Source organism: Neisseria sp. CCUG17229, assembly GCF_047839235.1.
Taxonomy (GTDB): Bacteria; Pseudomonadota; Gammaproteobacteria; order Burkholderiales; family Neisseriaceae; genus Neisseria; species Neisseria brasiliensis.
In genome coordinates, this window is the sequence record NZ_CP181247.1 from 115,343 (window position 1) to 228,329 (window position 112,987).

Consider the following 112,987-nt stretch of genomic DNA (forward strand, 5'->3'; position numbering starts at 1 on the left):
AAGCTGTGTGAAGCGGTGTGTCCGGCGATGGCCATCAATATCGAATCGGAAGAACGCGCCGACGGCACACGCCGCACCACGCGTTACGACATCGATTTGACCAAGTGCATTTTCTGCGGTTTCTGCGAAGAAGCCTGCCCGACTGATGCCATTGTCGAGACGCATATTTTCGAATACCACGGCGAGAAAAAAGGCGATTTGCACATGACCAAACCGATTTTGCTGGCCATCGGCGACAAATACGAAGCCGAAATCGCCAAGCGCAAAGCCGCTGACGCACCGTATCGTTAAGGAGCGGACGAATGACTTTTTCTGCAATTCTGTTTTACATTCTGGCCGCAATCGTGCTTTACGGCGCCATCGGCACGGTTATCGCTAAAAACCCCGTGCATGCCGCGCTGCATTTGGTGCTGACCTTCTGCGTGAGCGCGATGATTTGGATGCTGATGCAAGCCGAATTTTTGGGCTTGACGCTGGTGGTGGTGTACGTCGGCGCGGTGATGGTGTTGTTCCTGTTTGTGGTGATGATGCTGAATATCGATGTCGAAGAAATGCGTAAAGGCTTTTGGCGTCATGCGCCGGTGGCCGGTGTGGTCGGCGTGTTGCTGGCGGTGGCCTTGATTCTGATTTTGATGAACCCGAAAACCGATTTGGCATCATTCGGCTTGATGCAAGATGTGCCGGCCGATTATGACAACATCCGCGATTTGGGTCGTCAGATTTACACCACTTATCTGCTGCCGTTTGAATTGGCGGCGGTATTGCTGCTGCTCGGCATGGTGGCGGCGATTGCCTTGGTGCACCGCAAAACGACCAATCCGAAATATATTGCACCGGGTGATCAGGTGAAAGTTACGGCCGATGAGAGTCGTATGCGTTTGGTGAAGATGGATGCGGTCAAACCGAGTCCGAAACCGGAAGAAACCGTTTCAGACGGCCAATCATCAGAAAGCGAGGGCAAAGCATGATTACCTTGACGCATTATTTGGTGCTCGGTGCGCTGCTCTTCGGCATCAGCGCGATGGGCATTTTCATGAACCGCAAAAATGTGCTGGTGTTGCTGATGTCGATTGAATTGATGCTGTTGGCGGTGAATTTCAACTTCATCGCGTTTTCACAGCATTTGGGCGACACCGCAGGGCAGATTTTCGTGTTTTTCGTGTTGACCGTGGCTGCCGCCGAATCCGCCATCGGCTTGGCGATTATGGTGCTGGTGTACCGCAACCGACAAACTATTAATGTGGCCGATTTGGATAAACTGAAAGGCTGATTTTCAGGCCGTCTGAAAACGGAATCGAACCATGAAATCAATCGACGAAAAAAGTTTACAACATGCTTACTGCCTGTTTGACAGCGGCGACATTGATAAAATGGAAGTCGGCACCACTCGCGGCTTGCAGCAGATTCATGCTTATTTGTTTGACGGTTTATATGATTTTGCCGGCGAAATCCGCGAGCTGAATATTTCCAAAGGCGGTTTCCGCTTTGCCAATGCGCTGTATCTGAAAGAAGCCTTGGCGAAAATTGAAACGATGCCGGAAAACACTTTTGAAGAAATCATCGCCAAATATGTGGAAATGAACATCGCCCATCCGTTTTTGGAGGGCAACGGCAGAAGCACGCGGATTTGGTTGGATTTGGTGCTGAAGAAAAACCTGAAAAAAGTCGTGGATTGGCAGCATGTCGATAAAACCCTGTATTTACAGGCGATGGAACGCAGCCCTGTCAACGATTTGGAATTGCGCTTTTTATTGCAGGCGAATTTAACCGAAGACGTCGACAACCGCGAGATGATTTTCAAAGGCATCGAGCAATCTTATTATTACGAAGGTTATCAGAAGGGCTGAAAGGCCGTCTGAAAAAGCTGAAACATTTTTTAAATTAAAAGGTTCATTTCTATGAACGACATGACTTTATATTTGATGATTGCCTTGTTGCCGCTGGCAGGCAGCCTGTTGGCGGGCTTGTTCGGCAACAAAATCGGCCGTGCCGGTGCGCATACGGTGACGATTCTCGGCGTGGCGGTGTCGGCGCTGTTGTCGGCTTATGTGTTGTGGGGCTTTATCAGCGGCACGCGCGCGAAGTTTGATGAGAATGTCTATACCTGGCTCACCATGGGCGGCTTGGATTTTTCGGTTGGCTTCTTGGTCGATTCGTTGACGGCGATGATGATGGTGGTGGTGACGTTTGTGTCGTTGATGGTGCATATCTACACCATCGGCTATATGCACGATGAAAAGGTCGGCTACCAACGCTTTTTCAGCTATATTTCGCTGTTTACCTTCAGCATGCTGATGCTGGTGATGTCGAACAACTTTATCCAGCTTTTCTTCGGCTGGGAAGCGGTGGGCTTGGTGTCTTACCTGCTGATCGGTTTCTATTTCAAACGCGACAGCGCGATTTTTGCCAACTTGAAAGCCTTTTTGGTGAACCGTGTCGGCGATTTCGGCTTTTTGCTCGGCATCGGTTTGGTGTTGGCTTATTTTGGCGGCAGCTTGCGTTATCAAGATGTGTTTGCCTATCTGCCGCAGATTCAGACGGCCACGATTCAGCTTTTCCCCGGCGTGGAATGGAGCTTGCTGACAGTGACCTGCATTTTGCTTTTTGTCGGCGCGATGGGTAAATCGGCGCAGTTTCCGCTGCATGTGTGGCTGCCCGATTCGATGGAAGGCCCGACACCGATTTCCGCGCTGATTCACGCGGCCACGATGGTGACGGCGGGCTTGTTCATGGTGTCACGCATGTCGCCGATGTATGAATTGAGCACCACGGCCTTGAGCTTCATCATGGTGACTGGTGCGATTACCGCGCTGTTTATGGGCTTTTTGGGCACGATTCAAAACGACATCAAGCGCGTGGTGGCGTATTCGACCCTGTCGCAACTGGGCTACATGACCGTGGCCTTGGGCGCATCGGCGTATTCGGTGGCGATGTTCCATGTGATGACGCACGCGTTTTTCAAAGCCTTATTGTTCTTGGCGGCGGGCAGCGCGATTATCGGCATGCACCACGACCAAGACATGCGCCACATGGGCAATCTGAAAAAATACATGCCGATTACGTGGATTACCATGCTGCTGGGGAACTTGGCCTTGATCGGCACGCCGTTTTTCTCCGGCTTCTATTCCAAAGATTCGATTATCGAAGCGGCCAAATACAGCACCATTCCGGGCAGCGGTTTTGCCTATTTTGCGGTGCTCGTCAGCGTGTTTGTGACCGCGTTTTACGCGTTCCGCCAATATTTTATGGTGTTTCACGGCAAAGAAAAATGGCGTGAGATTGAGCATCATCATTCAGACGGCCACGATGAACACCATCACGGCTTGGGCAAAAACGACAACCCGCATGAAAGCCCGTGGGTGGTGACCTTGCCGCTGATTTTGCTGGCAATTCCGTCGGTGGTGATTGGTTATATCGCGATTGAGCCTATGTTGTATGGCGATTTCTTCAAAGACGTGATTTACGTCAACCACGAAGCGCATCCGACCATGCAGATAATGGGCGAACATTTTCACGGCGCATTGGGCATGGTGGCGCACAGCTTCCAAACGCCGGTGTTGTATCTGGCAATTGCAGGCGTGTTGGCGGCATGGTTTTTGTATGTCAAAGCGCCGCATCTGCCGGCCAAAATCGCCGCCACATTCAGCCCGATTTACAAACTGCTGGACAACAAATACTTCCTTGACACGATTTACTACAACGTGTTCGCCAAAGGCAGCCGTGTATTGGGTAATTTCTTCTGGAAAATCGGCGATGTGGCGATTATCGACAATGGTATCGTCAACAATTCCGCCAAAGTGGTGGGCGCAGTCGCCGCGCAAGTGCGCAAAATGCAGACCGGCTTTATCTACAGCTACGCCGCTGCGATGGTGTTCGGCGTGTTGGTGCTGCTGGGGCTGACTTTCTGGCGTTTGTTTGTGTAGTAGGTTTCAGACGGCCTCAAGATAACAACCTTAACTGTTTAAATTAAACTAAAAACCACAGGAAAAAAACATGTTTTCCAACCACTTACTCAGCCTGGCCATATGGGTGCCGATTGCCGCGGGCTTGCTGGTATTGGCCACGGGCAAGGATAAGCGTGCGCCTTTGGCGCGTATCATCGCGTTTGTCGGTGCTTTGGCCGGCTTCTTGGTCACGCTGCCCTTGTTTACCGGATTCGACCGCTTGAGCGGCGGCTATCAGTTCACCGAGTTTTATCAGTGGATTCCGCTCTTGAAAGTGAATTACGCGCTGGGTGTGGACGGGATTTCGGTGCTGTTTGTCATTTTGAACGCGTTCATCACGCTGATGGTGGTCGTGGCCGGTTGGGAAGTGATTCAGAAGCGCACGGCGCAGTATATGGCGGCGTTTCTCATCATGAGCGGTCTGATTAACGGGGCGTTTGCGGCACAGGATGCGTTGTTGTTTTATGTGTTTTTTGAAGGCATGCTGATTCCGCTGTATCTGATTATCGGCGTGTGGGGCGGCCCGCGCCGTGTGTATGCGTCGGTGAAGCTGTTTCTCTATACGCTGATGGGTTCGCTGCTGATGCTGGTGGCGCTGGTGTATTTGTCGTATCAGGCGGGCGGCAGCTTTTCGATTGTGGAATTGCAAAACATCAAACAGATTCCGCTGACGGTGCAGCAATTGCTGTTCGGCGCGTTTTTCCTGTCGTTTGCGGTGAAAGTGCCGATGTTTCCGGTACACACTTGGCTGCCGGATGCCCACGTTGAGGCACCGACCGGCGGTTCGATGGTGTTGGCGGCGATTACGCTGAAGCTGGGTGCGTATGGCTTTTTGCGCTTTGTTTTGCCGATTGTGCCCGATGCCGCGCGCTTTTTTGCGCCGGTGATGATTGTGTTGAGCCTGATTGCGGTGATTTACATCGGCATGGTGGCTTTGGTGCAGACCGACATGAAAAAGCTGGTGGCGTATTCTTCCATCAGCCACATGGGGTTTGTGACGCTGGGTATGTTTTTGTTTGTGGAAGGCAGTCTGAACGATTGGGCGCTGAAGGGTGCGATTATCCAGATGATTTCACACGGTTTCGTGTCGGCGGCGATGTTTATGTGTATCGGCGTGATGTACGACCGCCTGCATACGCGCAATATTGCCGATTACGGCGGTGTGGTGAACGTGATGCCGAAATTTGCCGCCTTTATGATGCTGTTTGGCATGGCGAACGCGGGTTTACCGGCCACTTCAGGCTTTGTCGGTGAATTTATGGTGATTATGGGGGCGGTGGAAACCAATTTCTGGATTGGCGCACTCGCTGCCTTGACGCTGATTTATGGTGCGTCTTACACCTTATGGATGTATAAACGCGTGATTTTCGGCGAAATTCACAATCCGCAAGTGGCGGAAATGAAAGACATCAACTGCCGCGAGTTTGCCGTATTGGCGGTGTTGGCAGTGGCCGTGTTGGGCATGGGTTTGTATCCGCAAGCCTTTATCGAAGTGGTGCATCAGGCGGCCAACGACCTGATTACGCAAGTCGCACAAAGCAAGATTTGAGGTGTGTGAATGAACTGGACTGATTTGAATTTACTTCCTGCCATGCCTGAAATCGTGTTGCTGGCGGTGTTGTGCGTGGTGTTGCTGGCCGATTTGTGGATTAGTGATGACAAGCGTTTTCTGACCCACAGCATGAGCTTGATCGGCATTGTGATTGTGACGCTGGTGCAATTGGCGGTGTGGGAAAAGGGCAGCACGTCTTCTTTCCACGGCATGTATATCGCCGACGGCATGTCGCGTTTGGCCAAACTCACGCTCTATGGCTTGACGGCGGGTCTGTTTATTTACAGCAAACCTTACAATCAGGCGCGCGCGCTGTTTAAAGGCGAATTTTACACGCTGTCGATGTTTGCCCTGTTGGGCATGAGCGTGATGATTAGCGCGGGACATTTTCTGACGGCCTATATCGGCTTGGAACTGCTGTCGCTGTCACTGTATGCCATGATTGCACTGCGCCGCGATTCGGCCGCTTCCGCCGAAGCCGCTTTGAAATATTTCGTGCTTGGCGCCTTGGCTTCGGGCTTGCTGCTGTATGGTATTTCCATGGTGTACGGCGCGACCGGCTCGCTGGAATTTGCCAGCGTGTTGGCCACGGCGTTTAACGAAGAAGCCAACGATTGGCTGCTGAAATTAGGCTTGGTGTTTATCGTGGTGGCGATTGCGTTCAAACTCGGCGCCGTGCCGTTTCATATGTGGGTGCCGGATGTGTATCACGGTGCGCCGACTTCGGTGACTGCCTTTGTCGGCACCGCGCCGAAAATCGCCGCCGTGGTGTTTGCTTTCCGCATTTTGGTGACCGGTTTGGGCACCACATTTGAAGATTGGTCGCAAATGCTGGCGATTTTGGCGGTGGCATCGCTGCTGGTCGGTAACTTGGCCGCCATCATGCAAACCAACATCAAGCGCATGTTGGCTTACTCAACCATTTCGCACATGGGCTTTATCCTGTTGGCGTTTATGGCGGGCGCAGTCGGCTTTGCGGCAGGCTTGTATTACGCGATTACCTATGCCGTGATGAGCGCGGTCGGTTTCGGCGTGTTGATGGTGTTGTCGAACGAAACCATCGAATGTGAAGACATCAAAGACTTAGCCGGCCTGAACCAACGCCACGCGTGGTATTCGTTTTTAATGCTGCTGTGTATGTTCTCGATGGCCGGTATTCCGCCGTTGATGGGCTTTTATGCCAAATTCGCCGTGATTAAGGCGCTGTTGTCACAAGGCTATGTCGGCCTGTCGGTGTTTGCCGTGATCATGAGTCTGATTGGCGCGTTCTACTACCTGCGTGTGGTGAAAACCATTTACTTCGACGAAGCCGACCACGACCAAGCTGTCGGCGGCAATTATGCAGTGAAATTCGTGCTGACCGTTAATGCCTTGTTGCTGCTGCTGTGGGGCATCATGCCGCAAACCGTCATCGACTGGTGCGCCGCGGCCTTGAATAATACGTTGTAAACGACGAAGAAAAGCAACGGCAACCTGCAAAAGGTTGCCGTTTTTTGTTAAGATAGCAGGCGTGTTGTTCAGACGGCATATGATATTTTGAGGCCGTCTGAACAACGTTGGGTTTAAACCCAATCACAACCTCGCATAAACCGAAAAGATTTTTTCAGACGGCCTCAAAATATCATATGCCGTCTGAAACCCGAAAGACCAAAATGACCGCATCCATGTATATCCTGTTGCTGTTGGCGCTGATTTTTGCCAACGCACCTTTCTTAACCAATAAGCTCTTGGGCGTGATTCCCGTGGCCAAAAAACATTTCGGCCATCACCTGCTGGAGCTTTTTATCGGCTTCGGCATCACCGCCGCGCTGGCTTATCTGCTCGAATCACGCGCCGGTGCCGTGCATCCGCAGGAATGGGAGTTTTACGCCGTAACCGTGTGCCTGTATCTGATTTTCGCGTTCCCTTGTTTCGTGTGGCGTTATTTTTGGAACGCACGCAACGTTCAATAATGTTTCAGACAGCCTAAAACACTAAACACTTGAATGCCGTCTGGAACCGCCCCTGCAACCTACCCCTCCCCATGAGGGTGAGGGTTAGAGAGAGGGGAAAACTTAAAACACGTAGCCCCGATATTTTCCAGTCACCTGAAACCATTGCACAACTTAGCCTGAAGTGAACCCACCATGACCATCCAAAACCTGTCGCAAGCCAAACTCATTGTCGTTAAAGTCGGCTCTAGCCTTGTTACCGCCGAGGGCAAAGGCATCGACCAAATCGCACTCAACCGTTGGGCGACGCAGATTGCCGAATTGAAAAACAAAGGCGTGCAGGTGATTTTTGTGTCCAGCGGCGCGATTGCCGAGGGCATCAAGCGTTTGGGCTGGGCGAAGCGGCCTACCGCCATCAACGAATTGCAAGCGGCGGCAGCGGTCGGGCAGATGGGCATTGCACAGGCTTACGAATACGCCTTTGCCTACCACGGCATCCAAACTGCACAAATCTTGCTCACGCATGAAGACTTAAGCAACCGTACCCGCTATCTCAATGCCCGCAGTACCTTATTGACCTTAGTTGAAAAAGGCATGGTGCCGATTATCAATGAAAACGATACCGTCACCACCCACGAAATTAAACTCGGCGATAACGACACCTTGGGCGCGCTGGTGACCAACTTGGTCGATGCCGATGCGCTGGTGATTCTCACCGACCAAAGCGGCTTATACGACAGCGACCCGCGCAAAAATCCGCACGCCAAGTTTATCCATCAAATTGAAGCCGACCATCCCGAACTTGAAGCCATGGCCGGCGGTGCAGGCAGCAGCGTCGGCACCGGCGGCATGTACACCAAAGTCACCGCCGCTAAACGCGCAGCCTTAAGCGGCGCAGCCACCGTAGTTGCCAGCGGCCGCGAGCCGAATGTGCTGGTGCGCCTTCAACAAGGCGAATCCATCGGCACGCTGTTCACCAGCACCCACAGCCGTGTTGCCGCCCGCAAACAATGGCTGCTCGGCCATATTCAAATCGCCGGCAAAATCACCGTCGACAGCGGCGCCGCCCGAGCCGTAGCCGAAAAACACGCCAGCCTGCTGCCGGTGGGCTGTATCGGTGTGGACGGCCATTTCCATCGTGGCGAACTGGTGGCCGTGGTCGATCAAAACGGCCAAGAAATCGCCCGCGGTTTAATCAATTACAGCAGCGATGAAACCGCCAAAATCCTGCAAACCGATTCGCATCATATCCATGACAAACTCGGTTATGCCCAAGAAGAAGAGCTGATTCACCGCGACAATATGGCTTTGCGCCGATAGGAAATATAAAGGTCTCAGGCCGCCTGAAACGTGAAGTGGGTTTCAGACGGCCTTTAATATTTATATTGGATACATTTTGCTATGATCCGCACCAAGCCGGATAGTGCAACAGCCTATCCGGTGAGGTGGGCGGGGAAATACAAAATCCCCGCGGCCACGGGGATTTTGTTTGGTACCTGCCTAGGTGTAAAACCTTACAGGAGTTGTACCATGCAATTCACTATCTCTTGGCAAAGGGGTAAGTTGCTGATGGCCTAAAGATTGATGCAAGATTTACCTTAGCGTTTATCATGCTGTTCAGTCAATAACCCGACCACTGAAAAAATAAAACTTTACGCAAATGAAGTTTTTCCGCCTGTGGTTGAATCTGCAGGCGGTTTTTTATTGGCGGTACTTTGCGCGTAAATTTCCTGATTTTTCTGCTAAAATCCATTCCATGACTTCATTTCAGACGGCCTAAGCTATGCAAAAAATCACCTTGATTTGGTTTCGCCGCAATTTACGTCTGTCCGACAATGCCGTGCTGCAACATGCTTTAAAGCGTGGTTTGCCGCTGGCGGCGGTGTATGCTGGGCAGCGGCCGTCTGAAAGCGTGAATCAGCGCCAAGCGGCGTTTCATCATCAGGCAGCGGCGGAATTGTCGGCGGCTTTGGCAGAAAAGGGCGTATCGTTGTTTGCCGTGCAGGGCGATGTGGCGGAAGCCATGCTGGATTTGGCCACGCGTTTGAATGCGCAATATGTGTTGGCCGATGAGGCCTACACACCGTCTGAAATCGAGCGTGACAACCGCATTTGGCGGCTGCTGGACGCGCAAGGCATTGCCTTTGAGCGTTTCAACGACCGCGCCGTCTTTGCCAAGGCCGACATCATGAGCGAACACGGCCGCCCGTATCTTGAATTTGCCCCGTATAAACAGGCGTGGTTGCAGGCGTTTGCGCAGCAGATAGCTGAACACAGGCCGTCTGCATTATCCGAAATTCCATTTCAGACGGCCTTTGCCGAGTTGCCGCCGTTTCCAGAAATGGAACCGATTGCATTGATGCAGCAAGGCGGCGAACAGGCGGCGTGGCGGCAATGGCAGCAGTTTGCGCCGCAATTGGGCGTGTATGCTTTGCTGAAAGATTTTCCTGCCAAAAAAGCCACGTCGCAATTGGGCGCGTATTTGTCCGCCGGCTGTATTTCGCCGCGCGTGTTGGCCGCTGAAGCCGCTGCGAGCGGTGCGCATGATTGGCTGGAAAACCTGATTCGGCGCGATTTTTACCAGCAATGGATGTTTCATCATCCCGAAGCGGCGCAGCAAATGGATGACGACATTGCCGTCAACGCCGATTTTTTTCGCCGTTGGACGCAAGGCGAAACCGGTTTTCCACTCATCGATGCCGCCATGCGTTGTTTGCAGCGCAGCGGCTGGTTGCCGCCGGTGTTGCGGCAGGTAGTGGCGCAGTTTTGGTGCGTGACCTTGCAGCAACCTTGGCAGCACGGCGCGCGTTGGTTTGCGCACAATCAGTTGGACGATGATGCCGCCGTCAATCTCGGCAACTGGCAAACCGCCGCCGGATTGTTGTCGTTGCACACACCGCGCGTGCCGCATCCGACTGTAGCCGCGCAACAATTCGACCCCGATGGCACGTTTATCCGCCGCCATCTGCCCGAGCTTGCTCATCTTCCCAAAGACGTGATTCACGCGCCGTGGCTGGCGCGTGCTGATGTTGACCGGCATGGCTATCCGCTGCCGATGGTGGAGATTTGAAACGTATTGCCGACTAAGAAAGGCCGTCTGAAAATAAAAAGATCAAAAATCGATGCTTTTTCAGACGGCCTAGACGATTCTATTTTAAAAACAATAAACCCTTTAAACCTCAACATTTATGCGCCCCTTCACATTCAAAAAACCGTCTTTCTTCAAAACTTCCGCCTTTTCGCGCCGCCGGATGTCCGAGCGTACGCACTTTGTTGAAAGCTGGCTCAATTCTTACGAACGCTACCGCTACCGCCGCCTGATTCATGCCGTGCGTTTGGGCTTGGCGGTGGTGTTCGCCACGCTGCTGGCGCGTTTGCCGCAGGTCGAACACGGAGAATGGATTGGCATGACGGTGTTTATCGTATTAGGCATGTTGCAGTTTCAGGGCGCGATTTATTCCAAGGCGGTGGAGCGCATGCTCGGCACGGTCATCGGTTTGGGCGTGGGCTTGAGTGTGTTGTGGCTGAACCAGCATTATTTTCACGGCGGCATTTTGTTTTATGTGGCGGTGGGCGTGTTGAGCGCGTTGTCGGGCTGGGCGGCGGTCGGAAAAAACGGCTACATGCCGATGCTGGTCGGCTTGACCATGTGTATGCTGATTGGCGACAGCAGCATGGATTGGCTCGATAGCGGTGTGACCCGTGCCTTGAATGTGTTGATTGGCGCGCTGATTGCGATTGGCGCGGCCAAATTACTGCCTTTGCGCTCGACTTTGATGTGGCGTTTTATGTTGGCAGACAACCTGACCGAATGCAGCCGCATCATCGCTGAAGTGAGCAACGGCCAACGCATGACGCGCGAACGTTTGGCGCAAAACCGCGTCCAAATGAAGCAGATTAATGCGCGTTTGGTGAAAAGCCGCAGCCATCTCGATGCCATGTCGGGCGAGAGCCACATCAGCAAACCGATGATGGAGTCGATGCAGTTGGCACACCGCAAAATCGTCAACAGCACCGAATTGCTGCTCACCACTTCGGCCAAGCTGCAGCAGCCGGAAATCAGCGAAGCCGAAGCCAAACTCATCAGCCGCCAGTTTGCCCAATTGCAGCGCGAATTGCGTTTGACCGTGCGCCTGATTAAAGGCCACTACGCGCGCCGCATTCGTTTTGACAACGGCCCGAATCCCGAATTGGAAAAGCTGGCGCAGCATTTGCCGTTTGATTGGCAGGGTTTTTTATGGCTCGGTGCCAACACCCGCAACGAAGTCTCCGGCTTGGTGATTTTGCTGCAGCGCACCCGCCGCCGCTGGCTCGATGGCTATGAATTGCAGCGTTTGCGCACTTATTTGCTGGAGCGTAGAGCAGGCGAAGTTTCGGAAGAGCAGGCCGTCTGAAAATAAATTTGAGTTTGTCATCAAAAAACGGGGTGGTCTATTGTATGATGATGCCCTTTCGAGAAAACAATAATCTGTTAATATCAGCTTATCCACAAGGCCGTCTGAAAGCCGATGATTCATGTTTTCAGACGGCTTTTGTTTTCCGTTTGCGATTAAATAAGCTAGAATATTGACTAAATAACGACAACCACAAAGTAGAAATAGCATGATCAACCGTTGGCTTTACACACAACTTTGGAAAACAGCACCGCCGCTGATTCGCCGCTACCTAAAAAAACGTGCCGACAAATCGCCTGCTTATTTGGATAACTGGGACGAACGTTTCGGCGCGCCTTTGCACAATCCGGTGCAGCAGCCGATTTGGATTCACGCCGTGTCGGTGGGGGAAACCCGCGCCGCGCAGCCGTTGATTACTGCTTTGCGCCGCTATTTTGCCGATGCGCCGCTGTTGCTGACACAGATGACGCCGACCGGCCGCGCCGCTGCCGAAGAATTGTTCCCCGATGCGCAATGCCGTTACCTGCCGTATGACAAGCCGGAGTGGATTGAGCAATTTTTGCGCGAACACAAGCCGCGGTTTGGTGTGTTGATGGAAACCGAAATCTGGCCGAATTTGATTTATGGTTGTGCTGAAGAGGGCGTGCCACTGTTTTTGGCGAACGCGCGCTTGTCGGAAAAATCGCAAAACGGCTATTTGAAAATCCGCCGTTTGGTCGCACCTGCCATGCAAACTTTGTGTGGCTGCTTTGCCCAAACCGCCGCCGATGCCGAGCGCCTGCACTTAATCGGCGCATCGAATGTGCATGTCTGCGGCAACACCAAATACGATATCACCCCGCCGGAAGGCATGCGCGCGTTGGCGGCAGCATTTAAGGAACGCATCGGCAACCGGCCGGTGGTGTTGTGTGCCAGTACGCGTGCGCACAAAGGCACTGATGAAGCCGAGTTATTATTGAAAGCATGGCAGCGCTATCAAGGCGATGCTTTATTAGTGATTGTGCCGCGCCATCCCGAGCGTTTTCAGACGGCCTTCGATACCGCAGTCGAATTGGGCTTTACGGTACAAAAACGCAGCGACAATGACTTGGTGTCGCCGCAAACGCAAGTGTGGATTGGCGACAGCATGGGCGAATTATTTGCCTATTATTTGAGCGCAGATGTGGCGTTTGTCGGCGGCAGTTTGGTTGATACCGGCTGTCAAAACATCATCGAACCGATTGCCTGCGGCGTGCCGACTTTGTTTGGTCCGTCCACTTATAATTTTGCTGCCGCGTGTGATTTGGCGGTTAAAGCCGGTGCGGCGCAACAGATTAAGAGTGCAGAAGAGTGGTTGCAAGCCGCTGAAACCTGTTTGAATGATGCAGAAGTGAGCAACCGGTTTAGCGGCAATGCCGAAGCGTTTGTGTCGGCACACCGAGGCGCGAGCGAGCGCATGGCTTATGAAATCGGCAAAATGATTTTGAAAAAAGAAGTGCTGCGCTTTAAAAAAGATGATGAAGAAGCAACTGCACCGGTGGTTGTGGGCAAATAAGTTTTTCCACATAAGAAAAAGGCCGTCTGAAACCAATGAACTGCACCCCAAAAGTTGGACACTTCCCCCCAACTTAAAAAGGTGCAGTTTTCTTATGTCCAAATATACACTAGACTTCAAATACCGAGCCGTACTCCATTACCATCAAGTGCACAGCCAACAGCGTACCGCAGACCATTTCAACGTCTCACGCACCCACCTGCGCCGTTGGATTGCCGCCTACCGTCAAGGCGGTATAGCCGCACTTCAGCACCCACAGGCTACGCTTATGAAGACTACGCAGACCAAACGCAACAATCCCTTTATCGTCGACAAACCCGACCATGAAAAAACTCAGGCAGAGCTGATTGAAGAGTTACGCTACATGAGGGCGGAGATCGACTACCTAAAGCACATGAAAGCCCTCAACGAAAAGAACGCCACCAAAGTTGCGAAACCGTTCAAACGCTGAGGGCGAAGCACCTGCTGAAATACTTGTTGCACAGTGCCGGCATACCCAAAAGCAGTTTCTACTACCACATCGGTAAATCCGATCCCGATATGGAAGCCAAAGCGGCGGTGAGTGAAGTTTATCACCAACACAAAGGTCGCTACGGCCAACGGCGGATTGGAGCTGTATTATCGTGGAATAAAAAGAAAGTGCAGCGTATTATGGGATTATTGGGTTTGAAAGCCAAAGTGCGCAACAAAAAATCCTATCGTCCGCAAGTTATAGGAGAGACGTCGAAAAACATCCTTAAGCGTGCATTCACTGCTGATAAAGCGGGAGATAAATGGTTGACCGATGTGACCGAGTTTAAATGCACCGACGGCAAACTGTACTTATCGCCGATATTGGATGTATTCAATCGTGAGATTGTGGCTTATGAGCTCAGTAGAAAGCCGGACAGCAAGATGGTCATGCAGATGCTGGATAAGGCATTCGGCCGTCTGAAAGGGCAGACCCCGCTGCTGCATTCTGACCAAGGTGTGCTTTACCGAACTCAGGCTTATCGGGAAAAGCTGGCGGAGAAAGGCATTGTGCAGAGCATGTCGCGCAAAGGGAATTGCTGGGACAATGCACCGATGGAGAGTTTCTTCGGGACATTAAAAGTGGAAAGCTTCTATCAGGAAGGTGTGTTATCGGTGGCAGAGTTGACCAAAGTGATAGATGATTACATACGTTACTACAATTATGAACGTATTAGTTTGAATTTAAAAAAGCTGAGTCCTGTGGCTTACAGGACCCAGCTTGAACAGGCTGTTTGAGAAAGATTTTTAATTTGTCCAAGAATTGGGGGACAGTTCACAACTAGAGTTAAGGTTTTAGACGGCCTGATACCTTTGTAAAATCCCTATCGTTGGCACATTTTTTCGTTGTGTGCTGCTCGAAAGCTTGCCTATCTAAAGTGATATGTCTGCGCTTTCTGTGCTGTTACAACTTTGAATTGCACTCAAATCTAGGGTTTTGCAAAGGTCTCAGATTTTATTGTTTGGCCGGATTAACGGTTTACTTGGCTGCCGATTACACCCCCCAAGGCTGCACCGCCCAAAGTAGAAGCTGTATCGCCACCCAACAGGTTACCTGCTACGCCACCGACAACAGCGCCGGTTGCGGTGTTACGTTGGGAAGTTGACATACCGCCGGCACATGCGCTCAAAGAAGCGGCAACGGCAATCAGGGCAACGGTTTTGGTGATCATTGATTTCATAAAAGTCTCCAATCCAAAAGGATTTTTGTTGTTCGGTGTTGTTTGGCTAGTATGGCACAAACTTGGTTTAATAATATCTTATAAAAGTAAAGACTCTTTAAACTAAGAAAATTTTTTTATGCGTGACACTTCTTTCGCAGCAGGTGTACACTATGGCGGCAATTTTAGAAGAATAGAGAATCAGCGATGAGTATTTATGCGGTGGCACACATTGTGCATTTATTTTGTGCGATTGCTTTTGTCGGCGGCGTTTTTTTTGAAATGCTGGTGTTGTCGGTTATGCACACCAAGCGCGTATCGCGCGAGGCGCGGCGCGAAGTGGAAAAAGCGATGTCGTATCGCGCCGTGCGGGTGATGCCGCCGGTGGTGATTGTGTTGTTTTTATCGGGCTTGGTGATGGTGTTTGAACGCTATGTGCCGGTGTTTCATCAGCCGTTTGCATCGTCTTTCGGTACGATGCTGTTTCTCAAGGTATTGCTGGCATTTAGCGTGTTGCTGCATTTTGCCATCGCCGTGGTCAAAATGGCGCGCGGCACCTTAACCGTGGGTTGGTCGAAATACATTCATGTTGTGGTGTTTACCCATATGCTGCTGATTGTGTTTTTCGCTAAAGCGATGTTTTATTGGGTGTGGTGATAACGAGATGAAAAAAAAAGGCCGTCTGAATGTTCAGACGGTCTTTTGCTGCAGGATACTAAAATTATTTAGTGGCTGCGTCTTTGGCTTCTTGAGCTGCGTCTTTCGCTGCTTCAACAGCGTTTTCAGCCGCATCTTTGGCATCAGCAGCTGCGTCTTTGGCTACGTCAGCCGCATCGTTTGCCGCATCTTTGGCATCGTTTTTGGCATCAGTCATGGCAGAAGCGGCGTTATCAGTGGCTTCTTTTACTGCAGCAGCTGCATCGTTTGCAGCAGCTTTGGCATCAGAGGCTACGGCTTGAGCCGCTTCTTTAGATTCTTGTTTGGCTTCTTGTGAACAAGCGGCCAAACCGGCTACCATCATCGCAGCAATCAGAAATTTTTTCATATTTTGTCCTTTCATTATCAACGTATCGGTTTTGAGCCGATGGAAAATCATAGCACAGCGTATGCATTGCGACAGCTTTATTTCAATCAAAAATGCCTGAAATAAAAATTTTTTCAAAAAAGTGTTGACAGTAAAAAATCCGGTCTCTATAATACGCAGCTTATCGGGTCGTTAGCTCAGTCGGTAGAGCAGCGGACTTTTAATCCGTTGGTCGAAGGTTCGAATCCTTCACGACCCACCAGATAAAGAAAACCTGCTTAGCAATAAGCAGGTTTTTTTACGCTTGTTGCAAAAGGTTGTACGTGATTCCAGACGGCCTTTACTAGATAAAACAAGCGGTTTCGCGTAAAATATGCGCAATTTTATTATCTTCTCAAAAGGCCGTCTGAATCCGCGGCCTGTCTTTATTTTTGGAAAACACCATGAGCGAACAGCACAATCCGTCTGTCGAGCCGCAACTTGACGAAAACCAAATCATGGCCTTGCGCCGCGAGAAACTCAACGACATCCGCAAAGTACGCAATGCCTATCCCAACGATTTCAAACGCGACAGCTTTGCCGCCGATTTGCACAACCAATACGATGCCTTGAGCAAAGAAGAGCTTGATCCGCAAGCCGTGCCGGTGAAAATTGCCGGCCGCATGATGCTCAAGCGCGCGATGGGTAAAGCCAGTTTTGCGACTATTCAAGATGCCAGTGGTCAAATCCAGCTGTATATCAACAATCAAGGCGTGGGCGAAGCGGCGCACGATGATTTCAAACATTGGGACATGGGTGACATCGTCGGCGCGGAAGGCACCTTGTTCAAAACCAACCACGGCGAACTGACCGTACGTGTGTCGGCGATTTACTTGTTGAGCAAATCGCTGCGCCCGCTGCCGGACAAACACAAAGGCTTGTCTGACCAAGAAACCAAATACCGCCAGCGCTATGTGGATTTGATTGCCAACGAAGAATCGCGCCAAACCTTCATCAAACGCAGCCAGATTATCCAATCAGTACGCAATTTCATGGTGGGCGAGCAATATTTGGAAGTGGAAACGCCGATGATGCACCCGATTCCGGGCGGCGCCACGGCCAAACCGTTTGTGACCCATCACAATGCTTTAGATATTCCGCTGTATCTGCGTATCGCGCCGGAATTGTATCTGAAACGCTTGGTGGTTGGCGGTTTGGAGCGTGTGTTTGAAATTAACCGCAGCTTCCGTAACGAAGGTATGTCGGTGCGCCACAATCCTGAATTCACCATGATTGAGTTCTACGAAGCGTTTTCCGATTACGAACGCATGATGCAAATGGCGGAAGACATCATCCGCAGCGCATCGGTAACAGTTAACGGCACGGCCAAAATCAGCTACAACGGCAAAGAAGTCGATTTGGAAAGCCCGTTTGAGCGTTTGACAATTTTAGGTGCGATTAAAAAATACAACCCGCAGTACACCGACGAGCAGTTGAACGATGCCGAATGGCTGAAAAAAGAAATCGTCAAACACGGCGAGAGCCTGCCGCCATCACCGGGCATCGGCAGCCTGCAATTGGCATTGTTTGAAGGTTGCGCCGAGAGCAAATTGTGGAACCCGACCTTCATCGTGGACTATCCGGTCGAAGTGTCGCCATTGGCACGCGCCTCCGACAGCAAACCGGGTTTGACCGAGCGTTTTGAATTGTTTGTGGTCGGCCGCGAATTGGCCAACGGCTATTCTGAGTTGAACGATCCGGAAGACCAAGCCAACCGCTTCAAATCGCAAGTGGCACAAAAAGATGCCGGCGACGATGAAGCCATGCATTACGATGCCGACTACATCCGCGCGATGGAATACGGTTTGCCGCCGACCGGTGGTTGCGGTATCGGCATCGACCGCTTGGTGATGCTGCTGACCGATGCGCAAACCATCCGCGATGTGATTTTGTTCCCGCAAATGCGTCCGGAATAAAACGTTATTTTCAAGGCCGTCTGAAACGTTCAGACGGCTTTTTTGTGTGCATGATGGTGTACGGCTGCAGTAAAGACGTTGGGATTTCTGAAAATACAACCGTTTAAACAGGCGCTTACACAAATATCAACAATCTGCTACAATTGTTTACAATTCAGACGGCCTGATTGAACAGGCCGTCTGAAACCGTTTTTGATTTTGAAAGGTGATTATGACCGAATCTTTACACCAATGGGTGAATGCCATCAACGGCCCGCTGTGGAACGGCCTGATTTTCTTATTGCTGGGTGCGGGTTTGTTTTTTACCGTAGCGACCGGCTTTGTCCAATTTCGACTGTTTGGCCGCAGTGTGAAAGAAATGCTGGGCGGCCGCAAGCAAGGTAGCGATCCGCACGGGATTACGCCGTTTCAAGCGTTTGTGACCGGTTTGGCCAGCCGCGTGGGGGTGGGCAATATTGCCGGTGTGGCGATTGCCATCAGTGTTGGCGGTCCGGGTGCGGTGTTTTGGATGTGGATAGTGGCCTTAATCGGCATGAGTTCGGCCTTTGCTGAATCGTCGTTGGCGCAGCTGTTTAAAATCCGCGATTACGACAACCATCATTTCCGCGGCGGTCCGGCGTATTACATCACGCAGGGTTTGGGTCAGCGTTGGTTGGGCGTGTTGTTTGCCTTGAGCCTGATTTTCTGTTTCGGCTTCGTGTATGAAGCGGTGCAATCCAATACCATCGTGGCGGCGACCGAAGTGGCATGGGGCTGGAACAAACACGTGACCGGCGTGGCCTTGGTGATTCTCACCGCACCGGTGATTTTTGGTGGCATCCGCCGCGTGGCGAAGCTGGCCGAAGCAATTGTGCCGCTGATGGCGGTATTGTATCTGCTGCTGGCGCTGTATATCGTGTTCAGCAATCTGAACATGATTCCGCAAGTCTTCAGCATGATTTTTGCTGATGCGTTTAAAGTCGATGCGGCCGGTGGCGGTTTGCTCGGTGGCCTGATTTCGCAAACCATGATGATGGGCATCAAACGCGGCCTGTATTCCAACGAAGCAGGTCAGGGTTCGGCACCGAATGCGGCCGCTGCGGCGGAAGTGAAACATCCGGTGTCGCAAGGCATGATTCAGATGCTGGGCGTGTTTGTTGATACCATTATCGTGTGTTCGTGCACTGCGTTTGTGGTGTTGGTGTCGGATGTGCACGGTGGCGATTTGAGCGGTGTACAACTCACTCAAGCGGCGATTGTGGCGCAAGTGGGTGACTGGGGCGCGGATTTCTTGGCCGTGATTCTGTTTATGTTTGCCTTTTCGACCATCATCGGCAACTACGCTTATGCCGAATCCAATGTGCAATTTATCAAGAGCAATTGGCTGATTATGGCCGTGTTCCGCATGGGTGTGCTGGGTATGGTGTATTTCGGCGCGGTGCAGAGTGTGCCGCTGGTGTGGGACATGGCCGATATGGCGATGGGTACGATGGCATGGATTAACTTGATTGCGATTTTACTGTTGTCGCCGCTGGTGTTCCTGCTGCTGAAAGACTACACCGTCAAATTGAAAATGGGCAAAGAGCCTGAATTCAAATTATCGGAACATCCGGGTTTGAAACGCAAAGTCAAATCGGATATTTGGTAAGAAGAATAAGCAAAGGCCGTCTGAAACGTTTCAGACGGCCTTTGTGATAGGTTGTTGGGAAAGCTTAAGGCGAAGTCAGTCGTTTATTCTCATCAGTATTTGAGATAAAGCGATGCGCCGCAAAACATCCAATGTATAGTCGATTCAATCGGGAATGCGGTTGAAGATAATAAAAGGCCGTCTGAATTTCAGACGGCCTTTTTTAATCAACTCACTTAATCTTTCACAAATGACACACCGTTTAATTGCGAATTCAAAATCGCGGCGCGTAAAGCGGTCAATGCTTTCGGGCGCACGAAATTGCGGCGGTAGGCCAACACCACACGGCGGTTGGGCGCAGTTCCTTCAAACGGAATGATGCTGAACAACAAATGATCGTTTTCCGTCAGGGCAGTGGCCGGCATCACGCTGATGGCCAAGCCGCTGGCGACCATGTGGCGGATGGTGTTGATAGAGCTGCCTTGCAAGGTATTGGTCAAACCTTGGATTTTTTGCTTGGCAGCCAATTCCGAGCAGCTCGACAATACTTGGTCGCGCATGCAGTTGCCTTCGGTCAAGAGCAAGACTTGTTCTTCGGCCAACATGCTCGGGGTGATGGCATCCAGTTCTTCAAACGGATGGCCTTTGGGCACAATCACGAAGAATGGTTCGTCATACAACGGCTCGGTCACAATGCCCGGCTCTTGGAAAGGTTCCGCCACCACGATGGCATCTAAATCGCCGCGTTTGAGCGATTCGGTCAGCGTGTAGGTGTAGTTTTCTTCGAGCATCAGCGGCATTTTCGGCGCGGTGTCGCGCAGTGAAACAATCAGCTTCGGCAACAAATAAGGAGCCACGGTGAAAATCAGGCCCAACTTGAATGCGCCTTCCAATTCGTTTTGCTCTTCGTTGGCCAAATGCTTGATTAAATCGGCTTCTTCCAACACGCGGCGGGCTTGGGCAACGATGCGTTCGCCCGCTTCGGTGGTGATGATGTCGTTGCTGCTGCGGTCAAACAGTGAAACCGACAACTCTTCTTCCAGCTTTTTAATCGCAATGGAAAGGGTAGGCTGGCTGACAAAGCAGCGTCGCGCTGCGCGGCCGAAATGGCGCTCTTGGGCAACGGCGACGATATAACGCAATTCGGTTAAAGTCATTCAGCGGCCTTTTTTTGTTCAGGCAGGGTGATGTTCAGTTCAAGAACGTCCAAGCCGTCTTGTTTTTCTTGGGAAATGCGGATATCGTCTAAGGAAACGTTGACATACTTAGACAGCACTTCCAGCAGCTCTTTACGCAGCGTCGGCAGGTAATCCGGCGCACTGTTACCGTTTTCATTGGCGCGCTCTTGCGCAATGATGATTTGCAGACGGTCGCGTGCTACTTCGGCGGTTTTCGGCTTTCGGCCAAACAGGATATCTAACAAAGACATGGCTTAACCTCCGAACAAGCGTTTGAAGAAGCCTTTTTTCTCTGCTTCGAGGAAACGCATTTCGCGATTTTCACCCAGCAGACGGGCAATCACGTCTTTATAGGCTTCAGCAGCTGCCGCGCTGTTTTGGTGAATCACCGGTTCGCCGGCATTGGAAGCCTGTAACACGTTTTGTGACTCAGGAATCACGCCTAACAACGGAATGCGCAAAATGTCGCAAATGTCTTGTACTGACAACATTTCGCCTTTTTCCACGCGCTCAGGTGAGTAGCGGGTAATCAGTAAATGCTCTTTGACTGTGTCACCTTGTTCGGCTTTACGTGATTTGCTTTGCAAGATACCCAAGATACGGTCAGAGTCGCGCACGCTTGATACTTCAGGGTTGGTGGTGATGATGGCTTCGTCGGCAAAATACAAGGCCATCAGTGCACCTTGTTCGATACCGGCAGGCGAGTCGCAGATGATGTATTCGAAGCCCATTTTTTTACCGGCCAATTCTTCCATCACTTTTGCTACGCCTTCGCGGCTTAGGGCATCTTTGTCGCGGGTTTGTGAAGCCGGCAGGATAAACAGGTTTTCGCAGTTTTTGTCTTTAATCAGGGCTTGGTTCAGTGTGGCTTCGCCTTGGATCACGTTGATCAAGTCGTACACAACGCGGCGTTCGCAGCCCATAATCAAGTCAAGGTTACGCAAGCCGACGTCGAAGTCGATGACGGCGGTTTTGTGGCCGCGTAAGGCCAGACCGGTTGCAATACTGGCGCTGGTGGTGGTTTTGCCCACGCCGCCTTTACCTGAAGTTACCACAATAATTTTTGCCACGATATTTCCTTTTCAGATACTCAAATTTAAGATTTTAAAACATTATTCGGTGTCGATTGCGCTGATAACCAAGCGGTTGTCTTGCAATGAAACTTGCACCGCGCGTTTGTGCAGGTGTTCGGGTAAATCCTGCTCGAAATTGCGGTAAATGCCGGCCACGGAAACCAATTCGGCCTGCATGGAATGGATGAAAATGCGTGCATTGGTGTCACCTTTGGCACCGGCCAAGGCACGGCCGCGCATAGGGGCGTAAATGTGGATGTTGCCATCGGCAATCAGTTCCGCGCCTTGGCTGACGATGCCGGTGACGATTAAGTCACCGTTTTCTGCGTAAACTTGTTGGCCCGTGCGCACAGGGGTGCTGATTAATATGGTCGGATTGCTGATGACGGTGGTGGATACGGCTTGAATGTCGGCCGGTTGCAATTGTGGTGGTTGAGGCGTATCCGATTTCTCACCACGGCTGAACACCAAATGATAGCGTGTGGCATAGTCGGCCCATGCTTCATTGTCGTGACGCAAGCCCAAAATCTGCATGCCGTAGCGGGCAAACAGCGAAATAACCGCAGCCAAATCCAATGATTCCGGGTGTTCGAAATCCTGCATATCCAAAACAAACGGTACAATTTCCAGACCTTGGTATTGACCGGTACGCTGGCGTAGAAACTCTTCCAGTTCAGTCAAATCTGTGGTATGCAGATGAATAGCCAACACATCCAATCGTGCCGACTTAACGTCAAACGCGGGTTTCATAGTGAGTAAACAATAAAAAAATTTAATGGCGTAAGTTTACCGTGTTAATCTAAGCTATTCAATCCGTTTAGGCCGTCTGAAATGAAAAAAATATTCCATATCGTAGGCGCAGGTCGCGTCGGACAAACTTTTGCCACTTTATTGAGCCGTCATCCCGAGTGGCAGCTTTCCCATATCGTCAGCCGCAGCCTGCCGTCGAATGCTTTTGGCGCAACGGTTTTGGCAGATATGGCCAATTTGCCGCCGGCGGACGTGGTCATCATCGCCACGCCGGACAATGCCATCGAAGCCACCGCCGAATGCCTAGCCCGTGAGGTGGAATTGACGCCGCAAACTGTGGTGTTGCACTTGAGCGGCGCCAAAACCATACAGGTTTTACAAGCGGTTACGACGCGTGGTGCGTTGGCGGGCAGCCTGCATCCGGTGTTTGCTTTTGCCGATGTCGAACACTCGGTAGCCAATCTGGCCGGAAATTTGTGCGCCATTGAAGCGGAGCAGACGCAAGCTGTCGAGATTTTGCAACAATTGGCCGAGGCGTTGGGTTTAACTGCGTTTGCGCTGCCGTCTGAATATAAAGCGCGTTACCATGCGGCTTTGTCGGCGGCTTCCAATTTCAGCGTGACATTGGCCGCGTTTGCCCAAGACCTGCTTACGCCTTTAGCGCTGCCGGAAACCTTATCACGCCGCTTGGTCGGCAACTTAATGCAGCAGAGTATTAATAATTTGGGCAAGCTGCCCCCATTGCAAGCCCTAACCGGCCCGATTGTGCGCGGCGACGACAGCACGGTTGTAGCGCACTTGGCGGCCATGACGGCAGAAGAGCAGGCGGCTTACCGTGCGTGGGCGCAGGCGACCTTGAATTTGGCCGCAGCAAGATTGGATAAACAATCGGTAGAAAAAGTTCAGACGGCCTTACATTCAGGAAGCGAATCTGTTTGAGGCCGTCTGAACATATTGGTGCATGATGGTTAATGCGCTGTTCGATTTAAACGTAATTAAGGCCGTCTGAAACCTGACAAATGGTTTCAGACGGCCTGGATTGATTAGTTAACGCATCAAATTAGTTTTGCGGCATTGGCGGCATATCAGGACGTGGTTCGCCTTGCATGTTTGGCTGACCCTGTTGGCCGCGTTGGGCTTTGCGGTCGGCACGTTCTTGTTGGCGTTTTTGCTGGTTTTCCAGCAATTGTTTTTGCTGTTTGGCGGTCAACACTTGGAAAATGTCGTGGCGCTCTTTCAAGCGTTTTACTTCCATGTCGGCCATGCGTTGTTTGCGCTCAGCAGCGTGTTGTTCAAATTCAGCCTGACGCTCGTTAACCAAGCGGCGGGCAGCGGCTTCGTCGAAGTTTTTACCGGTAATCAAGGCTTGCTCGGCGGTGCGGCGTTGTTGCATTTTTTGTTGGAACTCAGCACGTTTGGCGGCATCAACGGTCGGGCGCTTGTCGGCTTGTTGCGGGCGGTTGGCTTCCATAATTTTTTGGATTTGCGCTTTTTGTTTGCTGCTCAAATTCAATTCTTGCAAATCGCGCGGCAATTCGCCTTTTTGATGCATTTTCTGACCGTGTTTGTGCATGTGGCCCTGTTTGGCCGGACGGCTGTTTTGTGATACGGCATCAGCGGCAGTGGCCACACCGGCCAAACCGATTAAAGAAGCAGCGGCAACGGCAATATATTTTTTCATCATGGGGTTGGTCCTTCGAAAAGTGTTTTATGAAGTGTTTTTGGGGAGAAACAAGATGAAACGAATCATATCGCCTGCAGCGGTTAATGAGTGTGCGGCTTAGGTAAACCCTGTTTGCAGATGGGTTATGGATTGTGTAAAGAGCGCACGAAAACGTAAGCGGCCATATTTTGATTGCTGTCACCATCTTAAATACATTTCTTCGCAGTAAACTGCTTGGATAAGTAAGCTATCTTGATGATATTTATTCGGTTTCTATACCGCGTTCACTGCACATGACACATTAAATTCAGTTTTTATCTAACACTTAGGCCGTCTGAAAAAATCATCAATCAGTTAATTTTCTGGTATTCAAGTTAAATAAAAACAGCGCCTCGCTAAGCGATGCGCTGTGTAGTCTTATTTGCTGCATATTAATGATGGATGTCCAACACTTTAGCAGTGTGGCTGATGATTTCTTCGGCAAATTCAGGGTTGTCGTTCAGTTTCACGCCATAGCCCGGAATCAGCTCTTTGATACGGCCTTGCCATGCATCTTTGTGTTGCGGGAAGCATTGGTTAACCAAACGAATCATCAGCGGTACAGCAGTTGACGCACCCGGTGACGCACCCAAAAGGGCAGCCAAAGAGCCGTCTTCGTGCATCACCAATTCGGTACCGAATTGCAATACGCCGCCTTTTTTGTTGTCTTTCTTAATCACTTGCACGCGTTGACCGGCGGTAATCAGTTCCCATTCGTCAGGATTGGCGTTCGGGTAGTATTCCATCAACGAGGCAATGCGCTCTTCTTTGGTTTTGCGCAATTCGCCCAGCAGATATTTGGTCAGCGGCAGGTTGTCCCAGCCGGCACGCAAAATCGGCAACAGGTTGTCGCGGTGAATCGACATCGGCAAGTCCATCATCGAGCCTTGCTTCAGGAAGTTGGGTTTGAAGCCGGCATACGGGCCGAACATCAAATGGCGTTTGCCGTCCACATGGCGGGTATCCAAGTGCGGTACCGACATCGGTGGCGCACCGACCGAAGCTTGGCCGTACACTTTGGCATTGTGGCGCTCGGATGTTGCTTCGTTGTTGTTGCGCAGGAACAAGCCGGATACTGGGAAACCGCCGTAGCCGCGGCCTTCCGGAATACCAGATTTTTGCAGCAGCGACAAGGCGCCGCCGCCTGCACCCAAGAAGACAAAACGGGTGCGTAGAGTGAGTTTTTGGCTTTTGTCGCGCGTGTCGTATGTTTTGATTGCCCATGCGCCGTCGGCTTCGCGGTTGATTTCTTCCACATGGCGGTTGTACAGTAATTTCACGCCGCGGCTGGTCAGGTTTTCAATCATTTGGCGGGTGATGTTGCCAAAATCGACGTCGGTACCTTCAGCGGAGTAGTTGGCGGCAACCGGTTGGCCTTCGTTACGGCCTTCAATAACCAATGGGGCCCATTCGTGGATTTTGTTGCGGTCGGTCGAGAATTCCATTTTCTCGAACAATTTTTGTTTTTTAAACGCGTCAAAACGTTTCGGCAGGTAGGCACAATGGTCGTCGGTCATCACAAACGACATATGCGGCACGCTGTTGATAAACGAATTGTCGGCCAATTTGCCTTCGCTGACCAACGTTGCCCAGAATTGGCGGCTGATCATGAATTGTTCGGCAATATTCAACGAACGTTCAGGGTCGACCGTGCCGTCGCTGCCCAGCGGGGCATAGTTTAATTCACATAGAGCCGAATGGCCGGTGCCGGCATTATTCCAAGCGTTGGATGATTCTTGCGCGATATCGTCAAGGCGTTCGACAATGGTGATTTCCCAAGAGGGTTCGAGTTCTTTGAGCAGAATACCCAAAGTGGCACTCATGATTCCTCCACCAACCAATACAACGTCAGTTGCTTCAGCCATGGTTATACTCCTAAAGGATAGGCAATGATTTGCCTTTATGATTATTCCGTATCGGTGCTGTCTGTGCATAGACAGATTGTTAACAACGTATATCCTTAGAATTTAGTAGATTTCGCACAGAAATGCAAAGATTTTATGAAAGGAATCAGTGGATTCGATGATACAAAGGCCGTCTGAAACATTCAGACGGCCTTGTCAGATAAGGGATTGATTGCTTATATATGAAAAATCATTAACATCGAAAAATTTTTAGATTTTCAAAAAAAGTCAAAATTGGTAAGCGTAGCGGTATTATCAATTACACAATAATCGCGCCGAGTGAGTCGGTCGGTTTGAATGCCGCCAATACACCTTCAATGATGCCGACAATAGTCGGAATACCGGTCCAGCAGAATACCGCGTAAAACAAACCCATCCACACGCGGCCGGCACAGAATTTATGTACGCCAAACGAACCAAACAATAAAGCCATGGCAATATAAAGTGCTTTATTACAGGTGTGGGGATAAGATGCAGCATAAGAAAAAGACGTTTGCATAATACTTTCCTTAATCGATTGTTCTTGTTTTCAACAATCAGTATATAGGGGATAAAGTGGCAGACTCAAGGCCGTCTGAAACAGGTTTACTTGAATTTATGCGTGTTTACGAAAAGATTTGAATCAAACTTAATTGAGAAATAAGTTTCACTTACATAACCAAAAATTATTTGGCCGCGAATAAAAATTCTTTTGTACGGCGGTAATAAACGGTTACATTGCGCGATTATTTGTTTTCCAACGGCATAACCATGAGCGACAACCGCGATTTTTTCCCCACGAAATTTTGCAAGATACGATTATCAAAAGCCAAAACAAATCCATGGCCAGCGTGAAAATGTTGAGTATTCTCAGCTTTTTGGGCGGTGGTTATGTCGGTTTCAGCTATTTGGCTTATTTGAAAGTGGTCAGCGGCATTCCGGCTGAATGGGCGGGCTTGGCGGCTTTGTTAGGCGCGGCGGTGAATTGGCCACCGGCAACATGATGTTGATGTCGCTCGGTTTCTTAACCAAAAAAGTATCGGTGAAATTATTGGCGCGCAACTGGTTGATTGTCAGCTTGGGCAACTTGGCCGGTGCGGTGGCGATGGCGTATTTCCTTGGTCATTATGTCGGCTTGTCGGAAGGTGCGGCGGCTGCCAAAACCATGGCGATTGCGCAAGCCAAAGTGGATATGGATTTCGGTCGTGCCTTTATTTCCGCCATTGCGTGTAACTGGATGGTATGTATGGGCATTTGGTTTTACTTCGGATCGAAATTTACCTCCGGCCGTATTTTGGCGATGTGGTTCCCAGTGATGATTTTCGTGTTGATCGGTTTCCAACACTTTGTGGCTAATATGTTTATTATTCCTGCCGGTATTTGGGCGGGCGCAGATGTGACGTGGGGACAGTTTTTCCTGAACATGATTCCCGTGTTTTTGGGTAACGTGGTTGGCGGTTCGTCATTTGTCGGCGCGTCTTACCTGTATGCCTACAAGCATTTGTTGAAAGAAGATTTTTCGATTTAAGCGATACATGACAAACGGCGTTTGCCCTGAGTGGGTAAACGCCGTTTTGCTTTTGAGGCCGTCTGAAAATTTAAAACTTCAATTCGCCCCGTTCCGAAACAAAACCATCTAAAGCAATATCGTGCGGCTCAATCGGCAATTCATCAACCAATTGGCAGCCGAAGCCCACGCCTAGGGTTTGGGTGTGCAAACGGTATTTCATCTGCGCCAAAGACGCATCATAAAAACCGCCGGCTTGCCCCAAACGATAGCCGCGTTTATCAATGCCGACAATCGGTACCAGCAAGATATCCAAGCGATGCACGCGCCGTTTTTCGCCGGTAAATTGCGGAATCAACAATTTGGCTTGGCCGCGTTTGCGTTCGGGCTGCTGCGTTTTATTGGCAAGATAACGCGTAAACCACAAGCGGCGGCTGTGTGACTCGATATAAGGCAGATAGAGTTTCGCGCCGCGCTTTAAGGCCGTCTGAATAAAATCGTCCAAACGCAATTCCTTGCCAATCGGCCAATACACGCCGATGTGGCGGCCTTTTTTGATGTGGCGCTTCAGCAGGCGGTTGATGGTTTGCGTGGCGGCCGCACGTTCGGTTGGATGCATGTGCGCCCGTGCGCGACGCAAGCGGCGGCGTAATTCGGTTTTATCAAGATTCATTAGGTTGCTCCGTTTGGGCGGATGGGGCGGATTTGCGGTAAAATCCGCTTCTCTTGTCATGAGGAACACGATTATGTGGCATATCGTCATTATCGGCTATTTATTTGTGGCGGTGATGTTTTCCGCTGCCCAGCCCAGCATTGCGCGAGCTTTGATTTACCTGCTTTTTTGGGCGGTGTTGCCGATGATTTTTTTATCATGGGTGGTGGTCACACGCCGGCGCAACCGCTTGATAAAACAGGCCGACCGCGCCGAAACCGAAGCCTTAAAGCAGAAAAAACAAGCGGCAGAGCAGGCGCAACATCCCGATTCGGAATAATTCACCGCAGCCATTCATCAGGCCGTCTGAAAAATCCGACAATACACGCAGCAAAAGCACGACATTTCCCTTTTCAGACGGCCTGTTATCCTATATAATTCTCGGGCTTTTGATTTTAAAAGCAAATTTCCATTTTTTAAACTATGCCCACTTTCGCCGAAGGGTGCTTGGCTGAAGCCAAGTTCTATGCGATTGAATGTGTGCTCTTAACCCTTTCAAATTTAAGGAATATTATGTCTCAAATTACCATGCGTCAGATGATTGAAGCCGGTGTTCACTTTGGTCACCAAACCCGTTTCTGGAACCCGAAAATGGAACAATACATTTTTGGCGCGCGCAACAAAATCCACATCGTAAACTTGGAAAAAACCTTGCCGATGTTCCAAGATGCGCAAGAAGCGGTTCGTCGTCTGGTTGCCAACAAAGGCACCGTATTGTTTGTCGGTACCAAACGCCAAGCACGCGAAATCATCCGTGAAGAAGCGACTCGTGCAGACATGCCTTTCGTTGACCACCGTTGGTTGGGTGGCATGTTGACCAACTACAAAACTGTAAAACAGTCTATCAAACGTCTGGAAGAAAAAACTGCTGCTCTGGAAAATGCTGCCGAAGCCGGTTACAGCAAAAAAGAAATTCTGGAAATGCAACGCGACGTTGAGAAACTGGAACGCTCTTTGGGCGGTATCAAAAACATGAAAGGCTTGCCTGACGCCATTTTCGTGATTGACACCGGTTACCAAAAAGGTACTTTGGTTGAAGCTGAAAAATTGGGTATCCCTGTGATCGCCGTTGTTGATACCAACAACAGCCCTGACGGCGTGAAATACGTGATTCCAGGTAACGATGACTCTGCAAAAGCCATCCGTCTGTACTGCCGCGGTATCGCCGACGCCGTTTTGGAAGGCAAAAACCAAGCCTTGCAAGAAACCGTTGCCGCTGCCCAAGCTGCTGCTGAGTAATACAGCGACGAAAGAGGGGCTTTTAGCCCCTTTTTTCAGATAATCAAGCGCGGCTTAAGTGCCGCACTTACCGATTCCAAATAAAGCTGATTGGCTTTATTTTCCTAAAAATTCAAGGAGTTTAACATGGCAGATATTACTGCAAAAATGGTTGCCGACCTGCGCGCCGCTACCGGTCTGGGTATGATGGAATGCAAAAAAGCGTTGGTTGAAGCCGAAGGCAACATGGAAAAAGCCGAAGAAATCCTGCGCATCAAATCAGGCGCGAAAGCCGGTAAATTGGCTGGCCGTACTGCTGCCGAAGGCGTATTGGCTTATGCCATCGAAGGCAACGTGGGCGCTTTGGTTGAAGTAAACTGCGAAACCGACTTCGTGGCAAAAGATGCCGGCTTTGTGGCCTTTGCTAACTCTGTGGCCAAAACTGCTGTTGCGCAAAAACCTGCTTCAGTAGAAGCCTTGAGCGAAGCCGTTGAAGCTGAGCGTAAAGAAATCATTGCCAAATTGGGCGAAAACATGTCTGTACGCCGTTTCGAATTGATCGACACTGCAAACCAACTGACTGCCTACATCCACGGCGCATTGGCGACTGAAGGTGTATTGGTTGAGTTCAAAGGTTCTGAAGATGTTGCCCGCAAAATCGGTATGCACATCGTAGCCGCTAAACCGGTTTGCGTTTCAGAAGCCGAAGTGGATGCCGAAACCGTTGAAAAAGAACGCCGCATCTACACCCAACAAGCCATCGAGTCTGGCAAACCTGCCGACATCGCTGAAAAAATGGTTGAAGGCCGTATCCGCAAATTCTTGGCAGAAATCACTTTGAACGGCCAAGCGTTCGTTATGAACCCGGATCAAACCGTGGCTCAATTCGCCAAAGAAAACGGCACCGAAATCATCAGCTTTGTACGTTACAAAGTAGGTGATGGTATCGAGAAAAAAGAAGTTGACTACGCTGCTGAAGTAGCCGCTGCTGCTAAAGTGTAATCAGCCATGAATAAGAAAGCACCTAGATTCATTCATATTGAATCAGGGTGCTTTTTTTTGAGAATTTTATTCAGACGGCCTGTTGATTTGTCATTTATAGGCCGTCTGCAAACCAAATGAGTGAAACACACGTTAAATCTATGCTTTGATTTATCCAAAGAAAAATACTAAAATTGCAGAGAATTCAAAGCGTTTATCCTTGTTGAAACACTCATTACGCATATCCCTATTTGTATCTTAAATGCCGTCTGAAAACCTAATCCGATGTTCAGACGGCCTCTGTAAACCCGTAAAGAAAAGGCATTCCCATGACCCAGCAAGTAAAATACAAACGCGTATTATTGAAACTCTCAGGCGAAGCCCTGATGGGTAAAGATGCGTTCGGCATCAACCGCGACACCATCATGCAAATTGTCGGCCAAGTCAAAGAAATCGTTGATTTAGGTGTGCAAGTCGGGATTGTCGTCGGCGGCGGTAATATTTTCCGCGGTGTATCCGCACAAGCCGGCAGCATGGACCGCGCCACCGCCGACTATATGGGCATGATGGCCACCGTGATGAACGCCTTGGCCTTGAAAGATGCCTTTGAATCATTGGGTTTGAAAGCCCGCGTGCAATCTGCTTTAAGCATGCAGCAAATCGCCGAAACCTATGCCCGTCCGAAGGCCATTCAGTATTTGGAAGAAGGCAAAGTGTTGATTTTCGCCGCCGGTACCGGTAACCCATTCTTTACCACCGATACTGCTGCAGCCTTGCGCGGTGCAGAAATGAACTGCGATGTGATGCTGAAAGCCACCAACGTGGATGGCGTGTACACTGCCGACCCGAAAAAAGACCCATCGGCCACCCGTTACGAAACCATCACCTTTGACGAAGCGCTGAACAAAAACCTGAAAGTCATGGACGCCACCGCATTTGCCTTGTGCCGTGAACGCAAACTCAATATCGTTGTGTTCGGTATCGCCAAAGATGGCGCGCTGAAAAACGTGATTTTGGGTGAAGACGAAGGCACATTGGTGCATTGTTAAGCCGTTGTTGCATAGCTGAATGCTTTATGAAAAGAGGCCGTCTGAAAAATTCTCAGACGGCCTTTTGATTGTGTTCAAGTTAAGCTAGATTAAATATCGGTTAAAAAACAAGGCCGTCTGAACGGTTTGGCTTGTCGGAATGTCTTAATAACGGTACTATTCAACGTTATTAAGCCGATTTGTGTGCCCAAAAAGCGCGTTTCAGACGGCCTGAGTCCTTATCTGTTTGATTTTAATAATAAGTGAGCTAAGAAATGATTAGTGATATTCAAAAAACTGCTGAAAGCAAAATGCAGCGTTCATTGGAAGTGCTGAAGGAAAACCTGTCTAAAGTCCGCACCGGTCGTGCGCATACCGGCTTATTGGATCAAGTGGAAGTGGAATATTGGGGCAGCATGGTGCCGGTGAGCCAAGTAGCCAACGTGACTTTGATCGACTCGCGCACCATCGGCGTGAAACCGTTTGAAAGCAATATGGCGGCTAAAGTGGAAAAAGCAATTCGCGATTCTAATTTGGGTTTGAACCCTGCCGCAGTGGGCGATTTGATTCGCGTGCCGATGCCGATGTTGACCGAAGAGCGTCGTAAAGACCTGATTAAAGTGGTGCGCAGCGAAGCCGAGGAAGGCCGCGTGTCTATCCGCAATGTGCGCCGCGATGCCAACGACCACATCAAAAAATTGTTGAAAGACAAAGAAGTACCGGAAGATGATGCACGTCGTGGTGAAGAAGCGGTGCAAAAACTGACCGATAAATACATCGCCGAAGTAGATAAAACTTTGGCTGCCAAAGAAGAAGATTTGATGGCCATCTAAATCCAAACATTAGGATTTGAAACAGACAGGGCAGTTTGCCCTGTCTTTGCAGTCGTTCTTCCAATGAGGCAAACATGAACAGCAGTACGCAGACAATTTTGGCGTATACCGACGTGCCACGTCACATCGCCGTGATTATGGACGGCAACGGCCGTTGGGCGAAAAAACGCTTTCTGCCCCGCGTGATGGGGCACAAACGCGGCCTTGATGCGCTTGAGACCATGGTGAAGCACTGTGCCGAAATGGGCGTGCAATACTTGACCGTGTTTGCCTTTTCAACAGAAAACTGGCGCCGCCCCGAAGATGAGGTTTCTTTTCTGATGGGGCTGTTTTTGCAGGCTTTGCAAAAGCAGGTGAAGCGTTTGCACGAAAATAATATGCGCTTGAAAGTGATCGGCAGCCGCGAGCGGTTTCATGCCGATATTGTGGCGGGGATTGAGGCCGGTGAGGCGCTGACCGCCGACAATACAGGCTTGACCTTGAGTATTGCCGTTGATTACGGCGGCCGCTGGGATATTTTGCAGGCGGCCAACAAGGTGGTGGCTGAGGGCCATAGCGAAATCACCGAAGCGCTCATCAGCCGCTATTTGATGCTGGGCGATGCGCCCGAACCGGATTTGTTTATCCGTACCGGCGGTGAAACCCGCATCAGCAATTTCCTATTGTGGCAGATGGCTTATGCCGAGCTGTATTTTACCGATGTGCTGTGGCCGGATTTCGACGAAAAAGCCTTAAGCGCGGCCATTGCATCTTTCCAAAACCGCGAACGCCGTTTCGGACGCACTTCCGAGCAATTGCCGGTAGAGCAGCAAAGGGGTTGAAACGATGTTGAAACAACGAATCCTTACCGCGCTGGTGTTACTGCCCGTGATGTTGGGCATGCTGTTTTATGCACCTGACGGCCTGTGGGCAGCATTTAGCGGCCTGATTGCATTGGTCGCCCTGTGGGAATATGCCCGCATGAGCGGCTTAACCAAAATCCAAATCAACCATTTCATTGTCGCCAGCCTGATTTTCGGCATCATCGCCTATTTAGGCGATTGGAAGCTGCCGAATGTGGTGTGGTATGCCGTGTTGGTATTTTGGCTGCTGATTATGCCGCTGTGGCTGAAGTATAAATGGACGCTGAAAGGCGGTTGGCAAGCGTATGCCACCGGCTGGATGCTGATGCTACCGTTTTGGTATGCATTAGTCGATCTGCGCCCCAGCCCTGAAAGTGCCGTATCACTGTTAGCGATAATGGGTTTGGTGTGGGTGGCTGATATTTTTGCCTATTTCACCGGCAAAGCATTCGGCAAAAACAAAATTGCCCCCACCATCAGCCCGGGAAAAAGCTGGGAAGGCGCCGTCGGCGGCGCAATATGCGTGGCTTTATACATGACTTGGGTATGGTATGCGGATTGGCTGGCGTTTGAAACCAGTTGGCTGAATGTGCTGTTGATTGGTTTCGTCTTGACTGTGGTGAGTGTGTGCGGCGATTTGCTGGAAAGCTGGCTCAAACGTGCCGCCGGTATTAAAGACAGCAGCAACCTGTTGCCCGGACACGGCGGCGTGTTCGACCGCGTGGACAGCCTGATTGCGGTCTTGAGCGTGTATGCCGCAATGATGGCAATTTTGAATTAAAGGCCGTCTGAACTGAAAACTATCTCATGGTTTTCAGACGGCCTATCCCTTTAAAGCAGTAAACATTTTATTCTATGCCGCCTGAACGTTTCAGACGGCCTAAGCAGAAATCAAACCATGACCACACAAGTTCTCACCATTTTAGGCAGCACCGGCAGCATCGGCGTCAGCACCTTAGACGTGATTGCGCGCCACCCTGATAAATTTCGCGTTTTCGCGCTGGCAGGGCACAAGCAGGTTGAGAAATTGGCAGCGCAATGTGTGCAATTTGCGCCTGAATATGCGGTGGTGGCCGATGGCGAACACGCCGCGAAGTTGCAAAACTTGCTGCAAGCCAAGGGCTGCAAAACCCAAGTGCTTTATGGTGCGCAAGCCTTGATTGATGTGGCGAGCGATGAGCAAGTCAGCGGCGTGATGTGTGCGATTGTCGGCGCAGCGGGTTTACCTTCCGCGTTGGCGGCAGCGCAAAAAGGCAAAACCATTTATTTGGCGAACAAAGAAACTTTAGTCGTCTCCGGTGCGCTGTTTATGGAAACCGCCAAAGCCAACGGCGCGATCGTGTTGCCGATCGACAGCGAACACAATGCCATTTTCCAAGTATTGCCGCGCGATTATCAAGGCCGTCTGAACGAGCATGGCATCCAATCGATTATTCTGACCGCTTCTGGCGGCCCGTTTCTCGAAACCGATTTGGTCGCATTTGGCAGCATCACGCCGGCGCAAGCGGTGAAGCATCCGAATTGGAGCATGGGGCAGAAAATTTCGGTCGATTCCGCTTCGATGATGAATAAAGGCTTGGAGCTGATTGAAGCACATTGGTTGTTTAACTGCCCGCCCGAGAAGCTCGAAGTGGTGATTCACCCGCAATCCGTGATTCACAGTATGGTGCGTTATCTCGACGGCTCGGTGCTGGCACAAATGGGTAATCCCGATATGCGCACGCCGATTGCCTATTGCTTGGGCTTGCCCGAGCGCATTGAATCGGGCGTGGGCGCGTTGGATTTCGGCAGCTTGTCGGCCTTAACCTTTAAAGAGCCTGATTTCAACCGCTTTCCGTGTTTGAAGCTGGCCTACGATGCCATGCATGCCGGCGGTGCCGCGCCTTGCGTGTTGAACGCCGCCAATGAAGTTGCCGTGGCCGCATTTTTGAACGGCAAAATTCGTTTTACCGACATCGCCAAAGTGGTGGCCGATTGTTTGGCACACAATGTTTCAGGCGGTCTACACGATATTGACAGCCTGCTGGCACAAGATGCGCATACTCGCATGCAAGCACAGGAATTTATTAACCGTTTAAAATAATGTTAAGACGGCATGTTTGTCATTAAGACCGTCTGAACACACCACATCAAAACATCAGGGGATTTTTTTGCAAACCTTATTAGCATTTCTCGTTGCGATTCTGATTCTGGTCAGCCTGCACGAATTCGGTCATTATATTGTGGCGCGTTGGTGCGGCGTGAAAGTGCTGCGCTTTTCTGTCGGATTCGGTAAGCCGTTTTTCACTAAAAAACGTGGCGACACCGAATGGTGTTTGGCGCCGATTCCGTTGGGCGGCTATGTAAAAATGGTCGATACGCGTGAAGGCAATGTGCCGGAACAAGACCTGCCTTATGCCTTCGATAAGCAGCATCCGGCCAAGAAAATTGCTATTGTCGCCGCCGGCCCGTTGACCAATCTGGCCTTGGCGGTGTTGCTGTATGGCTTGAGTTTTTCTTTCGGTGTGACCGAAATCCGCCCGTATGTCGGCATGGTCGAACCGGCCAGTATCGCCGCCAAAGCGGGTTTCCAGCCGGGCGATAAAATCCAGTCGGTCAATGGCACCGCTGTTGGCGAGTGGGGCGATGCGCAAACCGAAATTATTTTGAACGTGGAAGCAGGCAAGGTGGATGTGGCCGTTCAGACGGCTTCTGGGCAAGACGCAATGCGCGTGATTGACGCCGCCGGTACGCCGGAAGCGGGTAAAATTGCGAAAAATAACGGCAACATCGGCTTGTGGCCTTTTAAAATCACCAACCATGTCGGCTTCGTGCAAGAGGGCAGTCCGGCCGAGCAAGCCGGTTTGAAAACGGGCGATAAGCTGATCAGTGCCGATGGCCGCGAAATTGGCGAGTGGGCGGCTTGGGCGGAATTGTTCCGTGATAGTCCGGGCAAGAAGCTGGAAGTGGTGTATGAGCGCGACGGCCAAACCTTTCAGACGGCCTTACGCCCCAATACCGTAGAATTGAAAGACGGCACGTTAGTCGGTCGTGTCGGTGTGGCCGCGCAGCGTGATGAAGCGTGGGATAAGCAAGTTCGCTTCCAATATACGCCGTCGGTCGGCGAAGCCTTTCAAATGGGCTGGGATAAAATGGTCGGCTATTCGGCCACCACTTTGAAATTTTTCGGTAAGCTGATTACCGGCAACGCTTCGGCCAGCCATGTTTCGGGGCCGTTGACGATTGCCGATGTGGCCGGTCGTTCGGCTTCATTGGGCTTGCAGAGTTATTTGGAATTTTTGGCCTTGGTCAGCATCAGTTTGGGTATTCTCAACTTGCTGCCGGTGCCTGTTTTAGACGGCGGTCACTTGGTGTATTATACCGCCGAATGGATACGCGGAAAGCCGTTGAGCGAGCGCATTCAGGCCATCGGTTTACGATTCGGTCTGGCTGCCATGCTGATGTTGATGGCGGTGGCGTTCTTTAATGATATTAATCGTTTGTTTGGATAATTGTATGAAATTAAAACAGATTGCTTCTGCTTTGATGATGTTGGGTTTGGCGCCTTTGGCATTGGCCGATTTCACCATTCAGGATATTCGTGTCGAAGGTTTGCAACGCACTGAGCCGAGCACCGTGTTTAACTACCTGCCGGTCAAAGTGGGCGACAACTTCAGCGATGAGCGCAGTGAAGAAATCATCCGCAACCTGTATGCTACGGGCTTCTTTGACGATGTGCGCGTGGAAACCTTGGGCAATCAAGTGCTGCTGGCCGTGGTTGAGCGTCCGACCATCGCCACTTTGAACATCACTGGCGCGAAAATGCTGCAAAACGATGCCATCAAGAAAAACTTGGAAGCGTTCGGTTTGGCGCAATCGCAATATTTCAACCAAGCAACTTTGAATCAAGCCATTGCCGGCCTGAAACAAGAATACATGAGCCGCGGCAAACAGTCGGTAGAAATCAAGCCGACTGTGACTAAGTTGGCGCGTAACCGTGTTGCGATTGATATCGCGGTAGAAGAAGGTAAAACCACTAAAATCACCAACATTGAGTTTGAAGGCAACGAAAAATATTCTGACCGCAAGCTGATGAAACAAATGTCGTTGAGTGAAGGCGGCATGTGGACGTGGCTGACCAAAAGCAATCAATTCAACGAACAAAAATTCGCGCAAGACATGCAGCGCGTGAATGATTTCTATCAAAACAACGGCTATTTCGGCTTCCGCATTTTAGATACCGACATTCAAACCAACGAAGACAAAACCCAACAAACCATCAAAGTGGTGGTGGATGAAGGCGAGCGTTTCCGTTGGGGTAAAGTGCACATTGAAGGCGACACGCGCGAAGTGCCGAAAGAAGATTTGTACAAACTGCTGAAAATGAAAGAAGGCAAGTGGTACGAGCGCCAGCAAATGGTGACTGCACTGGAAGGCATTCAAAACCGCATGGGTAGCGCCGGTTATGCCTTTAGTGAAGTGAATGTGCAGCCGCAACCGAATCCGGAAACCAAAGTGGTGGATTTTGTGTTGCACATCGAACCGGGTCGCAAAGTCTATGTAAACGAAATCAACATCACCGGCAACAACAAAACCCGTGATGAAGTGATTCGCCGCGAATTGCGCCAAATGGAAGCCGCACCTTACGATACGTCTAAGCTGCAACGCTCTAAAGAGCGCGTGGAATTGTTGGGTTATTTTGACAACGTACAATTCGATGCCAAACCGGTAGCCGGCACGCCTGACCAAGTGGATTTGAACATGAGCCTGACTGAACGTTCGACCGGCTCGCTGGACTTGAGCGCAGGTTGGGTACAGGATACCGGTATGGTGGTTTCTGCCGGTGTGGCGCAGGATAACTTGTTCGGTACCGGTAAATCCGCTTCCGCCCGTTTGTCGCGCAGTAAAACCACGCTTAACGGCTCGCTGTCGTTTACCGATCCATACTTCACCCCCGACGGCGTGAGCTTGGGTTACGACATTTACGGCCGTAAATACGACCCACGTAAAGCATCTTCCAGCGCGAAACAATATCAAACCACTACCGTCGGCGGCGGTTTGCGCATGGGCGTGCCGATTACCGAATACGACCGCGTAAATTTTGGTTTGGCAGCCGAGCATTTGAAGGTGAACACCTATACCGGCGCACCGAAACGCTATCAAGAGTTTATGGAAGACCATACTGGTAGTGAAATCGGCAGCTACAAAGGCTGGCTGTACAAAGGCACCATCGGCTGGGGGCGCAACAAAACCGACAATGCCTTGTGGCCGACCCGCGGTTACCTGACCGGTGTCAACGGCGAAGTGGCCTTGCCGGGCAGCGATTTGAAATACTACACACTGACACACAATCAGACTTGGTTCTTCCCACTGAGCAAAGATTTAACCCTGATGTTGGGTGGTGAAGTGGGCTACGGCAACAGCTACGGTAATACCAAAACCATGCCGTTCTTTGAAAACTTCTACGGTGGCGGTTTAGGCTCGGTGCGTGGCTTTGAAAGCGGCACTTTAGGTCCGAAAGTGTATGACAAATACGGCGACAAAATCAGCTACGGCGGCAATAAAAAAGCCAACGTATCGGCTGAATTGTTGTTCCCAATGCCAGGTATTAAAGACGCGCGCACCGTACGTTTGAGCCTGTTCGCCGATGCCGGTAGCGTGTGGGATGGTAAAACCTATACTGATGAACACAACGATAATGGCAACAATGTCTATGGCTCAGGTGTTAACCACAAATCGACCTTTAAAGAAGAGTTGCGTTACTCTGCCGGTGCAGCGGTAACTTGGCTCTCGCCTTTGGGTCCGATGAAATTCAGTTATGCTTATCCGATTAAGAAAAAAGAAGGCGATGAAATCCAACGCTTCCAATTCCAATTGGGTACTACATTCTGATTCAGGCAGGCCGTCTGAAAACATTCAGACGGCCTAGGTTTCTCGCCACAAGAATGTAAAGGAATTGATGATGAAAAAATTATCGACAATCATCCGTTTGGGCGGCGCTGCGGTCTTGGGCTTTGGCTTGATGGCGCAAGCAGTAGCGGCCGAAACTGTACAGAAACTCGGCTTTATCAATACCGAGCGCGTGTATCTTGAATCTAAACAAGCGCAAGGCATTCAGGCTAAGTTGGAAAAAGAATTTGCCGGTCGCCAAAAAACCTTGCAAAAGCTGCAAAAAGAAGGTGCAGAGTTGGAGAAAAAACTGGCCGATAAAAGCTTACAAGGCCAAGCGCGCGAGCATGTTGCCAAGCAATGGGGTGACATGGTGCAGCGTTTCCGCCGCGAGCAAGCCGAATTGGCGGAAGACTACAACTTGCGCCGCAATGAAGAATTTGCCGCTTTGCAGCAAAACGCCAACCGCGTGATTCTTGAATTGGCTAAAAAAGAAGGCTATGACGTGATTTTGCAGGACGTGATTTACGTCAACAGCAAATACGACATCACTGACAGCGTGATTAAAGCGATGAATGCCCGATAGGGTTTCTTCAGACGGCCTTAAAAAATGATATAGGCCGTCTGAAAACACGAGGCAGTGATTGTTTTGCCGATTCAGACGGCCTATTGCGATTGGCCGCACATTATTTATTCTTCGCCGCTGACGTTGATGATTTCCAGCGTTTTAGCGGCCTGAAAGTCCCATCATGACTTCACAAACCTACACCCTTTCCCAAATTGTGGCCGAACTTGGCGGCGAATGGCGCGGCGACGATATTGCCATTGAAGCCGTGCGCCCGTTGACCGAAGCGCAGGCCGAACACATCAGTTTTTTGGCCAACCCGAAATACAAAGCCGATGTGCACGACAGCCAAGCCGGTGCGGTGATTGTGGCGGCCAAATCTGCCGATGAATTCAGCGGCCGTAATTTGATTGTTGCTGCCGACCCTTATCTTTATTTCGCTAAAGTGGCGCGCTTGTTTTCACCTATCGTGAAAGCCACCGGCGGTGTGCATCCGACTGCTGTGATTGAGCCAAGCGCGACCGTGCCGGCCAGCTGCGAAATCGGTGCCAACGTCTATATCGGTGCCAATACCGTTTTGGGCGAAAACTGCCGCATTCTGGCCAATGCCGTGGTCGAACACGACTGTACCTTGGGTGAAGAAACCGTGATTCATCCCAACGCCGTGATTTACTACGGCTGCACCTTGGGCAAACGCGTGGAAATCCATTCCGGCGCGGTTATCGGTGCCGACGGTTTTGGCTTGGCCTTTGCCGGAGATTCATGGTTCAAAATCCCGCAAACCGGCGGCGTGACCTTGGGTGATGATGTCGAAATCGGCTCGAATACCAATATCGATCGCGGTGCCATGAGTGACACCACCGTCGGCAACGGTACCAAAATCGACAACCAAATCCAAATCGGCCACAACTGCAAAATCGGTTCGCATACCGTGATTGCCGCCAAAACCGGCATTTCCGGCAGCGTGACCATCGGCAATTACTGCATCATCGGCGGCGGTGTCGGCACTGTCGGCCACATTGAAATTGCCGACAAAACCAACATCGGCGGTGGCACCAGCCTGACCCACAGCATCACCGAACCGGGGCAGCACATTGCCGGTATCTTCCCCGACATGCCGTATAAAGAATGGGTGCGCAACGGCGTACACATCCGCCATCTGAATGACATGCACAAGCGTCTCAAGCAGTTGGAAAAAACACTGAACACCGATAACCCAATCCACACTGATTCTGAAAAATAAAAGGAAAATCATGGACTTCACGTTACCGATTGAAGCAAAAGACATTCAAAAACTGATTCCACACCGCTACCCGTTTTTACAGCTCGACCGCATCACTGCTTACGAGCCGATGAAATGCCTGACCGCGATTAAAAACGTCACCATGAACGAGCCGCAGTTCCAAGGCCATTTTCCAGATTTGCCGGTGATGCCGGGCGTGCTGATTATCGAAGCCATGGCACAAGCTTGCGGCACGCTGGCCATCTTGAGCGAAGGCGGCCGCAAAGACAACGAATTTTTCTTCTTCGCCGGCATCGACAACGCCCGCTTCAAGCGCCAAGTGATTCCGGGCGACCAGTTGGTGTTTGAAGTTGAACTCATCACCAGCAAACGCGGCATCGGCAAATTCAACGCCGTGGCCAAAGTTGACGGCCAAGTGGCGGTGGAAGCCGAAATTATGTGTGCCAAACGCGTGGTATAAACCAAGCGTTGCCATTTATGCAGCAGACTAACAGGCCGTCTGAAGCTTTTCAGACGGCCTCATTGAAATAAGGAGCATAATATGTCTCTCATTCACCCAACCGCCATCATTGACCCGAAAGCGCAGCTTGATTCCAGCGTCAAAGTCGGCCCGTACACCGTAATCGGCCCGAACGTGCAAATCGGCGCCAATACCGAAATCGGTTCGCACGTTGTGATTAACGGCCACACCACCATCGGCGAAAACAACCGCATTTTCCAATTCGCCAGCTTGGGCGAAATCCCACAGGATAAAAAATACCGCGACGAGCCGACCCGCCTGATTATCGGCAACGGCAACACCATCCGCGAATTCACCACCTTCAACCTCGGCACCGTAACCGGCATCGGCGAAACCCGCATCGGCGACGACAACTGGATTATGGCCTACTGCCACTTGGCGCACGACTGCGTCATCGGCAACCACACCATTTTCGCCAACAACGCGAGCTTGGCCGGACACGTCACCATTGGCGATTATGTAATTCTCGGCGGCTACACGCTGGTGTTCCAATTCTGCCATATCGGCGACTACGCCATGACCGCGTTTGCCGCCGGCGTACATAAAGACGTGCCGCCGTATTTCATGGCCGCAGGCTACCGTGCCGAACCGGCCGGCTTAAACAGCGAAGGCATGCGCCGCAACGGCTTTACCGCCGAACAAATCGCCAGCGTCAAAGATGTGTACAAAACCATCTACCATCGTGGCATTCCGTTTGAAGAAGCTAAAGCCGACATTTTGAAACGCGCCGAAACCCAAAGCGAATTGGCTGTGTTCAAAGATTTCTTCGCCGAATCTACGCGCGGGATTATTCGTTGATTGCACGGCAAAAATATGCGCGAGGCCGTCTGAAACTTTCAGACGGCCTTACATTCACATTTCAAGTGCAACGCTCAAATGCCATTGGCAAGGGCTGCTGAAAACAGATCACCCGGTGTCTCATAGTCCAATGTCTTTCTCGGTCGGCGGTTAAGGGCCTCCTCAACCGCTTTAATCTTTTTAGCACCCAGTTTCCTAAAATCCGTCCCTTTGGGGAAGTATTGTCTGATCAGCCCGTTGGTATTTTCCACCAAGCCTTTTTCCCAAGAATGGTATGGACGGCAGAAGTAAGTTTCCGCACCCAGGGCTTTGGCAAAGGTTTTATGCCGGTAAAACTCTTTACCGTTATCCAAAGTAATCGTTTGAATGATATCTTTAAACGGCTTCAATGCCCGAATCACTACCCGGGCTACATCTTCTGCTTTGAAATTGCTGATTTTGCGGATAACGACAAATTTGGTTTTTCTTTCAACAGCAACCACCAGTCCGCTTTTTTGGTCTTTACCGACAATGGTGTCCATCTCGAAATCGCCGACCCGCTCTTTTTGATCGACAATGACAGGTCTGTGTTCAATGTCGGTTCTGTCCGGTACGCTGCCTTTTGTCCATGCACCGCTGCCGTATTTTCTGCGGTAGGGTTTGGAAACGATACGCAGATGGGTGTACAGGTCGCCGCCGTTTTGACGGTCTTTGGCGAGATAGCGGTAAAGGGTGCTGTGGTGCAGTTTGATGTGTTGATGTTTCAGCAGGTAGCCGCAGACTTGTTCGGGGCTGTATTTTTGGGTAATCAGTTTGTTAACAGTCTGTTTGACGGCAGTAGTCAGTTTGGTTGGCTTTTTGTTTTTCTTTTTAACTTCGCTTTGCTGTTGTGTTTTTCGGTAACAGTAGGTTCCGTTGACGGAATGCCGTCTGATTTCCCGACTGACGGTGGCGGGATGACAACCGATGTTCTGTGCGATTTGGTTTAGGGGTAGGTTGCGGTAATGTCTGGAAATGTAGTATCTTTGGTGTGAGGTCAGTTGTGTGTAGGCCATATTGCAATCTTTCTTGTCAGGAAAGGCAGTATACTACCGCATACTGGCCTTTTCTGTTATTGGAAATTGCACTTGTTAGGCGAATGTAAGGGCCTTTTCGTATCAATCTGTTAAAATAACCTCAACTTATCTTTCCATTTCAATCATGAAAACAAATCTAACCATCGCCATCTGCGTTGGCGAGGCTTCGGGCGATTTGCTCGGGGCGCATTTAGTCCGCGCGTTGAAACAGCGTTGCCCTGATGCAAAATTTATCGGCATCGGCGGCGAGCGCATGAAAGCGGAGGGCTTTGAGAGCCTGTATGACCAAGAAAAGCTGGCGGTGCGCGGTTTTGTTGAGGTGGTGAAACGCTTGCCGGAAATTTTGAAAATCCGCAAAGGGATTGTGAACGATTTAATCCGTATCAAGCCCGATGTGTTTGTCGGCATTGATGCGCCGGATTTTAACCTTGGTGTGGCGGAGAAACTCAAGGCGGCAGGGATTCCGACCGTGCATTATGTCAGCCCGTCGGTGTGGGCGTGGCGGCGCGAGCGGGTGAATAAGATTGTGCATCAGGTAAACAAGGTGTTGTGTCTGTTCCCAATGGAGCCGCAACTTTATTTGGAAGCGGGTGGGCAGGCGGAATTTGTCGGCCATCCGATGGCGCAAGCCATGCCGTTGGAAACTGATCAACAAGCGGCGCGGGTGCATCTGGGTTTGCCGTCTGACATTCCGGTGTTTGCCTTAATGCCGGGCAGCCGCGTGAGTGAAATCGATTATATGGCACCGATATTTTTTCAGACGGCCTTATTGCTGCTGGAAAAATATCCGCAAGCGCAATTTATTTTGCCAGTGGCCACCGCCGCCACGCGCAGCCGCTTGACGGAAATATTGGCGCAAACCGAGTTTGCCCATTTGCTGCTGACTTTGGTGGACAAGCAATCCGATGTGGTGTGTACCGCCGCCGATGTGGTTTTGGTGACGAGCGGCACGGCCACGCTGGAAGTGGCTTTGTGCAAGCGGCCGATGGTGATCAGCTATAAGATTTCGCCGCTAACGTATGCGTATGTGAAGCGCAAAATCAAAGTGCCGCATGTCGGCCTGCCAAATATTTTGTTGAACAAAGAAGCCGTGCCGGAATTGCTGCAACACGATGCCACGCCGGAGAAGCTGGCCGCTGCGGTAGCGCATTGGTATGACCATCCGGCAGCGGTGGCGCAGTTGAAACAGGATTTCCATGCGCTGCATGAGCTGCTGAAAAAAGATACCGCTGCGCTGGCTGCGGAAGCGGTGTTGGCGGAAGTGCAGGCCGTCTGAAAATTTGATACTTTAAAACCAAAAGGCCGTCTGAAAGCAAAACACTTTCAGACGGCCTTTCATTTGAAAACAAGTTTAAACCATTAGTGATCCGAAGCCTTCGCCGCGCCTACGCCTGTCATGGAGCGCATGTATTGTGCGGCAAAACCGGCTTTGTCTTTTGCCGCTTGTGCAGAGCTATCGGTAATCGATACCAGCCAAGCCACGATAAAGGCCAATGGAATGGTGAAGATGGCCGGGCTGCCGTATGGGAAAATTGGCGCTTCATTACCCAGTACCGCCACCCAAATGCTCGGGCCTAAGATAATCAGCAGCAATGCACCAAACAATCCGGCCAAGCCGCCGGCCACAACACCGCGGGTGGTCAAGCCTTTCCAGAACATGCTCAGCATCAGAACAGGGAAGTTGGCCGAAGCGGCAACGGCGAACACCAAGCCTACCATAAAGGCCACATTTTGGTTTTCAAAGGCCAAGCCCAAGACGACGGCCAACACGCCCAAGACAACCGTTGCCACGCGGGAAATACGCATCTCTTCATCTGCGGTTGCTTTGCCTTTACGAATCACCGATGAATAAATGTCATGGCTCACCGCAGATGCACCGGAAAGGGTCAAACCGGCGACTACCGCCAAAATGGTGGCGAAGGATACGGCAGAGATAAAACCGAGCAGCAGGTTGCCCCCCAAAGCGCCGGATAAGTGGACTGCGGTCATATTGACACCGCCAACCATTTCGTACACGGTTTTGCCGTCGCGCAGCATTTGGGTGAAGAATTGTGGGTTGTCTTTGGTCAGGAAAATCATCGCACCAAAGCCGATAATGCCGGTTAGCAAGAAGAAGTAGCCCACCAGGCCGGTTGCCACCACCACCGATTTACGCGCTTCTCGGGCATCGGGTACGGTAAAGAAGCGCATCAGAATATGCGGCAAACCGGCAGTACCAAACATTAGTGCCAAACCGAGTGAGAGCGCATCAATCGGGTCTTTCACCATGCCGCCCGGCCCCATAATCGCTTCACCGTTTTCATGCGACTGCACGGCGGTGGCAAACATGGTTTCCAAGCTGAAGCCGGAGTTTTTCAACACGATAAACGAAATCAGTGTTGCGCCGCCCAGCAGCAATACGGCTTTAATCATTTGTACCCAAGTGGTGGCCAGCATACCGCCGAACAACACATACACCACCATCAGCGTGCCAACCAAAATCACCGCCGACAAATAGTTCATGCCGAACAGCAGTTGGATCAGTTTGCCCGCACCGACCACTTGCGCGATCAAATACAAAATGACAATCAATAGTGTACTGGTTGCCGCAAACATACGTACCGGCTTTTGATTGAAACGGTAAGCCGCTACATCGGAGAAAGTAAATTTACCTAAATTGCGTAAACGTTCGGCCATCAGGAACAAAACAATCGGCCAGCCTACCAGAAAGCCAACAGAGTAAATCAGGCCGTCGTAGCCGCGGGTGAACACGATGGCGGATACGCCCAGGAATGCTGCAGCCGACATGTAGTCGCCTGCAATGGCCAAACCGTTTTTGGTACCGGAGATGCCGCCGCCACCGGTATAGAAATCCTGCGCCGATTTGTTTTGTTTGGCTGCCCATTTGGTAATGAACAAGGTTGCAAAGACGAAAATTAAGAACATCGTAATGGCCGTCCAGTTGGTGGCTTGACGTTCTACCTCACCGGTAATGGCATCCGCTGCCCACAGGCTGCCAGAAGCCAAAAGTGTTGTTAAAGCTAATAATTTTTGCATCATTGAACTGCTCCTTCACCGATAGGGGTGTCTGTGGCTGATTCAGTTGTAGACGGCTTGGCTGTCACAGGGGCAGCTTCGTCACCGAATACTTCGCGGATCACTTCTTGGGTGATGTTTTCAAATCTGCCGTTGGCAATGTAAACATAAATTGCCGTGGTAATGAATGAAAACACAATCACAAACACACCAATATAAATACCCCAAGTGGTCACACCGTCAGGGTTTACTTTGGTGGCGAAGAGTTGTGGATTGATGCCGATGGTCAGAATGAAAGCCACATATACAAAAAAGATGATGGCGGAAAATGTCCAACCCAAAATCGATTTCTGCATGGCCATACGTTTGAATTTCGGATGAGCTAAGACTTGCGCTACCCGACGCTGCTCCTCAACAGCATAGTGGTCGTGTTGACTCATGATTTTTTCCTTTAAAGACTAAAAATAAACTGCTTCTTTTCTTTTTTCAGTAGCCGTATAAAATTTCTGCTGATTTTATTACAGCTATGTGCACTTCTGATGAGGCCAGACAACATTAATGCAGCTAAATTTTTATTTCAATATTCGATAAAATATTAATTTTCATAAAAATTATATGGTTATGATGTTAACCATTCGTTTTGTATAAAATTTAAGCCCGATTTTTCAATAAAATCGGGCTTAAATAGAAGTAAAACATCTGACAGAAAAATATTTTATTTAATTTTAAAATTTACGATTTAAATAATTATTTGGATATTTTTGTTAAGTTGTGATCATAAAAAATTTAAAAAAATCCAATAATTAGAAGAAAGATGCAACTAAAGTAGCCTTATCCATCTTGTTGATGGTCAGTTAGGATTTTTTGATATACCTCTTCCGGCAGGTAACGGCGAATCATCTCGCGCCAGCCTTCGGGGCCGACCAAGCCTTTGACCATGGTCGATGAGACTTCGGCAATTTCGCGCGGCGGCATCAGGAATATGGTGGAAATTTCCGGTGCCAAATCGCTGTTGATGTAGCGCATCGAGCGTTCGTATTCGTAGTCACCCGCGGTGCGGATGCCGCGCACAATAAAGTGTGCGTCGACTTCGCGGGCATAGTGCACCAGAAAGCGGTTTTCAAACACGGTGATTTTGACGTTGGGAAATTCGGCGGTCACCGCTTCCAGCATCGCCTGCCGCTCTTCGATGGTGTAGGTATTCTGTTTCTCCGGATTCACGCCGACGGCGACAATCAGCTCGTCAAACAAAGCCTGCGCTTCGCGAATCATCCAAACATGACCGAGCGTAGGTGGGTCGAAACTGCCGGCATACACAGCGCGGCGGATGGGGGTGGTGTTCATAATAAGTTAAGGGGAAAGGGTTAAGGCGACAGAATAATGCTTGCAAGGCGGGGTGTCAAAGAAAAATCTGATAAAGCAACAGGCCGTCTGAAACCGCATATGCCCCATAAAATGGAAGCTATCGCGTTTCAGACGGCCTGTCGTGTATGAGCAGCTAAACTAATTAATCGTCGCCGCCCAATGCCAACAACAAATGCAGCAGGCTGCTGAAAATGTTGTACAGAGAAATAAAGATGGTCAACGCCGCGCTGATGTGGCTGTCTTCGCCGCCGTCAATCACTTGGCGCACTTGGAACATAATCAGCAGCGAGCTAAACAACACAAAGCCGGCAGAAATGGTCAGGCTCAAAGCCGGAATCTGCATAAACAGGTTCGCCACCACCGCAATCATCAAAATCACCGCGCCGACAGTCAAGAAACGGCCGAGCGAACTCATGTTGATGTTGGTGCGGCGCGCCATGGCCGACATGGTGAAGAATACGGCGGCAGTCATTGCAGCGGCGATGCCGACGATTTGCGCGCCGTTAGACATGCCCAAAGCGTATTGCAACAGCGGGCTGATCAACACGCCCATGCCGAAAGTGAACACCATCAGCAGAGTCACGCCGGTGTTGCTGTAGCGGTTTTTCTCAATCATGAAGACCATGGCGTAGAAAAACACGAAAAAAGCGATGGTTGCCATCCAGCCGCCACCAAGGATGCTGTAGATGCTGAAGCCCATTTTGCTGCTGATAAAGGCACCGGCCATCGCTGGAATAAAAGATAAGCCCAGCAGGCGGTAGGTTTTTTGCAGCACGGTGTTTTTCTGTACCGCGCTGCCGGTAGAGGTGTAGTCGTAAACGTCGTTTTGCATGGCGTTTGCTCCTGAAGATAAGTGTGTAAAAATGAATGAAACCGGATTTTAACAGTAATTGTCTGACTTTGTGCGGAATTTATCGTGAGGCATTCAAATAAATAATGCCAACACCATCACCCACGCCAAAACCGTGATGCTCCATTGCGGCAGTAGTTTGTCCAGCTCATGAGAAGATGGTGTATTGTTCAATAAATTCAAGTGAACAAACGTTGCTGCGAGCATAAAGACTTGTAAAACCAGCCACGAAAAGCCGTGAACATACCGCGCCAGCCACACGCTCCAGCAAACCGCCGCGATGGTAGCCAATGCCCGATGGTAATGTTTGGCACGGCGCAAACCCAAACGCGCGGCCAAAGTACGTTTGCCGCTGATCCAATCATGCTCGATGTCGCGCATATTGTTCAGATTCAGCACCATGGTGCACCACAAACCCATCGCGCTGGCCGGCAGCCACGAATCCGCGTTCAGACGGCCTGTATGCAGATATTCACTACCCAACACCGCCAGCCAGCCGAAAAACACAAATACTGCCACATCGCCGAAACCAATGTAGCCGTAAGGTTTGCGTCCGGCGGTGTAGCCGTAAGCCGCCGCCAAAGCCGTGGCACCGAGCAGTAGCCAAACCAGCCAATCCGTGCCACTGCTTTGTGCTAACGTCGGCAAGGCGGTTGCCAAGAGCGCAAGGCCGAGTAGGCAGCATAATCCGGCGCTGATGACCAAGCCTTTTTGCATGGTGCGGCGGCTGATGCGGCCGGCAGCTACCATACGCGGCGGCCCTTGCCGTCCGGCAGAATCGGCACCGTTTTGTGCATCGCCGTAATCGTTGGCCAGATTGCTGAAGATTTGCAAAGCCACCGCGGTAGCAATGGTTAATAGTGCGGTCGGCCAATGCAATGACTGTTGCAATACCGCCAGCAGGCAGCCGCACAGGGTCGCCGCAACGGCCAAAGGCAGAGTACGCAAACGGGCAGCGTGTATCCAAGCGTTGATAAACATAGCGAAAGCAAAATGTGAATGAGAAAAGCGGGCGGTGAAAAGGCCGTCTGAAAAAGTTTCAGACGGCCTGTAGTATTAAGCCGGTTCTTGCGGTACATAACCCTGTACTTGGTCGGCACCGTCGCCGAAGAAGTATTGTTCCATCTGCTGTGCCAGGTATTCGCGTGCACGCGGGTCGGCGAGGCTCAGGCGGTTTTCGTTGATGAGCATGGTTTGGTGGCGTGTCCAAGCCTGCCATGCTTCTTGTGAGACATTTTCAAAAATGCGTTTGCCCAATTCGTTCGGCAGTGGCGGGAATTTCATGCCTTCGGCTTCGCGGCCGAGTTTGACGCAATGTACCATACGGGTCATGGCGGTTCCTTTAGTGGGTTTCAGACGGCCTTTATTTTAACGGATTGTCGCCGATTGCGAAAGGCGCATGCTTTTGGGCACAGGCACAAAAATGCCGTCTGAAACGGATTTCAGACGGCCTGTATGCAGTTTTAGATTAACGGCTGCCTTCGCGTGAAAGACGTTGGTAGCTGTTGTCTTGGTAAGTGCCGGTGCTTGGTGCGGTGTATTCAATGCGGTCTTTTTTCTTGAAACGTTGGCCTTGTGGTTGCTCAACTTGTTGCAAGCCGGCAATCGGGCCTGAATCGTTGGCGTGATCCCAAGCCGGTTGCGGTGCGCCTTTGGCGGCGGCTAAAGTGGCGGCTAAAGTGGCGGCAGTGGCGATCAAAGTGGTGAACAAAATAGTTTTCATGATAAATTCCTAATGTTGTGAATGCGTTATGTGTTAAAGGTTGAGTTATTCAACCAATGGGTGCATTCTAGGCCGATTGCAGTAGCGGATAAACAGCACTTTTTGCAATACAGCTTTTCCATTTTGGCAACATTCAGGCTCATGATGTTTTCAGACGGCCTAAAGCATTATTTATTCAAATAAAAAAGAGCGCATCAATCATTACGCTCTTTTTTATCACGACATTAACTTTACAAATCGTAAACAAAAACTTTGGAATTGCGGCCACTGTCGAGTAAATCTTGACGGCGCTCGGGCGGTAAATCTTGTGCCGAGGCCGTCTGAAAGCCACGTTCGATAAACCATTCGCCGGTGTGGGTGGATAGGGCGAATAATGTGCGGATGCCGGCTTGGCGTGCTTTATGGAACAAATGCGCCAGCAGCAGCTCGCCGTAACCGCTATCTTGTGCATCGGGCGAGACGACCAAACAGGCCAGTTCGCCCAAATGCGGTTCGGCAAAGGTTTTCAAGGCCACGCAGCCGTAGATGTGTTGGTCGTGTTCCAATACGGAAAAGGTGTGAATTTGGTCTTCGAGGTATTCGCGGCTGCGGCGCAGCAAAATACCTTTTTCTTCCAGCGGACGGATAAGCGCCATGATGTTGGGGATGTCGTCGCTGTGCGCGGCACGGATGTTGACAAAGGAATCACGGGCGATGGAGGTGCCGGCGCCGTGGCGGGTAAAGAGTTCGCGAATCAGGCTGCCGTCGTCGCGGCCGCTGAGAATTTGCGTGCGGGGGATGCCGTGTTCGACGGCATTGAGTGCGGATTGAATCAGACGTTGTTGCGGCGGTTGTTGCGCCATCAATTGACGCGCTTCTTGGGCGGAAAGGTTGGTAATCAACAGGCCGTCTGAATTTAAAATACCTTCTTCTTCAATCAGATAAATCAGTTTTTCCGCTTTGAGCGCGATGGCGGCGGCTTCGGCAATGTCGCCCATGCTGAGGTTGAAGGTCTTGCCGCTTAAAGAATGGCCGAGCGGGCTGATGAGCACCAATGCGCCGCTGTCGAGGCGGTTGACGATGGATTCGGTGTCGATTTTGCGCACCAAGCCGGTGTAGCCCATGTCGGTGCCGTCGATGATGCCCATCGGACGGGCGGAAAGGAAGTTGCCGCACGCGATGCTTAAAGGTTTGTTGCGCTGCGGCGATTGCGAAATGCTGCTGCACAAGGCGGCTTCGATGTCGCTGCGCAATACGCCGTTGGCCTGTTTGGCCAGTTGCAGCGTGGCTTCGTCGGTGATGCGGCGCTCATTGTGGTAGGTCGGGGTGCGGTTTTGCGCGGCAAGGGCGGCGGTAATCTGCACGCGCGAGCCGTGTACCAATACCAAACGTACACCCAAGCTGGCGAGTAGGTTTAAATCAGCGGCCAAGCGTTTGAGCGGTTCGCCTTCCAACAGGCTGCTGGCCACGCCGATGACCAGCGTTTTGCCGCGCAGGTAGTTGATGTAGGGCGCGGCTTCGCGAAAGTCGCCGACAAAACCAACGGATGTATTCATGTGGGGGATTGATCTAATAATATTAAATAGAAAGGCTGCCTGAATCACTGGCCGGGTAAGGAATACAGTGGGTTGGTAAAGACGAATGCTGCTTTACTGTTATCCTATCGGCTGCTTGGCTTTGTATGTTGTCGAGCCGTCTGAAACGTTCAGACGGCCTCATTTATGATCAGGCCACGCCGTAACGTTCGCGGTAAGCCTTCACCGGCTCGAAAAAGCCGCCGAACTCGGTATTGTTTTGCAACAGCGTGAACAAATCGTTCAAATTGGCAATCGACACCACCGGCAAACCGTATTGCTGCTCGACTTCCTGCACCGCTGACAATTCGCCTGTGCCTTTTTCCATGCGGTCAAGCGCAATGGCAACGGCGGCAGGAGTCGCACCTTCCGCTTTAATCAGTTTCACCGATTCGCGCACCGAGGTACCGGCCGAAATCACGTCATCGATAATCAGCACGCGGCCTTTGATCGGCGCACCGACCAACACACCGCCTTCGCCGTGGTCTTTTGCTTCCTTGCGGTTGTAGGCAAATGGCACGTTTACGCCTTTTTCCGCCAACATCATCGCCGTGGCCGCCGCCAAAATAATGCCTTTGTAGGCCGGGCCGAACAGCATGTCGAATTCCACTTTGCTGGCAATAATTGCTTCGGCGTAAAATTTCGCCAGTTGCAGGGTAGAAGCCCCGTCGTTAAACAGGCCGGCATTGAAAAAATACGGCGATTGGCGGCCGGCTTTGGTGGTGAACTCGCCGAATTTCAATACATTTTGAGATAAGGCGAATTTCAGGAAATCTTGGCGGAAATCAGACATAACACAGGCTTTCAAAAGGTGTTGATTTAAAATGGGGATTATAAAGGATTGCGCGGCAAAACCCAAAGGCCGTCTGAAAACCATGAACTGCACCCCAAAAGTTGGACACTTCCCCCCAACTTAAAAAGGTGCAGTTTTCTTATGTCCAAATATACACTAGACTTCAAATACCGAGCCGTACTCCATTACCATCAAGTGCACAGCCAACAGCGTACCGCAGACCATTTCAACGTCTCACGCACCCACCTGCGCCGTTGGATTGCCGCCTACCGTCAAGGCGGTATAGCCGCACTTCAGCACCCACAGGCTACGCTTATGAAGACTACGCAGACCAAACGCAACAATCCCTTTATCGTCGACAAACCCGACCATGAAAAAACTCAGGCAGAGCTGATTGAAGAGTTACGCTACATGAGGGCGGAGATCGACTACCTAAAGCACATGAAAGCCCTCAACGAAAAGAACGCCACCAAAGTTGCGAAACCGTTCAAACGCTGAGGGCGAAGCACCTGCTGAAATACTTGTTGCACAGTGCCGGCATACCCAAAAGCAGTTTCTACTACCACATCGGTAAATCCGATCCCGATATGGAAGCCAAAGCGGCGGTGAGTGAAGTTTATCACCAACACAAAGGTCGCTACGGCCAACGGCGGATTGGAGCTGTATTATCGTGGAATAAAAAGAAAGTGCAGCGTATTATGGGATTATTGGGTTTGAAAGCCAAAGTGCGCAACAAAAAATCCTATCGTCCGCAAGTTATAGGAGAGACGTCGAAAAACATCCTTAAGCGTGCATTCACTGCTGATAAAGCGGGAGATAAATGGTTGACCGATGTGACCGAGTTTAAATGCACCGACGGCAAACTGTACTTATCGCCGATATTGGATGTATTCAATCGTGAGATTGTGGCTTATGAGCTCAGTAGAAAGCCGGACAGCAAGATGGTCATGCAGATGCTGGATAAGGCATTCGGCCGTCTGAAAGGGCAGACCCCGCTGCTGCATTCTGACCAAGGTGTGCTTTACCGAACTCAGGCTTATCGGGAAAAGCTGGCGGAGAAAGGCATTGTGCAGAGCATGTCGCGCAAAGGGAATTGCTGGGACAATGCACCGATGGAGAGTTTCTTCGGGACATTAAAAGTGGAAAGCTTCTATCAGGAAGGTGTGTTATCGGTGGCAGAGTTGACCAAAGTGATAGATGATTACATACGTTACTACAATTATGAACGTATTAGTTTGAATTTAAAAAAGCTGAGTCCTGTGGCTTACAGGACCCAGCTTGAACAGGCTGTTTGAGAAAGATTTTTAATTTGTCCAAGAATTGGGGGACAGTTCACTATTTTTCAGACGGCCTTGAAGTTTTATTAAATTAGGATGAATATTTTAAGTTATGAAAAATCCCAAGCACCCCATTCAGTAGTATCCATTTCAGTAGCGCAGATAGTAGCTAGCTGGTTGAAAAATAGAAATTTATCTCCATCAGTAAAATCATTTAACAGGCAACCGGCCGTAAAACGATGGCAATTATCTACCAATAAATGATATTGGCGATTTTTTCCTACATGTTTTTTGGCAAGTGTGGCCGCTTTTTTAGAACCTACAGGCTTGCCATTTTTACAGCTGACGAAAATACTGATTGCATTATTCCATCCATTCAGTCTGGCCATAAATTTTTTAGGAGAAACAATTTCTACTGTTCCGGAGCCATCAAGATGGACGATTTTATTATTGCCAATATAAATGCCACTGTGTTCTACGTTCCATAAATCGCACCAAAGTACAGATCCGATAACCGGTTTGACGCCGGGGCGAAATAAGCTACTTGAAGAGGTATCATACAGTTTAGGTATATTAAACTGATAAGCAGAGCTGATTAAAGCCTTATGCATAGTTATATATTTTCCATAATCCGTTGCCGAAGCGGCTTGGCGATGTGGCTGTGCAGGATGTGTACGACTTGTCGCTTGATGAATTTGAAGAGTGGTAGAAAGAAGCAGTCCGCCAAATTAAGGCGGGCTATCGGAAAGGGGTTTAGCTGCTTTTAGACTTACGCTGTTTGAATATTTCAGCTATCCAGCCGATGATTGTCAGCGCAACGACGGTTAAGGTGATGGTCGGATAAAAATTGTAGGCAATAGCGGCAATAGTAGCAAGCAGGCTGAAAAAGGCAAATGCAAGCAGCCAGCGAAACATCGAAATCACGTCATTTAAGTAATCCAATAATTCTTTCATTCCAACCTCCTTTCTTTCGCGAACTATTACAAAGAAATCTACCCGATGTCATCAAATTTGGCAATAGCAATTACTGTCGGAGCAACCGTCAGCGGGAGCATTTGCAGAAATCAAAATCTGCGCTTGGTGGTCGGATTGTTTGAAAGTAACTATCTATTATTGTCGGATGTTAAATTGATTGACTATATCTGTATCATGTAAATATTTATGTATCTGAAAACAGGCTGAAACCGTATCATTCTGTTTCAACAATTTTTTTGAGGCATTCTCTCCAATTTTGATAAAACATTTCTGCTACAATTCTCTTTTGACTTTTCAATACATTTACACTCATTATGCTAAAAATCATCTCTGCCAACGTCAACGGCATCCGTTCTGCTTACAAAAAAGGTTTTTACGAATACATCGCTGCTTCCGGTGCAGATATTGTCTGCGTGCAGGAATTGAAGGCGCAGGAAGCGGATTTGTCGGAGGAAATGAAACAGCCGCACGGGATGCACGGGCATTGGCATTGTGCGGAAAAACGCGGTTATAGCGGCGTGGCGGTGTACAGTAAGCAAAAGCCGGATGCGGTGCAATACGGCATGGGCATTGAGGAATTCGACCGCGAAGGACGGTTTGTGCGTTGCGATTTCGGCAATCTGACCGTGATTTCGCTGTATCTGCCCAGCGGCACCAGCGCGCCGGAGCGTCAGGAATTGAAATACCGCTTTTTGGATGCGTTTTATCCGATGTTGGCGGCGATGAAGGCGGAAGGGCGCGATATTGTGGTGTGCGGCGACTGGAACATTGCCCATCAGAATATTGATTTGAAAAACTGGAAAGGCAACCAGAAAAATTCCGGTTTCTTGCCTGAAGAGCGCGAGTGGATCGGCAAAGTGATTGCGACTTTGGGTTGGACGGACATGTGGCGCACGCTATATCCCGAAGTGCCGGGTTATACGTGGTGGAGCAACCGCGGGCAGGCTTATGCGAAAGACGTGGGTTGGCGGATTGACTATCAAATGGTCACGCCGGAATTGGCGGCCAAGGCGGTGTCGGCGCATGTTTATAAAGACGAAAAATTCTCCGACCACGCGCCTTTGGTGGTGGAATATGATTATACGGTGTGAGGCCGTCTGAAACGGAAATGCTATGTTGAGCGCGTATGACCTTGAAGATTTGACGCTGTTGCTGGTACACGATACCGAAGCGCCGCCTGTGTGGATGGAGCGCTGGGCGGTGAGCTATCCGATTGTGTTGCAGGCGGAAGTGTCGCGTTCGCAAAGCATTCGGGAATGGCAGCAGGCGGTTCAGACGGCCTTTGCCGCGCACCAGAGCCGTCATGTGGCGGTGGTGGCGCACGGTGCGGGCGTGTCGGCGGTGTTGGCGTGGCTGTATCAGGCGGATGTGAATGTGCAGAAAACGGTGTGCAATCTGATTTTGGTGTCGCCTTTGCCGGAAGCGTTTCCCGATGATGCCGAACACACCTTGCAACGCGCCCGCTGTCATTGCCGCGCGGCCTTGGTGATTGGACAAAGTGGAGATTGTCCGCTGGATTGGGCGCAGGAAAAGGCGTTGCGTTGGAATGCGCGCTTGCTGGTGTCGCCGCACGAAGGCCGTCTGAATGGTGCGTTAAGTGGTTGGCAGTGGGGCATGAAGCTTATGCAGGAAATGTTATTGACGTGAATGAATTAGAATAATTTCACTAAAAAAGGCCGTCTGAAAAGCTTATAAAAGGAATGCTTTGATTCCTATAAAGCTTTTCAGACGGCCTTTACAGATGGTTAAGCTGAATATTGATGGCATAACATTTTTTTAGATTTTATATGAATAAACGACACACATTTTTTCAAATCCGTGGTTGAGCGTTTACAATGATGGTTATATTATAACAACTCATTCAGGCGCTAAGCTCGCATGAATCGTATGAAACAAACAAGGACAATCAACATGAAAAAATGGTGTGTAATGGCCATGGTTGCTGTGATGGCCGCCAGCGGTGCAGCGCAAGCTGCCAACAACAATCCGACGGTCAGCAAAAAATCGGTGTCTTACCGTTGCGATCAAGGCAATGCATTAAAAGTGACGTATGGTTTCAACAAACAAGGCTTGCCGACCTATGCTTCAGCTTTGCTCAAAGGCAAAAAACGCGTATTGCCGATTAATCTCGATCATTCCAGCGTGGCCGGTACGATGTTTGGTAAAGAAGGTGGCTACATGATGAGCACCGATTACATGGATACCAAAAATTACCGCAAATCGGCACTGATGGTCACTGCGCCGAACAACAATATCTTGTATAAAAACTGCGAGCCGCGCCGTAGCCGTCGCTGATCTGTTTTTAACGCTTAAGCCAAAGGCCGTTTGAACGAATATTCGTTCAGACGGCCTTTGGCTTAATGATGAAACAAAGCTAATTCTGCAATTCCATTGCCGCCTCAATTTTGTCTGCGGCTTCGTGTTTGTCGCCGTGGTCGGATTCGGGCGTTTCGTGGACGTGTTCTGCCGGTGGGTGATATTGGAATTTACCGTAAATCGGAAAATGGTCGGAACCGATGTGCGGTAACACTTTCAAATCAGCAACCAAGAAATCGTTGCTGTGGAAAATATGGTCGAGCGGCCAGCGCAGCAGTTTCCAATCGGCATGAAAGGTGTTGTACAAACCACGGCCGATACGCGGATCGAGCAGGCCGCTGATGCGTTGGAACAGGCGCGATGTGTCCGACCAAGCGACATCGTTCAAATCGCCGAATACCATGCAGCTTTCATCGGATGCGGCGATTTCTTTGCCAACTAACAAAAGCTCGCCGTCACGTTCGGTCGAGGTTTCACTTTCGGTCGGGCTTGGTGGCATGGGGTGTAGGCAGTAAATGCGGATTAGCTCGCCGCTGGGCAGTTCGACTTTGGCGGTAATTGAGGGAATATCATCGCGCACACGGTATTTCACTTGCGCATCATGCAGCGGCAGGCGACTGTATAGATGCATACCGTAAAGATTGTCAAGCGGCACTTTGACGGTATAAGGGTGGTCGGTTTCCAATTCTGCCAGTGCATTTTCCCACCATTGGTCACTTTCCAAAGTGAGCACCACATCGGGGCGGTATTGGCGAACAAGCAACAGCAATTTATCGGCTTGGCGGTTGGTGGTCAGCACATTGCTGGCCAGAATGCTGACGGTGCGGTTGTTGTCTTCGCCCTGATAGCCCATCACCTGTTTTTTTCTCAAGCGGGTGTAGGCGCTGATTTGCCAAAACTGCCACACGGCGCAGACAAAGTTCACCACTTCCATAAAATCAAAAATGGCGTTGCTGCTTTGTTCCAGCCAATAATTGAGCAGCATGCACAACACGCTCAAGGCGGCAATTTGTAAGCGTGGGAAATCGAATATCCGCATCACCCAGTGGTCGGATTTCAGCAGCGACAGCAGGGTAGCCACCACAGGCACGCACAGCAGCGCCAACAGCAGCCAATCGCCTAAGGGTAAATCGGACATAATCGTTTCCTGATGAAATCTTGGTCAGTGTCAAACACGTTTGCGCCGCTGCCATCATTCATCACGGTAAAGCTAATCGGCATATTGGGTAATTGCATCCATGTCGACATGAAAAGGATGAAGCCGCTTAGGGCGTTGAAGTGTGATTGGTGAATGTTTTATTATCCATTTTAATGAATAGTTTGTAAATGTGGCAAAAGCTGTTGATGATGGGCGAATTTGAATAAGAGGTAAAGCTATTTTGTTGTAAATATTAAGGCCGTCTGAAATATTTTTTCAGACGGCCTGGGCGATGGATATAAATTGAAGCGCTCAGCGGATATCTACAAAGGCGCTGGAGTGTAATTCACGCAGCAAATTGGTGGTGGCTTGCTGGGCTTTTTGTTGAGAAATGTATTGGCGTACGGCATTGCGTTGGCGTTCTTCCGGCGTACCGGCTTCACGGATGTCGTTCAGTTTGATGATGTGCCAGCCGAATTGCGTGCGCACCGGTGCACTGACTTGACCGGGTTTGAGTTTGTGCACGGCATCTTCAAACGGGGTCACCATCATGCCGTCTGAAAACCAGCCCAAATCACCGCCATTGGCTGCGCTGCCGTCTTGCGAGTATTGACGTGCTAAACCGGCAAAATCCGCGCCGCTGCGGGCTTGGGTGTAGATTTTGCGGATGCTGCTTTCAGCTGCGGCCGCGGCGTTGTCGGAATCGGCTTTAATCAGAATGTGTTGCGCGTTGTATTGGCGCAATGGCTCACCTTCCGGCAGGGTTACGCCTTGTTGTTGCGCGCGGTTGATGAAGCGGGTGACTTCGCTGTCGCTGACACGGCTGTTTTCCATAATGGCTTGTTGGCGTACTTTTTCGACAATGATGCTGTCGCCGATTTCGCGGCGTACGCGTTTGTTGGCATTTTTCAAAGACGGATTTTGCGCAATTACGGCATCGATTTCGGCTTCGCTGGCTTGAATACCTCGGCGTTTGCCCGCTTGCACGATTAATGATTGGTTGACCATTTGCGCCACAACTTGTTGGCGCAGTTCGGTATCGGAGACTTGCGTGCCTTTCGGCAGGTTGCGGCGCGCATCGGCCAGCGCTTCGCTGACTTGGCGCTGGGTGATGATGTCGTTATCCACCACAGCAGCGATGCTGTCGGAAGCTTTGACATCGGCAGCATGCGCGGCATTCAGGCTCAGACCGAGTACCACGGCCAGCATTAAAGGTTTCACATTCATGGGTTCACTACCTCGTTGGTTTTGCTGTAGCCCGGAATGGCTAAGCGGAGTTGTTCAAAGGGATTTTGGCCGACGTTGCTCAAATCTTTCAGCTGTAAGTTGAAGAAAACGGCGTTTTTCTTGCTGTTTTCACCGGTCACGTAGCGTTGCGCCACCACGCTGGCGCTCCAGCAGCCGCAATCACTCTTGTATTCGACACCGGCCAGCATTTCCAGGGGTTTTTTCACGGTGATTTCGTAGTTGTAGCGGGCAACGGCATACAGGTTTTTACGCAGTGGCCATTGGGCGGCCAAATCGACTTGGTTTAATTTATCGTACAAATATTCCCCATCGTCTTGTAGGTAGATGCGGGCGTTGCGGTTGTGTTTGTAACGCGCACTCAACACCTTACCCGGCTCCGGATTGTAGCGGATGCCTGCCGCGTAGCTCTCGGCGCGGTTTTGGTTTTGATTGTAGTGGATGTCGAAATCAAAACGCACGCTGTCAGTCACATTGCCGTGGGCAAACGCCACCCAGTCGGAACGGTTACGCTCGTATTGGCCCACGCTGCCGTCGAGCAAGACGGTGTCGGTTTTGAAATAGAATTTCTGACCGACACCGGCGCGGAACAATTCGGCACCGGTTTTTGGGTTCAGGATACGGCTTTGCACTGCAGTCGACAGGCTGTTGGAGGCATTAATGCGGTCGTTACCCGAAAACAGGTTTTCACGGAACAATTGCTCGTAGGTGAAGCTGTTTTCCGATGTGTCGAAATTCGGTAAATCGTTTTGTGATTTAGTGGGCACATAATTGTAGAATAAACGTGGTTCCAGCGTTTGTAGATAATTGTTGCCCAAAAATTGTGTGTGGCGTTCAAACGTCATGCCGCTGTCGATGCTGGCCATTGGCAAAACACGGCTGACATGGCGGCCATCACTACCGTCGAAGCTGTCTAAATCATAATAGGTAGCATGCACACCGACTTTCGGGCGCACATAGCCCCAATTGTTGTGGAAATCCCATTTTACGCTTGGGTTCAATACCACACGGCTACCGCTTTGTTTGTCGTCATGTTCGAAGCGGGTGAATTGGCTGAATACATTAGCTTGCATATTGTCGAAGCTGCGCTGCCAGCGGCCGGACAAGCGCGGCATGATGGCGTAAGGTTCGTCTTTGTAGCCGTATTCGTTGGCCAAGGTTTGGTATTTTTGCGCCATCAGCGAGCCGTCGAAATTACCGCCCCAATAAGTGTCGTGGTAGTTTAACCAAGCTTGGCGGTTGAGGTTGACGTTGTCGGCGATGTCGTTGCGGCCGTAGAAGTCGCGATAGTAGTCGTTATCCGACACGCTGTTGAAATCCACGCCGCCACTGAGTTTGGCGGTGAATTGATGATTGTGGTTCCATTGGAATTGGTAGCGGTTGTTGTGGTCACTTTTTTTGTCGTTAGGCATCCAAGCACCGTTCACTTGCCCTCGGTATTGGGGCTCGAGATAGCGCATTTGTCCGCCCAAACGCACACCGCGGCTGGAAATGATGCCCGGGGTCACAGTGGCATCTAAATTCGGTGCCAAGTTCAAATAATAAGGCAGTGACAATTCGAGGCCGTCTGAACCGGTGGAGATATTTGGCACCAACAAGCCGCTTTTGCGGTCGCCGTTAAGCGGGAAATCGGCCCAAGGTGTGTACAAAACAGGCACACCGCCGAACACCAGTGAGGCGCCTTTGGCTACGCCGATGCCGGTTTCTTGGTTGGCATCAATGCTTTTGGCCTTGATGTACCAGCTGGCATCGCCGGGTGCGCAGGTGTTGAATTTGGTGTTGATGAGCTTGTAGCGCTCTTTGCTGTGCATTTCGGCTTTTTCGCTGACGCTTTGCAGGCGGCGGCCGTCGCGTTCGGTCGCCATGCGTACGTTTTCAGTGATGCCTGCGCCCGAATCCAAGTTGTAGTTGATGTGTTCGCCGCTGACAATGGAGCCGTTTTGATACAGCACAAACTGATTGCCGGCAGTCACGGTATTGCTGGCTTGGTCGTAATGCGCCCAATCGGCGTTGAGCACTTCATCATTGCGCTCGATAATCACATCGCCTTTGGCCTGCACTTGCACATTGGTTTGCCCTTCGACGTAATCGGCAGTGACGCGGGTGTAATCGGTGGGCAAAGGTTCTTCACCGCTGCGTTTGACAGCGGTTTCGTCTTGTTGGGCTTTGGCATGATCGGCCAAGGTTTCTTTGGTGCAAAACAGACAGGTGCTGCCCAAAGACAATTCGTCCGTTTGTTCAGACGGCCCTGCTTCTGTGGAGGCAACTTGATTGGCCGTGTCTTGGGCGGTTTCAATCGGCACGTAATCGGCCGCATCCGGCACAAACGCGCCGCCGGTCTGTGCCGCCGCCGCTGTGCTGAAGCCGACGCTTAATGCGATGACCAAAGGTTTGAGTGAAAATAAACGAGCCAAAGTTGCACCTTAAATCGGTTTTGCCAGTTAGAATAGCGTTTATTTTAACCTGAAAATCCAAAAAACTGCTATGCAACGACAAATTGAATTACAAAAATGGTTGGAAACCGTTTATCCGAATGAATCTTTTGAATTGAGCTTTGCCGCGGCCGATGCCGATTTCCGCCGCTATTTCCGTGCTACTTTTTCAGACGGCCGCACGGTGGTGTGCATGGATGCGCCGCCGGAAAAAATGAGCGTGGCGCCGTATTTGAAGGTGCAGAAATTGTTCGACATGGTCAACGTGCCGCAGGTGTTGCATGTGGATGAAGCGCTGGGCTTTATGGTGCTGAACGATTTGGGCAACACCACGTTTTTGACCGCCATGACGCAGGAAACATCCGAATCCGCCCACAAAGCCTTGTTGCTCGAAGCGATTGACGAATTGATTGTGCTGCAAAAAGCCAGCCAACCTGACCAATTGCCGCCGTATGACCGCGAAGTGTTGCTACGCGAGATTAATTTGTTCCCAGAATGGTTTGTGGCCAAAGAATTGGGCAAAGAGCTTAATTTCAAGCAGCGCCAATTGTGGCAGCAAGTGATCGATATCTTGCTGCCGCCGCTGTTGGCGCAACCGCAAGTGTATGTGCACCGCGATTTCATCGTGCGTAATCTCATGCTGCAAGCCGGCCGCCCGGGTGTATTGGATTTCCAAGACGCGCTGTATGGTCCGATTTCCTATGATTTGGTGTCGCTGCTGCGCGATGCGTTTATCGAATGGGAGGAAGAATTTGTGTTGGACTTGGTCATCCGTTACTGGGAAAAAGCCCGTGCCGCCGGTTTGCCTGTGCCGGCCGATTTTGACGAATTCTACCGTTGGTTTGAATGGATGGGTGTGCAACGCCATCTGAAAGTGGCCGGCATTTTCGCCCGTCTGTACCACCGCGACGGTAAAGACAAATACCGTCCTGAAATCCCACGTTTCCTGAATTACCTGCGCCGTGCCAGCCGCCGCTATGTCGATTTGGCACCGTTGTATGCGCTGTTGGTGGATTTGGTGGGTGATGAGGAGTTGGAGACCGGATTTACGTTTTAAGATAGAACGCGTTATTGTCCAGCATTATCGGTGTCACACTGTTTAAGCCAACACCAGCAGGCCGTCTGAAAATCCCACGTAAATTGAGACCTTTGCCAACCCCCAGATTTGAATGCAGTTCAAAGTTGTAACAGCACAGAAAATGCAGACATATCATAAAGATAGATAAGCTTTCGAGCAGCGTACAACGAAGAAATGTGCCAAAGATGGGGGTTGGCAAAGGTCTCCTATTTTCAGACGGCCTTTTACATCGGATGCCTTGCTTAAGTCGGGTAAATTGTTCACAATCAGGCCGTCTGAAAAATAATATATATTCCTCATTTACTTATGGCTCACTTTTTTATCCACCGCCCCGTGTTTGCGTGGGTGTTGTCGATTTTCATCACGCTGGCCGGTGCGCTGTCGATTTTGGCGTTGCCGCTGGAGCAGTATCCTGATATTGCGCCGCCGCAGGTTTCTGTGGTGGCGCGTTATACCGGTGCGTCGGCGGAAACGGTCAATGATTCCGTGTCGCAGGTGATCGAACAGCAGCTGACCGGTTTGGACGGTTTGATGTACATGACTTCAACCGCCGATTCGTCCGGCCAGTCGCGCACAACCATTACTTTCGAGCCGGGTACCGACATCGATGTGGCTCAGGTTCAGGTGCAAAATGCGTTGCAACAGGTGATGTCGCGCCTGCCTGAAGCGGTGCGCAGCCGCGGTGTGTCGGTGACGCGGGGCGGGCAGGATAATTTGGTGTCGTGGATGTTTTATACCGATCAGCCGAATGTGCCGCGCGTGGCGATTACCGATTATTTAGCGAGCAATGTGGTGGACGTGTTGGGGCGCATCGACGGCGTGGCAGAAGTGCAGCTTTACGGCAGCAGCTACGCCATGCGCATTTGGCTGGATCCGAATAAACTGGAACAATTCCAGCTGATGCCTTCAGACGTGCGCGCGGCTTTGGAGAGCCAGAATACGCAGGTTTCAGCAGGGCAATTGGGGCAACTGCCTTCGGTTGACGGCCAGATGCTGAATGCACCGATTCAGGCACGCAGTAAGCTGCAAACGGTTGAACAATTTGAAAACGTGGTACTGAAAAGCACGCCGAGCGGTGCGGTGGTAACGATAAAAGACGTGGCGCGGGTGGAGTTGGGCGCGGAAAGTGCCGATGTGCAAACGCGGTTCAACGGTAAAAACGGCGGCGCGTTGGGCATTGTGCTTTCAGACGGTGCCAATGCCTTGGACACGGCTGCGGCAGTGGAAGCGAAAATCCGCGAGCTGGAGCCGGATTTCCCTTATGGTATGAAAGCGCAAACCAGCCAAGACAGCGTGCCGTTTGTGAAAGCCTCGCTGAAAGAAGTGATGAAAACGCTGATTGAAGCGATTGTGTTGGTGGTGCTGGTGATGTTTGTGTTCCTGCAAAGCTGGCGCGCCACGCTGATTCCGGCGATTGCGGTGCCGGTGGTGCTGATGGGCACGCTGGGCATTTTAGCGGCCTTGGGCTATTCGATTAACATGCTGACCATGTTTGCGCTGGTGTTGGCCATCGGCTTGCTGGTGGACGATGCCATCGTGGTGGTGGAAAACGTCGAGCGCGTGATGCACGATGAAGGTCTGGACGCGAAAACCGCTACCGAAAAATCGATGAAAGAGATTTCTTCCGTGCTGGTGGGTGTGGGTATGGTGTTGTCGGCGGTGTTTGTGCCGATGGCGTTTTTCCCCGGCACTACGGGCGTGATTTACCGCCAGTTTGCCGTCACGCTGATTGCGGCGATGGGCTTTTCCGTGTTGGTGGCCTTGACGCTTTCACCGGCCATGTGCGCCCAGTTTCTGAAGCCTAAAGCGCACGACAAACCGAGCGGTGGCCTATTCAGACGGCCTTTTGCTTGGTTCAACCGCAGCTTTGAACGCTTATCGCAACGCTATGCCGGCTGGGTAGGAGGCACTTTCAAACGCGGCAAGTGGATGTTTGTCGGCTTTCTCGCCATCATCGCCGCTTGCGCTGCCTTGTTCCACTTTTTGCCGACATCGTTTTTGCCGGAAGAAGACCAAGGCTACCTGCAAGTCAGCGTGACCATGCCGTCGGGTTCGACCGACGCGCGTTTGCGCGAAACCTTGGACGATTTGGAAGCCTTTTTCCAACAGCAGCCCGAAGTCGCCAATGTGATGGCACTTACCGGCATACGCGGTAATCAGGGTTTTGGCCTGCTCACTGTGCGCCTGAAACCGTGGGAAGAGCGCAGCGCCGAGCAAAGCGCGCGGGCATTGGAACAACGCGCTTCACGCCTGTTCCGCCAGCGCAAAAACGCCAAAATTTTCGTCAACCTGCCGCCGGTGGTGCGCGGCTTGGGTTCGGCGGGTGGTTTGAATTTTGTGATTAAAGACAACAACGGCCAAGGCTACGACAAACTGGTGGCCACTGCCGAGCAATTTACCGCACTGGCCGCACAAGATGCCCGCTTACGCAGCGTGCGCGTCAACAACCAAGACCCGCGCAGTCAGGTGGTGGTCGATGTGGACGACCGCAAAGCCTTGGCTTACAGCATTAATCTGAACGACATCAATGCCGTGTTAACCAACGCTTTAGGCGGCACATACGTCAACGACTTTATCCACAACGGCCGCGTCAAACGCGTGTATCTGCAAGCCGATGCGCCATTCCGTATGCAGCCGCAAAATATCGGCGAATGGAAAGTGCGCAACCAAAACGGCGAAATGATTCCGCTCTCCGCCTTCAGCAGCGTGCGTTGGAGTGTCGCGCCGCCACAGCTGATCCGCTTCAGCGGCAGCTTGGCGATGGAAATGCAGGCTTCGGCAGGCGAGGGCGTGAGTTCGGGCGATGCCATGGCGGCGGTGGAGGAAGTCATCAAACAATTGCCGCACGGCTACAACATTGAATGGACGGGTGCATCTTTGCAGGAAAAACGCGCCGGTGCGCTCGCGCCGCTGCTGTATGCCTTGTCGGTGTTGTTTGTGTTTTTGTGTTTGGCCGCATTGTATGAAAGCTGGAGCGTGCCGTTTGCCGTCATGCTCTCGGCGGTATTGGGTGTATTGGGCGCATTATTGTTTACTTCGGCACGCGGTTTGGCGAACGATGTATTTTTCCAAGTTGGTTTGCTCACCACCATTGGCTTGGCAGCGAAAAACGCAATTTTGATTGTCGAATTTGCGGTGCAACTACAAGAACAAGGCAAAAGCATTTGGCAGGCCGCCACCGAAGCCGCCCGCCTGCGCCTGCGCCCGATTTTGATGACCTCGCTCGCTTTCGGCTTCGGCGTGATTCCGCTGGCACTCGGTACCGGCGCCGGTGCCGGCAGCAGAGTGGCCATCGGTACGGCGGTATTGGGCGGCACGGTGTTTTCAACGGTATTGGGTTTGCTGTTTGTGCCGATCTTTTTTGTGTGGATTCGGGGCTGGGTGAACAAGCGGAACGTGCGTGTGTGAAGATAAAATGAGGCCGTCTGAAAGGAGTTGCTTTCAGACGGCTTTTTATCATCAAAAACCTTATTGCGCAGGCGCGGCTTTTTGTTCTTCGCGGACTTTGTCCACCAGCAAATCAACGGTATTCATACCCGATTGCCAATCTTGAAACTTCACTTGGTATTTGCCGCCGACAATCACCACCGGTGTGCTGCTGATTTGGAAGGTGTTGGTCAGCTCTTCCATTTTATCGGCGCGGGCTTGGCTTTCAGGTGATTCAAATGCGGCCAAAACTTTTTTGCCGTCGAACGCGGTTTGTTCCGGCAGCCAAGTTTTCAACACATTCACATCGGCCAAGTTGATTTTTTGATTAACGATGGCGTCGAAAATCGGCATATCGGCGGCTTTTTCACCGGCGATTTGCACGGCAGCGGCCAAGCGCGCCAAAGGTTTTACTTCAGGACCCCAAACCACGTGTTCTTTACGCAGGTAGGTATCTTCTTGGAATGATTTGGCGTGTTCGCTCAAGACTGGTTCCAAGTGGGCGCAATGCGGGCAGAAGTAGCCGAAAAATTCGACCACTTCGACTTTGCCGGCTTGTAATTGCGGAATCGGATTGGCCAATACGGTGTAGTTTTGGCCTTCTACCAAGCCGACAGGGGCAACCGGTGCCGGTGCGGAAGCGGTGTTTTGCGTAGTGCCTTCAGCAGGTACGCTGGTTTCGGCTTGGCCGCCGCAAGCTGCCAAGGCCAGAGCCGTGAATGTGGTGAGGGTAATTTTTTTCAGGTTCATGATGTTACTTTCTATAAAAACAGGTGTGATTTTAAAACATTTTTAATAGTGCATGAACGGTTTGGGGTGAAAAAGAGGGTTTCACTGCGGGAAACAATCGTGATGTGTGGGAATTATTTTTCAGAAGACCTGAACATAAATTGGAAAACATAGCCGAAACCGTCTGCGCTGTCGTACAATAAACGGTTTTTCTTAAGGCCGTCTGAACATTTCAGCTTCGCGGAAACGATTCTTAAACATGACGGCCGAATGCTGTTTCAGACGGCATTTTGTATTAATTTTCAAACTGATGAAACGATTATGAATTTATTAGGTGCTTTGGCCAAAGTCGGCGGCCTGACCATGGTGTCGCGTATTCTCGGCTTTGTGCGCGACACAATTATTGCCCGTGCGTTTGGCGCAGGCGTGGCGACGGATGCGTTTTTTGTGGCATTCAAGCTGCCAAACCTGTTGCGGCGGGTGTTTGCCGAGGGTGCGTTTGCGCAGGCATTTGTGCCGATTTTGGCCGAATACAAGCAAACCAAATCGGAAGAAGCCACGCGCGAATTTGTGCGCCATGTGGCCGGTATGTTGAGCTTTGTGCTGGTGATTGTGACCGCCATCGGCATTTTGGCCGCGCCGTGGGTGATTTATGTTTCCGCGCCCGGTTTTGCTAAAAATCCGGATAAATTCCAGCTCTCGATTGATTTGTTGCGGATTACCTTCCCGTATATCTTATGGATTTCGCTGTCATCTTTTGTCGGTTCGATTCTCAATTCCTACCATAAATTCAGTATTCCGGCCTTTACGCCGACCTTGCTGAATATTTCCTTTATCGTATTTGCGCTGTTTTTCGCACCGTATTTCGACCCGCCGGTGATGGCATTGGCGTGGGCGGTGTTTGTCGGCGGTATTTTGCAGTTGGCATTCCAATTGCCTTGGTTGTCGAAACTCGGCTTTTTGAAGCTGCCGAAACTCAGTTTTACAGATCCTGCTGTGACACGTGTGATGAAACAAATGGCGCCGGCGATTCTCGGCGTGAGCGTGGCGCAGATTTCTTTGGTGATTAACACCATTTTCGCTTCGTTTCTGCAATCGGGCAGCGTGTCGTGGATGTATTACGCCGACCGCCTGATGGAATTGCCCACCGGCGTGCTCGGCGCGGCTTTGGGTACAATTTTGCTGCCAACCTTATCCAAACACGCTGCCAGCCAAGACAGCCAAGCCTTTTCCGACTTGCTTGATTGGGGTTTGAGATTATGTATGCTGCTGACTTTGCCAGCGGCGGTGGGCTTGGCGGTGTTGTCGTTCCCATTGGTGGTAACGCTGTTTATGTACCGCGAATTTACCTTGTTTGACGCGCAAATGACGCAACACGCGCTGATTGCCTATTCCTTCGGCCTGATTGGTCTGATTATGATTAAAGTGCTGGCGCCCGGTTTTTACGCACGCCAAAACATTAAAACGCCGGTGAAAATCGCCATTTTCACACTGGTGTGTACGCAGTTGATGAACTTGGCTTTTGTCGGCCCGCTCAAACACACCGGCTTGGCGCTCGCCATCGGCTTGGGGGCGTGTTTGAACGCCGGTTTGCTGTTTTACCTGCTGCGCAAACACGGTATTTACCAACCCGGCGCGGGCTGGGGCGCGTTTCTCGGCAAAATGCTGCTGGCGCTGGCGGTAATGGGCGGCGGCTTGTGGGCGGCGCAAACCTATTTGCCGTTTGCTTGGGTCGATGTCGGCGGCCTGCAAAAAGTGCTGCAATTGTGTGTGTTGCTGGCGATTGGCGGCGGCCTGTATTTCCTGACCTTGGGGCTGCTTGGTTTCCGTCCGCGGCATTTTAAGCGCTCGGAAGGTTAGGGGTTTCAATATGAAAATGCCGGTAGAAACATGCCGTTTGAAACTTTTCAGACGGCATGTTTATTTACAAAGGCGCATTGTCGATTTTCGATAAATCTGTGTTGATTGCAAAAATTTTACCGTTCACATGCGGCACACCGAAGCTTTTCAAACGTGCGGTGTGCATGGTCAGATAATTTTGTGCATCTTGCTCGGTAGCAAAATAATAAATGCCGCCGGCTTCTTGCGCCGCTTGGTTTTCCGTCCAAAATTTCCAAATCAAACCCGGCTCTTGGGCGATGGATTCGGCCAGCGTTTTCATTTCAGCAGCCATCTCTTCGCCCCATGGGCCTTGATAGGGGAAATCGACTTGTAAGATAAACATTTTTTGTCCTTTAGATAAGTGCAATACAGGCCGTCTGAAACTTTTCAGACGGCCTGTATTCATGATTAAAACAATTTCTTCACTTCCGCTTCAATATCATCGGCACGCATAAAGGTTTCGCCGATGAGGAACGTGTGCACGCCGTGGCTGCGCATGAAATCGACGTCGTTTTTATCGCGGATGCCGCTTTCGGTGATGACGGTTTTGCCGCTTAAATCGGGCAATAAATCCAGCGTTTGCTGCAAATCAACGTGGAAAGTGCGCAGGTTACGGTTGTTCACGCCCCACAGCGGGGTGGTCATGTTGCGGCATTTTTCCAGTTCGGATGCGTCGTGTAATTCGAGCAATACCGACATGCCCAAGTCATGTGCCACTTGTTCGAAATGTTCCAATTGTTCCGCTTCTAAAGCGGCGGCAATCAGTAAAATGGCATCGGCGCCCCATGCGCGGGCTTGGTAGATTTGGTATTCGTCGATGATGAAATCTTTGCGCAACACCGGCAAACTCACCGCCGCGCGCGCCTGTTTCAAATACTCGGGCGAACCTTGGAAATAAGGCTCGTCAGTCAACACCGACAAACACGCCGCGCCGGCCGCTTCGTAGGCTTTGGCGATTTCGACAGGGTTGAAATCGGCGCGGATCAAGCCTTTGCTCGGGCTGGCTTTTTTCACTTCGGCAATAATGCCCGGCAGGTTTTGCGCGTGTTTGGCATGCAGCGCATCGGCAAAACCGCGCACCGGCTCAGCGGCACGGGCTTGGGTTTTCATCTCTTCTAAAGAAACAGCGGCTTTTTGCGCAGCGACTTCTTCAGCTTTGGTGGCCAGAATTTTATTCAGAATGTCGGTCATGGTCGGCTTTCGGAAAAGTTTGGGAAATCAGTTGGGGTTGTTCGGTTTAAAATTTCAGACGGCCTGAGAGCTTAATCTTATAGTTTCGGCAACGTTAATCGGGTTTTATATGCCCACATCCGCAGCACATAGCCGCCAATCAGCAGGATATTCAGCGTCAGCGGGTTGACCCAGTTCCAGCGGTCGAGCAGGAACACGGCCAGCGCGACGATCACAGCGACGGTGCCATAAAAATCCTGCCGCATAATCATCGGAATGTCGTTCACCAGCACATCGCGCACCACGCCACCACCAACGGCGGTGATGAAACCGAGCATGACCACGCCAAAGACGTTTAAATCATACATCAGCCCAACTTGTGCGCCGGTGATGGTGAAAGCCACCAGCCCGAGCGAGTCTGCCCAGACGAAGGCTTCGGCTAATACGCGGCCTTGGTTGTTTTGCACTTTAAACAGCCACGCCGCCAGCACGGTTAGCGCGGTAATCGTCAAAGCGCCGTATTCGGTAAATACCAGTGGCATGCGCCCGACCAAAGCATCGCGAATCAGGCCGCCACCGATGGCGGTGAGCAGCGCGCAAATCCACACGCCGAGCATGTCCAGCCGTTTGCGCGCACCCACCAGATAGCCGGAAAGGGCAAAGGCAATCGTGCCGATAATGTGGATGACGTCGGTGGCGGTCATGGGTGAGTTTGTGTGGAAAAGTCAATGAAGCGAGATGATAGCATGAAGCGGTGGGGAAGGGGGAAGGCCGTTCAGACGGAGTGAGACCTTTGCAAACTCCTCATCTTTGGCACATTTCTTCGTTATGCGCTGCTCGAAAGCTTGTCTATCTAAGTGATATGTCTGCGCTTTCTGCGCTGCTATAACTTCAAACTGTACTCAAATCTGGGGTTTTGCAAAGGTCTCGCTCTTTGGTTCCCCTTCAAATTGCGAAAAATATTGCAGCAAAGTGCGCGGCAGCCATTGGATATTCAGACGACCTTCATCTTGATTCACAAACCCGACATGACCGCCGTGCGACGGTTGCAGCAGGGTCACGCTGTCGGACACATCGGCCGCGGTAGGCAAGACTTCCGGTGGCAGGAACGGGTCGTTAACGGCATTGAGCATCAGTAGCGGCGTGCGCACCGATTTCAGATAGGGCTTGCACGAGCTTTGGCTGTAGTAATCGATGCGGTCGGTGAAGCCGTGCAATGGGGCAGTGAACAAATCATCGAAATTGCCCAGCGTTTTGCAGTTTTTTAACGGAGAGGCCGTCTGAAACCGCGTAAACGCTTCGGCTTTGGGAATCAGCGAATGGAGAAAATAGCGTGTGTAGAGCAGGCGGGTGACGCCTTTGTCAAAGCGCGTACCGGCAGCGACCAAGTCTAAAGGAGCGGATACAGCAGCCGCGGCTTTGGGCAGCGCATCGCGGCCTTGTTCGCCCAAATATTTGACTAGCGCATTGCCGCCCAGCGAGACGCCGACGGCGTAAATTTTGGTATAACGTTGCGCCAAAGTGTTCAATACAAAACCGATTTCCGCCGAGTCACCCGAGTGGTAAAACACCGGCGCGGTGTTGTCGATACCACCGCAACCGCGAAAATGCGCCACCACGCCATGCCAACCACACGCCTGTACGGCTTTCATCAATTCTACCGAATAATGGCTGTGGCTGCTGCCTTCCAAGCCGTGAAACAACACCAGCAAAGGCGCGTCGGGATCGGCGGCATCGACAAAATCATAGGCAACCTGCGTTTGGCCGGTGCTGTCGGGCAGCAATTCGCGGCGGTAAAGCGGCGGTTTGCCTTGCAGGGTTTTGGCGAAAATGGTTTCGGCGTTGCCGTTGCGCAGCCAAAACGGCGTATTCAGGGGCGGAAAATGTTTCATTGGGCAAAACGTTTTCGGAAAAAGAAATAATACAGCGCCAGCGTGGTGACCACGCCGTTAGTCCAGCCGACCCATACGTCAGTTGGGTAATGTACGCCCAGATACATGCGCGAATAGCCCATCAACAGCGCAAAGCAAATGCCTGCCAGCAAAATAATGCCGCGATGGCGCGAACGCATGCACAGCAAAAAGGTGAGGGTTGCCAAAGCGGCGGAAAAAGTGCTGTGGCCGCTGGGGAACGAGCTGTTGGTCTCGGCAATGATGCGCGGCCAAAATTCAGGGCGCGGGCGCGAAATGGAGAATTTGACCGCCAGCATAATCAGCGTCGGCAAAAGTGTACTCAAGCCGATAAACAGGCCGTAATCGCGCCGGCCGGTGAAGAGCAGCCACACCACCAGCAAGGCAATCACCGGTACCGCCAGCGAAGTTTTGCCAACATAGTGCATCACGCCGGCAATCGGGGTAAACCATTCGCTGGTGTGGGTGTGAATCCACATCATGAGCGGTTCTTCAAAAGCGAAACGATGGCCGGTAATCACATGAGCGGCAATGATGCCCGCGATGACCAATAATGCGACACAGACAATAAAGATAAACGTATGGCGGAAGGTATGAGTGGGGGGCGTGTGGAAATTCATTAAAATGTTTGAAATCTTGATAATTCAGTAGGTTAATAAAACAAAAGCTATAAAAATCTCGATATTGATAGTCTATTGCATTAGTTTTTGATAATTATTGCTTTTTTCTCATTGGAAAAGCAGGTAAAGGCCAAGGCCTTGCGTGACAAAACTTGCTATTCTGTCATCAAAAGGGGCGCGCAGACAATGTTGCACCCAATCACACAAACCATTGTCGTGCAGTTCAGACGGCATATAACAAGGCGTCAAGCGGTAAGGTAAAAAATCGCAAACGCTGTTTTCTAGTCGTTTCAAATTTCTATTTGAAACGACTATACCCAACATACGGAGGTTATCATGTCAGTCTTCTTTTTAAACGTCATTATGGTCATCGGCTTCGCATCGCTGGCAACGTTGGCAGCGTTGTGGGTGAGTGAGCCGGATTTGTAACTCAGTTTTTGATTTCATTCAAAAGGCCGTCTGAAACGTTTGGTTTCAGACGGTCTGAGTCCTTTACAAACTCTCAAGAACCAGCAATAAAAACTTAAACGCCGTCATTCCCGCGCAGGCGGGAATCCATTTTTCAGCATAGCAAACTATTGAATAAAATAGGGTTATTAAAGCTTGAGATGGATTCCCGCCTGCGCGGGAATGACGGCGGTTTAGGTTTTTATTAATGATTCATCAGTTTTACAAAGGTCTCAGTTTTTATTGTTCAAACTGTATCTTTCAATTCCGCCCCCAAATCATGCAAGCGTTGCAACACATCCGCCCACGCCGTATCCAGCAGTACACAAGCAGCGCCTTCTGCTTTAATGCCGAAATCAATATGCGAATGCACACGCTGGCCGTTGTCGTCGGTGCGCGCCACCGTCGGCAGGCTGTATGAGCGCACGCCGGGGTAGGTTTGCTCAATGTATTCCATCAGTGGTGTCAGGCGTGATTCGGGCTGGCCGAACACATACACGCTGCGAAAATCGCTTTCTACCTGATTGAAACGTTCGGCGTAATACGTGTCCAATACCCATTCCGCCATCGGGTGCGCCATCACCGGAAAGCCGGGGAAGAAATAATGCTCGCGGATGGAAAAGGCGGCGATGTTGTTGAACGAATTGGGTACAATCTCTGCGCCTTCAGGAAAATCCGCCATGCGCAAACGGTTGGCGTGTTCCGCCGAATCGAGCGACTCGCCGCGGCCTAAGGTGACGCCGTCGATATTGGCCGCTGCTTCGGGATGGCGCACCACCGGCACGCCCAACGCCGCCGCTGCGGCCTGACGCGTGTGGTCATCCGGCGTGGCACCGATGCCGCCGGTCACAAAAGTTGGCAGGCCGTCTGAAAAACTGCGCTGTAACTGCGTCACCAGCAAATCGAAATCATCGGGCAGATATTGCACCTGATTGAGCTTCAGGCCGCGCGATTCCAACAAAGATTTGAAAAACGCAAAATGCTTGTCTACCCGTGTACCGTGCAGGATTTCGTCGCCGATGATGATGAGGTTGAATCGATTCATGATAAAAGCTTTCGTTTTGAGCAGGCCGTTGTAGGGAAAGAGAGGCTGTGCGGACACAAAATCCGCTTTTTCAGACGGCCTAAACTGGATTATCTGCCGTATTTATAAGATAATAAACCCAATTTAACGGATATGCGCCTGAGAAGCGCATTTATTTTTAGTCTGACAGGATTTTTTATGAGCCAAAATCATACCATTTTGCAGTCGTTGCCGACCGGCCAAAAAGTCGGCATCGCCTTTTCCGGCGGCTTGGATACTTCAGCCGCGTTGTTGTGGATGAAACTCAAAGGCGCGCTGCCTTACGCCTATACCGCCAACTTGGGTCAGCCTGACGAAGACGATTACAACGCCATTCCGAAAAAAGCGCTGGAATATGGCGCAGAAGCCGCCCGCCTGATCGACTGCCGCGCGCAATTGGCGCACGAAGGCATCGCCGCGATTCAGTGCGGTGCGTTCCACGTTTCCACCGGCGGCATCACTTATTTCAACACCACCCCGTTGGGTCGTGCGGTGACCGGTACCATGCTGGTGTCGGCGATGAAAGAAGACGATGTGAACATCTGGGGCGACGGTTCGACCTACAAAGGCAACGACATCGAGCGTTTCTACCGCTATGGTTTGCTGACCAATCCAGCCTTGCGTATCTACAAACCTTGGCTCGACCAACAATTCATCGATGAATTGGGCGGCCGCCATGAGATGAGCGAATTCTTAATCGCCAACGGCTTCAACTACAAAATGTCGGTAGAAAAAGCCTACTCGACCGACTCCAACATGCTGGGTGCCACCCATGAAGCCAAAGACTTGGAATTCTTGAACACTGGCATCAAAATCGTCAAACCGATTATGGGTGTGGCGTTCTGGGATGAAAGCGTCGAAGTGAAAGCGGAAGAAGTGAGCGTGCGCTTTGAAGAGGGTGTGCCGGTTGCTTTGAACGGCAAAGAATACGCTGATCCGGTGGAATTGTTCTTGGAAGCCAACCGCATCGGCGGCCGTCACGGCTTGGGCATGAGCGACCAAATCGAAAACCGCATCATTGAAGCCAAATCACGCGGCATCTACGAAGCCCCGGGCATGGCTTTGCTGCACATCGCCTACGAGCGTTTGGTGACCGGCATCCACAATGAAGACACCATCGAACAATACCGCATCAACGGCCTGCGTTTGGGTCGTCTGCTGTACCAAGGCCGCTGGTTCGACAGCCAAGCCCTGATGTTGCGTGAAACCGCACAACGCTGGGTAGCCAAAGCCATCACCGGCGAAGTGACCTTGGAATTGCGCCGCGGCAATGACTACTCAATTCTGAACACCGAATCGCCAAACCTGACCTACCAAGCAGAACGCTTGAGCATGGAAAAAGTGGAAGATGCTGCGTTCACCCCGCTCGACCGCATCGGCCAATTGACCATGCGCAATCTGGACATTGTCGATACCCGCGCCAAACTGGGCATCTACTCGCAAAGCGGTTTGCTGCAATTGGGCGAAGGCTCGGTATTGCCGCAATTGGGCGAGAAAAAATAATTCAGTTGATTTGAACTGATTGAATAATCAAGGCCGTCTGAAACATTTGTTTTCAGACGGCCTTTTTTAAGATTGGTTGGTTTAACCCTGATTCTTCCACGTCAACGCCAAATCATACAATGCCTTTTTGCTCTCGCCGGTAATCTTCGCCGCCAAATCGGCAGCTTGTTTGGTCGGCAGATCGGTAGCCAAGACTTTCATTACGTTTTGCGCATGGTCGGGCAAATCGCTGCTTTTTTCTTTCACGGCAGGATGCAGAATCAACACCATTTCACCGCGGGTTTGGTTGCTGTCTGCCTGTAAGGCCGTCTGAATCTTGCTGACCGTGCCGCTGAGGAAGGTTTCAAAAGTTTTGGTGATTTCGCGTGCCAACACCAATTGGCGTTCGGGAAACAGGGCGGCCATGTCGGCCAAGGTGGCTTCGATGCGGTGCGGCGTTTCAAACATCACAATCGGATAATCGGCTTCTGCCCATTTGGCGAACAGTTTTTGCCGTTCGCCCGATTTTGGCGGTAAGAAGCCGTTGAAATAGAAATTCGGCTCGCTCACGCCGGCGACGCTGAGTGCGCCCATCACCGCGCTGGCACCGACCACCGGCACCACTTTATAGCCGGCTTGGCGCACGCGTTCGGCCAGTTTTGCACCGGGATCGCACACGGCAGGCGTGCCCGCATCGGAGACTTGCGCCACCATCAGGCCGTCTGAAAGGTATTGGATGATTTTGTCGGCCATGTGCTGCTCGTTGTGTTCGCGCACGCTGACGAGTTTGCCCTGTATGCCGTAGGCGCTCAATAATTGGGCGGTCACGCGCGTGTCTTCGGCGCAGATAATGTCGGCGGTTTTCAACACGGCCAAGGCACGCAGGGTGATGTCGGCCAAATTGCCGATGGGGGTGGCGACCACGTATAATGTTTGCGCGCTCAGGCTGTCGCAGGCTTTTTGATGGTGTTTTTGAATCATGATGTTTTACGGCATGGTGGCCGTCTGAAAGAAAGTGCGCTCATTATATAATAAGGGGAACAAGATATGCGTTTAAACCACAAACAGGGCGCGGCAGGCGAAGATGCGGCGCTGGTGTTTTTGCAGCAGCAGGGCTGCCGCTTAGTGGCACGCAACTGGCATTGTCCGTATGGGGAAATCGACCTGATTGTCAAAAACGGTAACATGATTCTGTTTGTTGAAGTAAAATACCGCAAAAACCAGCAATTCGGCGGGGCGGCATACAGTATTTCTTCGTCCAAATTATTGAAATTGCAACGAAGTGTAGAGTATTATTTGCAACAACACGGCCTGAATCATGCCCCATGCCGCTTGGATGCGGTGCTGATTCAGGGAAGCCAACCGCCCGAATGGGTGCAAAACATCACAGGTTGATTGATTAGATGACGACATTACAAGAGCGCGTGGCGGCGCATTTTAGCGAAAGTATCGAAGCCAAGCAGCAGGCGGCACAAGTGTTGGTCGAGCCAACCGCAGAGGCCGCCCAATTGTTGCTGCAATGCTTGATGAACGACGGCAAAATTTTGGTGTGCGGCAATGGCGGTTCGGCTGCCGATGCGCAACACTTTGCCGCCGAGATGACCGGCCGTTTTGAAAAAGAACGCATGGAATTGGCCGCAGTGGCGCTCACCACCGATACGTCCGCACTCACCGCCATCGGCAACGATTACGGCTTTGACCATATTTTCAGCAAACAGGTGCGCGCTTTGGGTCGTGCCGGTGATGTGCTGATCGGCATTTCTACCTCGGGCAATTCCGGCAACGTCATTGAAGCGATGAAAGCGGCGCACGAGCGCGATATGCACGTCATCGCCATGACCGGCCGTGACGGCGGTAAAATGGCGGCGATGCTGAAAGACAGCGATGTGTTGCTCAACGTGCCGCACCCGCGCACCGCCCGCATTCAGGAAAACCATATCCTGCTGATTCATGCGATGTGCGATTGCATCGACACCATGCTGCTCGAAGGCATGTGATTTCTGTTCAGACGGCCTTATTCAATCAAGGCCGTCTGAAATCTGTTTGACATCATCCGAAAGGACGTTTATGAACAAACCATTCCAAACCTTGCTGACGGCAGCTTTGTTGGCAGCAACTTTGAGCGGCTGCGTCAGCGCTGTGGTCGGCGGCGCGGCTGTGGGCACCAAATCTGCGGTTGACCGCCGCACCACCGGTGCGCAAACCGACGACAATGTGATGGCCTTGCGTGTTGAGCAAACCGCATTGTCTTATTTGCGCCAAAACAATCAAACTGCTGATTACCAACCCAAAATCAATGTAGTCAGCTACAACCGCCGTTTGTTGCTGCTGGGTCAAGTGGCGACCGAAGGCGAAAAACGTTTTGTCGAACAAATTGCCCGTTCCGAGCAGGCTGCGGAAGGCATTTACAACTACATCACAGTAGCCACACCGAGCCGCACTTTTGGTAATGTCAGCGCCGATACTTGGGGCACTTCCAAAGTGCGCGGTACCTTGTTGGGCGTGAAACCGGCTACCCAAGCGCGCACCAAAATCGTGACGTATGACAACGTGACTTATGTGATGGGTATTCTCACGCCTGAAGAGCAGGCTTTGGTTACCCAAAAAGTCAGTACCACACTAGGTGTACAGAAAGTCGTGACCCTGTATCAAAACTATACCCCACAATGATAAGAATGCCGTCTGAAACCCTTCAGACGGCTTTACCGAATCTTTGATTCGCCACACCAACGGACAGTTTCTATTCATGGCAAAACAGAAATTCCAACTCAGACCGAAACACTTGATTACGACTATCTTAGCTGTCTGTGTTTTGGCCATTATTGCATTGATTATCGGCGTCGTCGGTACGTTTAAACCGCGTGACGAAGAGCGCAGTCAGGAAGAGCAGGTACAAAAACAGCAGCGCGAGGCCAATCGCGTTGAAGTATGGAAACCCAATGGCAGCAGCCAAGAAACCGTTATCTTGAATCCGGATGCCGTCAATACGGCGCGTACCCCCACAGGCGGACAAAACGCAGCGGATAACGACGAGCAGGCCGCACGTAATCCGTTTATCAATTCTTCGCCTTCAGGCAGCCGTGCCGAATCGCGTGAGACGCAAGAGCAGCCACGCCGTGCCCATCCGCGCAGCGACAGCGAAAGCAACCGTGCGCGTCCGGCAGAAACGCAACCTGCCCAACCGGCACCATCGCTGCAAAGCCCGACTGTCGAAGCGCCGCGTCCGGTAGAACAAGCCGTGCTGGTTCAGCCGCGCAACGAGCCTAAGCCTGAACCTAAACCGGAACCACGCCCAGAGCCGAAACCTGAGCCACGTCCGGCACCGGCGCCTGCACCGCAACCGAAACCGCAGCAAAAAGAAGTCATCGATAATTTATTCTGATGCGCGGGCGGTAGGCCACAGTTTTAAACCTTTCAGACGGCCTAGGGAATCATTCATCAGTTCCCATGACTAGGCCGTCTGAAAACATGAAGGAATGTATCAACATGATGGATGAAGTATCAATTAAAACCCCCGAAGAAATCGAGAAAATGCGTGAACTCGGCCGCTTGGTCGCCGAAGCGCTCGATTATATTACCCCGTTTGTGAAACCGGGCATCACCACCAATGAAATCGACAAGCTGGTGTATGACTACCATGTCAATGTACAAGGCGGCTATCCGGCGCCTTTGAATTACGGCAATCCACCGTATCCGAAATCATGCTGCACGTCTGTCAATCACGTTATCTGCCATGGTATTCCTGATGATAAGCCTTTGAAAGAAGGCGATATTTTGAATATCGACTTAACCATTAAAAAAGACGGGTTTCATGGCGACTCCAGCCGTATGTTTACCGTTGGCGAAGTGAAACCGTTTGCCCAACGTCTGATTGACGTGACTCACGAATCGATGATGGCCGGTATTGAAGCAGTTAAACCGGGTGCGACTTTGGGCGATGTCGGCTATGCCTGTCAGCAGGTCGCCGAAAATGCCGGCTATTCGGTGGTGCAGGAATTCTGTGGCCACGGCATCGGTCGCGGCTTCCACGAAGCGCCGCAAGTGTTACACTACGGCCAAAAAGGCCAAGGCTTGGTGCTTGAGCCGGGCATGATTTTTACCGTAGAGCCAATGATTAACCAAGGCAAACGTCATTTGCGTATACTTCCCGACGGTTGGACAGTGGTTACGAAAGACCGGTCCCTGTCAGCCCAATGGGAGCACGAAGTATTGGTGACCGAAACCGGTTATGAGATTCTGACCATCAGTCCGGCAAGCGGTAAACCGTAAACAAAAGTAGGTTTTTGTAAAAAATAGACAAGAAGAGCGGTATTTATCATTTTAAGTAATTGATTTTTCTTTAAGAAAGTATCAATAATTGGCCGGCAACCGGGATTTATTCCGGTTGCCGGCCAAAATCATCACATTTCTCTTGAATGATGTGTCGGATATATCTGTATAATTAGGGAAAACGGTATAGAGTGGATGCTTTACTTTTCAACAGGCCGTTCTCGAGGCTTGACCAGTAAAATTTTTACCGTCCGTTTAGATGACAATATCAGACATTAAGAAGGAAATCTCATGAAGTCATTTGAGAAAATTGATAATATCCGTGACATCCGCAAAAAACTCGGTTTAAATCAAATGGACTTTTGGAGTCAAATTGGGGTGACTCAGTCCGGCGGTTCACGTTATGAGTCAGGCCGTAACATGCCGAAACCGGTGCGAGAACTGTTGCGTCTGGTGCATATCGAACAAGTTGATTTATCGAAGGTCAATCGCGATGATTTAATTGTTGCCTCCTTGTTAAAACAGCGCCATCCGGAGCTGTACGCATCTTTGAAAAAAGATGCCAAGGCAAGTAAGGATAAATAAATTCAGAATTTTGTGCCTGTCAGCCCAGCAGATGTAAACCCGAGGCCGTCTGAAACGCAAATCTCGTTTCAGACGGCCTTTTTGCGTTATAATCAAGGCTATCTTATTTTCGACATCCGCTGACCTTTAAACGCTAATGTTTTGAGAGCAGGGCAGATGTTTTGTCATATTCTCACCAAACAGAATCCATCATGCTAGACAAATACAATCCCGCCGAAATCGAAGGCAAACATTATCAAAACTGGGAAAAACAAGGCTATTTCCAACCCCACATGGATTTGGCCAAACCGGCATTCTCCATTCAATTGCCGCCTCCAAATGTGACCGGTACGCTGCACATGGGGCACGCGTTCAACCAAACCATTATGGACGGCCTGACCCGCTACTACCGCATGAAAGGCTGCAACACCGCCTGGATTCCGGGCACCGATCACGCCGGTATCGCCACGCAAATCGTGGTTGAGCGTCAATTGGCAGCAGAAAACATTTCACGTCATGATTTGGGTCGCGAAGTCTTTTTAGAAAAAGTATGGGAATGGAAAAACATTTCCGGCGGCACGATTACCGAGCAAATGCGCCGTGTCGGCTGCTCGGCCGATTGGTCGCGCGAATACTTCACCATGGACGACGTGCGCGCCGAAACCGTGACCGAAGTGTTTGTGCGCCTGTTTGAACAAGGCCTGATTTACCGCGGCAAACGTTTGGTAAACTGGGATCCTGTGTTGGGCACCGCCGTATCTGATTTGGAAGTGGAAAGCGTGGAAGAACAAGGCTCGATGTGGCACATCCGCTATCCGCTGGCCGACACGCCGTCTGAAAGCGTGATTGTTGCCACCACCCGTCCCGAAACCTTATTGGGCGACGTGGCTGTGGCCGTGAACCCTGAAGACGAACGCTACGCCCACTTAATCGGCAAAGAATTGCTGCTGCCGCTGACCGGTCGAAAAATCCCCGTGATTGCCGATGAATATGTAGAAAAAGATTTCGGTACCGGCTGCGTGAAAATCACCCCGGCACACGATTTCAACGACTACGAAGTCGGCAAGCGCCACGACACCGTGTTGGTGAATGTGTTCGATTTAGAAGCCAAAGTATTGAGCCAAGCCGAAGTGTTCAACTTCAAAGGCGAAGTGCAAACGGGCTTTGCCCTGCCGGAAAGCTATGCCGGACTCGACCGCTTTGCCGCACGCAAACAAATGCTGGCCGATTTGGAAGCGCAAGGTCTGCTGGCCGAAGTGAAACCGCACACGCTGATGACGCCGAAAGGCGACCGTACCGGCTCGGTGATTGAGCCTATGCTGACCAGCCAATGGTTTGTAGCGATGTCTGCCACACCAAACGGTGGCGAGCCGGAGAGCGAATTTAAAGGCATGAGCTTGGCGCAAAAAGCCAAACACGCGGTTGACAACGGCGCGGTGAAATTCATCCCTGAAAACTGGGTCAACACCTACAACCAATGGATGAATAATATCCAAGATTGGTGTATCTCGCGCCAATTGTGGTGGGGTCATCAAATTCCGGCTTGGTATGACGAGCAAGGCAATGTATTTGTTGCCCGCAACCAAGAAGAAGCAGAAAAATTGGCCGGCCAAACCGGTTTGACCCGCGATGAAGACGTGTTAGACACATGGTTCTCATCGGCTTTAGTGCCGTTTTCAACCTTGGGCTGGCCGTCTGAAACCGATGAATTGAAAGCCTTTTTGCCAAGTAATGTGTTGGTGACCGGTTACGAAATCATCTTCTTCTGGGTGGCGCGCATGATTATGATGACCACTCACTTCACCGGCAAAGTACCGTTTAAAGACGTGTACATCCACGGCATCGTGCGCGACCACGAAGGCAAAAAAATGTCCAAATCCGAGGGCAACGTGATTGACCCGGTGGATTTGATTGACGGCATCGATTTAGAGCAGCTTTTGGTGAAACGCACCACCGGCCTGCGCCGCCCTGAAAAAGCACCGCAAGTGATTGAAGCCACGAAGAAACTTTTCCCCGAGGGCATTCCCGTATTCGGTGCCGATGCCTTGCGCTTCACCATGGCCAGCTACGCCAGCCTCGGCCGCAGCGTGAATTTCGACTTCAAACGTGCTGAAGGCTACCGTAATTTCTGCAATAAATTGTGGAACGCGACCAATTTCGTGCTGATGAACGTAGAAGACAAAGACTGCGGCCAAAACGAAACCGATCCGCTAGCCTACACCTTCGTTGACCAATGGATTATCGGTCGCCTGCAGCAAACCGAAGCTGCCGTAACCGAAGCTTTCGATACCTACCGCTTCGACTTGGCCGCGCAAACGCTGTATGAATTCGTGTGGAACGATTTCTGCGACTGGTACATCGAGTTGGCCAAAGTGCAAATCCAAACCGGATGCCCGACCACCCAGCGCACCACCCGCCGTACGCTCGTGCGCGTATTGGAAGTGATTCTGCGCCTGCTGCATCCAATTATGCCGTACATTACCGAAGAATTATGGCAAACCGTCGCGCCGTTGGCCAACGCCAAGCAAACCGACAGTATCATGATTACCGCATGGCCGGTAGCCGATGAAGGTAAAATCGTTCAGACGGCCTTTGATAAAATGACCGCGCTGCAAGACCTGGTTGGCGCCGTGCGTAACTTACGCGGCGAAATGGGCATTGCACCAAACGTTAAAGCGCCGCTGTTTATTGAAGGCAGCAGCGACATTGAAGATCTGCTGAAATACCTGCCGTCAATGACACGCCTGACCGAAGCCAAGCTGGTTGAAACCCTGCCGGAAGGTGACGATGCCCCAGTAGCCGTGTGCAACGGCGCTCGCCTGATGCTGAAAGTGGAAATCGACAAAGCTGCCGAAACCGCGCGTCTGACCAAAGAAGCCGAAAAACTGCAAAAAGCCTTGGACAAACTCAACGCCAAACTGAGCAAGCCCGGCTACACCGACAAAGCACCGGCGCATTTGGTGGAAAAAGACCGCACCGAATTGGCCGAGTTGGAAGACAAAATGGCTAAGGTGCAAAGCCAGTTGGCGAAATTGAAAGATTGATGATTGAGCTTAACTGCTTGAAATCATAAAAGGCCATCTGAAAGTTTACCCTTTCAGATGGCCTTGTTTCTTTTATAATCATATTATTGCCCAAAAGGAGTTGGTTATGACCATACCTAAAACCATCATCAAAACTGAGCCGTTGCCAAAAAATGCCACCGATGAAACCAAGCTGGAAAAGTGGGCGGAAATTTCCGCCGAATATGGCTTGAGTGGCGAATGGGCAGTGGCTGCGCGTTTAGGCGAAACACAAACAAGTGATGAACAGGTTGAGATGATTGCGAATTTGTTTGGTCGGTAAAGAAAAGGCCGTCTGAAAACATATTGTTTTTAGACGGCCTTTCAGTTCAACGCTATATTATTGTGAAACATTCAGTTTTTTCTGTTCCAACTTCATCACGCCGCGGTGGGTCATGTAGCAGCAGAAAATACACGTCACGACAGCAAACAGCAGCAGGTAGAAGCCTGCATCCCAGCCGTAACGTTCAGCCAAAATGCCGAATAGGGCGGTGCCGGAGAAGCTGCCCAACACATAGCTCAACAGGCCGCGTAAGCCGGTGGCGGAACCGGCGGCGAATGACGGCACCAGTTCGATGGCTTGCAATGATGATAAGAACATCGGTACATAAATCAAGCAGCCGACAATGCCCGCGCCGATGGTGACGGTGGCCAAGTCTTGTCCGCCCCAGTAGGCGAAGATGGCGGCACCCACGCCGAGCAAGGTGACGATGGCCAAGGGCATGCGTTTGCCTTTGAAGTATTTATCGGTCACATAACCGGCCAGCAGGGTTGACGGAATCGCCGCCCATTCGAAAATGGCAAATGCGGTGGCCATTTGGCCTTTGCTGAAGCCTTTGGTTTCCAAGAGATACAGCGGTAGCCAAGTCAATACGCCGAAGCGGATCATGTAGGTGAACACGTCGATAAAAGAAACGAACCAAACATTGATGTCTTTTAAGATGTATTGTTTGAAAATCTGCCAAGTGGTCAAATCGATGTCTTCGGTTTTGGTCACCACCAATTCTTCGTCGGCATTGTTCAGAATTTGGTTCATCGGCGGCAAACCTTCGTTGTAGGTACGGCCTTTACCAAAAATGTAGACGATTACTGCAATAATTGCTGCAATGGTTGTCGGCACGATGAAGTGTGCGGCCTGCCAATGTTCGGTACCGAGCCAAGCAATGGCGCCACCGGCAATCGGGGCCACCAAGCCGCCGCCGACGTTGTGGGAGATGTTGAAGAAGGCAGTAGTCACGCCGCGTGATTTACGCGGGAACCAGCTGGCCAATACTACATAAGCTGGACCTGCGCCCATGCCTTGAAAAATACCGTTGAGAATACACAAAAACAGGAAAATCCAAAACGAAGCGGAAAAACCCATCATCAGATTGACCACGCCCGACATTACCAAACCGAAAATCATAAAGTGTTTCGGGTTGGATTTGTCTGCCAGCGCCGACATTACGCCTTTACTGATGCCATACACCACCAACATGGTGCCGGAAATAAAGCCGATGTCTTTTTTAGTGAACCCGAATTCGCTGATGAGTTCAGGCGATGAGAGCAAGAAGTTGTTACGCAGGATATAGTAGGCGGCATAACCGATAAAAATGCCGAATAATGCCTGCCAACGCAAGCGGTTGTAGCGGTCGAGTATTTCCGCTTCGGGTACAGGGGTACCCGGTTTGGACTTCAGGAATGACAACATAAAACATCCTTAAATTTAAATGGAAAAAAATAAACCAAGCTGCGCAAAGCTTGGCAGCTTGACGGGGATAACAAAAATGAGAAATATTACAAAATTGTGACAATGGTAATGTAATTCTAAGTAGCTAACTATTTAATAAACGAACAAGTTTGATTTATGACAATAAAATAGCAAGTCTAGGCGGTATCCATTTCGGCAATGGGTGAATAGTAGCCAGACACGATCATTCAAAAATGAAATAAGACCAAGCTCAAGGCAATCACCGCCATGCCGGAGGTGAGGCCGTACACGGTTTCGTGGCCGTCTGAATAGCGTTTGGCGGCGGGCAATAATTCGTCTAAGGCAAGGAACACCATCACGCCGGCGATGATGCCGAACACGCTGCCGAAAATGGCTGGAGAAAGAAACGGTTTGAGCAGGGTGTAGCCCAAAATTGCACCCAAAGGTTCGGCCAAACCGGAAGCCAAGCAGGCCAAGACGGTGAGTTTGCGGTTGCGTGTGGCAAAATAAACCGGTGCGGCAATCGAAATGCCTTCGGGAATGTTGTGGATGGCGATGGCAAAAGCCAGTGGCATGCCGAGGGTGGGGCTTTCGAGCGTGGCGAAAAAAGTGGCCAAGCCTTCGGGAAAGTTGTGCGCGGTGATGGCAAACGCCGCCATCATGCCGATGCGGGCGACGTGTTGGCGGCGGCTTTCTTGAAATGCAGGGTCGTTGGCATCTAAGGTTTCGTGCGGGTTGGGCACAAGGCGGTCAATCAGCGCAATGGCCGCCATGCCGATTAAAAAGGCAATCGTGGCAGCGGCAAAGCCGTGCGATTCGCCGTGGGCTTGGGCGAAGGCTTCTCTAGATTTATCAAAAATTTCGGTGAGCGACACGTAAACCATCGCGCCGCCGGCAAAGGCCAGGCCAAACGATAAGGCGCGTGGATTGGGTGTTTTGGAAAACATCACCAAGCCGCTGCCCAATACGGTAAACAAACCTGCGGCCAGCGTGATGCCGAAAGCCGTCCAAAGATTAGATGAGCTGATTTCTAACATGATGTGTGTGATGACGTTATTTTATTAAAACGCAAACAGATTATCATAAAAAATAATAGTTATCATTAATATTTTGAGTAAGCAGGTATGGAGCGACGCATTAATTTTGCTGTGCGGCGCAGCGGTAAAATAATTGAACAATAAGCCTTGATGCAGGCAACGCGGTTTAGCCGCAAAAATCCGTCGCAGGGCTTGAAAAAAGGCAGCGGCTGGGGGAAACTGATGCCGATTTTCATTATAAAGGAACGACCATGTCCCAACCGATTTTAGCCGTCACCAGCGGCGAACCTGCCGGTATTGGCCCCGATATTTGCTTGGATTTGGCCTTTGCCGATTTGCCGTGCCGTCCGGTGGTGTTGGGCGACAAAACCTTATTGCAACAGCGTGCCGATATGCTGGGCAAAGCCGTGCAATTGGTTGATTTTGAAGCACAAAGGCCGTATGAACAGCAAAGCGGTGTATTGGAAGTATGGCATGTGCCGTTGAATGAACCATGCGAAGCAGGCCGTCTGAATCCGAATAATGCTGCGTATGTGTTGCAATTATTGGATACGGCTTACCAAGGCATTTCAGACGGCCTGTTTGCCGGTATGGTCACCGCGCCGCTGCACAAAGGCGTGATTAACGACGGCCATGCCAGCGGACATTTTTTCAGCGGCCACACCGAATATCTGGCTGAAAAAAGCAACACCGAGCAAGTGGTGATGATGCTCGCCGGCGGCGGTTTGCGCGTGGCTTTAGTCACCACGCATCTGCCGTTGAAAGATGTGGCCGCCGCGATTACGCAGCCTTTGGTGGAATCGGTGGCGCAGATTCTGCACGCCGATTTGCGTGATAAATTCGGCATTGCCGAGCCGCGTATTTTGGTGACGGGCTTGAATCCGCATGCGGGCGAGGGCGGTCATTTGGGTTGGGAAGAAATCGAAGTGATTAACCCTGCGCTGAACAATTTGCAGGCGCAGGGCATCGATGTGCGCGGGCCTTATCCGGCCGATACCGTGTTTCAGCCATTTATGCTTAAAGATACCGACGCGGTGTTGGCGATGTATCACGACCAAGGCTTGCCGACCTTGAAATATGCAAGTTTCGGGCAAGGCGTGAACGTGACCTTAGGGCTGCCGTTTATCCGTACATCGGTTGACCACGGTACAGCCTTGGATTTGGCCGGCAGCGGCAAAGCCGATTCGGGCAGCCTGATGGTGGCGGTGGCAACCGCATTGGAAATGGCGCGCAACGGGGCAAATCAATAAAGGCCGTCTGAATCAGTATGCCGTCTGAAAATCACATGTTTCAGACGGCTATTTGTTATACAATCACAGCTTGCGTTTAATCACAGAGAATCATCATGCAATACCGAATCCGCCGCCAAGGCGACCAAGTTCAAGAACATCCGGATCAGATGCCGTCTGAAAGCTGGGAGCGCCACACCTTGCGCGAAGTGTTGCTCGAAGCCTATAAAGACCGCCGCCGCGCACGCTTTTGGAAAAACTTTTGGCGTGTGATCGGTTTGCTGGTGTTTGTGTCATTTATTTTCAGCATGAGCCAAAGTGGTAAGAAAAGCAGCCCGATGGCGATGGGCACCGCCAAAGCACACACCGCTGTGATTAATTTAAGCGGCACCATCGGCGGTGGTTACGACGACCAAGTGCAGATGCTGCGTGAGAGCATGGAAGCGGCGTATAAAAACGGCAACGCCAAAGCGATTGTGATTCGCGCCAACAGTCCGGGCGGTTCGCCGGTGGTGTCGAACATTGCCTTCAACGAAATCCGCCGTCTGAAAGCCTTGCATAAAGATGTGCCGGTGTATGTGGTGGCGGAAGATACCTGCGCTTCAGGCTGCTATTATATTGCCGCGGCCGCCGATAAAATTTATGCTGATCCGTCCAGCGTTGTGGGCAGTATTGGTGTGATTAGTGGAGGTTTTGATGCTTCGGAAATGATGGACAAACTCGGTGTCAAACGCCGTCTGAAAACATCAGGCAGCAACAAAGGCATGGGCGATCCGTTTACCCCTGAATCACCCGAGCAGGCGAGAATTTGGCAGCAAATGCTGGATCAAATCCACGGCGAATTTATTAAAGCTGTACGCGAAGGGCGTGGCAATCGTTTGAAAGAAAAAGAAAATCCCGATATTTTTAGCGGCCGCGTCTATACCGGCTTGGAAGCGAAAAATGTCGGTTTGATTGATGATTTCGGCAGCATTTACAGCGTGGCGCGCGATGTGGTGAAAGCACCTGAGTTGGTGAATTACACGCCGGAAGACGATTTAACCAAATTGCTGAGCCGCCGTTTTGGTGCGGAAGTGAAAGCGAAAGTAGAAGAAACGTTGGCGGATATGTTGCGTTGAGTAAGTTTTATTGACAAGGCCGTCTGAAAATCTATGCTGGTGAACTGTCCCCCAATTCTTGGACAAATTAAAAATCTTTCTCAAACAGCCTGTTCAAGCTGGGTTCTGTAAGCCACAGGACTCAGCTTTTTTAAATTCAAACTAATACGTTCATAATTGTAGTAACGTATGTAATCATCTATAGCCAATAAACTTAATTTTTGCCACCCAGTCTTTACGCAAATAACTCATCAATACACTGGATACGATGCCTTCGTCTAAAGTCCTTAACCCAAGCCCAACAGTGTTCAATCGGATTGAGGTCGGGGCTATACGGCGGCAACCATAAAACCTGATGACCGGCCTCCTCAAGTAAGGCTGCTGCTTCTCCTTTATGGAAAGTGGCATTATCCATAACCACGATGCTTTGTGCAGGGAGTTGAGGGAGCAGCATCTGTTTAACCCAACTGTCAAAAATACTGCGGTTGATACTGAAATCAAACAGCCCTATGGCAAACAGCCTATTATCCTGTAAAGCACCAATCGCATTGGTTTGATTTCTCCCCTGCCAATCGTAGCTGCTGTAGCACCTACTACCCCTTTGTGCATAGCCGTAAAGGCGACAGTCGTTCTTTTTAAAGCCACTCTCATCCAAATAAACGATAGGGTGCTTCTTTAAGCGAAAACGATGCAGCCGTTTCAAAAATCTTTTTCTGATTTCCTTATTGGCTTTCGGATGACTGTGGGTCTTTTTTTCGGCTAATGTTCCACTTTTTTAAAGCTTTTCCAATAGCGGCGGCAGAACAGCCGAAGCGCTGTGCCCGTTCGTCATGGTAGGCATCGGGATACTCGGCCACATCTTGAAGTAAGGCTTCTCGGCTGATCTTTCGGCACTTTCTCTGCTTGGGGTAACCTTTGGGAATGGGATTCTTTATCCATCCTCTTAAGGTTGCCCGAACGATACCCATTTCTTGCGCGGCCTGCCGGACGGAAAGGCCTTGTTCAATTTTCTGTAGCGCCAATTGGCGGAAGTCGGTTGAGTAAGTCATAATGGGTATTATGGCAAAATTTAAGTTTATTAGCTATATCACTTTGGTCAACTCTGCCACCGATAACACACCTTCCTGATAGAAGCTTTCCACTTTTAATGTCCCGAAGAAACTCTCCATCGGTGCATTGTCCCAGCAATTCCCTTTGCGCGACATGCTCTGCACAATGCCTTTCTCCGCCAGCTTTTCCCGATAAGCCTGAGTTCGGTAAAGCACACCTTGGTCAGAATGCAGCAGCGGGGTCTGCCCTTTCAGACGGCCGAATGCCTTATCCAGCATCTGCATGACCATCTTGCTGTCCGGCTTTCTACTGAGCTCATAAGCCACAATCTCACGATTGAATACATCCAATATCGGCGATAAGTACAGTTTGCCGTCGGTGCATTTAAACTCGGTCACATCGGTCAACCATTTATCTCCCGCTTTATCAGCAGTGAATGCACGCTTAAGGATGTTTTTCGACGTCTCTCCTATAACTTGCGGACGATAGGATTTTTTGTTGCGCACTTTGGCTTTCAAACCCAATAATCCCATAATACGCTGCACTTTCTTTTTATTCCACGATAATACAGCTCCAATCCGCCGTTGGCCGTAGCGACCTTTGTGTTGGTGATAAACTTCACTCACCGCCGCTTTGGCTTCCATATCGGGATCGGATTTACCGATGTGGTAGTAGAAACTGCTTTTGGGTATGCCGGCACTGTGCAACAAGTATTTCAGCAGGTGCTTCGCCCTCAGCGTTTGAACGGTTTCGCAACTTTGGTGGCGTTCTTTTCGTTGAGGGCTTTCATGTGCTTTAGGTAGTCGATCTCCGCCCTCATGTAGCGTAACTCTTCAATCAGCTCTGCCTGAGTTTTTTCATGGTCGGGTTTGTCGACGATAAAGGGATTGTTGCGTTTGGTCTGCGTAGTCTTCATAAGCGTAGCCTGTGGGTGCTGAAGTGCGGCTATACCGCCTTGACGGTAGGCGGCAATCCAACGGCGCAGGTGGGTGCGTGAGACGTTGAAATGGTCTGCGGTACGCTGTTGGCTGTGCACTTGATGGTAATGGAGTACGGCTCGGTATTTGAAGTCTAGTGTATATTTGGACATAAGAAAACTGCACCTTTTTAAGTTGGGGGGAAGTGTCCAACTTTTGGGGTGCAGTTCATGGTTTTCAGACGGCCTTTTTATGTGTGCATCAACCGTTCACTTGCTGAATCTTCTCGTTAATAAAATCAATAAAGCTGCGCACCTTCGCGCTCAAAAACGCGCGGTCAACATAAGCGGCGTTGAGTTGCTCGTTTACCATGGTGTATTCGGGCAACAGGCGCACGAGCGTGCCGTCTTCCAAATCTTTTTGCACCACCATTAGCGGCTGATAGCCGATGCCGCCGCCGGTTTTGACCAGCTCGCGCACCATCAGCGTATTGTCGGTGAGCATCACCGGCTTCAAGCTGAGCGTGGATTTTTCGCCGCTGGCGGTGTGGGTGATTTCGACATTGCGCTGGTTGGTGTAGGAGGGCAGAATCGCTTGGTGCTGCATCACTTCTTCAAGTGTGGTCGGCTTGCCGTGTTGGCAGATGTATTCGGGTGAAGCGACCAAAACAAATTGAATCACCGCCAAGGGCTTCACAATCAGCGAAGGGCTGGGCGTTTTCGATACGCGCAAAGCCAAATCGAAACCTTCAGCAATCAAATCGACGTGGCGGTTGTCGAGCACCAAATCCAGCGTGACTTCGGGATAGCGTTCGCGGTATTCCACCAGCCAGCTGCTCAATAAGCTGTTGGCAAACCAAAGCGGCATGGTCACGCGCAGCATACCTTGCGGTTTGTCGGTGCCGCCGGCGGCTTTTTGCGCGGCGGTGTCGAGAGTATCAAGCGCGTAGCTGCATTGGCGGTAGTATTCTTCGCCCGCTTCGGTTAAGTGTAGGTTGCGGCTGTTGCGGTGCAGCAGCTTGGCTTGAATGGTGTTTTCCAAATGGCTGACGTGTTTGCTGGCCATGGCGGTGGAGATATTGAGCTGCTCGGCTGCGCGGGTGAAGCTGCCGTTTTGTACCACATGGCGGAAGACTTTTAAGCTGAATAAGGTATCCATGTTTTCTTATCCGGAAATAGTGTATCAATGAAAAGAGTATATATTAACCAAAAAGAATTATCTATACTGCGTTCATTGATGCTTAACCAAGAAGAAAACAAAATGAATTTCTTAGCTCGCTTCCAACCCATGCTCTTGTCGATTCTGCGCATTGCCGCTGCGTATATGTTTATGTTGCACGGCTCGGCCAAGCTGTTTGCCCTGCCGCATATTGAAATGTTTGACGGTTTGCAGATTTTCTCGATTTACGGCTTGGCCGGTATTTTAGAATTTGTTGGCGGGATTTTACTGTTGCTGGGCTTGTTTACCCGTCCGGTAGCGTTTATCCTGTCTGGACAGATGGCGGTGGCCTATTTTATGGCACACACCGAACCCAACGCTTTATTGCCTTTGTTGAATGGTGGCGAAGCAGCTGCTTTGTTCAGCTTTATTTTCATCTACATTGCCGCAGCGGGCGGCGGCGCGTGGGCGTTGGACAACCAATTTAAAAAATCTCATTGATATAAAGGAATGAAAATGGCTTATCAAGATGTACAGCAAGCAGCAGAAACCCGTCGTTCGATTTACGCATTAAACAAAAACCTGCCAATCAGCAATGATGAAGTGAATCAAATCATCGAACATGCCGTGTTGCACACGCCGTCTTCGTTTAATTCACAATCTACCCGCGTTGTGGTGGTGTTTGGTGCGGAACACGAAAAAGTATGGGGTTTTGTCGAAGATGCGTTGCGTCAAATTGTTCCGGCTGAAAAATTTGCACCAACCGAGCAAAAATTGAACGGCTTCAAAGCCGCTGCCGCGACGGTTTTGTTCTTTGAAGACCAAGCGGTAGTGAAAGGCTTGCAAGAGCAATTCCCATCGTATGCGGAAAACTTCCCGATCTGGGCGGAACACAGTAACGCCATGCACCAATATGCGATTTGGACAACTTTGGCCGCTGCCGGTGTCGGCGCCAACCTGCAACACTATAATCCGTTGCCGGATGAGGCGATTGCCAAGGAATACGACTTACCGAAAAGCTGGACTTTACGCGCGCAAATGGTTATCGGCGGCATTGAAGCGCCGGCCGGTGACAAAGAATTTGCCCCGTTGGCAGATCGTTTGAAAGTATTTGGTGCGTAAGTATCTTAAGCACGAAAAAGTGATATAAAACATGCCGTCTGAAACCTTTCAGACGGCATGTTTTTAATATAAAAGGCCGCCTGAAGAAAATGATTCAGACGGCCTTTATCTTTATATTGATTCAAGCAAACAGCATTACATGCCCGGGAACATCCCTTTCATGCCCTTCATGCCTTTAGCCATTTTCATCAGCTTCGACATGCCGTTGCCGCTGAACATTTTCATCATTTGCTGAGATTGCTCGAATTGTTTCAACATTTTGTTCACTTCCTGCACATTGGTGCCGGCACCGGCAGCGATGCGGCGTTTGCGGCTGGCTTTAATTAAAGCAGGGTTGGCACGTTCTTTCGGAGTCATCGAGTTGATAATGGCTTCAACTTTGCCCATGGCTTTTTCGGTAGTACCTTCCGGGATTTGTTTGGAAATCTGGCTGAGTTCGCCCGGCATTTTCGACATCAGGCTTTCCAAGCCGCCCATGTTGCGCATTTGCTGAATTTGTTCTTTAAAGTCATTCAGGTCGAAGCCTTTGCCTTTTTGGATTTTCTTCGCCATTTTGGCAGCGGCTTCTTCATCGATGCCGCGCTGAACGTCTTCAATCAGACTCAATACGTCGCCCATGCCCAAAATGCGGCTGGCGATGCGATCAGGGTGGAACGGTTCCAAGCCGGTGACTTTTTCGCCGATACCGATGAATTTAATCGGTTTACCGGTCACATGGCGCACAGACAAGGCCGCACCACCACGCGCGTCACCATCCATTTTGGTCAGGATGACACCGGTAAGCGGCAAGGCTTCGTTAAAGGCTTGGGCAGTGTTTACCGCATCTTGACCCAGCATGGAGTCGATGACGAACAGCGTTTCCACCGGATTAACGGCCGCATGAAGCGCTTTAATTTCGTTCATCATCTCTTCATCGATGGCCAAACGACCAGCGGTATCGACCATCAACACATCATAGAAATGCTTTTTGGCATAATCCACTGCGGCGCGGGCAATATCAACCGGCTTTTGACTGATGTCGGAAGGGAAAAAATCCACGCCGACTTGTTCGGCCAATAAACGCAATTGTTCAATCGCAGCAGGGCGGTACACGTCGGCAGACACCACCAGAATTTTTTTCTTTTGCTCAGTTTTCAATAAGCGCGCCAATTTGCCGACAGTCGTGGTTTTACCCGCACCTTGCAAACCGGCCATCAACACCACAGCAGGCGGTGCAACGGATAAATCCAGCGAGGTGTTTTCTTTGCCCATCAATTCAATCAGGGCATCGTTCACCACGCCGATAAAGGCTTGGTCGGGTGTCAGGCTGCCGGCCACTTCTTGGCCGAGTGCTTTTTCTTTGACGTTGTTGATGAATTCTTTGACGACCGGCAAGGCAACGTCGGCTTCCAATAAAGCCAGGCGGACTTCACGCAAAGCTTCTTTAATATTGTCTTCGGTTAATTTTGCATGGCCGCGGATGTTTTTCAAAACGCTGCTGAAGCGGTTGGTTAAGTTGTCTAACATGCTTATCCTTGATAATGAGAATAGCTGCCCACAAGAGAGCATTATTTGATAAAATAAAATCGGTTTTATTTTACACTATCGTACGCGGTTATGAATATGCGTACAGAGAAAGTTTGTTATGCCGATAATTTTGATTTGCCTGATGCTGGTGTATGCTGGTTTGTCAGGCTTTGTGTGGTTGCGCCATAAAAAACACCGCGATCAGGCGTATCCCATCCATGCCGAATTAATGGTATTGGGCGTAGCGTTGCTGGTACATGGCGCGGCTTTATTACTGCCTGTGGTTAGAGATCAAGTGTTGATTACAGGATTCGGCTATTCCATCAGCCTGATTGTGTGGCTGATGCTGATGATGTATTGCTTAGGCAGCTTCTTTTATTGTTTGCGCGGATTGCAATTACTTTTATATCCGTGTGCGGCGCTGTCTTTAATATTAGGTATGATTTTTCCGGGCAAATTTATCGGTTATGAGATCAGTGATGTACCGTTTATGCTGCATGTGGGTACATCATTATTGGCATACGGCTTATTCGGGATTGTCACGCTGTTCGCCGTATTGATTCTGCTGTTAAACCGGAGCCTGCATAAGCGCAAAATGTCATCATTGGTCACATTTTTACCGCCGCTATTGAGTTTAGAAAAATTGATGTTCCGCGGTATGTTGGTCGGCTTTGTTTTGTTGACTTACTCCGTGGTCAGCGGAACATTCTTCGCTGAAAGCGTATTTGGCAAGCCGGTCACCTTTAGCCATAAAACTGTGTTCGGCATTTTGTCGTGGTTGATTTACGGCGGCTTACTGCTCAAGCACAGTATGATGGCATGGCGCGGCAAAAAAGCAGCGATTTGGACGATTATTGGTTTTATTAGTTTGGTATTGGCTTATGTCGGCAGCAAATTTGTTTTGGAGGTTATTTTGCCGCAGTAAGTGAAATGGAAAAGAGCTGCTATAAAAGCAGCTCTTTTATTGGATATTGCGTTGGTACTACCATTCTCTTCTATTTTATAACCTTTGCTATCTTGGCTTTTTCTTCGTCGAATGAAAATGAATTCATCACGACTATGGCTTAAATGTAATAGATAGTTAACAAATATGCAAGTATTATTTTGAATGATTTACTACCACTAAAGTATTAAATAGAAAAGTATTTTAGTTGAAGATTATGGATAACAAAGGCCGTCTGAAGATTTCAGACGGTCTTTGTATATAACGCTGATAAGTTTGGGTAGTTGGAGTAGTTTTTTACAAATTAGTTTAAATTGAATTTCATTGTAAAACAGCGATTTGTTGATTTTTGTAGAAATTATTTGTTTGTGGGAGTTGACGGTTTTGGGGGAGAGGGGTATAGTTCGGTTCTTCGCTGCTGACGCAGTAGCGAAACGAACTGATAATTATAGCACGGTTGATTTAATTTTTCGATGAAATTTGAAAAAAAGAGTTGACAAGCAGTTTGAGTGATGTATAATTCGGTTCTTGTTCTTTAACAAACAGATTACCGATAAGTGTGAGTGCGACAAGCCTCACACTGCGACAAAAACAGACAAGATGTAGAAATATCTATACTTTGTCAGTTTCTTTGAAGCAGACCAGAAGTTAAATAAGTTAGAGATTAAACATAAGAGTTTGATCCTGGCTCAGATTGAACGCTGGCGGCATGCTTTACACATGCAAGTCGGACGGCAGCACAGAGAAGCTTGCTTCTTGGGTGGCGAGTGGCGAACGGGTGAGTAATATATCGGAACGTACCGAGTAGTGGGGGATAACTAATCGAAAGATTAGCTAATACCGCATATTCTCTGAGGAGGAAAGCTGGGGACCTTCGGGCCTAGCGCTATTTGAGCGGCCGATATCTGATTAGCTAGTTGGTGGGGTAAAGGCCTACCAAGGCGACGATCAGTAGCGGGTCTGAGAGGATGATCCGCCACACTGGGACTGAGACACGGCCCAGACTCCTACGGGAGGCAGCAGTGGGGAATTTTGGACAATGGGCGCAAGCCTGATCCAGCCATGCCGCGTGTATGAAGAAGGCCTTCGGGTTGTAAAGTACTTTTGTCAGGGAAGAAAAGCATAGTGCTAATATCACTGTGTGATGACGGTACCTGAAGAATAAGCACCGGCTAACTACGTGCCAGCAGCCGCGGTAATACGTAGGGTGCGAGCGTTAATCGGAATTACTGGGCGTAAAGCGAGCGCAGACGGTTAGTTAAGCAAGATGTGAAATCCCCGGGCTCAACCTGGGAACTGCGTTTTGAACTGGCTAGCTAGAGTGTGTCAGAGGGGGGTAGAATTCCACGTGTAGCAGTGAAATGCGTAGAGATGTGGAGGAATACCGATGGCGAAGGCAGCCCCCTGGGATAACACTGACGTTCATGCTCGAAAGCGTGGGTAGCAAACAGGATTAGATACCCTGGTAGTCCACGCCCTAAACGATGTCAATTAGCTGTTGGGCAACTTGATTGCTTAGTAGCGTAGCTAACGCGTGAAATTGACCGCCTGGGGAGTACGGTCGCAAGATTAAAACTCAAAGGAATTGACGGGGACCCGCACAAGCGGTGGATGATGTGGATTAATTCGATGCAACGCGAAGAACCTTACCTGGTCTTGACATGTACGGAATCCTCCAGAGACGGAGGAGTGCCTTCGGGAGCCGTAACACAGGTGCTGCATGGCTGTCGTCAGCTCGTGTCGTGAGATGTTGGGTTAAGTCCCGCAACGAGCGCAACCCTTGTCATTAGTTGCCATCATTCAGTTGGGCACTCTAATGAGACTGCCGGTGACAAGCCGGAGGAAGGTGGGGATGACGTCAAGTCCTCATGGCCCTTATGACCAGGGCTTCACACGTCATACAATGGTCGGTACAGAGGGTAGCCAAGCCGCGAGGTGGAGCCAATCTCACAAAACCGATCGTAGTCCGGATTGCACTCTGCAACTCGAGTGCATGAAGTCGGAATCGCTAGTAATCGCAGGTCAGCATACTGCGGTGAATACGTTCCCGGGTCTTGTACACACCGCCCGTCACACCATGGGAGTGGGGGATACCAGAAGTAGATAGGGTAACCGTAAGGAGCCCGTTTACCACGGTATGCTTCATGACTGGGGTGAAGTCGTAACAAGGTAGCCGTAGGGGAACCTGCGGCTGGATCACCTCCTTTCTAGAGAAAAGAAGAGGCTTCTCGCATTCACACTTATCGGTAAACTGTAGAAGATGCAAAAGATATTGAGAGATCAAAAAAAAGAACGGTTAAAAACTGAACTTAAACGATTTCAAAATAACGACCTTGGGTTTGTAGCTCAGCTGGTTAGAGCACACGCTTGATAAGCGTGGGGTCGGAGGTTCAAGTCCTCCCAGACCCACCATAACTCATACTGGGGGCATAGCTCAGTTGGTAGAGCACCTGCTTTGCAAGCAGGGGGTCATCGGTTCGATCCCGTTTGCCTCCACCACGCACTTCCCAAATCAAAGTCAGTTGGCAGGAAGAACAAAAAAGCGCATAGCGCTGATTTTTTTGTTTGACCAATAAAAGCTTGACAGAAAAAAGAAGGCTGATATAATGGCCAGCTCATTTTGATTTGCGAAGTCAATAGCAATATTGAAAAGCATCGATCTTTAACAAATTGGAAAGCCGAAATCAACAAACAAAGACAATGTTGATTTACTTTGACAATCAGCTATTTGCAAATGGCTGATTGTTGTAAAGAAGTAAATCACAGAATTTGGGTGATGATTGTATCGACTTAACCCTGAAACACAAAAGGCAGGGTTAAGACACAACAAAGCAGTAAGCTTTATCAAAGTAAAAACATCTAGTTCCACTACTTGTCAACGGTAGTGCGGATTAAGTCAAAGAGGTTCTTGAAATGATAGAGTCAAGTGAATAAGTGCATCAGGTGGATGCCTTGGCGATGATAGGCGACGAAGGACGTGTAAGCCTGCGAAAAGCGTGGGGGAGCTGGCAATAAAGCTTTGATCCCGCGATATCCGAATGGGGAAACCCACTGCATTTTGTGCAGTATCCTAAGCTGAATACATAGGCTTAGAGAAGCGAACCCGGAGAACTGAACCATCTAAGTACCCGGAGGAAAAGAAATCAACCGAGATTCCGCAAGTAGTGGCGAGCGAACGCGGAGGAGCCTGTACGTGATAATTGTTGAGATAGAAGAACAAGCTGGGAAGCTTGACCATAGTGGGTGATAGTCCCGTATTCGAAATCTGATCAATGGTACTAAGCGTACGACAAGTAGGGCGGGACACGTGAAATCCTGTCTGAATATGGGGGGACCATCCTCCAAGGCTAAATACTCATCATCGACCGATAGTGAACCAGTACCGTGAGGGAAAGGCGAAAAGAACCCCGGGAGGGGAGTGAAATAGAACCTGAAACCTGATGCATACAAACAGTGGGAGCGGACATGTTCCGTGACTGCGTACCTTTTGTATAATGGGTCAACGACTTACGTTCAGTAGCGAGCTTAACCGAATAGGGGAGGCGTAGGGAAACCGAGTCTTAATAGGGCGACTAGTTGCTGGGCGTAGACCCGAAACCGAGTGATCTATCCATGGCCAGGATGAAGGTGCGGTAACACGCACTGGAGGTCCGAACCCACGCATGTTGCAAAATGCGGGGATGAGCTGTGGATAGGGGTGAAAGGCTAAACAAACTCGGAGATAGCTGGTTCTCCCCGAAAACTATTTAGGTAGTGCCTCGAGAATGAGACTGATGGGGGTAAAGCACTGTTATGGCTAGGGGGTTATTGCAACTTACCAACCCATGGCAAACTAAGAATACCATCAAGTTGCTCCTCGGGAGACAGACAGCGGGTGCTAACGTCCGTTGTCAAGAGGGAAACAACCCAGACCGCCAGCTAAGGTCCCAAATGATAGATTAAGTGGTAAACGAAGTGGGAAGGCCCAGACAGCCAGGATGTTGGCTTAGAAGCAGCCATCATTTAAAGAAAGCGTAATAGCTCACTGGTCGAGTCGTCCTGCGCGGAAGATGTAACGGGGCTCAAATCTATAACCGAAGCTGCGGATACGTGTTTACACGTATGGTAGGGGAGCGTTCTGTAGGCCGAAGAAGGTGCATTGAGAAGTGTGCTGGAGGTATCAGAAGTGCGAATGTTGACATGAGTAGCGATAAAGCGGGTGAAAAGCCCGCTCGCCGAAAGCCCAAGGTTTCCTACGCAACGTTCATCGGCGTAGGGTGAGTCGGCCCCTAAGGCGAGGCAGAAATGCGTAGTCGATGGGAAACAGGTTAATATTCCTGTACTTTGATTCAATGCGATGTGGGGACGGAGAAGGTTAGGTTAGCAAACTGTTGGAATAGTTTGTTTAAGCCGGTAGGTGGAAGACTTAGGCAAATCCGGGTCTTCTTAACACCGAGAAGTGATGACGAGGCACCAAGGTGCTGAAGTAACCGATACCACGCTTCCAGGAAAAGCCACTAAGCTTCAGTTGAATCAGAACCGTACCGCAAACCGACACAGGTGGGCAGGATGAGAATTCTAAGGCGCTTGAGAGAACTCAGGAGAAGGAACTCGGCAAATTGATACCGTAACTTCGGGAGAAGGTATGCCCTTCGATGTGAAAGACTAGCTCTGTAAGCATTGGAGGGTCGCAGAGAATAGGTGGCTGCGACTGTTTATTAAAAACACAGCACTCTGCTAACACGAAAGTGGACGTATAGGGTGTGACGCCTGCCCGGTGCTGGAAGGTTAATTGAAGATGTGCAAGCATCGGATCGAAGCCCCAGTAAACGGCGGCCGTAACTATAACGGTCCTAAGGTAGCGAAATTCCTTGTCGGGTAAGTTCCGACCCGCACGAATGGCGTAACGATGGCCACACTGTCTCCTCCTGAGACTCAGCGAAGTTGAAGTGGTTGTGAAGATGCAATCTACCCGCTGCTAGACGGAAAGACCCCGTGAACCTTTACTGTAGCTTTGCATTGGACTTTGAAGTCACTTGTGTAGGATAGGTGGGAGGCTTAGAAGCAGAGACGCCAGTTTCTGTGGAGCCGTCCTTGAAATACCACCCTGGTGACTTTGAGGTTCTAACCCAGACCCGTAATCCGGGTCGGGGACCGTGCATGGTAGGCAGTTTGACTGGGGCGGTCTCCTCCCAAAGAGTAACGGAGGAGTTCGAAGGTTACCTAGGTCCGGTCGGAAATCGGACTGATAGTGCAATGGCAAAAGGTAGCTTAACTGCGAGACCGACAAGTCGAGCAGGTGCGAAAGCAGGACATAGTGATCCGGTGGTTCTGAATGGAAGGGCCATCGCTCAACGGATAAAAGGTACTCCGGGGATAACAGGCTGATTCCGCCCAAGAGTTCATATCGACGGCGGAGTTTGGCACCTCGATGTCGGCTCATCACATCCTGGGGCTGTAGTCGGTCCCAAGGGTATGGCTGTTCGCCATTTAAAGTGGTACGTGAGCTGGGTTTAAAACGTCGTGAGACAGTTTGGTCCCTATCTGCAGTGGGCGTTGGAAGTTTGACGGGGGCTGCTCCTAGTACGAGAGGACCGGAGTGGACGAACCTCTGGTGTACCGGTTGTCACGCCAGTGGCATAGCCGGGTAGCTAAGTTCGGAAGAGATAAGCGCTGAAAGCATCTAAGCGCGAAACTCGCCTGAAGATGAGACTTCCCTGAGGATTTAATCCTCCTAAAGAGTCGTTCGAGACCAGGACGTTGATAGGTCGGGTGTGGAAGCGCAGTAATGTGTGAAGCTAACCGATACTAATTGCTCGTGAGGCTTGACTCTATCATTTGAAGAACTTCAAAGATAAAAGCTTACTGATGATTCAGTCATCACCAACAGTTGATTAAAGAATAAATAAGTGCAGGAGACTGCATAACGGCTTACCGATTTGTACAGTTTAAGTTTGGCGGCCATAGCGAGTTGGTCCCACGCCTTCCCATCCCGAACAGGACCGTGAAACGACTCAGCGCCGATGATAGTGTGGTTCTTCCATGTGAAAGTAGGTCACTGCCAAACACCCATTCGAAGCCTCTGACCCTTGTCAGAGGCTTCTTTACGTTTAAATATAGGGTTAATTTAGATTTTAATGTGTTCCTTTTATTGGATATTCAATTTTCTAAATCTTAAAAGAGGTTGTGTAGATAAGGCACAAGCATTATAATTTTGTTTCTCTTTACGGGAGTAGCCATCCGGATGATTCGGTTTCCGGAGCGGTTGTCAACATAATTGCTTCGGCATGGTAACCGCATCTTCGCTCAAACGAATGACAGGCAAGACGTAAAGCATGGTAATTCCAGTGGGCAATTGCTGTGCTTTTATGTTGCCCACAAAACGGTTGAGTATCTTATGGAAGCTTTTTTCTCTTCGACATTGGGTGTGATGATTGCCGAAATTGGCGATAAAACCCAACTGCTCGCATTATTTTTAGCCACCCGATTTTCACAAAAGAATGCCATTGTTTTTGGTATTTTTGTAGCTACGCTATTGAATCATGCGCTTTCTGCTGTCATTGGTGTATGGCTGGCACAATATATTTCGCCTGAATTGATGAAATGGATCGTCGGCTTGAGTTTTATTGCGGTAGGGCTGTGGTTGCTGTTGCCGGATAAAGATGAGAATCCGGATAGCCGATGGCTGAAATATGGTGCTTTTGGCGCAACGGTAGTGCTGTTTTTTATGGCGGAAATCGGTGATAAAACGCAAATCGCCACAGTACTGTTAGCAGCTAAATATCAAGAGATGTTTTGGGTGATATGTGGTAGCGTGTTGGGCTTGATGTTGGCAAATGTGCCGGTCGTTTATTTAGGGCAGATGCTGATGAAGAAGATTCCGGCTAAAGCGGTTCGCATTTCTGCGTGTATTTTATTTTGTGTGTTGGGTGCCATTACGCTAATGGGTCAAGGCATCGCATTGAATTAAGGCCGTCTGAACATGTGGGAGATTCTTTTTCAGAATCAAAACTTCGTTGCCATCAACAAACCTTGTCACATTGCGGTGCATCAGGAAGAAAATCAAATCAGCCTGACGCAAACGCTGGCAGTGCAATTGGGTTTAGAAAGGGTATGGTTGCTGCATCGATTGGATAAAGCAACCAGCGGTGTATTGTTGTTAGCACTCAATGAGCAAACGGCTTCAGAATTGGCCCAACAATTTTCTGCCAAAACCATGTGCAAAACTTATTTGGCACTGAGCGATACAAAGCCATCTAAAAAGCAGGGTTGGATTAAAGGTGGGATGGAAAAATCCCGCCGTGGAGCATGGAAGTTAACACGAGATATGGCCAATCCTGCCATTACCCAGTTTTATAGCCATGCGATAGCACTTAATCTACGCTTATTTGTGTTGCAACCGCACACTGGTAAAACGCATCAATTGCGTGTTGCTATGAAAAGCTTAGGCAGCCCGATTCTGGGTGATGAATTGTATGGCGGAACGCCCGCCGAACGAATGTTTTTGCACGCTTGGCGAATAGAGTTCCAACATCGCGGTGAGCATTTTAAAATTACTGCACCCTTAGATACAATATGGCCGTCTGAACACATTTATGCCGTATTATCTCCATCGCTTTAATACAGCATTTACGCACTTTACAGACGGCATAGTATAATAACCGCTCTCATATCTGAATGGCTTTACCAACAGCATGAAACTTATTTTTCAAAAACTGATTCTGGCATTGAGCCTGAGCACTGCTGCCATGTCGGCACAAGCCGTTACTTATATCTGTAAGGTAGATGGTGACATTGTCTTTACCGAAAAGAAAATTGGTACACAATGTGAGGAGTCCCATCCCAATGGTGCTGCGCAGGTTGTACCTGAAGAAGCGAACAAAATCTTACCCGAGAAGGTGGATTTAAAAGAAGCTCCAGGTTCGGCTGTGCCGGATGTCAGCGATATTAAAATTTTGCCACAGGCCACCAGCGGTAGCGTAACCAATAGTGCCGAAGCGGCTCCCCGCATGAATATCAAGCTGCGTAATGGTCATGATACCTCAGGCCGTAAAACCAGCGCCGGTGATTTGAAGTCAGCCCAAGCGCGAGCCGCCGAGTTGAACCGCAAGGCCAAAATCATTCATGCACCGGTGATTAATGCGCCAGTTGCGAAGCCGAAGCCACAGCTTACCCGCAAGCAGATTCTGCAAAACGAAATCCGCAATGAGCAAGCCGCATTGGCGCGTGCTAAAGTGCAATTGAATGTGGCGCGCAAGAAAGGCGACCAAGCCAAAATCAGTCGTCTGAACCAAGCAGTACGCGATCGTGAAGCCAATATTCGTGCCATTCAGGGCGAAATGAAGCGTTAATTAATGAAATTCAACAAAAGGCCGTCTGGAACATGATGTTTCAGACGGCCTTTTGTTGTGTGATTAAGCCGGACGACAGGCAATCATATAATTGGTGTCCGTCACATCGCTGATGCTGTATTCTTTGGTTAACAGATTGTATTTCATACCTTTTGTATCGACAACATCCAAACCGGCTTGGCGACACATCCGTGCCAATTCCGCAGGCGTAATGAATTTCTGCCAATCGTGCGTGCCTTTCGGTACAAAGTTCAATACATATTCTGCGCCGACAATCAAATGCAGATAAGATTTCGGATTGCGGTTGATGGTGGAGAAAAATACCATGCCGTCGGGTTTTACCAATTGTGCGCAGGCTTTGACAATGGCGGCCGGATCAGGCACATGCTCAAGCATTTCCATGCAGGTGACCACATCAAAGCTGTGTGGTTGCTCAGTAGCCAATTCTTCTACTGGTACGCAGCAGTAAGCAATATTATTGACTTTTTGTTCTGCCGCGTGCACTTCAGCTACTTTCAAAGACTTTTCCGCCATGTCGATGCCGGTTACATGCGCCGCGCCGCGTTTGGCCATGCTTTCGGCCAGAATGCCGCCACCGCAGCCGACATCCAAAACCTGTTTACCGCTCAAATGACCTAAGCTGTCGATGTAATCCAGTCGCAGCGGATTGATGTCGTGCAGCGGTTTGAATTCGCTGTTTTTATCCCACCATTTTTCAGCGATTTGGCTGAATTTGGCGATTTCGTTGTCGTCAACATTGCGTTGGATGTCGGTGGTCATGATCGGTTTCCTGAGTGAACAGAATAAGGATTTTATAACAAAGCAGGGTAGAGTGGTAGGCCGTCTGAAATCTCCGTCAGCTTCTTTCAGACGGCCTTAATTTCTTGTGCATTTGCCATTTTCAGCCATAAAACGCGCTTTTGTGCGGCGTTTAATTTCTTGGTGGCGATTTCCTGCTTGAGTGCATCGCTTTTACTGAGGCCGTCTGAAAGCACGCGCATGGCGATGGGCTTGTGAATGCGGGTGTAGCGAGCGCCTTTACCGGTTTGGTGCGCTTGAAAACGCTCGTTGGGGCGGTTGGTAATGCCGCAATAAAGCGATTCGTTGGCACACAAAATCAAATAAACGCACCAATTTTCAGCGTTCATAGAATGTGTTCCGTAAATAGGCCATCTGAAATGTAGCGGCAAAGATTATAAAATGTTGAATCATCATCGGTCTTTTCAGACAGCCTTATCGTTTGATTCATGCTTGTCTTCACGCGTCCAATGTGTTTTTTGGGCAAACACCAATTTGTTATCGGTAAATTTCACTTTATCCAGCTGCAATGTCCAGACATCGCTTTTCATTGCTCGTGCTAGCGGATGGGCATGGTAAAAAAGGGCAGCAGCGGCGTTGCGTTCGGCTTCGTCGGTCAAACATTTGGCTTGTGCTTGAAACTGAATGCCGCTGATTTTGGTGATGCTGTCGGGCTGGCCGGCAATGGTGCCGGCAATGCGGGGCTGCGCCGCCATGTTGCTGCCGTGTTGCGTGGTTTGGGAAGTCAACACAATCAGTTGTACATTGGCTTCGTCAAATACATAAAAGCAGCAGGCGCTCCATAATTCGCCTGTGCTCGATTGAGTGGCGATGCTGACGACATGGTTACGCTGGAAAAATTTGGCCATATTGTGGGGTAGGTCGTTCATCAAAATTCCTATCGGTTCAGACGGCCTGAATCGGCCGTGGTTGAGTGAAGCGCAAACCATGATACGCCGATACGGCTGGAAATTAAACTATCTACCGCTTTGAATGCCCAATAGGCCGTCTGAACGCTACACCACATACGTTGCCCAAATATGCGACAGCGGCATCACCAAAATCAGGCTTGGCAGCATATTGGCCACCGGAAACGATTTGATTCCCATAATTCGCAAGCCCGTCATCAGCAGCATCAGGCCACCGGCAGCAGCAAAATCTGCACGCATATCAGGCGTGGTAAGCGGCACAATCAGCGCAGCCAAGAAAAACAGCAAGCATTGAAACAGCGTTTGTGGAATGGCGATAAAAGCCACAATCGCGCCAAGGCTGATGGCGAAAATCATCGCTGTGAACACATCTAAAATCGCTTTAATATACAAAATAGACGGATCGCCGCTCATGCCTTCGTTCATCGCGCCGAAAATTCCCATGCCGCTGAAGCAGAACAAAATCACCAGCGACACATAGTTTTCTAAAAATTTTTCCGCACTTAAGTCGCCTTTTTTCGGCAGAATTTTATCCACAAGATTTTGGCTGGCAGTCGCAAGCTGTTTAATCCATTTTTCGATGTCCACCCATTCGCCGATAACCAAACCCAGCACCGAAGCAATGCTGACCGCGGCAAAATATTTCACACCCGGAATGGTCATAATCCCCAAACCAATACACAACAAACCAAATAAAGTGGGCAGATTGGCGCGCACGCGTTCAGGCAGTGCGCTGCCAAGACTGAGGCCGATGATGGCACCGCCGACAATCGCAGCGGCATTAACCAAAGGGCCGACAGGTAAATGCATGATGTTTCCTTTGATATCGGGAATGAGGATTTCCCATAAAACAGGCCGTCTGAACATTCAGACGGCACCGTGGTTTTACAGCATATTGTAAAGCAAACTTTACGATTGTTGCCGATTTCATCTATTTTGATTCGCCTTCGCCCCAGTGCGGTAGCTCAGGCACATCAATGTCAAACATTTCCAAGGCGCGGCCGACGCTGTGGGTGACGATGTCGTCCACCGATTGCGGTTGTTGGTAAAACGCAGGTACGGGTGGGAAGATGATGCCACCCATTTCGGTGACGCGTTTCATGTTGTCTAAATGTGCCAGATTCAGCGGCGATTCGCGCACCATCAACACCAAGCGGCGGCGTTCTTTCAATACCACGTCTGCCGCTCGTGTGAGCAGGTTGTCGTTGTAGCCATGGGCAATGGCCGCCAGTGAACGCATGGAGCAGGGCGCCACCAACATACCGGCGGTGCGGAAAGAGCCGCTGGAGATCGTCGCGCCCAAATTGCCGATGGGGTGCACGACATCGGCCATCGCCATGATTTCTTCCTTAGAATAGGGCGTTTCCAGTGCCCGCGTCATGTCGGCACCTTTGGAAACCACCAAATGCGTTTCGATGTCGGGCAAGTTTTGCAGAATTTGTAGGGCTTTGTAGCCGTATTGAAAACCGCTTGCGCCGCTGATGCCGATGATGAGCCGACGTGTCATGTATTGCCTTTCTGTGTCAGGCCGTCTGAAAGCGTTATTATAGAATACAAATTGTCTATCCGTAGCAATATCCGATAAAATAGCGCATGATTTGATAAGGCCGTCTGAAAAGCGCTGTTGTGGCGCCGTTAAAATAAAGGATAACAATATGGCAAAAATGAAAGGCGGTTTGGGCCGCGGTTTAGATTCCCTGATTTCCAATGGTGTGGACAACAGCACCAGCGACCGTCTGACCTCCGTCGCCATCAGCGATATCCAGCCCGGCCGCTATCAGGCGCGCGTGCAGATGGATGATGAAGCGCTGCAAGAATTGGCCGATTCGATTAAAGCGCAAGGCGTGATTCAGCCGGTGATTGTGCGCGAACACGGTTTATCACAATATGAATTGATTGCCGGTGAACGCCGCTGGCGCGCGTCGCAATTGGCCGGATTGACCGAAATTCCAGTGGTCATCAAAACCATCAGTGACGAAACCGCGCTGGCGATGGGCTTGATTGAAAACCTGCAACGTGAAAACCTGAATCCGATTGAAGAAGCACAAGGTTTGAAACGCTTGGTTGATGAATTCGGCTTAACGCATGAAACCGTAGCTAAGGCCGTCGGCAAAAGCCGCAGCGCGATTTCCAACAGTTTGCGTTTGTTGAGCTTACCCGAGCCGGTACAAGATATGCTTTACCAACGTCGCTTGGAAATGGGTCATGCGCGCGCATTGTTGACGTTGCCGGTGGTTGAGCAATTGGAACTAGCGCAAAAAGCAGTGAAAAACGGCTGGTCGGTACGAGAAGTCGAGCGCCGCAGTCAGCTGGCGCATCAAAGCAAAGAGGTTGAGCCGAAGAAAACCATCAGCCCTGATGTGCAACGTTTGAATGATGTGTTGACTGAGCGTTTAGGCGTGAATGCCGAAATCAAAACCACCAATCAGAAAAAGGGCAAAATCGTGTTGCATTTCGACACGCCGGAAACCTTTGAATATCTGTTGAAACAATTGGGCATTCAATACGATGCATAGCCTTTTATTAGGCAAAATACCAAAAATTTTGGGTGAATTTGCTTCATTTGCACAAAAATTTGATGCTTAAGGCCGTCTGAAATGTTCAGGCGGCCTTGTTGAAAGTTGATTGAAATCAAGGAGATTGTAATTTTTTGTGGAGCAGGCATACCCAAATAAGGCATAAATTGTTGTATTCCAATGTTAATAAATATGTAACGCTGTGTAATTTGTGTTAAAATCCCCGCGAAACAGCAGTTACAGAATAAGACATTTGCCACAAACTGCTGAATCTTTAAATAATGACGTTTCACAAAGCTTAACAATCGCTTGACGACATAGCACTTCTTGATTATAGTAGCCTCGCTTTGGTATTGTGGCTCAATCGCCTTAAAAATATGAAGCAGATTTTAATTTTACAAGTGATTGTCTTGTTTGCGGTTTCCGCCTTAAGCGCGATAATCGTAGGCAAAAGCGGTTTTTGGTCGGCATTAGCCGGCGGAATCACGTATCTCATCCCTTCATCTATTGCAGTTTTACTTTTAAAGCTTGTTAAAAATAATCCTTACCTGCAAAGCAGGGTGTTTATTTTTGGAGAAGTTTTAAAAGTAGTGCTGTCGCTGGTGTTGATGCTGATTGTGTTTGCAATTTGGCATGAATCACTGGTTTTCCTTCCGTTTTTCTTCGGATTGCTCGGCGTCAGCCATTTGGTTTTTTTGTATTATTTGAGAGTTAAAGACTATGGCAGGTGAATCTATGACCGCTGCCGACTACATCAAGCACCACTTGCAAAGCTTGACCAGTTTGTCGGACGTAACCCAAGGCCAAGGCCTGAAAAATATCGCTGATTTCTCTTACATCAACTTGGACGCAATTTTCTTTGCGGTCGTGTTGGGGATTATCGGTAGCTTTATCTTATGGCGCGGAGCCAAAAAAGCAACCGCTGGCGTGCCCGGCCGCTTTCAAGCTGCGGTAGAAATCCTGTTTGAGTTTGTGGATGATATGTGCAAAAGCATTGTCCATAACGAGCAGTCACGTAAAGCGGTCGCGCCATTGGGCTTAACCTTGTTTGTATGGATTTTCCTGATGAATGCCATGGACTTACTGCCGGTTGATTTGTTGCCGGTTGCATGGCAGGGCATTACCGGCGACCATCACGCCTTATTGCGTGTTGTGCCAACTGCTGATTTGAATACCACGCTGGCATTGGCCATCGGTGTCTTGATTATCTGTATTTACTACAATGTGAAAATCAAAGGCTTCGGCGGTTGGATGCACGAGATGTTCAGTGCACCATTTGGTGCGAAATTGGCACCGGCCAACTTCTTGTTGAACATCGTGGAATTCTTGTCAAAAACCGTATCACACGGTATGCGGTTGTTCGGTAACATGTATGCCGGTGAGCTGGTATTCTTGCTGATTGCTTTGTTGGGTGGTGCATGGGCAGCTTCCGGCAGTATTGGCGTGATGGATCCGATTCTGTTTGTGCTTCATATTTTAGCCGGTATGGCTTGGGCGATTTTCCACATTCTGGTAATTACCCTGCAGGCATTTATTTTCATGGCGCTGGCGTTTGTTTACATCGGCCAAGCACATGATGCACACTAAGTTTAGTTGTTCTTTTTAAGTAGTTTTTCAATTTTTTCAACGTAGTTTTAACCTTTGTTTTCTTTTAAGGAGTTTTAAAAATGGGTTTGATTGCTATCGCATGTGGCTTGATCGTAGCTTTGGGCGCTTTGGGTGCTTCTATCGGTATCGCTATGGTAGGTTCTAAATACTTGGAATCTTCTGCTCGTCAGCCTGAATTGATTGGTCCATTGCAAACCAAACTGTTCTTGATCGCCGGTTTGATCGATGCCGCGTTCTTGATCGGTGTTGCTATTGCCTTGCTGTTCGCCTTCGTTAACCCGTTTGCAGGCTAATCCGAACACAAGTTCGTTACAAACGGTTCATCGTTTGTTTGATTAACCCTAATACGAAGGTTAAGTAAAGTGAATATTAATGCAACCTTATTTGCGCAGATCATCGTTTTTTTCGGTTTGGTTTGGTTTACCATGAGATTTGTGTGGCCGCCGATCGCAAAAGCGTTGGACGAGCGCGCCGCCAAAATTGCTGAGGGTTTGGCTGCTGCCGAACGCGGTAAAAGCGATTTTGAGCAGGCAGAAAAGAAAGTTGCAGAACTCATGGCCGAAGGGCGTGGACAAGTTGCCGAAATGGTGGCTAACGCCGAAAAACGTGCTGCTGCAATTGTAGAAGAAGCCAAACAGCAAGCTTCTACTGAGGCCGCACGCATTACAGCACAGGCTAAAGCCGATGTTGAGCAGGAAATGAACCGCGCGCGTGAAGCGTTGCGCGAGCAAGTTGCTGCATTGGCTGTGAAAGGTGCAGAGTCTATCTTGCGTAGCGAAGTGGATGCTTCTAAACACGCAACCATGCTCAACACTTTGAAACAGGAGCTGTAATCCTATGGCAGAGTTCGCAACGATTGCCCGACCTTATGCAAAAGCATTATTTGGTTTGGCACAGGAAAAAAACCAAATTGAGTCTTGGTTGGGCGGACTGAAAGAATTGGCAGCAGTGTTGCAGGATCAGAAAGTATTGTCTCTGGTCGAGCAGCCTGAAACCGCTGCTTCCGATAAAGCAAAAGCATTGACTGATTTGGTCGGTTTGAATGATGTAAGCCTTACAAATTTTGTAAGCGTTCTGGCCGAGCAAAAGCGTTTGAATGTTTTGCCGGAAGTGTACGCGCAATATCAAGACTTAGTCTTGGCACTCAACAATACCAAATCAGCCGTTATTTACAGCGCATACGAATTAACGTCTGAGCAGTTGGCTGATTTGACCGCTACTTTAAAAACACGTTTCAACACCGATTTGCAAGTGACTACGAAAGTTGATCCGGAATTAATCGGTGGTGTGAAAGTAGAAGTGGGTGACCAAGTCTTGGATCTGTCGGTGCAAGGTAAATTGAATGCCTTGTATACGACTATGACAAATTAGGAGAGTTTTCATGCAGCTTAATCCTGCTGAAATTAGCGATTTGATTAAAGCCAAAATCGAAAATCTGTCGGTTAACGCAGAAGTACGTACCCGCGGTACAGTGATTTCTGTGACTGACGGTATCGTACGCATTCACGGCTTGTCAGACGCCATGCAAGGTGAGATGCTCGAATTCCCAGGCAACACTTTTGGCTTGGCCATGAACTTGGAGCGTGACTCCGTTGGTGCCGTAGTGTTGGGTGAATACGAACACATCAAAGAAGGCGATACCGTTACTTGTACCGGTCGCATTTTAGAAGTACCGGTAGGCCGCGAGCTGGTAGGCCGTGTAGTTGATGCATTGGGTCGTCCGATTGACGGTAAAGGCCCGATCAATGCTTCCGGTTCTGCACCAATCGAAAAAATTGCACCGGGTGTAATTGCCCGTAAATCGGTTGACCAACCAATGCAAACCGGCTTGAAAGCCATTGACTCTATGGTTCCGGTAGGCCGCGGCCAACGTGAGTTGATCATTGGTGACCGTCAAACTGGTAAAACTGCCGTTGCTTTGGACGCGATTGTGAACCAAAAAGGCACCGGTGTGATCTGTATCTATGTTGCCGTAGGTCAAAAAGCATCTTCGATTGCCAACGTAGTGCGTAAACTGGAAGAGCATGGCGCAATGGAACACACCATTGTGGTAGCAGCAACTGCTTCTGAAGCAGCGGCATTGCAATACATTGCCCCTTACTCAGGTTGTACCATGGGTGAATTCTTCCGCGACCGCGGTGAAGATGCCTTAATCGTTTACGATGACTTGTCTAAACAAGCCGTTGCATATCGTCAAATTTCCCTGTTGCTGCGCCGCCCACCAGGCCGCGAAGCCTATCCGGGTGATGTATTCTACTTGCACTCTCGTTTGTTGGAGCGCGCTGCGCGTATCAACGAAGATGAAGTGGAAAAACTGACCAACGGTGAAGTGAAAGGTAAAACCGGTTCATTGACCGCATTGCCGATTATCGAAACCCAAGCCGGTGACGTATCTGCATTCGTACCGACCAACGTAATTTCGATTACCGATGGCCAAATCTTCTTGGAAACCGACCTGTTTAACTCTGGTATCCGTCCTGCAATCAACGCCGGTATTTCTGTATCGCGCGTGGGTGGTGCAGCGCAAACCAAAGTCATCAAAAAACTGGGTGGCGGTATCCGTTTGGCATTGGCGCAATATCGTGAATTGGCTGCGTTCTCTCAGTTCGCATCTGATTTGGATGAAGCAACACGCAAACAATTGCAACACGGTGAGGTCGTGACTGAATTGATGAAACAAAAACAATTCAGCACCTTAAACACCGCTGAAATGGCATTGACTTTGTGGGCGATTAACAATGGCTCGTATTCTGATGTTCCAGTTTCTAAAGCATTGGCTTTTGAAGCAGAATTCTTGAGCTATGTCCGCACCCAATTGCCGGATGTGCTGAATGCGATTAATGCTTCAGGCGCGATGTCTGATGAAGCGGAACAAGCTTTGACCGAAGCCATGAAAACTTTCAAATCTTCTTACGCTTACCAAGCCTAAGAATAGCAGATGAAAGGAGTCTGAAATGGCAGTAGGAAAAGAGATTCTCACCAAAATTCGCAGTGTTCAGAATACCCAAAAGATCACTAAAGCGATGCAAATGGTGTCTACCTCTAAAATGCGGAAGACTCAGGAACGGATGCGCTTAGCGCGTCCGTACGCCGAAAAAGTACGTACGGTAATGAGCCATTTGGCACAAACCGAAACCGATCACGGCATTAAATTGTTGGAACCGCATCGCGAAGTACGCCGTGCCGGTTTCATCTTGATGACGACTGATAAAGGTTTGTGTGGTGGTTTGAACGCCAACGTATTGAAGAAATTTTTGGCGCAAGTTCAAGAGTATCAGGAACAGGGCATTGAAGTTGATGTCGTGTGT

Annotated in this window: 112 protein-coding genes, 3 tRNA genes, 3 rRNA genes and 2 pseudogenes (2 of these 120 cut by a window edge); 73 read left to right on the forward strand and 47 right to left on the reverse strand. The window is 50.2% G+C overall.

The window, feature by feature from the left end:
- The 14 genes from nuoI to ACM67B_RS00615 all read left to right on the forward strand — a co-directional run.
- Positions 1–291, forward strand: the 3' portion of a protein-coding gene (gene nuoI / locus ACM67B_RS00550; protein WP_095503506.1) for an NADH-quinone oxidoreductase subunit NuoI. Its footprint begins 189 nt before the window's first position; the window shows 291 of its 480 coding nt (coding positions 190–480); its start codon lies beyond the left edge, outside the window; it ends in the stop codon at positions 289–291.
- An 11-nt stretch (positions 292–302) separates the two neighbouring features.
- Entirely contained in the window at positions 303–968 is a 666-nt protein-coding gene (locus ACM67B_RS00555) for an NADH-quinone oxidoreductase subunit J (RefSeq protein ID WP_416189723.1), read from the forward strand.
- Positions 965–1,270 carry an NADH-quinone oxidoreductase subunit NuoK gene (gene nuoK / locus ACM67B_RS00560; protein ID WP_095503504.1) on the forward strand — a complete coding sequence of 102 codons (306 nt, stop codon included), beginning with the start codon at positions 965–967 and terminating at the stop codon, positions 1,268–1,270. The genes ACM67B_RS00555 and nuoK overlap by 4 nt, the downstream gene beginning before the upstream one ends.
- A gap of 31 nt (positions 1,271–1,301) precedes the next feature.
- Complete coding sequence (gene fic / locus ACM67B_RS00565) at positions 1,302–1,847, forward strand: protein adenylyltransferase Fic (protein WP_416189724.1); 546 nt, start codon at positions 1,302–1,304, stop codon at positions 1,845–1,847.
- 51 nt (positions 1,848–1,898) lie between these two features.
- Positions 1,899–3,923 carry an NADH-quinone oxidoreductase subunit L gene (nuoL, locus tag ACM67B_RS00570; RefSeq protein WP_416189725.1) on the forward strand — a complete coding sequence of 675 codons (2,025 nt, stop codon included), beginning with the start codon at positions 1,899–1,901 and terminating at the stop codon, positions 3,921–3,923.
- A 70-nt stretch (positions 3,924–3,993) separates the two neighbouring features.
- Positions 3,994–5,493 (forward strand): NADH-quinone oxidoreductase subunit M, encoded by a 1,500-nt coding sequence (locus ACM67B_RS00575; protein ID WP_095503501.1) that lies wholly within the window; start codon positions 3,994–3,996, stop codon positions 5,491–5,493.
- A gap of 9 nt (positions 5,494–5,502) precedes the next feature.
- Positions 5,503–6,945, forward strand: coding sequence for an NADH-quinone oxidoreductase subunit NuoN (nuoN, locus tag ACM67B_RS00580; RefSeq protein WP_416189726.1), 1,443 nt, complete (start codon positions 5,503–5,505; stop codon positions 6,943–6,945).
- 203 nt (positions 6,946–7,148) lie between these two features.
- Entirely contained in the window at positions 7,149–7,448 is a 300-nt protein-coding gene (locus ACM67B_RS00585; RefSeq protein WP_373753465.1) for a DUF2818 family protein, read from the forward strand.
- 174 nt (positions 7,449–7,622) lie between these two features.
- On the forward strand, positions 7,623–8,747 hold the full coding sequence (proB, locus tag ACM67B_RS00590) for a glutamate 5-kinase (protein ID WP_416189727.1): 1,125 nt from the start codon (positions 7,623–7,625) through the stop codon (positions 8,745–8,747).
- Positions 8,748–9,210: 463 nt separating this feature from the next.
- On the forward strand, positions 9,211–10,497 hold the full coding sequence (locus ACM67B_RS00595) for an FAD-binding domain-containing protein (RefSeq protein WP_416189728.1): 1,287 nt from the start codon (positions 9,211–9,213) through the stop codon (positions 10,495–10,497).
- 181 nt (positions 10,498–10,678) lie between these two features.
- A complete protein-coding gene (locus tag ACM67B_RS00600) occupies positions 10,679–11,821 on the forward strand; it encodes an FUSC family protein (RefSeq protein WP_416190487.1) in 1,143 nt (380 codons plus the stop codon).
- 208 nt (positions 11,822–12,029) lie between these two features.
- Positions 12,030–13,355, forward strand: a complete 1,326-nt coding sequence (gene waaA, locus ACM67B_RS00605; RefSeq protein WP_416189729.1) for a lipid IV(A) 3-deoxy-D-manno-octulosonic acid transferase — start codon at positions 12,030–12,032, stop codon at positions 13,353–13,355.
- Positions 13,356–13,449: 94 nt separating this feature from the next.
- Positions 13,450–13,806 carry a helix-turn-helix domain-containing protein gene (locus ACM67B_RS00610; protein WP_416188879.1) on the forward strand — a complete coding sequence of 119 codons (357 nt, stop codon included), beginning with the start codon at positions 13,450–13,452 and terminating at the stop codon, positions 13,804–13,806.
- Positions 13,807–13,829: 23 nt separating this feature from the next.
- Positions 13,830–14,603: an IS3 family transposase gene (locus ACM67B_RS00615; protein WP_416188878.1), complete on the forward strand. Its 774-nt coding sequence runs from the start codon at positions 13,830–13,832 to the stop codon at positions 14,601–14,603.
- A gap of 233 nt (positions 14,604–14,836) precedes the next feature.
- Here the strand turns inward: ACM67B_RS00615 and ACM67B_RS00620 are convergent, their stop codons facing one another.
- The gene (locus tag ACM67B_RS00620; protein WP_416189730.1) at positions 14,837–15,046 is read right to left on the reverse strand and encodes a glycine zipper 2TM domain-containing protein; all 210 of its coding nucleotides are present in this window, start codon (positions 15,044–15,046) and stop codon (positions 14,837–14,839) included.
- Between the two features lie 186 nt (positions 15,047–15,232).
- Here ACM67B_RS00620 and ACM67B_RS00625 point away from each other — a divergent pair, with 186 nt between their 5' ends.
- On the forward strand, positions 15,233–15,682 hold the full coding sequence (locus ACM67B_RS00625) for a CopD family copper resistance protein (RefSeq protein ID WP_095503076.1): 450 nt from the start codon (positions 15,233–15,235) through the stop codon (positions 15,680–15,682).
- Between the two features lie 64 nt (positions 15,683–15,746).
- Here the strand turns inward: ACM67B_RS00625 and ACM67B_RS00630 are convergent, their stop codons facing one another.
- Positions 15,747–16,070 (reverse strand): hypothetical protein, encoded by a 324-nt coding sequence (locus ACM67B_RS00630; protein ID WP_416189731.1) that lies wholly within the window; start codon positions 16,068–16,070, stop codon positions 15,747–15,749.
- A gap of 165 nt (positions 16,071–16,235) precedes the next feature.
- Between ACM67B_RS00630 and ACM67B_RS00635 the strand changes: the two genes are divergently transcribed.
- From ACM67B_RS00635 to ACM67B_RS00645, 3 genes are all read left to right on the forward strand, one after another.
- Positions 16,236–16,311, forward strand: a tRNA-Lys gene (locus tag ACM67B_RS00635).
- 181 nt (positions 16,312–16,492) lie between these two features.
- On the forward strand, positions 16,493–18,004 hold the full coding sequence (gene lysS, locus ACM67B_RS00640) for a lysine--tRNA ligase (protein WP_416189732.1): 1,512 nt from the start codon (positions 16,493–16,495) through the stop codon (positions 18,002–18,004).
- A gap of 211 nt (positions 18,005–18,215) precedes the next feature.
- Complete coding sequence (locus ACM67B_RS00645) at positions 18,216–19,631, forward strand: alanine/glycine:cation symporter family protein (protein ID WP_095503073.1); 1,416 nt, start codon at positions 18,216–18,218, stop codon at positions 19,629–19,631.
- 215 nt (positions 19,632–19,846) lie between these two features.
- On the opposite strand, the gene ACM67B_RS00650 is transcribed toward ACM67B_RS00645, so the two are convergent.
- From ACM67B_RS00650 to minC, 4 genes are read right to left on the reverse strand one after another with little or no spacing between them, the layout of a single operon-like run.
- Positions 19,847–20,767 carry a hydrogen peroxide-inducible genes activator gene (locus ACM67B_RS00650; RefSeq protein WP_095503072.1) on the reverse strand — a complete coding sequence of 307 codons (921 nt, stop codon included), beginning with the start codon at positions 20,765–20,767 and terminating at the stop codon, positions 19,847–19,849.
- On the reverse strand, positions 20,764–21,039 hold the full coding sequence (minE, locus tag ACM67B_RS00655) for a cell division topological specificity factor MinE (RefSeq protein ID WP_095503071.1): 276 nt from the start codon (positions 21,037–21,039) through the stop codon (positions 20,764–20,766). Before minE ends, ACM67B_RS00650 begins: the two co-directional genes overlap by 4 nt.
- A 3-nt stretch (positions 21,040–21,042) precedes the next feature.
- Positions 21,043–21,858 (reverse strand): septum site-determining protein MinD, encoded by an 816-nt coding sequence (minD, locus tag ACM67B_RS00660; protein WP_095503070.1) that lies wholly within the window; start codon positions 21,856–21,858, stop codon positions 21,043–21,045.
- Between the two features lie 42 nt (positions 21,859–21,900).
- Entirely contained in the window at positions 21,901–22,611 is a 711-nt protein-coding gene (gene minC, locus ACM67B_RS00665) for a septum site-determining protein MinC (RefSeq protein WP_416189733.1), read from the reverse strand.
- Positions 22,612–22,692: 81 nt separating this feature from the next.
- Here minC and ACM67B_RS00670 point away from each other — a divergent pair, with 81 nt between their 5' ends.
- Entirely contained in the window at positions 22,693–23,550 is an 858-nt protein-coding gene (locus ACM67B_RS00670; RefSeq protein ID WP_416189734.1) for a Rossmann-like and DUF2520 domain-containing protein, read from the forward strand.
- A 121-nt stretch (positions 23,551–23,671) separates the two neighbouring features.
- Here ACM67B_RS00670 and ACM67B_RS00675 read toward each other — a convergent pair whose 3' ends face one another.
- From ACM67B_RS00675 to ACM67B_RS00685, 3 genes are all read right to left on the reverse strand, one after another.
- Positions 23,672–24,295 carry a Spy/CpxP family protein refolding chaperone gene (locus ACM67B_RS00675; RefSeq protein ID WP_416189735.1) on the reverse strand — a complete coding sequence of 208 codons (624 nt, stop codon included), beginning with the start codon at positions 24,293–24,295 and terminating at the stop codon, positions 23,672–23,674.
- A 410-nt stretch (positions 24,296–24,705) separates the two neighbouring features.
- A complete protein-coding gene (locus ACM67B_RS00680) occupies positions 24,706–26,178 on the reverse strand; it encodes a malate:quinone oxidoreductase (RefSeq protein WP_416189736.1) in 1,473 nt (490 codons plus the stop codon).
- Between the two features lie 298 nt (positions 26,179–26,476).
- Positions 26,477–26,716 (reverse strand): TM2 domain-containing protein, encoded by a 240-nt coding sequence (locus ACM67B_RS00685; RefSeq protein WP_416189737.1) that lies wholly within the window; start codon positions 26,714–26,716, stop codon positions 26,477–26,479.
- 217 nt (positions 26,717–26,933) lie between these two features.
- Here ACM67B_RS00685 and ACM67B_RS00690 point away from each other — a divergent pair.
- Positions 26,934–27,724, forward strand: a pseudogene (locus ACM67B_RS00690) (formate/nitrite transporter family protein).
- 70 nt (positions 27,725–27,794) lie between these two features.
- Here ACM67B_RS00690 and ACM67B_RS00695 read toward each other — a convergent pair.
- Positions 27,795–28,376: a 5-formyltetrahydrofolate cyclo-ligase gene (locus ACM67B_RS00695; RefSeq protein WP_416189738.1), complete on the reverse strand. Its 582-nt coding sequence runs from the start codon at positions 28,374–28,376 to the stop codon at positions 27,795–27,797.
- A gap of 73 nt (positions 28,377–28,449) precedes the next feature.
- Between ACM67B_RS00695 and ACM67B_RS00700 the strand changes: the two genes are divergently transcribed.
- The 14 genes from ACM67B_RS00700 to lpxA all read left to right on the forward strand — a co-directional run bounded on the left by ACM67B_RS00700 (position 28,450) and on the right by lpxA (position 42,311).
- Positions 28,450–28,695: a hypothetical protein gene (locus tag ACM67B_RS00700; RefSeq protein ID WP_416189739.1), complete on the forward strand. Its 246-nt coding sequence runs from the start codon at positions 28,450–28,452 to the stop codon at positions 28,693–28,695.
- 233 nt (positions 28,696–28,928) lie between these two features.
- On the forward strand, positions 28,929–29,654 hold the full coding sequence (gene rpsB / locus ACM67B_RS00705) for a 30S ribosomal protein S2 (RefSeq protein ID WP_095503062.1): 726 nt from the start codon (positions 28,929–28,931) through the stop codon (positions 29,652–29,654).
- A 126-nt stretch (positions 29,655–29,780) separates the two neighbouring features.
- The gene (gene tsf / locus ACM67B_RS00710; RefSeq protein WP_416189740.1) at positions 29,781–30,635 is read left to right on the forward strand and encodes a translation elongation factor Ts; all 855 of its coding nucleotides are present in this window, start codon (positions 29,781–29,783) and stop codon (positions 30,633–30,635) included.
- 308 nt (positions 30,636–30,943) lie between these two features.
- On the forward strand, positions 30,944–31,663 hold the full coding sequence (gene pyrH / locus ACM67B_RS00715; protein ID WP_416189741.1) for a UMP kinase: 720 nt from the start codon (positions 30,944–30,946) through the stop codon (positions 31,661–31,663).
- Positions 31,664–31,917: 254 nt separating this feature from the next.
- Positions 31,918–32,475 carry a ribosome recycling factor gene (gene frr, locus ACM67B_RS00720; RefSeq protein ID WP_095503058.1) on the forward strand — a complete coding sequence of 186 codons (558 nt, stop codon included), beginning with the start codon at positions 31,918–31,920 and terminating at the stop codon, positions 32,473–32,475.
- A gap of 74 nt (positions 32,476–32,549) precedes the next feature.
- The gene (locus ACM67B_RS00725) at positions 32,550–33,296 is read left to right on the forward strand and encodes an isoprenyl transferase (protein ID WP_416189742.1); all 747 of its coding nucleotides are present in this window, start codon (positions 32,550–32,552) and stop codon (positions 33,294–33,296) included.
- 4 nt (positions 33,297–33,300) lie between these two features.
- Positions 33,301–34,098: a phosphatidate cytidylyltransferase gene (locus tag ACM67B_RS00730; RefSeq protein WP_095503056.1), complete on the forward strand. Its 798-nt coding sequence runs from the start codon at positions 33,301–33,303 to the stop codon at positions 34,096–34,098.
- 117 nt (positions 34,099–34,215) lie between these two features.
- Positions 34,216–35,400 (forward strand): 1-deoxy-D-xylulose-5-phosphate reductoisomerase, encoded by a 1,185-nt coding sequence (gene ispC, locus ACM67B_RS00735; protein ID WP_416189743.1) that lies wholly within the window; start codon positions 34,216–34,218, stop codon positions 35,398–35,400.
- Between the two features lie 67 nt (positions 35,401–35,467).
- Complete coding sequence (rseP, locus tag ACM67B_RS00740) at positions 35,468–36,808, forward strand: RIP metalloprotease RseP (protein WP_416189744.1); 1,341 nt, start codon at positions 35,468–35,470, stop codon at positions 36,806–36,808.
- 4 nt (positions 36,809–36,812) lie between these two features.
- On the forward strand, positions 36,813–39,188 hold the full coding sequence (gene bamA, locus ACM67B_RS00745; protein ID WP_416189745.1) for an outer membrane protein assembly factor BamA: 2,376 nt from the start codon (positions 36,813–36,815) through the stop codon (positions 39,186–39,188).
- 70 nt (positions 39,189–39,258) lie between these two features.
- Positions 39,259–39,771 (forward strand): OmpH family outer membrane protein, encoded by a 513-nt coding sequence (locus ACM67B_RS00750; protein ID WP_095503052.1) that lies wholly within the window; start codon positions 39,259–39,261, stop codon positions 39,769–39,771.
- 163 nt (positions 39,772–39,934) lie between these two features.
- The gene (lpxD, locus tag ACM67B_RS00755; RefSeq protein WP_416189746.1) at positions 39,935–40,993 is read left to right on the forward strand and encodes a UDP-3-O-(3-hydroxymyristoyl)glucosamine N-acyltransferase; all 1,059 of its coding nucleotides are present in this window, start codon (positions 39,935–39,937) and stop codon (positions 40,991–40,993) included.
- A gap of 10 nt (positions 40,994–41,003) precedes the next feature.
- Positions 41,004–41,453: a 3-hydroxyacyl-ACP dehydratase FabZ gene (fabZ, locus tag ACM67B_RS00760; protein ID WP_095503050.1), complete on the forward strand. Its 450-nt coding sequence runs from the start codon at positions 41,004–41,006 to the stop codon at positions 41,451–41,453.
- 81 nt (positions 41,454–41,534) lie between these two features.
- Positions 41,535–42,311 carry an acyl-ACP--UDP-N-acetylglucosamine O-acyltransferase gene (lpxA, locus tag ACM67B_RS00765; protein ID WP_416189747.1) on the forward strand — a complete coding sequence of 259 codons (777 nt, stop codon included), beginning with the start codon at positions 41,535–41,537 and terminating at the stop codon, positions 42,309–42,311.
- Between the two features lie 74 nt (positions 42,312–42,385).
- Here lpxA and ACM67B_RS00770 read toward each other — a convergent pair whose 3' ends face one another.
- Entirely contained in the window at positions 42,386–43,345 is a 960-nt protein-coding gene (locus tag ACM67B_RS00770) for an IS30 family transposase (RefSeq protein WP_416189748.1), read from the reverse strand.
- A gap of 145 nt (positions 43,346–43,490) precedes the next feature.
- Here ACM67B_RS00770 and lpxB point away from each other — a divergent pair, with 145 nt between their 5' ends.
- A complete protein-coding gene (gene lpxB, locus ACM67B_RS00775) occupies positions 43,491–44,642 on the forward strand; it encodes a lipid-A-disaccharide synthase (RefSeq protein ID WP_416189749.1) in 1,152 nt (383 codons plus the stop codon).
- A gap of 83 nt (positions 44,643–44,725) precedes the next feature.
- Here lpxB and ACM67B_RS00780 read toward each other — a convergent pair whose 3' ends face one another.
- The 9 genes from ACM67B_RS00780 to pyrE all read right to left on the reverse strand — a co-directional run bounded on the left by ACM67B_RS00780 (position 44,726) and on the right by pyrE (position 52,665).
- Entirely contained in the window at positions 44,726–46,405 is a 1,680-nt protein-coding gene (locus ACM67B_RS00780) for a cation acetate symporter (protein ID WP_416189750.1), read from the reverse strand.
- Positions 46,402–46,821, reverse strand: a complete 420-nt coding sequence (locus tag ACM67B_RS00785) for a DUF485 domain-containing protein (protein WP_416189751.1) — start codon at positions 46,819–46,821, stop codon at positions 46,402–46,404. Before ACM67B_RS00785 ends, ACM67B_RS00780 begins: the two co-directional genes overlap by 4 nt.
- A gap of 391 nt (positions 46,822–47,212) precedes the next feature.
- Positions 47,213–47,725 (reverse strand): pantetheine-phosphate adenylyltransferase, encoded by a 513-nt coding sequence (gene coaD / locus ACM67B_RS00790; RefSeq protein WP_416189752.1) that lies wholly within the window; start codon positions 47,723–47,725, stop codon positions 47,213–47,215.
- 163 nt (positions 47,726–47,888) lie between these two features.
- Positions 47,889–48,578: a Bax inhibitor-1 family protein gene (locus ACM67B_RS00795; protein ID WP_095503043.1), complete on the reverse strand. Its 690-nt coding sequence runs from the start codon at positions 48,576–48,578 to the stop codon at positions 47,889–47,891.
- Positions 48,579–48,671: 93 nt separating this feature from the next.
- Complete coding sequence (gene menA, locus ACM67B_RS00800) at positions 48,672–49,577, reverse strand: 1,4-dihydroxy-2-naphthoate octaprenyltransferase (RefSeq protein WP_416189753.1); 906 nt, start codon at positions 49,575–49,577, stop codon at positions 48,672–48,674.
- A 75-nt stretch (positions 49,578–49,652) separates the two neighbouring features.
- A complete protein-coding gene (locus ACM67B_RS00805) occupies positions 49,653–49,928 on the reverse strand; it encodes an oxidative damage protection protein (RefSeq protein ID WP_095503041.1) in 276 nt (91 codons plus the stop codon).
- A 136-nt stretch (positions 49,929–50,064) separates the two neighbouring features.
- Complete coding sequence (locus tag ACM67B_RS00810; RefSeq protein WP_416189754.1) at positions 50,065–50,319, reverse strand: hypothetical protein; 255 nt, start codon at positions 50,317–50,319, stop codon at positions 50,065–50,067.
- 230 nt (positions 50,320–50,549) lie between these two features.
- A complete protein-coding gene (gene argA, locus ACM67B_RS00815; RefSeq protein ID WP_416189755.1) occupies positions 50,550–51,854 on the reverse strand; it encodes an amino-acid N-acetyltransferase in 1,305 nt (434 codons plus the stop codon).
- A gap of 169 nt (positions 51,855–52,023) precedes the next feature.
- The gene (pyrE, locus tag ACM67B_RS00820; RefSeq protein WP_416189756.1) at positions 52,024–52,665 is read right to left on the reverse strand and encodes an orotate phosphoribosyltransferase; all 642 of its coding nucleotides are present in this window, start codon (positions 52,663–52,665) and stop codon (positions 52,024–52,026) included.
- Positions 52,666–52,806: 141 nt separating this feature from the next.
- Between pyrE and ACM67B_RS00825 the strand changes: the two genes are divergently transcribed.
- A complete protein-coding gene (locus ACM67B_RS00825; RefSeq protein WP_416188879.1) occupies positions 52,807–53,163 on the forward strand; it encodes a helix-turn-helix domain-containing protein in 357 nt (118 codons plus the stop codon).
- Positions 53,164–53,186: 23 nt separating this feature from the next.
- The gene (locus ACM67B_RS00830) at positions 53,187–53,960 is read left to right on the forward strand and encodes an IS3 family transposase (protein WP_416188878.1); all 774 of its coding nucleotides are present in this window, start codon (positions 53,187–53,189) and stop codon (positions 53,958–53,960) included.
- Between the two features lie 92 nt (positions 53,961–54,052).
- Here ACM67B_RS00830 and ACM67B_RS00835 read toward each other — a convergent pair whose 3' ends face one another.
- Both ACM67B_RS00835 and ACM67B_RS00840 read right to left on the reverse strand, forming a co-directional pair.
- Positions 54,053–54,553 (reverse strand): lecithin retinol acyltransferase family protein, encoded by a 501-nt coding sequence (locus ACM67B_RS00835; RefSeq protein WP_416189757.1) that lies wholly within the window; start codon positions 54,551–54,553, stop codon positions 54,053–54,055.
- A 142-nt stretch (positions 54,554–54,695) separates the two neighbouring features.
- Positions 54,696–54,896 carry a hypothetical protein gene (locus tag ACM67B_RS00840; RefSeq protein ID WP_416189758.1) on the reverse strand — a complete coding sequence of 67 codons (201 nt, stop codon included), beginning with the start codon at positions 54,894–54,896 and terminating at the stop codon, positions 54,696–54,698.
- Between the two features lie 335 nt (positions 54,897–55,231).
- Between ACM67B_RS00840 and ACM67B_RS00845 the strand changes: the two genes are divergently transcribed.
- From ACM67B_RS00845 to ACM67B_RS00855, 3 genes are all read left to right on the forward strand, one after another.
- A complete protein-coding gene (locus ACM67B_RS00845; RefSeq protein ID WP_416189759.1) occupies positions 55,232–56,008 on the forward strand; it encodes an exodeoxyribonuclease III in 777 nt (258 codons plus the stop codon).
- 25 nt (positions 56,009–56,033) lie between these two features.
- Positions 56,034–56,564 carry an alpha/beta hydrolase gene (locus ACM67B_RS00850; RefSeq protein ID WP_416190488.1) on the forward strand — a complete coding sequence of 177 codons (531 nt, stop codon included), beginning with the start codon at positions 56,034–56,036 and terminating at the stop codon, positions 56,562–56,564.
- A gap of 264 nt (positions 56,565–56,828) precedes the next feature.
- A complete protein-coding gene (locus ACM67B_RS00855; RefSeq protein WP_416189760.1) occupies positions 56,829–57,212 on the forward strand; it encodes an adhesin in 384 nt (127 codons plus the stop codon).
- Positions 57,213–57,291: 79 nt separating this feature from the next.
- Here the strand turns inward: ACM67B_RS00855 and ACM67B_RS00860 are convergent, their stop codons facing one another.
- From ACM67B_RS00860 to ACM67B_RS00870, 3 genes are all read right to left on the reverse strand, one after another.
- A complete protein-coding gene (locus ACM67B_RS00860; protein ID WP_416189761.1) occupies positions 57,292–58,371 on the reverse strand; it encodes an endonuclease/exonuclease/phosphatase family protein in 1,080 nt (359 codons plus the stop codon).
- A gap of 312 nt (positions 58,372–58,683) precedes the next feature.
- On the reverse strand, positions 58,684–59,598 hold the full coding sequence (locus ACM67B_RS00865) for a peptidylprolyl isomerase (protein ID WP_416189762.1): 915 nt from the start codon (positions 59,596–59,598) through the stop codon (positions 58,684–58,686).
- Positions 59,595–62,030, reverse strand: a complete 2,436-nt coding sequence (locus ACM67B_RS00870; protein ID WP_416189763.1) for an LPS-assembly protein LptD — start codon at positions 62,028–62,030, stop codon at positions 59,595–59,597. The genes ACM67B_RS00865 and ACM67B_RS00870 overlap by 4 nt, the downstream gene beginning before the upstream one ends.
- 70 nt (positions 62,031–62,100) lie before the next feature.
- Here ACM67B_RS00870 and amgK point away from each other — a divergent pair, with 70 nt between their 5' ends.
- Together amgK and ACM67B_RS00880 are read left to right on the forward strand one after the other, a co-directional pair.
- The gene (gene amgK, locus ACM67B_RS00875) at positions 62,101–63,105 is read left to right on the forward strand and encodes an N-acetylmuramate/N-acetylglucosamine kinase AmgK (protein ID WP_416189764.1); all 1,005 of its coding nucleotides are present in this window, start codon (positions 62,101–62,103) and stop codon (positions 63,103–63,105) included.
- Positions 63,106–63,432: 327 nt separating this feature from the next.
- Entirely contained in the window at positions 63,433–66,534 is a 3,102-nt protein-coding gene (locus ACM67B_RS00880; RefSeq protein WP_416189765.1) for an efflux RND transporter permease subunit, read from the forward strand.
- A gap of 60 nt (positions 66,535–66,594) precedes the next feature.
- On the opposite strand, the gene ACM67B_RS00885 is transcribed toward ACM67B_RS00880, so the two are convergent.
- On the reverse strand, positions 66,595–67,302 hold the full coding sequence (locus tag ACM67B_RS00885) for a thiol:disulfide interchange protein DsbA/DsbL (RefSeq protein WP_416189766.1): 708 nt from the start codon (positions 67,300–67,302) through the stop codon (positions 66,595–66,597).
- 300 nt (positions 67,303–67,602) lie between these two features.
- Between ACM67B_RS00885 and murJ the strand changes: the two genes are divergently transcribed.
- Positions 67,603–69,141, forward strand: coding sequence for a murein biosynthesis integral membrane protein MurJ (gene murJ / locus ACM67B_RS00890; protein ID WP_416189767.1), 1,539 nt, complete (start codon positions 67,603–67,605; stop codon positions 69,139–69,141).
- Positions 69,142–69,205: 64 nt separating this feature from the next.
- On the opposite strand, the gene ACM67B_RS00895 is transcribed toward murJ, so the two are convergent.
- The 6 genes from ACM67B_RS00895 to ACM67B_RS00920 all read right to left on the reverse strand — a co-directional run bounded on the left by ACM67B_RS00895 (position 69,206) and on the right by ACM67B_RS00920 (position 74,354).
- Entirely contained in the window at positions 69,206–69,505 is a 300-nt protein-coding gene (locus tag ACM67B_RS00895) for a monooxygenase (protein ID WP_095501734.1), read from the reverse strand.
- Between the two features lie 65 nt (positions 69,506–69,570).
- Positions 69,571–70,353: an indole-3-glycerol phosphate synthase TrpC gene (gene trpC, locus ACM67B_RS00900; RefSeq protein ID WP_416189768.1), complete on the reverse strand. Its 783-nt coding sequence runs from the start codon at positions 70,351–70,353 to the stop codon at positions 69,571–69,573.
- A 77-nt stretch (positions 70,354–70,430) separates the two neighbouring features.
- Complete coding sequence (locus ACM67B_RS00905) at positions 70,431–71,036, reverse strand: trimeric intracellular cation channel family protein (RefSeq protein WP_373752803.1); 606 nt, start codon at positions 71,034–71,036, stop codon at positions 70,431–70,433.
- A 198-nt stretch (positions 71,037–71,234) separates the two neighbouring features.
- Positions 71,235–72,224, reverse strand: a complete 990-nt coding sequence (locus tag ACM67B_RS00910) for a YheT family hydrolase (protein ID WP_416189769.1) — start codon at positions 72,222–72,224, stop codon at positions 71,235–71,237.
- On the reverse strand, positions 72,221–72,862 hold the full coding sequence (locus tag ACM67B_RS00915) for a phosphatase PAP2 family protein (RefSeq protein ID WP_416189770.1): 642 nt from the start codon (positions 72,860–72,862) through the stop codon (positions 72,221–72,223). The genes ACM67B_RS00910 and ACM67B_RS00915 overlap by 4 nt, the downstream gene beginning before the upstream one ends.
- A gap of 694 nt (positions 72,863–73,556) precedes the next feature.
- Positions 73,557–74,354 (reverse strand): competence/damage-inducible protein A, encoded by a 798-nt coding sequence (locus ACM67B_RS00920; RefSeq protein ID WP_416189771.1) that lies wholly within the window; start codon positions 74,352–74,354, stop codon positions 73,557–73,559.
- Between the two features lie 177 nt (positions 74,355–74,531).
- Between ACM67B_RS00920 and argG the strand changes: the two genes are divergently transcribed.
- On the forward strand, positions 74,532–75,875 hold the full coding sequence (argG, locus tag ACM67B_RS00925; protein ID WP_416189772.1) for an argininosuccinate synthase: 1,344 nt from the start codon (positions 74,532–74,534) through the stop codon (positions 75,873–75,875).
- Between the two features lie 81 nt (positions 75,876–75,956).
- Here the strand turns inward: argG and rsmI are convergent, their stop codons facing one another.
- The gene (rsmI, locus tag ACM67B_RS00930; RefSeq protein WP_416189773.1) at positions 75,957–76,835 is read right to left on the reverse strand and encodes a 16S rRNA (cytidine(1402)-2'-O)-methyltransferase; all 879 of its coding nucleotides are present in this window, start codon (positions 76,833–76,835) and stop codon (positions 75,957–75,959) included.
- A gap of 66 nt (positions 76,836–76,901) precedes the next feature.
- Between rsmI and ACM67B_RS00935 the strand changes: the two genes are divergently transcribed.
- From ACM67B_RS00935 to ACM67B_RS00970, 8 genes are all read left to right on the forward strand, one after another.
- Positions 76,902–77,249, forward strand: a complete 348-nt coding sequence (locus ACM67B_RS00935) for a YraN family protein (RefSeq protein ID WP_095501727.1) — start codon at positions 76,902–76,904, stop codon at positions 77,247–77,249.
- Between the two features lie 8 nt (positions 77,250–77,257).
- A complete protein-coding gene (locus ACM67B_RS00940) occupies positions 77,258–77,851 on the forward strand; it encodes a phosphoheptose isomerase (RefSeq protein ID WP_416189774.1) in 594 nt (197 codons plus the stop codon).
- A gap of 70 nt (positions 77,852–77,921) precedes the next feature.
- A complete protein-coding gene (locus ACM67B_RS00945; protein WP_416189775.1) occupies positions 77,922–78,524 on the forward strand; it encodes a BON domain-containing protein in 603 nt (200 codons plus the stop codon).
- Between the two features lie 76 nt (positions 78,525–78,600).
- A complete protein-coding gene (locus ACM67B_RS00950) occupies positions 78,601–79,236 on the forward strand; it encodes a hypothetical protein (protein ID WP_416189776.1) in 636 nt (211 codons plus the stop codon).
- A 65-nt stretch (positions 79,237–79,301) separates the two neighbouring features.
- Positions 79,302–80,123 carry a type I methionyl aminopeptidase gene (gene map / locus ACM67B_RS00955; protein ID WP_095501723.1) on the forward strand — a complete coding sequence of 274 codons (822 nt, stop codon included), beginning with the start codon at positions 79,302–79,304 and terminating at the stop codon, positions 80,121–80,123.
- Between the two features lie 291 nt (positions 80,124–80,414).
- A complete protein-coding gene (locus tag ACM67B_RS00960; RefSeq protein WP_416189777.1) occupies positions 80,415–80,708 on the forward strand; it encodes a helix-turn-helix domain-containing protein in 294 nt (97 codons plus the stop codon).
- Positions 80,709–80,899: 191 nt separating this feature from the next.
- Positions 80,900–83,731 carry a valine--tRNA ligase gene (locus tag ACM67B_RS00965; RefSeq protein ID WP_416189778.1) on the forward strand — a complete coding sequence of 944 codons (2,832 nt, stop codon included), beginning with the start codon at positions 80,900–80,902 and terminating at the stop codon, positions 83,729–83,731.
- A gap of 106 nt (positions 83,732–83,837) precedes the next feature.
- Positions 83,838–84,032 (forward strand): hypothetical protein, encoded by a 195-nt coding sequence (locus ACM67B_RS00970; RefSeq protein ID WP_095501720.1) that lies wholly within the window; start codon positions 83,838–83,840, stop codon positions 84,030–84,032.
- A gap of 57 nt (positions 84,033–84,089) precedes the next feature.
- On the opposite strand, the gene ACM67B_RS00975 is transcribed toward ACM67B_RS00970, so the two are convergent.
- Entirely contained in the window at positions 84,090–85,439 is a 1,350-nt protein-coding gene (locus tag ACM67B_RS00975) for an MFS transporter (RefSeq protein ID WP_416189779.1), read from the reverse strand.
- A gap of 227 nt (positions 85,440–85,666) precedes the next feature.
- Positions 85,667–86,476, reverse strand: a complete 810-nt coding sequence (gene zupT / locus ACM67B_RS00980; RefSeq protein WP_373753154.1) for a zinc transporter ZupT — start codon at positions 86,474–86,476, stop codon at positions 85,667–85,669.
- 251 nt (positions 86,477–86,727) lie between these two features.
- Between zupT and pdxA the strand changes: the two genes are divergently transcribed.
- Together pdxA and ACM67B_RS00990 are read left to right on the forward strand one after the other, a co-directional pair.
- On the forward strand, positions 86,728–87,726 hold the full coding sequence (pdxA, locus tag ACM67B_RS00985; protein WP_416189780.1) for a 4-hydroxythreonine-4-phosphate dehydrogenase PdxA: 999 nt from the start codon (positions 86,728–86,730) through the stop codon (positions 87,724–87,726).
- 95 nt (positions 87,727–87,821) lie between these two features.
- Positions 87,822–88,823, forward strand: a complete 1,002-nt coding sequence (locus tag ACM67B_RS00990; RefSeq protein WP_154212862.1) for a S49 family peptidase — start codon at positions 87,822–87,824, stop codon at positions 88,821–88,823.
- A gap of 80 nt (positions 88,824–88,903) precedes the next feature.
- Here the strand turns inward: ACM67B_RS00990 and ACM67B_RS00995 are convergent, their stop codons facing one another.
- The 6 genes from ACM67B_RS00995 to ACM67B_RS01020 form a co-directional block, all read right to left on the reverse strand.
- On the reverse strand, positions 88,904–89,011 hold the full coding sequence (locus ACM67B_RS00995; RefSeq protein ID WP_416189781.1) for an IS3 family transposase: 108 nt from the start codon (positions 89,009–89,011) through the stop codon (positions 88,904–88,906).
- Positions 89,012–89,037: 26 nt separating this feature from the next.
- The gene (locus ACM67B_RS01000; RefSeq protein WP_416189782.1) at positions 89,038–89,505 is read right to left on the reverse strand and encodes an IS630 family transposase; all 468 of its coding nucleotides are present in this window, start codon (positions 89,503–89,505) and stop codon (positions 89,038–89,040) included.
- Positions 89,506–89,524: 19 nt separating this feature from the next.
- Positions 89,525–89,851: an IS630 transposase-related protein gene (locus ACM67B_RS01005; protein ID WP_416189783.1), complete on the reverse strand. Its 327-nt coding sequence runs from the start codon at positions 89,849–89,851 to the stop codon at positions 89,525–89,527.
- 33 nt (positions 89,852–89,884) lie between these two features.
- Positions 89,885–90,562 (reverse strand): IS3 family transposase, encoded by a 678-nt coding sequence (locus tag ACM67B_RS01010; protein WP_416189784.1) that lies wholly within the window; start codon positions 90,560–90,562, stop codon positions 89,885–89,887.
- 23 nt (positions 90,563–90,585) lie between these two features.
- Positions 90,586–90,942, reverse strand: coding sequence for a helix-turn-helix domain-containing protein (locus ACM67B_RS01015; protein ID WP_416188879.1), 357 nt, complete (start codon positions 90,940–90,942; stop codon positions 90,586–90,588).
- A gap of 88 nt (positions 90,943–91,030) precedes the next feature.
- Positions 91,031–91,927 (reverse strand): LysR family transcriptional regulator, encoded by an 897-nt coding sequence (locus ACM67B_RS01020; protein WP_416189785.1) that lies wholly within the window; start codon positions 91,925–91,927, stop codon positions 91,031–91,033.
- 102 nt (positions 91,928–92,029) lie between these two features.
- Between ACM67B_RS01020 and ACM67B_RS01025 the strand changes: the two genes are divergently transcribed.
- Together ACM67B_RS01025 and ACM67B_RS01030 are read left to right on the forward strand one after the other, a co-directional pair.
- Positions 92,030–92,428 carry a DoxX family protein gene (locus tag ACM67B_RS01025; protein ID WP_416189786.1) on the forward strand — a complete coding sequence of 133 codons (399 nt, stop codon included), beginning with the start codon at positions 92,030–92,032 and terminating at the stop codon, positions 92,426–92,428.
- A 15-nt stretch (positions 92,429–92,443) separates the two neighbouring features.
- Positions 92,444–93,049, forward strand: a complete 606-nt coding sequence (locus ACM67B_RS01030) for a nitroreductase family protein (protein ID WP_416189787.1) — start codon at positions 92,444–92,446, stop codon at positions 93,047–93,049.
- Between the two features lie 135 nt (positions 93,050–93,184).
- On the opposite strand, the gene ffh is transcribed toward ACM67B_RS01030, so the two are convergent.
- Entirely contained in the window at positions 93,185–94,555 is a 1,371-nt protein-coding gene (gene ffh / locus ACM67B_RS01035; RefSeq protein ID WP_416189788.1) for a signal recognition particle protein, read from the reverse strand.
- A 118-nt stretch (positions 94,556–94,673) separates the two neighbouring features.
- On the opposite strand from ffh, the gene ACM67B_RS01040 reads away from it, so the two are divergent.
- From ACM67B_RS01040 to ACM67B_RS01080, 9 genes are all read left to right on the forward strand, one after another.
- A complete protein-coding gene (locus ACM67B_RS01040; RefSeq protein WP_416189789.1) occupies positions 94,674–95,480 on the forward strand; it encodes a cytochrome C assembly family protein in 807 nt (268 codons plus the stop codon).
- 684 nt (positions 95,481–96,164) lie between these two features.
- A 16S ribosomal RNA gene (locus tag ACM67B_RS01045) occupies positions 96,165–97,705 on the forward strand.
- A 128-nt stretch (positions 97,706–97,833) separates the two neighbouring features.
- Positions 97,834–97,910: transfer RNA gene (locus ACM67B_RS01050), tRNA-Ile, on the forward strand.
- Positions 97,911–97,921: 11 nt separating this feature from the next.
- Positions 97,922–97,997, forward strand: a tRNA-Ala gene (locus ACM67B_RS01055).
- A gap of 421 nt (positions 97,998–98,418) precedes the next feature.
- Positions 98,419–101,310: ribosomal RNA gene (locus tag ACM67B_RS01060) — 23S ribosomal RNA — on the forward strand.
- A 120-nt stretch (positions 101,311–101,430) separates the two neighbouring features.
- Positions 101,431–101,544: ribosomal RNA gene (gene rrf, locus ACM67B_RS01065) — 5S ribosomal RNA — on the forward strand.
- Together the 16S, 23S and 5S rRNA genes with 2 tRNA genes alongside form the textbook arrangement of a ribosomal RNA operon.
- Before the next feature lie 330 nt (positions 101,545–101,874).
- Positions 101,875–102,447 carry a TMEM165/GDT1 family protein gene (locus tag ACM67B_RS01070; protein ID WP_095501759.1) on the forward strand — a complete coding sequence of 191 codons (573 nt, stop codon included), beginning with the start codon at positions 101,875–101,877 and terminating at the stop codon, positions 102,445–102,447.
- A 12-nt stretch (positions 102,448–102,459) separates the two neighbouring features.
- Positions 102,460–103,098 (forward strand): TIGR01621 family pseudouridine synthase, encoded by a 639-nt coding sequence (locus tag ACM67B_RS01075; protein ID WP_416189790.1) that lies wholly within the window; start codon positions 102,460–102,462, stop codon positions 103,096–103,098.
- Positions 103,099–103,171: 73 nt separating this feature from the next.
- The gene (locus ACM67B_RS01080) at positions 103,172–103,828 is read left to right on the forward strand and encodes a hypothetical protein (RefSeq protein WP_416189791.1); all 657 of its coding nucleotides are present in this window, start codon (positions 103,172–103,174) and stop codon (positions 103,826–103,828) included.
- A 63-nt stretch (positions 103,829–103,891) separates the two neighbouring features.
- Here the strand turns inward: ACM67B_RS01080 and ubiG are convergent, their stop codons facing one another.
- From ubiG to ACM67B_RS01105, 5 genes and pseudogenes are all read right to left on the reverse strand, one after another.
- Positions 103,892–104,608: a bifunctional 2-polyprenyl-6-hydroxyphenol methylase/3-demethylubiquinol 3-O-methyltransferase UbiG gene (gene ubiG, locus ACM67B_RS01085; RefSeq protein ID WP_416189792.1), complete on the reverse strand. Its 717-nt coding sequence runs from the start codon at positions 104,606–104,608 to the stop codon at positions 103,892–103,894.
- Between the two features lie 86 nt (positions 104,609–104,694).
- A complete protein-coding gene (locus ACM67B_RS01090) occupies positions 104,695–104,976 on the reverse strand; it encodes a GIY-YIG nuclease family protein (RefSeq protein WP_416189793.1) in 282 nt (93 codons plus the stop codon).
- 75 nt (positions 104,977–105,051) lie between these two features.
- Positions 105,052–105,516: a pyridoxamine 5'-phosphate oxidase family protein gene (locus tag ACM67B_RS01095; RefSeq protein ID WP_416189794.1), complete on the reverse strand. Its 465-nt coding sequence runs from the start codon at positions 105,514–105,516 to the stop codon at positions 105,052–105,054.
- A 126-nt stretch (positions 105,517–105,642) separates the two neighbouring features.
- On the reverse strand, positions 105,643–106,365 hold the full coding sequence (locus ACM67B_RS01100) for a DUF554 domain-containing protein (protein ID WP_416189795.1): 723 nt from the start codon (positions 106,363–106,365) through the stop codon (positions 105,643–105,645).
- 121 nt (positions 106,366–106,486) lie between these two features.
- Positions 106,487–107,112, reverse strand: a pseudogene (locus ACM67B_RS01105) (UbiX family flavin prenyltransferase).
- Positions 107,113–107,210: 98 nt separating this feature from the next.
- Here ACM67B_RS01105 and ACM67B_RS01110 point away from each other — a divergent pair.
- From ACM67B_RS01110 to atpG, 8 genes are all read left to right on the forward strand, one after another.
- Positions 107,211–108,071: a ParB/RepB/Spo0J family partition protein gene (locus ACM67B_RS01110; protein WP_095501766.1), complete on the forward strand. Its 861-nt coding sequence runs from the start codon at positions 107,211–107,213 to the stop codon at positions 108,069–108,071.
- 377 nt (positions 108,072–108,448) lie between these two features.
- A complete protein-coding gene (locus tag ACM67B_RS01115) occupies positions 108,449–108,802 on the forward strand; it encodes an ATP synthase subunit I (RefSeq protein WP_416189796.1) in 354 nt (117 codons plus the stop codon).
- The gene (gene atpB, locus ACM67B_RS01120) at positions 108,792–109,658 is read left to right on the forward strand and encodes a F0F1 ATP synthase subunit A (RefSeq protein WP_416189797.1); all 867 of its coding nucleotides are present in this window, start codon (positions 108,792–108,794) and stop codon (positions 109,656–109,658) included. The genes ACM67B_RS01115 and atpB overlap by 11 nt, the downstream gene beginning before the upstream one ends.
- Positions 109,659–109,738: 80 nt before the next feature.
- Positions 109,739–109,972 (forward strand): F0F1 ATP synthase subunit C, encoded by a 234-nt coding sequence (atpE, locus tag ACM67B_RS01125; RefSeq protein ID WP_004284425.1) that lies wholly within the window; start codon positions 109,739–109,741, stop codon positions 109,970–109,972.
- Positions 109,973–110,041: 69 nt separating this feature from the next.
- Positions 110,042–110,512, forward strand: coding sequence for a F0F1 ATP synthase subunit B (locus tag ACM67B_RS01130; RefSeq protein ID WP_416189798.1), 471 nt, complete (start codon positions 110,042–110,044; stop codon positions 110,510–110,512).
- A 4-nt stretch (positions 110,513–110,516) separates the two neighbouring features.
- Entirely contained in the window at positions 110,517–111,050 is a 534-nt protein-coding gene (locus ACM67B_RS01135; RefSeq protein ID WP_416189799.1) for a F0F1 ATP synthase subunit delta, read from the forward strand.
- 10 nt (positions 111,051–111,060) lie between these two features.
- On the forward strand, positions 111,061–112,608 hold the full coding sequence (atpA, locus tag ACM67B_RS01140) for a F0F1 ATP synthase subunit alpha (RefSeq protein WP_416189800.1): 1,548 nt from the start codon (positions 111,061–111,063) through the stop codon (positions 112,606–112,608).
- A 25-nt stretch (positions 112,609–112,633) separates the two neighbouring features.
- On the forward strand, positions 112,634–112,987 hold the 5' end (the start) of the coding sequence (gene atpG, locus ACM67B_RS01145) for a F0F1 ATP synthase subunit gamma (protein WP_416189801.1). 522 nt of this gene lie beyond the right edge of the window; 354 of the gene's 876 nt are visible here — the first part of the coding sequence; the start codon lies at positions 112,634–112,636; its stop codon lies off the right edge, out of view.

Bases quoted from the DNA above. Each gene is read 5' to 3' on its own strand.
- argG (WP_416189772.1), top strand. From the start codon at position 74,532: ATGAGCCAAAATCATACCATTTTGCAGTCGTTGCCGACCGGCCAAAAA.
- amgK (WP_416189764.1), top strand. From the start codon at position 62,101: ATGCAACGACAAATTGAATTACAAAAATGGTTGGAAACCGTTTATCCG.
- ACM67B_RS00945 (WP_416189775.1), top strand. From the start codon at position 77,922: ATGAACAAACCATTCCAAACCTTGCTGACGGCAGCTTTGTTGGCAGCA.
- ACM67B_RS00595 (WP_416189728.1), top strand. From the start codon at position 9,211: ATGCAAAAAATCACCTTGATTTGGTTTCGCCGCAATTTACGTCTGTCC.
- argA (WP_416189755.1), bottom strand. From the start codon at position 51,854: ATGAATACATCCGTTGGTTTTGTCGGCGACTTTCGCGAAGCCGCGCCC.
- ACM67B_RS00935 (WP_095501727.1), top strand. From the start codon at position 76,902: ATGCGTTTAAACCACAAACAGGGCGCGGCAGGCGAAGATGCGGCGCTG.
- ACM67B_RS00990 (WP_154212862.1), top strand. From the start codon at position 87,822: ATGCAATACCGAATCCGCCGCCAAGGCGACCAAGTTCAAGAACATCCG.
- ACM67B_RS00860 (WP_416189761.1), bottom strand. From the start codon at position 58,371: ATGTCCGATTTACCCTTAGGCGATTGGCTGCTGTTGGCGCTGCTGTGC.
- atpB (WP_416189797.1), top strand. From the start codon at position 108,792: ATGGCAGGTGAATCTATGACCGCTGCCGACTACATCAAGCACCACTTG.
- ACM67B_RS00750 (WP_095503052.1), top strand. From the start codon at position 39,259: ATGAAAAAATTATCGACAATCATCCGTTTGGGCGGCGCTGCGGTCTTG.
- ubiG (WP_416189792.1), bottom strand. From the start codon at position 104,608: ATGACCACCGACATCCAACGCAATGTTGACGACAACGAAATCGCCAAA.
- ACM67B_RS01075 (WP_416189790.1), top strand. From the start codon at position 102,460: ATGTGGGAGATTCTTTTTCAGAATCAAAACTTCGTTGCCATCAACAAA.
- ACM67B_RS00795 (WP_095503043.1), bottom strand. From the start codon at position 48,578: ATGCAAAACGACGTTTACGACTACACCTCTACCGGCAGCGCGGTACAG.
- minE (WP_095503071.1), bottom strand. From the start codon at position 21,039: ATGTCTTTGTTAGATATCCTGTTTGGCCGAAAGCCGAAAACCGCCGAA.
- bamA (WP_416189745.1), top strand. From the start codon at position 36,813: ATGAAATTAAAACAGATTGCTTCTGCTTTGATGATGTTGGGTTTGGCG.
- ACM67B_RS00730 (WP_095503056.1), top strand. From the start codon at position 33,301: ATGTTGAAACAACGAATCCTTACCGCGCTGGTGTTACTGCCCGTGATG.
- ACM67B_RS00645 (WP_095503073.1), top strand. From the start codon at position 18,216: ATGACCGAATCTTTACACCAATGGGTGAATGCCATCAACGGCCCGCTG.
- ACM67B_RS00915 (WP_416189770.1), bottom strand. From the start codon at position 72,862: ATGAATTTCCACACGCCCCCCACTCATACCTTCCGCCATACGTTTATC.
- lpxB (WP_416189749.1), top strand. From the start codon at position 43,491: ATGAAAACAAATCTAACCATCGCCATCTGCGTTGGCGAGGCTTCGGGC.
- murJ (WP_416189767.1), top strand. From the start codon at position 67,603: ATGAATTTATTAGGTGCTTTGGCCAAAGTCGGCGGCCTGACCATGGTG.
- nuoL (WP_416189725.1), top strand. From the start codon at position 1,899: ATGAACGACATGACTTTATATTTGATGATTGCCTTGTTGCCGCTGGCA.
- ACM67B_RS00555 (WP_416189723.1), top strand. From the start codon at position 303: ATGACTTTTTCTGCAATTCTGTTTTACATTCTGGCCGCAATCGTGCTT.
- ACM67B_RS00625 (WP_095503076.1), top strand. From the start codon at position 15,233: ATGAGTATTTATGCGGTGGCACACATTGTGCATTTATTTTGTGCGATT.
- ACM67B_RS00950 (WP_416189776.1), top strand. From the start codon at position 78,601: ATGGCAAAACAGAAATTCCAACTCAGACCGAAACACTTGATTACGACT.
- pyrE (WP_416189756.1), bottom strand. From the start codon at position 52,665: ATGTCTGATTTCCGCCAAGATTTCCTGAAATTCGCCTTATCTCAAAAT.
- ACM67B_RS00585 (WP_373753465.1), top strand. From the start codon at position 7,149: ATGACCGCATCCATGTATATCCTGTTGCTGTTGGCGCTGATTTTTGCC.
- nuoN (WP_416189726.1), top strand. From the start codon at position 5,503: ATGAACTGGACTGATTTGAATTTACTTCCTGCCATGCCTGAAATCGTG.
- ACM67B_RS00910 (WP_416189769.1), bottom strand. From the start codon at position 72,224: ATGAAACATTTTCCGCCCCTGAATACGCCGTTTTGGCTGCGCAACGGC.
- ACM67B_RS00575 (WP_095503501.1), top strand. From the start codon at position 3,994: ATGTTTTCCAACCACTTACTCAGCCTGGCCATATGGGTGCCGATTGCC.
- ACM67B_RS01095 (WP_416189794.1), bottom strand. From the start codon at position 105,516: ATGAACGACCTACCCCACAATATGGCCAAATTTTTCCAGCGTAACCAT.
- fabZ (WP_095503050.1), top strand. From the start codon at position 41,004: ATGGACTTCACGTTACCGATTGAAGCAAAAGACATTCAAAAACTGATT.
- ispC (WP_416189743.1), top strand. From the start codon at position 34,216: ATGACCACACAAGTTCTCACCATTTTAGGCAGCACCGGCAGCATCGGC.
- ACM67B_RS00855 (WP_416189760.1), top strand. From the start codon at position 56,829: ATGAAAAAATGGTGTGTAATGGCCATGGTTGCTGTGATGGCCGCCAGC.
- ACM67B_RS01090 (WP_416189793.1), bottom strand. From the start codon at position 104,976: ATGAACGCTGAAAATTGGTGCGTTTATTTGATTTTGTGTGCCAACGAA.
- ACM67B_RS01115 (WP_416189796.1), top strand. From the start codon at position 108,449: ATGAAGCAGATTTTAATTTTACAAGTGATTGTCTTGTTTGCGGTTTCC.
- ACM67B_RS01070 (WP_095501759.1), top strand. From the start codon at position 101,875: ATGGAAGCTTTTTTCTCTTCGACATTGGGTGTGATGATTGCCGAAATT.
- ACM67B_RS00620 (WP_416189730.1), bottom strand. From the start codon at position 15,046: ATGAAATCAATGATCACCAAAACCGTTGCCCTGATTGCCGTTGCCGCT.
- lpxA (WP_416189747.1), top strand. From the start codon at position 41,535: ATGTCTCTCATTCACCCAACCGCCATCATTGACCCGAAAGCGCAGCTT.
- ACM67B_RS00805 (WP_095503041.1), bottom strand. From the start codon at position 49,928: ATGACCCGTATGGTACATTGCGTCAAACTCGGCCGCGAAGCCGAAGGC.
- ACM67B_RS00885 (WP_416189766.1), bottom strand. From the start codon at position 67,302: ATGAACCTGAAAAAAATTACCCTCACCACATTCACGGCTCTGGCCTTG.
- ACM67B_RS01015 (WP_416188879.1), bottom strand. From the start codon at position 90,942: ATGTCCAAATATACACTAGACTTCAAATACCGAGCCGTACTCCATTAC.
- ACM67B_RS00600 (WP_416190487.1), top strand. From the start codon at position 10,679: ATGTCCGAGCGTACGCACTTTGTTGAAAGCTGGCTCAATTCTTACGAA.
- lysS (WP_416189732.1), top strand. From the start codon at position 16,493: ATGAGCGAACAGCACAATCCGTCTGTCGAGCCGCAACTTGACGAAAAC.
- ACM67B_RS01025 (WP_416189786.1), top strand. From the start codon at position 92,030: ATGAATTTCTTAGCTCGCTTCCAACCCATGCTCTTGTCGATTCTGCGC.
- ACM67B_RS00975 (WP_416189779.1), bottom strand. From the start codon at position 85,439: ATGTTGTCATTCCTGAAGTCCAAACCGGGTACCCCTGTACCCGAAGCG.
- ACM67B_RS00725 (WP_416189742.1), top strand. From the start codon at position 32,550: ATGAACAGCAGTACGCAGACAATTTTGGCGTATACCGACGTGCCACGT.
- ACM67B_RS00880 (WP_416189765.1), top strand. From the start codon at position 63,433: ATGGCTCACTTTTTTATCCACCGCCCCGTGTTTGCGTGGGTGTTGTCG.
- atpA (WP_416189800.1), top strand. From the start codon at position 111,061: ATGCAGCTTAATCCTGCTGAAATTAGCGATTTGATTAAAGCCAAAATC.
- ACM67B_RS00970 (WP_095501720.1), top strand. From the start codon at position 83,838: ATGACCATACCTAAAACCATCATCAAAACTGAGCCGTTGCCAAAAAAT.
- ACM67B_RS00825 (WP_416188879.1), top strand. From the start codon at position 52,807: ATGTCCAAATATACACTAGACTTCAAATACCGAGCCGTACTCCATTAC.
- trpC (WP_416189768.1), bottom strand. From the start codon at position 70,353: ATGACCGACATTCTGAATAAAATTCTGGCCACCAAAGCTGAAGAAGTC.
- ACM67B_RS00700 (WP_416189739.1), top strand. From the start codon at position 28,450: ATGTGGCATATCGTCATTATCGGCTATTTATTTGTGGCGGTGATGTTT.
- ACM67B_RS01040 (WP_416189789.1), top strand. From the start codon at position 94,674: ATGCCGATAATTTTGATTTGCCTGATGCTGGTGTATGCTGGTTTGTCA.
- ACM67B_RS01005 (WP_416189783.1), bottom strand. From the start codon at position 89,851: ATGACTTACTCAACCGACTTCCGCCAATTGGCGCTACAGAAAATTGAA.
- menA (WP_416189753.1), bottom strand. From the start codon at position 49,577: ATGTTTATCAACGCTTGGATACACGCTGCCCGTTTGCGTACTCTGCCT.
- lpxD (WP_416189746.1), top strand. From the start codon at position 39,935: ATGACTTCACAAACCTACACCCTTTCCCAAATTGTGGCCGAACTTGGC.
- ACM67B_RS01020 (WP_416189785.1), bottom strand. From the start codon at position 91,927: ATGGATACCTTATTCAGCTTAAAAGTCTTCCGCCATGTGGTACAAAAC.
- ACM67B_RS00810 (WP_416189754.1), bottom strand. From the start codon at position 50,319: ATGAAAACTATTTTGTTCACCACTTTGATCGCCACTGCCGCCACTTTA.
- proB (WP_416189727.1), top strand. From the start codon at position 7,623: ATGACCATCCAAAACCTGTCGCAAGCCAAACTCATTGTCGTTAAAGTC.
- frr (WP_095503058.1), top strand. From the start codon at position 31,918: ATGATTAGTGATATTCAAAAAACTGCTGAAAGCAAAATGCAGCGTTCA.
- rpsB (WP_095503062.1), top strand. From the start codon at position 28,929: ATGTCTCAAATTACCATGCGTCAGATGATTGAAGCCGGTGTTCACTTT.
- ACM67B_RS01080 (WP_416189791.1), top strand. From the start codon at position 103,172: ATGAAACTTATTTTTCAAAAACTGATTCTGGCATTGAGCCTGAGCACT.
- ACM67B_RS00835 (WP_416189757.1), bottom strand. From the start codon at position 54,553: ATGCATAAGGCTTTAATCAGCTCTGCTTATCAGTTTAATATACCTAAA.
- ACM67B_RS00965 (WP_416189778.1), top strand. From the start codon at position 80,900: ATGCTAGACAAATACAATCCCGCCGAAATCGAAGGCAAACATTATCAA.
- pyrH (WP_416189741.1), top strand. From the start codon at position 30,944: ATGACCCAGCAAGTAAAATACAAACGCGTATTATTGAAACTCTCAGGC.
- ACM67B_RS00770 (WP_416189748.1), bottom strand. From the start codon at position 43,345: ATGGCCTACACACAACTGACCTCACACCAAAGATACTACATTTCCAGA.
- ACM67B_RS00695 (WP_416189738.1), bottom strand. From the start codon at position 28,376: ATGAATCTTGATAAAACCGAATTACGCCGCCGCTTGCGTCGCGCACGG.
- ACM67B_RS00650 (WP_095503072.1), bottom strand. From the start codon at position 20,767: ATGACTTTAACCGAATTGCGTTATATCGTCGCCGTTGCCCAAGAGCGC.
- ACM67B_RS00895 (WP_095501734.1), bottom strand. From the start codon at position 69,505: ATGTTTATCTTACAAGTCGATTTCCCCTATCAAGGCCCATGGGGCGAA.
- map (WP_095501723.1), top strand. From the start codon at position 79,302: ATGACTAGGCCGTCTGAAAACATGAAGGAATGTATCAACATGATGGAT.
- atpE (WP_004284425.1), top strand. From the start codon at position 109,739: ATGGGTTTGATTGCTATCGCATGTGGCTTGATCGTAGCTTTGGGCGCT.
- ACM67B_RS00685 (WP_416189737.1), bottom strand. From the start codon at position 26,716: ATGCAAACGTCTTTTTCTTATGCTGCATCTTATCCCCACACCTGTAAT.
- rsmI (WP_416189773.1), bottom strand. From the start codon at position 76,835: ATGATTCAAAAACACCATCAAAAAGCCTGCGACAGCCTGAGCGCGCAA.
- fic (WP_416189724.1), top strand. From the start codon at position 1,302: ATGAAATCAATCGACGAAAAAAGTTTACAACATGCTTACTGCCTGTTT.
- ffh (WP_416189788.1), bottom strand. From the start codon at position 94,555: ATGTTAGACAACTTAACCAACCGCTTCAGCAGCGTTTTGAAAAACATC.
- ACM67B_RS01135 (WP_416189799.1), top strand. From the start codon at position 110,517: ATGGCAGAGTTCGCAACGATTGCCCGACCTTATGCAAAAGCATTATTT.
- nuoK (WP_095503504.1), top strand. From the start codon at position 965: ATGATTACCTTGACGCATTATTTGGTGCTCGGTGCGCTGCTCTTCGGC.
- minC (WP_416189733.1), bottom strand. From the start codon at position 22,611: ATGAAACCCGCGTTTGACGTTAAGTCGGCACGATTGGATGTGTTGGCT.
- ACM67B_RS00865 (WP_416189762.1), bottom strand. From the start codon at position 59,598: ATGAATGTGAAACCTTTAATGCTGGCCGTGGTACTCGGTCTGAGCCTG.
- ACM67B_RS00670 (WP_416189734.1), top strand. From the start codon at position 22,693: ATGAAAAAAATATTCCATATCGTAGGCGCAGGTCGCGTCGGACAAACT.
- ACM67B_RS01030 (WP_416189787.1), top strand. From the start codon at position 92,444: ATGGCTTATCAAGATGTACAGCAAGCAGCAGAAACCCGTCGTTCGATT.
- ACM67B_RS00630 (WP_416189731.1), bottom strand. From the start codon at position 16,070: ATGAAAAAATTTCTGATTGCTGCGATGATGGTAGCCGGTTTGGCCGCT.
- ACM67B_RS00675 (WP_416189735.1), bottom strand. From the start codon at position 24,295: ATGATGAAAAAATATATTGCCGTTGCCGCTGCTTCTTTAATCGGTTTG.
- tsf (WP_416189740.1), top strand. From the start codon at position 29,781: ATGGCAGATATTACTGCAAAAATGGTTGCCGACCTGCGCGCCGCTACC.
- ACM67B_RS00680 (WP_416189736.1), bottom strand. From the start codon at position 26,178: ATGGCTGAAGCAACTGACGTTGTATTGGTTGGTGGAGGAATCATGAGT.
- coaD (WP_416189752.1), bottom strand. From the start codon at position 47,725: ATGAACACCACCCCCATCCGCCGCGCTGTGTATGCCGGCAGTTTCGAC.
- ACM67B_RS00960 (WP_416189777.1), top strand. From the start codon at position 80,415: ATGAAGTCATTTGAGAAAATTGATAATATCCGTGACATCCGCAAAAAA.
- ACM67B_RS00940 (WP_416189774.1), top strand. From the start codon at position 77,258: ATGACGACATTACAAGAGCGCGTGGCGGCGCATTTTAGCGAAAGTATC.
- ACM67B_RS01110 (WP_095501766.1), top strand. From the start codon at position 107,211: ATGGCAAAAATGAAAGGCGGTTTGGGCCGCGGTTTAGATTCCCTGATT.
- ACM67B_RS01100 (WP_416189795.1), bottom strand. From the start codon at position 106,365: ATGCATTTACCTGTCGGCCCTTTGGTTAATGCCGCTGCGATTGTCGGC.
- ACM67B_RS00905 (WP_373752803.1), bottom strand. From the start codon at position 71,036: ATGACCGCCACCGACGTCATCCACATTATCGGCACGATTGCCTTTGCC.
- pdxA (WP_416189780.1), top strand. From the start codon at position 86,728: ATGTCCCAACCGATTTTAGCCGTCACCAGCGGCGAACCTGCCGGTATT.
- ACM67B_RS00785 (WP_416189751.1), bottom strand. From the start codon at position 46,821: ATGAGTCAACACGACCACTATGCTGTTGAGGAGCAGCGTCGGGTAGCG.
- ACM67B_RS00780 (WP_416189750.1), bottom strand. From the start codon at position 46,405: ATGATGCAAAAATTATTAGCTTTAACAACACTTTTGGCTTCTGGCAGC.
- ACM67B_RS00920 (WP_416189771.1), bottom strand. From the start codon at position 74,354: ATGAATCGATTCAACCTCATCATCATCGGCGACGAAATCCTGCACGGT.
- waaA (WP_416189729.1), top strand. From the start codon at position 12,030: ATGATCAACCGTTGGCTTTACACACAACTTTGGAAAACAGCACCGCCG.
- ACM67B_RS00840 (WP_416189758.1), bottom strand. From the start codon at position 54,896: ATGAAAGAATTATTGGATTACTTAAATGACGTGATTTCGATGTTTCGC.
- ACM67B_RS00845 (WP_416189759.1), top strand. From the start codon at position 55,232: ATGCTAAAAATCATCTCTGCCAACGTCAACGGCATCCGTTCTGCTTAC.
- zupT (WP_373753154.1), bottom strand. From the start codon at position 86,476: ATGTTAGAAATCAGCTCATCTAATCTTTGGACGGCTTTCGGCATCACG.
- ACM67B_RS00610 (WP_416188879.1), top strand. From the start codon at position 13,450: ATGTCCAAATATACACTAGACTTCAAATACCGAGCCGTACTCCATTAC.